The organism is Brevibacillus sp. AG162, from assembly GCF_006715575.1.
Classification (GTDB): domain Bacteria; phylum Bacillota; class Bacilli; order Brevibacillales; family Brevibacillaceae; genus Brevibacillus; species Brevibacillus brevis.
This window is the reverse complement of record NZ_VFNO01000004.1, coordinates 346029-461371: the sequence shown is the minus strand read 5'-3', so window position 1 is coordinate 461371 and position 115343 is coordinate 346029. Positions and strand designations below refer to the sequence as shown.

General features: G+C 44.6%; 100 protein-coding genes and 1 riboswitch (2 of these 101 cut by a window edge). Of the genes, 2 read left to right on the top strand and 98 right to left on the bottom strand.

What is annotated here, in order from left to right:
• From FB479_RS15940 to FB479_RS15715, 46 genes are all read right to left on the bottom strand, one after another.
• Positions 1-540: the start of a DegT/DnrJ/EryC1/StrS family aminotransferase gene (locus tag FB479_RS15940; protein ID WP_142065943.1), read on the bottom strand. Its footprint begins 573 nt before the window's first position; only the first 540 of its 1113 coding nucleotides appear in the window; its start codon is at positions 538-540; its stop codon lies off the left edge, out of view.
• Positions 540-1505: an NAD-dependent epimerase/dehydratase family protein gene (locus FB479_RS15935; RefSeq protein WP_106656014.1), complete on the bottom strand. Its 966-nt coding sequence runs from the start codon at positions 1503-1505 to the stop codon at positions 540-542. The genes FB479_RS15940 and FB479_RS15935 overlap by 1 nt, the downstream gene beginning before the upstream one ends.
• 11 nt (positions 1506-1516) lie before the next feature.
• Positions 1517-4510, bottom strand: a complete 2994-nt coding sequence (locus tag FB479_RS15930; RefSeq protein WP_142065942.1) for a glycosyltransferase — start codon at positions 4508-4510, stop codon at positions 1517-1519.
• On the bottom strand, positions 4503-4838 hold the full coding sequence (locus tag FB479_RS15925; RefSeq protein WP_106656016.1) for a DUF8042 domain-containing protein: 336 nt from the start codon (positions 4836-4838) through the stop codon (positions 4503-4505). The genes FB479_RS15930 and FB479_RS15925 overlap by 8 nt, the downstream gene beginning before the upstream one ends.
• A gap of 69 nt (positions 4839-4907) precedes the next feature.
• On the bottom strand, positions 4908-6056 hold the full coding sequence (locus FB479_RS15920) for a flagellin N-terminal helical domain-containing protein (protein ID WP_106656017.1): 1149 nt from the start codon (positions 6054-6056) through the stop codon (positions 4908-4910).
• Positions 6057-6245: 189 nt separating this feature from the next.
• Positions 6246-6476, bottom strand: a complete 231-nt coding sequence (gene csrA, locus FB479_RS15915) for a carbon storage regulator CsrA (RefSeq protein WP_106656018.1) — start codon at positions 6474-6476, stop codon at positions 6246-6248.
• Positions 6477-6511: 35 nt separating this feature from the next.
• Positions 6512-6913: a flagellar assembly protein FliW gene (gene fliW / locus FB479_RS15910; RefSeq protein WP_142065941.1), complete on the bottom strand. Its 402-nt coding sequence runs from the start codon at positions 6911-6913 to the stop codon at positions 6512-6514.
• 17 nt (positions 6914-6930) lie between these two features.
• A complete protein-coding gene (locus FB479_RS15905) occupies positions 6931-7509 on the bottom strand; it encodes a DUF6470 family protein (protein WP_232030222.1) in 579 nt (192 codons plus the stop codon).
• 24 nt (positions 7510-7533) lie between these two features.
• The gene (gene flgL, locus FB479_RS15900; protein WP_106656020.1) at positions 7534-8421 is read right to left on the bottom strand and encodes a flagellar hook-associated protein FlgL; all 888 of its coding nucleotides are present in this window, start codon (positions 8419-8421) and stop codon (positions 7534-7536) included.
• A gap of 32 nt (positions 8422-8453) precedes the next feature.
• Positions 8454-10016, bottom strand: coding sequence for a flagellar hook-associated protein FlgK (gene flgK / locus FB479_RS15895; RefSeq protein ID WP_142065940.1), 1563 nt, complete (start codon positions 10014-10016; stop codon positions 8454-8456).
• Between the two features lie 12 nt (positions 10017-10028).
• On the bottom strand, positions 10029-10520 hold the full coding sequence (locus tag FB479_RS15890) for a flagellar protein FlgN (RefSeq protein WP_142065939.1): 492 nt from the start codon (positions 10518-10520) through the stop codon (positions 10029-10031).
• A gap of 72 nt (positions 10521-10592) precedes the next feature.
• On the bottom strand, positions 10593-10868 hold the full coding sequence (gene flgM, locus FB479_RS15885; RefSeq protein WP_016742371.1) for a flagellar biosynthesis anti-sigma factor FlgM: 276 nt from the start codon (positions 10866-10868) through the stop codon (positions 10593-10595).
• A 110-nt stretch (positions 10869-10978) separates the two neighbouring features.
• Positions 10979-11407 carry a TIGR03826 family flagellar region protein gene (locus FB479_RS15880; RefSeq protein ID WP_106656022.1) on the bottom strand — a complete coding sequence of 143 codons (429 nt, stop codon included), beginning with the start codon at positions 11405-11407 and terminating at the stop codon, positions 10979-10981.
• An 87-nt stretch (positions 11408-11494) separates the two neighbouring features.
• Positions 11495-12274, bottom strand: a complete 780-nt coding sequence (locus FB479_RS15875) for a ComF family protein (protein ID WP_142065938.1) — start codon at positions 12272-12274, stop codon at positions 11495-11497.
• Positions 12271-14259 carry an ATP-dependent helicase ComFA gene (locus FB479_RS15870; RefSeq protein ID WP_142065937.1) on the bottom strand — a complete coding sequence of 663 codons (1989 nt, stop codon included), beginning with the start codon at positions 14257-14259 and terminating at the stop codon, positions 12271-12273. Before FB479_RS15870 ends, FB479_RS15875 begins: the two co-directional genes overlap by 4 nt.
• Positions 14260-14408: 149 nt before the next feature.
• Positions 14409-14774: a glycosyltransferase gene (locus FB479_RS15865; RefSeq protein WP_106654714.1), complete on the bottom strand. Its 366-nt coding sequence runs from the start codon at positions 14772-14774 to the stop codon at positions 14409-14411.
• 70 nt (positions 14775-14844) lie between these two features.
• Positions 14845-15552 (bottom strand): response regulator, encoded by a 708-nt coding sequence (locus FB479_RS15860; RefSeq protein ID WP_142065936.1) that lies wholly within the window; start codon positions 15550-15552, stop codon positions 14845-14847.
• A 33-nt stretch (positions 15553-15585) separates the two neighbouring features.
• Positions 15586-16728 (bottom strand): sensor histidine kinase, encoded by a 1143-nt coding sequence (locus tag FB479_RS15855; protein ID WP_106654716.1) that lies wholly within the window; start codon positions 16726-16728, stop codon positions 15586-15588.
• Positions 16725-17741 carry a polysaccharide deacetylase family protein gene (locus FB479_RS15850; RefSeq protein WP_142065935.1) on the bottom strand — a complete coding sequence of 339 codons (1017 nt, stop codon included), beginning with the start codon at positions 17739-17741 and terminating at the stop codon, positions 16725-16727. Before FB479_RS15850 ends, FB479_RS15855 begins: the two co-directional genes overlap by 4 nt.
• 148 nt (positions 17742-17889) lie before the next feature.
• Positions 17890-19095: a methionine adenosyltransferase gene (gene metK / locus FB479_RS15845; RefSeq protein ID WP_142065934.1), complete on the bottom strand. Its 1206-nt coding sequence runs from the start codon at positions 19093-19095 to the stop codon at positions 17890-17892.
• 132 nt (positions 19096-19227) lie between these two features.
• Positions 19228-19329, bottom strand: a riboswitch (SAM riboswitch).
• 61 nt (positions 19330-19390) lie between these two features.
• On the bottom strand, positions 19391-21967 hold the full coding sequence (locus tag FB479_RS15840) for a S8 family peptidase (RefSeq protein ID WP_106654718.1): 2577 nt from the start codon (positions 21965-21967) through the stop codon (positions 19391-19393).
• Between the two features lie 181 nt (positions 21968-22148).
• Positions 22149-23144, bottom strand: coding sequence for an SLAP domain-containing protein (locus FB479_RS15835; RefSeq protein WP_142065933.1), 996 nt, complete (start codon positions 23142-23144; stop codon positions 22149-22151).
• Positions 23145-23184: 40 nt separating this feature from the next.
• On the bottom strand, positions 23185-24147 hold the full coding sequence (locus tag FB479_RS15830) for an SLAP domain-containing protein (RefSeq protein WP_142065932.1): 963 nt from the start codon (positions 24145-24147) through the stop codon (positions 23185-23187).
• Between the two features lie 93 nt (positions 24148-24240).
• Complete coding sequence (locus tag FB479_RS15825; protein WP_142065931.1) at positions 24241-25188, bottom strand: accessory Sec system S-layer assembly protein; 948 nt, start codon at positions 25186-25188, stop codon at positions 24241-24243.
• A gap of 451 nt (positions 25189-25639) precedes the next feature.
• Positions 25640-26560, bottom strand: a complete 921-nt coding sequence (locus tag FB479_RS15820; RefSeq protein ID WP_142065930.1) for an NAD-dependent epimerase/dehydratase family protein — start codon at positions 26558-26560, stop codon at positions 25640-25642.
• A gap of 41 nt (positions 26561-26601) precedes the next feature.
• On the bottom strand, positions 26602-27963 hold the full coding sequence (locus FB479_RS15815; protein WP_142065929.1) for a sugar transferase: 1362 nt from the start codon (positions 27961-27963) through the stop codon (positions 26602-26604).
• A 91-nt stretch (positions 27964-28054) separates the two neighbouring features.
• Positions 28055-28828, bottom strand: a complete 774-nt coding sequence (locus tag FB479_RS15810) for an acyltransferase (protein WP_232030164.1) — start codon at positions 28826-28828, stop codon at positions 28055-28057.
• Positions 28818-30062 (bottom strand): glycosyltransferase family 4 protein, encoded by a 1245-nt coding sequence (locus FB479_RS15805; protein WP_142065928.1) that lies wholly within the window; start codon positions 30060-30062, stop codon positions 28818-28820. The genes FB479_RS15810 and FB479_RS15805 overlap by 11 nt, the downstream gene beginning before the upstream one ends.
• Positions 30040-31227: a glycosyltransferase gene (locus FB479_RS15800; RefSeq protein ID WP_142065927.1), complete on the bottom strand. Its 1188-nt coding sequence runs from the start codon at positions 31225-31227 to the stop codon at positions 30040-30042. The genes FB479_RS15805 and FB479_RS15800 overlap by 23 nt, the downstream gene beginning before the upstream one ends.
• Positions 31224-33185 (bottom strand): asparagine synthase (glutamine-hydrolyzing), encoded by a 1962-nt coding sequence (gene asnB, locus FB479_RS15795; protein WP_142065926.1) that lies wholly within the window; start codon positions 33183-33185, stop codon positions 31224-31226. The genes FB479_RS15800 and asnB (FB479_RS15795) overlap by 4 nt, the downstream gene beginning before the upstream one ends.
• 44 nt (positions 33186-33229) lie before the next feature.
• Positions 33230-34342 (bottom strand): transglutaminase-like domain-containing protein, encoded by a 1113-nt coding sequence (locus FB479_RS15790; protein WP_142065925.1) that lies wholly within the window; start codon positions 34340-34342, stop codon positions 33230-33232.
• 149 nt (positions 34343-34491) lie between these two features.
• Positions 34492-37707: a D-glucuronyl C5-epimerase family protein gene (locus tag FB479_RS15785; RefSeq protein ID WP_142065924.1), complete on the bottom strand. Its 3216-nt coding sequence runs from the start codon at positions 37705-37707 to the stop codon at positions 34492-34494.
• Positions 37708-37764: 57 nt separating this feature from the next.
• Complete coding sequence (asnB, locus tag FB479_RS15780; protein ID WP_142065923.1) at positions 37765-39651, bottom strand: asparagine synthase (glutamine-hydrolyzing); 1887 nt, start codon at positions 39649-39651, stop codon at positions 37765-37767.
• A gap of 14 nt (positions 39652-39665) precedes the next feature.
• Positions 39666-41123 carry a glycosyltransferase gene (locus FB479_RS15775; RefSeq protein ID WP_142065922.1) on the bottom strand — a complete coding sequence of 486 codons (1458 nt, stop codon included), beginning with the start codon at positions 41121-41123 and terminating at the stop codon, positions 39666-39668.
• A 34-nt stretch (positions 41124-41157) separates the two neighbouring features.
• Positions 41158-43296, bottom strand: coding sequence for a class I SAM-dependent methyltransferase (locus FB479_RS15770; RefSeq protein WP_142065921.1), 2139 nt, complete (start codon positions 43294-43296; stop codon positions 41158-41160).
• The gene (locus FB479_RS15765) at positions 43296-45107 is read right to left on the bottom strand and encodes an ABC transporter ATP-binding protein (protein WP_142065920.1); all 1812 of its coding nucleotides are present in this window, start codon (positions 45105-45107) and stop codon (positions 43296-43298) included. The genes FB479_RS15770 and FB479_RS15765 overlap by 1 nt, the downstream gene beginning before the upstream one ends.
• Positions 45100-45888 (bottom strand): ABC transporter permease, encoded by a 789-nt coding sequence (locus FB479_RS15760; RefSeq protein ID WP_106654733.1) that lies wholly within the window; start codon positions 45886-45888, stop codon positions 45100-45102. The genes FB479_RS15765 and FB479_RS15760 overlap by 8 nt, the downstream gene beginning before the upstream one ends.
• A gap of 2 nt (positions 45889-45890) precedes the next feature.
• The gene (wecB, locus tag FB479_RS15755; protein ID WP_142065919.1) at positions 45891-47000 is read right to left on the bottom strand and encodes a non-hydrolyzing UDP-N-acetylglucosamine 2-epimerase; all 1110 of its coding nucleotides are present in this window, start codon (positions 46998-47000) and stop codon (positions 45891-45893) included.
• A gap of 14 nt (positions 47001-47014) precedes the next feature.
• On the bottom strand, positions 47015-48358 hold the full coding sequence (locus FB479_RS15750) for a nucleotide sugar dehydrogenase (protein ID WP_106654735.1): 1344 nt from the start codon (positions 48356-48358) through the stop codon (positions 47015-47017).
• Entirely contained in the window at positions 48355-49488 is a 1134-nt protein-coding gene (locus FB479_RS15745; protein ID WP_142065918.1) for a DegT/DnrJ/EryC1/StrS family aminotransferase, read from the bottom strand. The genes FB479_RS15750 and FB479_RS15745 overlap by 4 nt, the downstream gene beginning before the upstream one ends.
• Positions 49469-50533 (bottom strand): Gfo/Idh/MocA family protein, encoded by a 1065-nt coding sequence (locus tag FB479_RS15740; protein WP_142065917.1) that lies wholly within the window; start codon positions 50531-50533, stop codon positions 49469-49471. Before FB479_RS15740 ends, FB479_RS15745 begins: the two co-directional genes overlap by 20 nt.
• 189 nt (positions 50534-50722) lie before the next feature.
• Complete coding sequence (locus FB479_RS15735; RefSeq protein ID WP_142065916.1) at positions 50723-52999, bottom strand: O-antigen ligase family protein; 2277 nt, start codon at positions 52997-52999, stop codon at positions 50723-50725.
• A 25-nt stretch (positions 53000-53024) separates the two neighbouring features.
• Positions 53025-53708 carry a tetratricopeptide repeat protein gene (locus FB479_RS15730; protein WP_185746378.1) on the bottom strand — a complete coding sequence of 228 codons (684 nt, stop codon included), beginning with the start codon at positions 53706-53708 and terminating at the stop codon, positions 53025-53027.
• A gap of 126 nt (positions 53709-53834) precedes the next feature.
• On the bottom strand, positions 53835-56093 hold the full coding sequence (locus FB479_RS15725) for a SwmB domain-containing protein (RefSeq protein ID WP_142065914.1): 2259 nt from the start codon (positions 56091-56093) through the stop codon (positions 53835-53837).
• Positions 56094-56213: 120 nt separating this feature from the next.
• Positions 56214-59366: an S-layer homology domain-containing protein gene (locus FB479_RS15720; protein ID WP_142065991.1), complete on the bottom strand. Its 3153-nt coding sequence runs from the start codon at positions 59364-59366 to the stop codon at positions 56214-56216.
• Positions 59367-59813: 447 nt separating this feature from the next.
• Positions 59814-61028 carry a TolC family protein gene (locus FB479_RS15715; protein WP_142065913.1) on the bottom strand — a complete coding sequence of 405 codons (1215 nt, stop codon included), beginning with the start codon at positions 61026-61028 and terminating at the stop codon, positions 59814-59816.
• Between the two features lie 272 nt (positions 61029-61300).
• Here FB479_RS15715 and FB479_RS15710 point away from each other — a divergent pair, with 272 nt between their 5' ends.
• Positions 61301-61960: a YigZ family protein gene (locus FB479_RS15710; protein ID WP_142065912.1), complete on the top strand. Its 660-nt coding sequence runs from the start codon at positions 61301-61303 to the stop codon at positions 61958-61960.
• A 77-nt stretch (positions 61961-62037) separates the two neighbouring features.
• On the opposite strand, the gene FB479_RS15705 is transcribed toward FB479_RS15710, so the two are convergent.
• From FB479_RS15705 to bioA, 45 genes are all read right to left on the bottom strand, one after another.
• Positions 62038-66543 (bottom strand): S-layer homology domain-containing protein, encoded by a 4506-nt coding sequence (locus FB479_RS15705; RefSeq protein WP_142065911.1) that lies wholly within the window; start codon positions 66541-66543, stop codon positions 62038-62040.
• Positions 66544-66720: 177 nt separating this feature from the next.
• Complete coding sequence (locus tag FB479_RS15700; RefSeq protein WP_106654745.1) at positions 66721-67821, bottom strand: glycosyltransferase family 4 protein; 1101 nt, start codon at positions 67819-67821, stop codon at positions 66721-66723.
• Positions 67822-67848: 27 nt separating this feature from the next.
• Positions 67849-68586 (bottom strand): WecB/TagA/CpsF family glycosyltransferase, encoded by a 738-nt coding sequence (locus FB479_RS15695; protein ID WP_142065910.1) that lies wholly within the window; start codon positions 68584-68586, stop codon positions 67849-67851.
• 124 nt (positions 68587-68710) lie between these two features.
• Positions 68711-69169, bottom strand: a complete 459-nt coding sequence (gene fabZ / locus FB479_RS15690; protein WP_106654747.1) for a 3-hydroxyacyl-ACP dehydratase FabZ — start codon at positions 69167-69169, stop codon at positions 68711-68713.
• 164 nt (positions 69170-69333) lie between these two features.
• Positions 69334-69855, bottom strand: a complete 522-nt coding sequence (locus FB479_RS15685; protein WP_142065909.1) for a CDP-alcohol phosphatidyltransferase family protein — start codon at positions 69853-69855, stop codon at positions 69334-69336.
• Between the two features lie 131 nt (positions 69856-69986).
• Positions 69987-70241 (bottom strand): DNA-directed RNA polymerase subunit beta, encoded by a 255-nt coding sequence (locus FB479_RS15680; protein WP_106654749.1) that lies wholly within the window; start codon positions 70239-70241, stop codon positions 69987-69989.
• A gap of 33 nt (positions 70242-70274) precedes the next feature.
• A complete protein-coding gene (locus tag FB479_RS15675) occupies positions 70275-71108 on the bottom strand; it encodes a flagellar hook-basal body protein (protein WP_142065908.1) in 834 nt (277 codons plus the stop codon).
• Between the two features lie 15 nt (positions 71109-71123).
• A complete protein-coding gene (locus FB479_RS15670) occupies positions 71124-72092 on the bottom strand; it encodes a flagellar hook-basal body protein (protein WP_142065907.1) in 969 nt (322 codons plus the stop codon).
• 7 nt (positions 72093-72099) lie between these two features.
• Positions 72100-73116, bottom strand: a complete 1017-nt coding sequence (mreB, locus tag FB479_RS15665; protein WP_047069792.1) for a rod shape-determining protein — start codon at positions 73114-73116, stop codon at positions 72100-72102.
• Positions 73117-73197: 81 nt separating this feature from the next.
• A complete protein-coding gene (gene spoIIID, locus FB479_RS15660; protein ID WP_003388385.1) occupies positions 73198-73482 on the bottom strand; it encodes a sporulation transcriptional regulator SpoIIID in 285 nt (94 codons plus the stop codon).
• Positions 73483-73662: 180 nt separating this feature from the next.
• Positions 73663-74397 (bottom strand): M23 family metallopeptidase, encoded by a 735-nt coding sequence (locus FB479_RS15655; RefSeq protein ID WP_142065906.1) that lies wholly within the window; start codon positions 74395-74397, stop codon positions 73663-73665.
• A gap of 87 nt (positions 74398-74484) precedes the next feature.
• Positions 74485-75501, bottom strand: coding sequence for a stage II sporulation protein D (gene spoIID / locus FB479_RS15650; protein ID WP_142065905.1), 1017 nt, complete (start codon positions 75499-75501; stop codon positions 74485-74487).
• A gap of 172 nt (positions 75502-75673) precedes the next feature.
• Positions 75674-76999: a UDP-N-acetylglucosamine 1-carboxyvinyltransferase gene (gene murA, locus FB479_RS15645; protein WP_142065904.1), complete on the bottom strand. Its 1326-nt coding sequence runs from the start codon at positions 76997-76999 to the stop codon at positions 75674-75676.
• 18 nt (positions 77000-77017) lie between these two features.
• Positions 77018-77761, bottom strand: coding sequence for a YwmB family TATA-box binding protein (locus FB479_RS15640; protein WP_142065903.1), 744 nt, complete (start codon positions 77759-77761; stop codon positions 77018-77020).
• Positions 77762-77859: 98 nt separating this feature from the next.
• Positions 77860-78090 (bottom strand): DUF1146 family protein, encoded by a 231-nt coding sequence (locus tag FB479_RS15635; RefSeq protein WP_106654755.1) that lies wholly within the window; start codon positions 78088-78090, stop codon positions 77860-77862.
• Between the two features lie 103 nt (positions 78091-78193).
• Entirely contained in the window at positions 78194-79726 is a 1533-nt protein-coding gene (gene nuoN, locus FB479_RS15630) for an NADH-quinone oxidoreductase subunit NuoN (protein ID WP_142065902.1), read from the bottom strand.
• A gap of 3 nt (positions 79727-79729) precedes the next feature.
• Positions 79730-81262: a complex I subunit 4 family protein gene (locus FB479_RS15625; protein ID WP_142065901.1), complete on the bottom strand. Its 1533-nt coding sequence runs from the start codon at positions 81260-81262 to the stop codon at positions 79730-79732.
• Positions 81255-83168, bottom strand: coding sequence for an NADH-quinone oxidoreductase subunit L (gene nuoL, locus FB479_RS15620; RefSeq protein WP_142065900.1), 1914 nt, complete (start codon positions 83166-83168; stop codon positions 81255-81257). Before nuoL ends, FB479_RS15625 begins: the two co-directional genes overlap by 8 nt.
• 27 nt (positions 83169-83195) lie before the next feature.
• Complete coding sequence (nuoK, locus tag FB479_RS15615; protein WP_007722089.1) at positions 83196-83507, bottom strand: NADH-quinone oxidoreductase subunit NuoK; 312 nt, start codon at positions 83505-83507, stop codon at positions 83196-83198.
• Positions 83504-84013, bottom strand: a complete 510-nt coding sequence (locus FB479_RS15610) for an NADH-quinone oxidoreductase subunit J (protein ID WP_017252344.1) — start codon at positions 84011-84013, stop codon at positions 83504-83506. Before FB479_RS15610 ends, nuoK begins: the two co-directional genes overlap by 4 nt.
• A gap of 1 nt (position 84014) precedes the next feature.
• Positions 84015-84428 (bottom strand): NADH-quinone oxidoreductase subunit NuoI, encoded by a 414-nt coding sequence (gene nuoI, locus FB479_RS15605; RefSeq protein ID WP_007722093.1) that lies wholly within the window; start codon positions 84426-84428, stop codon positions 84015-84017.
• 135 nt (positions 84429-84563) lie between these two features.
• Positions 84564-85574, bottom strand: a complete 1011-nt coding sequence (gene nuoH / locus FB479_RS15600) for an NADH-quinone oxidoreductase subunit NuoH (RefSeq protein WP_174769447.1) — start codon at positions 85572-85574, stop codon at positions 84564-84566.
• Positions 85571-86719: an NADH-quinone oxidoreductase subunit D gene (locus tag FB479_RS15595; protein ID WP_088909743.1), complete on the bottom strand. Its 1149-nt coding sequence runs from the start codon at positions 86717-86719 to the stop codon at positions 85571-85573. Before FB479_RS15595 ends, nuoH begins: the two co-directional genes overlap by 4 nt.
• Before the next feature lie 3 nt (positions 86720-86722).
• Positions 86723-87997: an NADH-quinone oxidoreductase subunit C gene (locus FB479_RS15590; RefSeq protein WP_142065899.1), complete on the bottom strand. Its 1275-nt coding sequence runs from the start codon at positions 87995-87997 to the stop codon at positions 86723-86725.
• A complete protein-coding gene (locus FB479_RS15585; RefSeq protein ID WP_007725455.1) occupies positions 87994-88512 on the bottom strand; it encodes a NuoB/complex I 20 kDa subunit family protein in 519 nt (172 codons plus the stop codon). The genes FB479_RS15590 and FB479_RS15585 overlap by 4 nt, the downstream gene beginning before the upstream one ends.
• Entirely contained in the window at positions 88503-88874 is a 372-nt protein-coding gene (locus FB479_RS15580; RefSeq protein WP_015893615.1) for an NADH-quinone oxidoreductase subunit A, read from the bottom strand. Before FB479_RS15580 ends, FB479_RS15585 begins: the two co-directional genes overlap by 10 nt.
• A 292-nt stretch (positions 88875-89166) precedes the next feature.
• Positions 89167-89907 carry a DUF6042 family protein gene (locus FB479_RS15575; protein ID WP_106654761.1) on the bottom strand — a complete coding sequence of 247 codons (741 nt, stop codon included), beginning with the start codon at positions 89905-89907 and terminating at the stop codon, positions 89167-89169.
• 221 nt (positions 89908-90128) lie between these two features.
• The gene (locus FB479_RS15570; RefSeq protein ID WP_106654762.1) at positions 90129-90527 is read right to left on the bottom strand and encodes a F0F1 ATP synthase subunit epsilon; all 399 of its coding nucleotides are present in this window, start codon (positions 90525-90527) and stop codon (positions 90129-90131) included.
• Between the two features lie 27 nt (positions 90528-90554).
• Positions 90555-91964, bottom strand: coding sequence for a F0F1 ATP synthase subunit beta (atpD, locus tag FB479_RS15565; protein ID WP_106654763.1), 1410 nt, complete (start codon positions 91962-91964; stop codon positions 90555-90557).
• Positions 91965-92012: 48 nt separating this feature from the next.
• Entirely contained in the window at positions 92013-92876 is an 864-nt protein-coding gene (gene atpG / locus FB479_RS15560) for an ATP synthase F1 subunit gamma (RefSeq protein WP_048035081.1), read from the bottom strand.
• A gap of 75 nt (positions 92877-92951) precedes the next feature.
• The gene (gene atpA / locus FB479_RS15555) at positions 92952-94463 is read right to left on the bottom strand and encodes a F0F1 ATP synthase subunit alpha (protein ID WP_106654764.1); all 1512 of its coding nucleotides are present in this window, start codon (positions 94461-94463) and stop codon (positions 92952-92954) included.
• Positions 94464-94506: 43 nt separating this feature from the next.
• Entirely contained in the window at positions 94507-95034 is a 528-nt protein-coding gene (locus tag FB479_RS15550) for a F0F1 ATP synthase subunit delta (protein ID WP_142065898.1), read from the bottom strand.
• Positions 95031-95534 carry a F0F1 ATP synthase subunit B gene (gene atpF / locus FB479_RS15545; RefSeq protein WP_106654766.1) on the bottom strand — a complete coding sequence of 168 codons (504 nt, stop codon included), beginning with the start codon at positions 95532-95534 and terminating at the stop codon, positions 95031-95033. Before atpF ends, FB479_RS15550 begins: the two co-directional genes overlap by 4 nt.
• 175 nt (positions 95535-95709) lie before the next feature.
• A complete protein-coding gene (gene atpE / locus FB479_RS15540) occupies positions 95710-95940 on the bottom strand; it encodes a F0F1 ATP synthase subunit C (RefSeq protein ID WP_017252354.1) in 231 nt (76 codons plus the stop codon).
• Between the two features lie 43 nt (positions 95941-95983).
• The gene (gene atpB, locus FB479_RS15535; protein WP_142065897.1) at positions 95984-96778 is read right to left on the bottom strand and encodes a F0F1 ATP synthase subunit A; all 795 of its coding nucleotides are present in this window, start codon (positions 96776-96778) and stop codon (positions 95984-95986) included.
• A gap of 111 nt (positions 96779-96889) precedes the next feature.
• The gene (locus FB479_RS15530; RefSeq protein WP_106654768.1) at positions 96890-97258 is read right to left on the bottom strand and encodes an ATP synthase subunit I; all 369 of its coding nucleotides are present in this window, start codon (positions 97256-97258) and stop codon (positions 96890-96892) included.
• Between the two features lie 13 nt (positions 97259-97271).
• On the bottom strand, positions 97272-97445 hold the full coding sequence (locus tag FB479_RS15525) for an AtpZ/AtpI family protein (RefSeq protein ID WP_307724157.1): 174 nt from the start codon (positions 97443-97445) through the stop codon (positions 97272-97274).
• A 165-nt stretch (positions 97446-97610) separates the two neighbouring features.
• Positions 97611-98801, bottom strand: a complete 1191-nt coding sequence (locus FB479_RS15520; protein ID WP_048035087.1) for an acetyl-CoA C-acetyltransferase — start codon at positions 98799-98801, stop codon at positions 97611-97613.
• Between the two features lie 149 nt (positions 98802-98950).
• On the bottom strand, positions 98951-100939 hold the full coding sequence (locus FB479_RS15515) for an ABC transporter substrate-binding protein (RefSeq protein WP_142065896.1): 1989 nt from the start codon (positions 100937-100939) through the stop codon (positions 98951-98953).
• A gap of 99 nt (positions 100940-101038) precedes the next feature.
• Positions 101039-101857 carry a malonyl-ACP O-methyltransferase BioC gene (bioC, locus tag FB479_RS15510; RefSeq protein ID WP_142065895.1) on the bottom strand — a complete coding sequence of 273 codons (819 nt, stop codon included), beginning with the start codon at positions 101855-101857 and terminating at the stop codon, positions 101039-101041.
• On the bottom strand, positions 101826-102563 hold the full coding sequence (locus FB479_RS15505) for an alpha/beta fold hydrolase (RefSeq protein WP_142065894.1): 738 nt from the start codon (positions 102561-102563) through the stop codon (positions 101826-101828). The genes bioC and FB479_RS15505 overlap by 32 nt, the downstream gene beginning before the upstream one ends.
• The gene (gene bioF, locus FB479_RS15500; protein WP_142065893.1) at positions 102560-103759 is read right to left on the bottom strand and encodes an 8-amino-7-oxononanoate synthase; all 1200 of its coding nucleotides are present in this window, start codon (positions 103757-103759) and stop codon (positions 102560-102562) included. Before bioF ends, FB479_RS15505 begins: the two co-directional genes overlap by 4 nt.
• Positions 103760-103774: 15 nt before the next feature.
• Positions 103775-104770, bottom strand: coding sequence for a biotin synthase BioB (gene bioB, locus FB479_RS15495; protein WP_106654774.1), 996 nt, complete (start codon positions 104768-104770; stop codon positions 103775-103777).
• A gap of 20 nt (positions 104771-104790) precedes the next feature.
• A complete protein-coding gene (bioD, locus tag FB479_RS15490) occupies positions 104791-105510 on the bottom strand; it encodes a dethiobiotin synthase (protein WP_142065892.1) in 720 nt (239 codons plus the stop codon).
• Positions 105511-105515: 5 nt separating this feature from the next.
• Positions 105516-106898 (bottom strand): adenosylmethionine--8-amino-7-oxononanoate transaminase, encoded by a 1383-nt coding sequence (gene bioA / locus FB479_RS15485; RefSeq protein ID WP_142065891.1) that lies wholly within the window; start codon positions 106896-106898, stop codon positions 105516-105518.
• A gap of 91 nt (positions 106899-106989) precedes the next feature.
• Here bioA and FB479_RS15480 point away from each other — a divergent pair, with 91 nt between their 5' ends.
• Positions 106990-107181 carry a hypothetical protein gene (locus tag FB479_RS15480; RefSeq protein ID WP_142065890.1) on the top strand — a complete coding sequence of 64 codons (192 nt, stop codon included), beginning with the start codon at positions 106990-106992 and terminating at the stop codon, positions 107179-107181.
• A 140-nt stretch (positions 107182-107321) separates the two neighbouring features.
• Here FB479_RS15480 and FB479_RS15475 read toward each other — a convergent pair whose 3' ends face one another.
• The 7 genes from FB479_RS15475 to FB479_RS15445 all read right to left on the bottom strand — a co-directional run.
• Positions 107322-110486 carry a phosphodiester glycosidase family protein gene (locus FB479_RS15475; RefSeq protein WP_142065889.1) on the bottom strand — a complete coding sequence of 1055 codons (3165 nt, stop codon included), beginning with the start codon at positions 110484-110486 and terminating at the stop codon, positions 107322-107324.
• 222 nt (positions 110487-110708) lie between these two features.
• Entirely contained in the window at positions 110709-111857 is a 1149-nt protein-coding gene (wecB, locus tag FB479_RS15470) for a non-hydrolyzing UDP-N-acetylglucosamine 2-epimerase (RefSeq protein ID WP_142065888.1), read from the bottom strand.
• An 18-nt stretch (positions 111858-111875) separates the two neighbouring features.
• Positions 111876-112505: a uracil phosphoribosyltransferase gene (gene upp, locus FB479_RS15465; protein ID WP_047069825.1), complete on the bottom strand. Its 630-nt coding sequence runs from the start codon at positions 112503-112505 to the stop codon at positions 111876-111878.
• Between the two features lie 181 nt (positions 112506-112686).
• Positions 112687-113937 (bottom strand): serine hydroxymethyltransferase, encoded by a 1251-nt coding sequence (locus tag FB479_RS15460; protein WP_142065887.1) that lies wholly within the window; start codon positions 113935-113937, stop codon positions 112687-112689.
• Positions 113938-113956: 19 nt separating this feature from the next.
• Positions 113957-114526 (bottom strand): TIGR01440 family protein, encoded by a 570-nt coding sequence (locus tag FB479_RS15455; RefSeq protein WP_142065886.1) that lies wholly within the window; start codon positions 114524-114526, stop codon positions 113957-113959.
• A complete protein-coding gene (gene rpiB / locus FB479_RS15450) occupies positions 114527-114982 on the bottom strand; it encodes a ribose 5-phosphate isomerase B (RefSeq protein ID WP_007725502.1) in 456 nt (151 codons plus the stop codon). It abuts the gene before it with no gap.
• Positions 114983-115122: 140 nt separating this feature from the next.
• Positions 115123-115343, bottom strand: partial view of a low molecular weight protein arginine phosphatase gene (locus tag FB479_RS15445; RefSeq protein ID WP_106654782.1) — the 3' end only. 250 nt of this gene lie beyond the right edge of the window; 221 of the gene's 471 nt are visible here — the last part of the coding sequence; its start codon lies beyond the right edge, outside the window; it ends in the stop codon at positions 115123-115125.

Genomic DNA, 115343 nt, shown 5'->3' with positions numbered 1-115343 from the left:
AGAAAAGCATCCGATATCCCCTAAGCACCCTACGTGTTTGCCATTGCTAATTGTACCTAAAGCACATGCTGCGTCTTCAATAACATACAAATCATGCTCTTTAGCAATATTCATGATGATTTCCATATCTGCGGGTGCACCAAATTCATGAACTACTATAATTGCTTTTAATTTTTCTGGACCAGTCCAAGTCTTTATTGTGTCCTTTAACTGTTTGGGATCTATGTTAAAACTTCCACTTGTAACATCTACGAGAACTGGTCTTGCTCCCTGTAATTCGACAACATTTACGGTAGCTGGAAAAGTAAAGGATGGGGCAATAATAGCATCGCCTTGTCCCAATTCTAATGCAGCTAAGGCAAGATGCAACGCAGCAGTTCCACTGGAAACAACAGACACATAATTAGCCTGCATGTATGTCGCTAAATTTTGTTCGAATTCCTGGACTCGTCGCCCTTGGACAAGCATTCCAGATTGTAATACCTCAGTCATTGCATGAATTTCATCTGAACTAATATAGGGTTGTGTTAACCTTATCATCAGTAATTCCCCTTATAATAGTCTGCTGTGTATTGAATCCCTTCCTCTAGATCCACCTTTGCTTCGAAATCTAGCAGTTCTTTTGCTTTGTTTACTTTAGGTACACGAAGCTCGATATCTGCATGTTCTTGTTTTACAAATTGAATAGTTGATTTTGAATTCAAAACTCGAATAATCGTGTTTGCCAAACCATAAATCGTTGTAACTGCTCTTTCATTTCCAATATTAAACGACTCTCCTTTCGCTTTAGGAGAAGTCATGCATCTTAATATTCCTTCTACCATATCGTCTACATAGCACCATGCCCTAATTTGTGTCCCATCTCCGTGAATATACAATGTTTCATCTCTTAGAGCTCTGACAATAAAGTTGCGAATAGCCCCTTCGCCCACTTGTCCAGGTCCATAAATATTAAAAGGCCGGACCGTTACTGTTGGAAGGCCCTGTTCTTTATAATACGAATATGCCAAGTGCTCTTCCGCTAATTTACTAACTGCATATGTCCATCGTGCTTCGCCCACAGCTCCTAAAACAGTAGAACTTGTTTCTTCTGAGCGAAATGCAATTTGACCAAATACTTCACTTGTACTAAAACAAACGACACGCTTGCAAGTTAATAAAGTAGCCGCTGCTTCCAACACATTTGCTGATCCGATCATATTTACTTTCATTGTTGTGATTGGGCTTTTGATAACAGTATCAATTCCTGCAACTCCAGCAGCATGAATTACATACGTTGAGCCCTGTATGGATTGTTTCAATGCATCCAAATCCAGAACGTCACCCTTAATGACAGTAAGATTTGGATGATTATAAAAATCCTTCGATTCTAGCGCATTCCTAGCAAAATTATCGTAAACAATCACCTGGTTATTTTGAATCAGATTGCCGATTAACGTCGATCCTATGAATCCAGCCCCACCGGTTACAAAAATCGTTTCTCCTTGAATGTCATGAGAATACATGGTGTCCCCTCTTATCCTTCATTTAGATATAAATCTATTAACTCAGCACTCACCTTATTTAAATCATGATAAGTCTCTACATACTTTCTGCCACTCATTCCAAGTTCTTTTCGTAGTTCAAAGTCTTTCAACAGCATTTCTATTTTTTCAGTAATCGTTTCTGGATTGGCTGAGACAATCGGAAGTTCCTTAGGATAAAACTCTTTCATGAAATCAGCAATATAACAAATCACCGGTTTCCTCATAGCCATGGCCTCCAATGACAATAAACCATGACTTCCACCAAGTATTTGGTCCAGAATAATATCGGCATCCTGATAAATTTTCTTCGCTTCTTCGTGAGAGGTATTTTGAATCAATGTAAAATTAAAATCATACTTACTCTTTAAATTCTCAATTGCTTGCATGATGTATTTCGTACCCTTATATTCAGGTGAAGTCGGTGCATGCACAATTGTTGGCTTATTTTTTCTCGGTTCATATTCTTCTGCTGGTCGATAAACTGTTGTATCAATCGCTTGGCGAATAAAAGATACTTTCTTATAGTACCCTTTTACATATTCATACAGTTCCGCATCGGCAACAATGCAATGATCTATATGCTGTCCAAGGTAAGATAGCAGTCTCTTTATTTGCTCTTCATCTTGGTCTTTTACTTTTATGAACGGATTCAACTTTGTTGCGATTGATTTCATACGTACATCTGATCCCCAATGATGCATGAACACTTTCTTCCCAGCCTGCTTTAATAGCAGCAAGTCTGAAAGATTAGGCAGCATCGAGGTTCCAAAGTGAAAATGAAAAACGTTGAAGTGTTGTACAGATTTTTCAAGGATTTCTAAAGTGCTTTTTTGTATTTCTTCGGTATCGTTAATCTTAGATAAATCCATCGTATAGTCACATTGATAACCAAGATAGCTCGGAGAAAAGTTCAAAGACCGTGCATACACGTTATTATTTTTCAGACCCGTTACCAAATGATTCATTTGATTTGCAATTTCCATTGTTCCATGCAACACAGATAAAGATGCCATACTGCCACTATTAACAAAGTCATGTTTTTCTGCATCTACCTCAATGGAGTGAATGATGCCTTCTTTTTGAACCCTTACATTTAATAGATTGGTTTTATATTTCAAAAATGGACTCATAACTGGGTAAACACTCGTGGCTTCACTAATATATTTTATAGCTACCTTCATATTGTTTGTTTCGATTGCTTGTTTATATAAATACATAAGTATAAAAAACTGTTCTTCTTCATTTTCAAGTGTCTTATAGATTAGACGAATTCGGTCCATCTGATAGTAAAATTGAATGCAGTTCAATCCATGTTCAATGTAGCCACTAAAAAGTTGGTCCTTATCAGGTCCTACTTCAGTATCGTCCTCTAGTGCCACAATAAGCAAAACATATGAAACGCATATATATATTCGATTCCCTTGATAATCGTCTTGTCTTAATTTGACTTCCGACAGCAATTTTCTAAGGGGAATTTTGCTTTCTGCATTTAGGTCAATCAACTCTTTAATGACTTTTCTTACTGTTGTACTCTTTAATTTTTTTAACTCTTGCCAAAAAGTCGTGCTATTTTGCATTAACGGTTCGAATACCTCTGCATAGAACAAAGGAATTTCGTTCATATCGTATTTGGCTAAAAATGCTTTAGCTTCTACCCACGCTTTATCTGTACTAGCTGCACGAACATTGTTAAATTGGTAATATCGCCCTTCACCTTCCTTGAAAGCGAGTGACAATTGAATTTGTTCCTCTTTATCTACGGTTTTGCGGTGTGTTTCTAAATCTGTAATAAATCTATTCTTAAACTCTTCTGGTAAAGAGTCATAGTATTCACGTAAACGAGTAAATTGTCTTCCATCTAGAAGTACTTTTGTATACAACCTGATTTTGGCTTCGTTATCAATAACTTTTTGTAGATGCTCTTCAGCTTTCACATAATCTTTCTGATTGTAGTGATAATGAGCGATTTTAAATAAAATCTCATACTTGGAATTATCATCCAATTTGTATAACTCAATTAATCCATTGTCTTCGAATCCATCTTCAGTAAATTTTTTATGGAGCTGCAAAAACTTAGTACGAGATTCGTAAGCCGCTTCTTCATCACGGAGCTTTTCGTGACAATATCCCAAATAATATTGAAGATCAATATAATTCTCGTTAATATTCAATCCTTCATAACATACCTCTCTTGCCTCTTCATACTTACCTAAAAGACAAGCCATTCTAACAAATTCATTAAATACATAAATGTATTTTGCTTGTGTATCAGTATCTTTTTCTTTTAATAAGGAATAAGCAACCTTCCCTTGATCATATGCCTTCTGTAAATCGTCATGCATGGAATACGTTCTACACAGTTGGAAGTGATAGTAGATGTTTTGTGGATCTTTCTTTAATTCATTAATAAGCAGGGTGCTTGTTCTTTGAAACTTTTTTTCCATCAATTCTGCATCTTCACTGTTATAACCGTAATGGTTTAAAAATACATCCGTGATAGATAAAATCGGCCCTTGAAATTGTGGTTGATTATGCACAGAACCTTGGTAACAGAAACCATTATTTCGAAACAGACGTTCTGATTTATTCACTATAAAAATACTATAGTCAGAAGAAATGAAATTTTTAACTTTAATTACAATGGTATTAAATTGAAGGAGTTCGGGTCGATCAAGCAATAAGCTCAGCTTCTCGGGATCTTGCAATTCTTCATCTGCATCAATGATGAATAGCCATTCCCCCGTTGCATAAGAGATAGAGATATTACGCATTTCAGAAAAGTTTCCGTTCCAAGCATGAAAGTAAACTTTTTGCGTATAACGCTGGGCAATTTCAACCGTTTTGTCAGTTGAACCTGTATCAACAACTACTAGTTCCACATCTGATCGGGCCATCAAAGGCTGCAAGCTGACTAAACATCTATCCAGGTTTTTTTCTTCGTCTTTTACGATCATGCAAATGCTGAGCTTAATTTTCTTATCCATCGTTAATCGTCCCACTCCAGAGGTCTAATAATGGTTGTAGTTCGTAATGTAATAGATCAGCAACATAGAGGTAATCGTTACTTTCCATCTGCTCAAGTACTTGAGTTAGTTTTTCATTTAGCTCTTCAATTGAAATAGCTGGATAGGTGGAGCTAATGTGAGGTAATGCTTCCAACAATGTATTTACATCCTCCAAGAAGAATAACAGTCGTTCATTACCTTCTTGATTTTCACCTTTTCTAAACATGTCGGCAATGGTCAAACATCTGTCTTTCAGATTGTTTATCAGTTCTTTTGAAGTACGTGCAAGCAAATAAATATTTTCCATTTTTCCTCCTAAAAGGTAGTAAAAGCCAACATCACGTTGGCTTTTACTATAAATATTCAAGACGTAAAATTAACGGAGAAGTTGCAGTACGCCTTGTGGTTGTTGGTTAGCTTGAGCCAGCATCGCTTGAGCAGCTTGCGTCAGAATGTTGTTCTTCGTGAAGCCCATCATTTCTTTCGCCATGTCTACATCGCGGATACGGGATTCAGCAGCGCTCAAGTTCTCAGAAGCTGCACCCAAGTTATTGATTGTGTGCTCCAAACGGTTTTGGAATGCACCCAATTTTGCACGTTGAGTCGATACATCTTCGATAGCTTTGTTAATAGCAGAGATGGATGCTTCAGCAGCGGAAGTCGTTTTTACAGAGATACCATCAATGTTCAATGCTTTAGCTCTCATGTCTTCAATGCTAACACGCATAGTTTGAGAAGAGTTAGCACCAATTTGGTAAGTCAAAGAAGAATCAGAAATGTCATTTACAGCAGCACGGGAAGTAACAGTTGCTTCCTTACCAATGCTCAAGGTAGACAAAGTCGCCAAGGAGAGTTTTACACCCAAAGTGGCTCCACCAATTGCAAACGAAGTAGCAGCAGCACCATTAATAATGGTAGATGCAGTTTTTCCTCTTTGATCAGTCCATTCAATTTTGAAGGAAGAAGTACCTTGTTTCTCGGAAATACGAATATTGTAAGAAGAGTCAGCTACTGTCGAAGCGCCACCAGCAGCTTTAACACTTTTGAAGACATCAGATGTTTTTTCATTAATTACAACGGTGCTAGCCTCAGTGTTAATACCGCTCTTAGCACCGTTCAACAGTTTTTGCGTGTTGAACTCAGTTGTGTTAGCAATACGATCAACTTCTTCGATCAATTGGTCGATCTCTTTTTGCAGTTCTGCACGGTCAGAGTCTGTGTTAGTATCGTTGGAAGATTGAACAGCCAGTTCACGCATACGTTGCAGAATGCTGTGAGTTTCAGTCAGCGCACCCTCAGCTGTTTGGATCAGGGAGATACCATCTTGGGAGTTCTTTTGAGCCATGTCCAAACCGCGGATTTGACCACGCATTTTTTCAGAGATTGCGAGACCCGCAGCATCGTCACCAGCACGGTTGATACGCAGACCGGAAGACAGTTTCTCCAAAGATTTAGCAGAGTTTGCTGTGTTTGCAGACAGAGCACGGTGAGTGTTCATTGCAGAAATGTTGTGATTAATACGCATGTGTTTTTCCTCCTTGATAATTAAGGCCACGTCCATGTGGCTCTTTTAATTAGGGATACCACCCAATCGCGCGCTTGTGTGATTTCCCTCTCACTATATATATCGGCTAAGCATGAGCAGCAGTTTAGCATTTTTATTACTAGAAATAAAAAAATCTGACGAAATTTGTAGGTTCGCCAGATTTATGAGTTAGCTTTTCTCTTCTATCCACTTTTTCATCGTCTCCCAGTCTACTTTGGACTGGGAGGCAAGCTCATTTTCTTCTTTGATTCCTATATATATCTCTTTGCGGTGAACACTGATTTCCCTTGGGGCACTAATTCCTAAACGTATCGCATCCCCATCTACTGATACTACCTTCACTTCGATTTGATCCCCGATCATAATCGACTCGCCCATTTTCCGAGACAATACCAACATCAATAATCACCTGCCCCTTTAACCGGTTTATCCTGCTATGTAAACAGGGGATGACGCAATGAGTATTTCTCTTCATTTAGAATAACCTGTTTGGCCATCCGATTATTACGGTTAATTACAATAGGTGCCTTCAGATTGATGGTTACCTGTCCTTTTTCCCGAAGCGTAATAATGTTGAGGACAGCAACGGATATCTCCTCTTCGTCCAAACGCAAAGCCGCTTTTGCATAATCTGGCAGATCAAATTGATAATCTGGTACAAAAACAAATGGATCTGCTAGCCAAAAGCCTATAGACTCATCTTCTGTCGACTGCATTTGAAAAAACGGTACATTTGCATCCTCTTTGCTAATTTGAAAAAATTGCATCTCGGGGAAACCCGGTAGCCCATCTTCAAAAAAAAGCTTACCAACGGAGATATCTTGGATTCCTGACATTTACATGTCTCCTTTATTTATATCCTTTGATCCACGTGTAAGCCGGCAACTTCAATTTGCAAGCTATTCCAACGGAGTATATACGGTTCCACTTTGCCAGGCGTGTAGTTATGAATAGGCTTCTTAATCTCCGGATCCATTGTGGCTCCACGTTCCTGTACTTGAATATCAAGTGGTTGCAAGTCATATCGCATCTCGATTCCATCCCCAACCAAAGAACCTGCAGCTATGATCTCCGAATCTCTCGGCATTGATTCCTGTTCAGAAATTGCCACAACAGCATCCGTTTTATTTTCTATGGCTCTTAATTGGTCGCCTTCTTGACTAATGTTCGCAATCGCTTCCATAGCCATACGATATCCGTAGTCTGCATTATCTCGCGTTCGTCTGAGCGGTCCGCGCATATCGATATTTTCACGAGCTTCACTTGAATCTATCGTCAGTGAGCCCTTCGCTTGACGTATTTCGATAATCGCTGCCTCTTGGCGCAAATTAAGTTCTGCTTGTGGCTGTTGAATATCCTGCACTGGTCGATTAATATTCAACCCTAACTGAGCATACGTCTGTTGCATCTGAATCTGAGGAATACGCATCATCCATACGCTCCTTTCCCCAAAATACTATCGCAGAAAATCAAGCAAGGTAGGTTGGATGATTCTCGAACCAGCTCCCAGAGCTGCACGATGGACATTTTCTTGAGTTTTCAAGTTTGTAATCACTTCAGCAACATCAGCGTCTTCGTTGGTACTCATCAGCCCGCTCACATTGACTTCCTCGGTTGCCAAACGAGCGTGCACCAATTCAATCCGGTTTACTCGAGCTCCCAATGCCGCTCTTTCCGCCATTAAATTATCCATTTGAAAATCCATTTTTTCTAGCATATCATTCGCCGGAGCTCCTGTTGACAAGTTTGAAACAACAGCATCCAGAAGCTTGAATACGTTATCTCCATCGGCATCTTTCTTATTGAATATTGTCTGACCATTCACATTGATTGGAACGTAAACTTGTTTACTAACTTCCAACCGAATCTCCGATGTGTTTTGATTTACGAAATCTCCACCCTGATAAGGTGCAGTCAGAGTATCTGTTCCCGCAAATATGTAACGCCCACCAACCGTTGCGTTCGCAATGCTTCCAAGTTGGTTCTTCAACTGTTTAATCTCTTCTCCCATGGCGATCAACGAATCATCCGCCAAGCTAGCATCCCCGGACTGTACCAGAAGCTCCCGAACACGTTGCAATACATCGGTCGCTTGATCCATCGAATCATCTGACAGTTCCAGCCATGATTGGGCTTCTGTTGCGTTGCGTTGGTATTGATTATTCTCCATAAGCGACGAGCGATAGAGCATCCCCCTCGCTGCCACCACTGGATCGTCAGATGGCTTGGCGATTTTACGTCCAGAAGAAAGCTGCTCTTGATATTTATCCATGATGCCCATGGAGTTATTTAGATTTCTCATCATGTTATTATTGAGCATATTTTGCGTGACACGAATTGCCATATTCCTCACCTCTTCTTTTACCTACAGTAATTTTACAGTCCTACCCGTCCCATTCCGTTAATGATCTTGTCTAATACCTCATCACAGCTCGTCATTGCACGTGCAGCAGCACTATAGGCATGCTGGTATTTTACTAGATCAGACATTTCTTCATCGATGGACACACCTGAAACCGATTGTCTCTGAGTATCAACTTGCCCTAATAACAATTCTGAGTTCTTTTCCATACGTTGAGCTTCTTGACTATCTACACCTAGTTGAGCGATTGCATAACGGTAAAAGTCATCTAATGTAGTAGTTTCCGGCTGAGTAGCTGAGCCAATGGAAAGAGAAAGGGACTTGTATTTAATACCTGCAATAGCCAATGCATTGGAACCATCACCTTGGAATGAAGTTCCCGCTGACGCTCCTGTCGTTTCGACTGATGCCGCAGCAAGCGAATTTAGACTTGCCATAATGGCTGGATTTACTTGTAATTTAGCAGAGCTCGTAGGATACGTTTTTGTATTTGGATCTGCTTTTACAGCGTCAGCATCTACAAAAAACGGCAAATCTGCAAGAGGCCCACCAGGATTTGTTTTTCTGTTTTCAATATCATTCAGGTTCATACCCTTGCGATGTAGATCGTTAATTTCTTTTGTCATATTCAGCGCAAGAATATTTAAGCGGTCAAGCATATTTGCAACTGGCCCACTTATTTTTGATTGACCAGTGATAGGATCGACTACTGGTAGCCCGCGTGCTTCCATCGTACCCAACAGTCCGCCAGACTGCGGCACAAACGCTTCGCCACCAAGTGTCACATCAAATAAGTTAGTCGTTGGATTCCTCACTACACCCATGGCAACAGCTTGTGAACCATTGACTAGTTCCCTTCCATCAACAGTTACATTAATCATCCCGCTTCCAGCATCGGTAACTCTTACATTAACCAGCTTACCTAACTTGTCTAACAACAAATCACGTTGATCGTACAAATCATTAGGCTGGTAACCATGCGGCACCAAGTCTCCAATTTGTTTATTCAAATTAGCTATTTGATTTGATATTGAGTTAATATCTATGACTTTTGTAGAGACCACATTATCCAAATCTGTCTGCAAATCAGTCAGAGAAGTAGTAAGTGCCGTAAATGTCTCTGCAACCGCAACAGCCCTTTGTCTTACTACTGCACGTGCAGACAGGCTCTCTGGCTCTTTGGATAAATCTTGCCAGGACTTCCACAATTCATCCATAACCTTTTGCAAGCCCGTATCTGAAGGTTCATTCATGATTCCTTCAATTTTACCCAAAGCATCTCTTTGAGCTTCCCAATAACCAAAATCCTTATTTTGGTTACGGAATTGCAGGTCCAGATAGTTTTCTCTCATTCGTTGGATACCAACGACATTCACACCTGTCCCTAATAATCCCGCTTCGATATTTGTTTGTAATCCTACATAAGGCAAGCCAGTCGTAGCCTGCATATTCACGCGCTGGCGACTGTACCCTTCCGTATTTGCATTGGAGATATTGTGTCCCGTTGTATTTAGCGCGGACTGTTGAGCGAACAAGCCGCGTTTGCTGACTTCAATTCCATGAAAAGTAGAGCGCATTTCGACACCTCTTTACGCTTTTTTGTTGAAAAAAGTTCGATTAGCCTGACGATACGTATCCGAGGTCGGCCTTCCGTAAATGTAGTCGTCCTCGGGCGTATCTGTGATCAGGTCGAGCGTCATGTTTACAAAAGAAAGGGATTGCTCCAGTAACTGCTGATTCAGGTCGTTAGCATCGCGCAGTTCGGTCACAATCCGGCTTAGCTCATTACGACAGGAGGTGAGTCGCATCTTCTCTTCCGCACTGGTCGTCAACTTGATCAATTCAGCCAGTGTGCCTTCTTGCAGCGCAAAGCCCTTCTGTGCTGTCAGTTCTTTTACGACTTGCTGGCGGGCTGCTTCAGCTTCTGTGACGCCCTTGATCAGTTTTTGCTCCTGGCGTGTAATGGCTATCAATTCATCCACATTCCCTTTTACCAGCACTTCTTTCTTGTGCATGGCTAAGGTGTACAAGGCTTTGTGCAACTGGATCAAGTTGTCGAGCAGATCGTAGAGTCTATTCATTCCTTGCTTCTCCTCATCTTCCATCGAAAACTATTCAAAGAGGCTGTTCAAAAAGCCCTCTTCAGCTCTTTGTTACAGCTTTTTCCAAAAGGACAGGAGCTTATCAGCGATCCGCTCACTTGAGACGTGATATTTTCCTTCCTCCACTTGCTTCTTCAACTGCTCCACTTTTTCCCGACGTTGTGGAGAGTTGACATCTTCTACTTGCTTTTGCATTTCCAGCGCTTCTGTGGAAATGTTCACTTCATCCTTGCCCATCGGGATTTTGCCGCTTTTGCCTACCTGGTTGTTGCCTGTCTTGTTGTAAGCATTGATCATCCCGACACGGTTAGGTTCATTAATCCGCATCTGATTACCATCCTCTCATACCAACGGTCTTTTCATAGAAAAAACCGATGACACCTCTTAGTAGTATCATCGGCAATTTCATGATGTACGATTAGTTTTTTTGCATAAAACTATTCGTCACTATTCTGCTTTCTTCGATAAGCCGCTTGGGCTAGTTGGGCTCGTTGGAATTCCTCCAACCTCTGTTCTACCTCGGTTTCTTGCGTGATTTCGTGCTTCAAGCCTTTTAGACAAGATTCGCATATGTTGCCTGCCCGAATCAAAAAACCGCAGCGTTCACATGGATAGCCAAGGTTGGGATTGCCAGCAACCGAAATGCGCCCTTCTTTGATAAACTTCGTGATTTGCTTTACGCTTACGCCAGTAGCTTCGCTCACTTGATGAATATTCGATCCGCGATTTTCACGCTTTCGTAAAAACTGGGCGCATGTCTCATATTCTTGTTCCACTTCTTTATAACATTTGGGGCAAATGTCACGGACTGCTTGTACAAATACAGCATCACACCGCGAGCAGTTTGCCAACTTGCCCATAGACATATCGGACAACCCCTTTTCCGTTCAGAAAGTTCATACGGTTCCATATCCGTTGTATGCCTACATCATAGCTTAATTTTTCCAAACTGGCTATCGGTATATTGTCAAGGAATATATTTCACAGCTTGGCCCCAAATGTTCTCTGATTGTCCTCGCGCACGAACGCAGCGTGGCACCAGTTGTATAGATGTCATCGATGAGCAAGACTGTAGAGGCAGACGGTATACTCTGCTCACCCCACGCAAAAGCTTCACGCATGCTTTCTTGTCGGGACACACGCCCCCTCTGTTTGCTTAGCTTCGGGGTGTCCTTCGTTCGACGCAGCAAAGATCTCACGGGAATCTTGATCGCTGCTCCTAAATGGCGAGCCAACAAGTCAACCTGATTGAAGCCGCGTTCCCGCAATCGTTGTGGATGTAGGGGGACCGTCGTGATACAGGTAAACCCCATAGACCTGTAATAACGCTGAACCGTAACGGCGAGAAGCGTACCGTAGTATGAAGCTAACCTTTCATCACCGCGATATTTGAACAATCCGAGCAAATCCTTCTCTCCCTTTTCATAGCGAAGCAAACTCCGATTTGCCACCAAAATCTGACCATCTTCTCCATGAACACAATCCCTGCATAACCCTTCGCTGCCGATACTAGCCTGCCACTTCCTATCACGCCCGCACCGCTGGCAAATATCATGCCCAATCAACGGCAAAGCATCAAGGCAGACTCCACACACCACAATCCCTTTTAACATCCGGTAGATGACCGGATAGCTCATCTGATCCGATAGCTGTCGCCCTTTTTCTCGAGCGACCGTTTCCTTTTGAAGAGCAATGATACGTCCACCACAACGGACACACATCCCACTGGTCATGAAAGGCCTCTTTGTTCCGCGAGCCTTTGAGCCAAGTTGTTCATCTGTGAAATCTGTCTGACAGCCCGCTTTGGAGAAGTAGCGCGTTCTGTTTGCAAAAACAGAACGCTACCCGTCGTATCATCGAGTGACCGCCCTACTCGCCCTGCTATTTGCACCAAAGATGCCTCGTCAAAAACGGGTGCCTCCGTACCTATCACTACTACGTCACTCTTCGGTATAGTCACACCCCGCTCCAGAATCGTAGTCGTCACCATGACGGTATAACGTTTTTCTCGAAACGCGAGTACCTTTTCCTCCCGCATAGGGTCTGCCGCATGGACACCGGCCATCTCCCCTGCCTGAGCAGGAAGCCACTTTTGAAGATACGATAGCACTCTGTCAATTTCATCAACGCGCGGGACAAAAACAAAAACTTGTCGGTCTTCATTCAGAGAAGTACTTACCGCTTCTATTAACGGTGCCACGATTTGTTTTTTCTGAACGCGCTTATGTAAGCCTTGTACCGTGAGAATCTTGGGGACTGGAAGCGAAGCACCATGATAGCGCCCGGGCAACAGAACATGCGTATCAGAGAAGAGCGGTATCGCGCCAGACGAGCCTAGGGTTGAGCGCCCTTTCCTAACGAGCCGCTTTTGTAAATATCCCGGAGGTGTCGCGCTTAAATAGAGGAGCTTCCCATTCGTTTTCACCGCTCTGGATAGAGCTCGATACAAAATAGGATCATTATGGTAAGGGAACGCGTCGGCCTCGTCGAGAACCACCAGCAAAAAACGCCGATGGTAGCGCATGACCTGATGCGTGGTCGCAATCGTGATGTCACTCTCTTCCCACTTCTCCGCGCTCGAACCGTGGACGGCGATCACTTTAGCCCCTGGAAAGACTCGCTGAATCCGCGGAGCCAGCTCCAACACGACGTCTTTTCGAGGTGTCGCAATCAAAACGCGACCGCCAGCAGCAAGTGCCTCAGTAACAGAAGGGAATAACAACTCTGTTTTGCCCGCTCCACAAACTGCCCAGATCAAAAACTCTGACAATCCTGGTCTCGGATTGGCTACAAAGCAACGCGCTCGCTCAGCTGCCCGCGATTGATCTGCTGAATACTTCCCCGCCCACTCCAATCTCGCCACGTTCTGCAAATGGTCTGCGCTACGGATAAGGGATACCCCCATATCCATAAAAAAATACGGCGTACAACACTTGCTCCTGCCCATCCCTAAACAGGCTGTGCAATAAGCGCAACCTTGCTCACACGTATGACAATAAGTAAGCTCCACCTTCGCTCCTGCGCTTCCGCAGCGTTCACAGACCAACTCCAGCCGATTGCGCCGCCATCCTTTTGTGACCACAAAACGAATGCCAGGTCGCCACTCCGCTTTGTTCGCAAGCACGAATGAATGCAAAATGGCTGACAAATCATGCACGTCTACCCCTCGCTTTTTCAGCAAGGACTCTACTTCATCCCAAAGAAGCGCACGCCCGTCCAAAATCTCGCTCAAAACAGCTTCTTGAGGTTTCTCGCGGGATGAGCTCCTTCGCAGAAGTTCGCGACCACCTAAAAAGCTCAACCGAGAACCCGGCAACTTCCCCGATTCTTTGCTACCTCGATATGAAACTTCTACAGTCTCCTCGACTGACTCCCAAGAAAACCACCCCTGCCCTCGACGATCCTGTACGTTCACTGCTTCCCGCCCATATAAGCTACTCGCTTCGCACACGCTACTTGCTGCCAACGCTCTCAACTCTTTTACATATCCCTCAGTCAGCACCCGTCCTTTACCAACTTGATCCATCAAATACCCGTTCACTTTCGCACGCAAGGAAAAAGCCAGAGCAAGCGAAGACGTCTTCCCGATGACATGCAGGACACACCCTTCTCTCTCCTGCCAAAAAGAACGATCTACAGAAAAGCTCGGCGTAACATAAGTCTGCACCTGTGGTATTGATCCGCCGGAAGCTTTGATATACAGCAAATACTCACGCATGCGATCACTCCTCCGCCCTCTTGCCCTTAGTGTGCAAAAAGACAGACAGGTCCGGCAAATAAATTTCGGAACCAAAATCAGGCCGTAGAAAAATAAAAAAGCCGCCGATCTATTGTCGACAGCTCGTAATATTTACGCTCAACAAACCTTTATGCTCCCTCTTTTTTCTCCCGCAGATCAATGACGATGGTTCCAGCCGCAATCTCCTCCTGTACATCTCCCAAACAATAGCCGTACGGATAACGATTCAAGACAGCTGCCATCTGTTTCGTATCATCGTCAGATCCATCATCTATCAAGGTAATTCGGATAGGTCTGCCACTCCAATATGAACGAAACAGCAGACTCCTCACTACACGTTCCAGCACCTGTTCCGAATTGCGTACCAACAACCGATAATGCTCATGCGGGAGCTCGCTCGCGCTATCCGTCCGATTGGTCCAGCGCTCCGCGATCATTACCAACAAAGAGGAGCAGCCAAATGCTGCCAAAAGCCATACAATCAGCTCTTCCATCACGGTCATACCTCCTCCTATACCAAGGTATGCCGCACGGCTTGAACAGAGTGCAAATAGGAAGCGCTTCCTACAATTTCACCCAGCCGTTTTTAATGGAGATGACAACAGCTTGTGTCCGGTCTTGAACATTGAGCTTTTGCAAAATGCTGCTAACGTGATTTTTAACCGTCTTTTCACTAATAAACAAGAATTCCCCAATGGCACGATTGCTTTTCCCTTCTGCCATCAGCTGCAATACTTCCCGCTCGCGACGGGTAAGCGATTCGATCACTTTTGGATCGATGGCTTGCGATTCATCTACGGAGAAGCTACGCTCTGCCGTCCCTTCCTGCTCGCTCAGACGACGGAATTCTTCAATCAGCTTGCCCGTCACCTTCGGATGTATGTATGCACCACCACTCGCCACTACACGCACAGCGTCAACGAGGTCTGTCGTTCCCATTTCCTTCAGCAAGTAGCCAGAAGCTCCAGAGCGGAGTGTACGATACACATATCCCTCATCATCATGAATCGAGAGCATAATCACACGAGTAGAAGGACTTACAGAAATCACATTTTCTGCAGCAGAAACACCATTTATGTTCGGCATGTTAATATCCATCAACAAGACATCCGGCTTGTGCTCTTCCGCCAATACTGTGGCTTCTCCTCCGTCCGCACCTTCCCCGACGACCTTGAAATCTTCTTCCATTTCCAATATTCGCTTTACGCCTTCGCGAAATAATTGATGGTCATCCACAATCACAATGCGGAGTTCTTGCTGTCTTTTATCCATGGTTCATCCCCCAGTACTTATTTACGTATCATGTCACAATTTTATCGGTATTTGGAATATAACCTTGGTTCCCTCTCCCGGAGCGGATTGCAGCTCGACACTGCCCTCTAAGAGCTGTACACGCTCACGCATTCCCAAGAGTCCAAAAGAGTTGCCATTCGCCATGCGTTTTTCCAGATCGAATCCGACCCCATCGTCTTTGACGACAAGGCTTAACGAATCTTGTACAAATTCCAGCTTCACTTGGACTGTCGAAGCGCCTGCGTGCTTCTCCACATTGTTCAGACATTCCTGAACCAAACGGAAGATCGCAGCCTTTACCGAACTGCGCAAAGGAGGCTCCACACCAAATACTACCAGATCGATGGAAGACTGAATACGCTCTTCGCACGTTTGAATATATTTTTGCAAGGTAGGTACTAGCCCTAAGTCATCTAATGCCATTGGACGCAAATCAAAAATAATACGTCGAACATCCGCCAAGCTCAAGCGTACCATTTCCTTCAGCTCGTGCAGTTCCATTTGCGCTTCCAAAATGCGCTCGTTCTTCAACATGCGTTCTACAATTTCCGAACGCAACACGACATTCGCCATCGATTGAGCTGGACCGTCGTGAATCTCTCGTGCGACACGCTTGCGCTCTTCTTCCTGAGCCTGGATTACCTTTAGGCCCATCAACTGATGCTGCTTAGCCGATTCCAGCGCCTCGCCTATCTTGCTTAAGTCACCTGTCAAGTAACCAAGCACGACGCCCATTTGAGAAACCAGCTTTTCTGCACGGACGATGGTTTCTTCCAAGGTACGCAGCTGACGCTCCAAATCATTTCTTCTGCGCTTCAAATTGTTTTCCCGCTCGCGGTAAATGGACAGTTCTACCTGAATACGGCTCGCCTCTTCATACGCAACCCGGATGTCTTCCTCCGTGTACATATGAAAATTACGACTGACCAAGACGAGCTTGTTGCGCGATTTGCGATACGCAAGTTCAAGCGCATCGACTTTTTGAATCACTTTGGAAATTTCTTGTCGAAGTTCATGCAAATCAAACTTCAATGAGTTGCCATGCTGTCTGGCGTTTTCAGCTATATCAAATATTTGGGTTTTACTCGTTTCTACGGTTTCAATCGTTCGCTTGATCACCCCGTCCAGCACGCTGATGTCAATCGCTTTGTTCATGATTGCTCTCCTTCAAACTCATTTTTAGCCTTCGTGAACAACTGTTGGAGGTGCTCTTCTTCTACATCTCGCAGTCCCATGTCATTGCGTGGAATGGCAAACGGATCTGTTTCCTGCTTTACGAATCCACGATTGGATGTAAATACATAGCGGTAGCCAGCTTGACGAGCTGTCTCCAGTACGATTGGACTTGTGTAGCCAAACGGCAAAGAGATGACTTCAATCTCTTGCTTCATCCATTCGCTTAAACCGACGCGAGATATACTGAAATCCACATAGAGGCGGTCCCTGTACTCTTTCTCGTCCTCTAAACGCTGCAAGTCCTTTAGATAGACCGGAGCTGTTTCTGGGCCAAGATCGCCCCACTCATTTCGTTCTTCCTCTTCATGCAGACTGTACGTATGGGACCCGATTGTAACCAGTCCCGAATGAGTCATTTCGTTAACCTGTTGACGCGTAAGTGGTGGCGTCATATGCTCCCGTTTTCGGTCAGCTACATCTCTTAAGCGCCCCGCAATCGCGAAGTTCACTGAAGGGTAGCCGTATGTACGTAAGATCGGAAATGCTTCTGTGTAATAACTCTCATACCCATCGTCAAACGTAATCAAAACAGCATTCTCAGTCGGTAAGGTACCCGTCTCCATAAATCGCAGGAACTCCTCCAACGAAATCGGATTCAGGTCGTTATCATGTAAAAATTTCATGTGTCGGGCAAATTGATCAGGAGCTATGACATACCGCTGATTCGATTGATCCGTGACATGATGGTACGTCAAAACCACAACCTGATTGTTATACCACTTTTTCGTTTGAACGGCTGCTTCTTCAATTGGTGTGACGTTTGGCTCAGCATTTTTTGTCTCACTTATGCTTATAGACGTATCCACTTGGGGAAAAGGTTGCACTTCTTGTTTATTCTTTTTTTCCAGAAAAGATTCGCCTAACAACCCAATAGCCACTGCAAAAAACAAAAAAGTTAGAAACACGATCAGGAAGAGCCTTCTGTTCGGCAAAAAAACCCCTCCTCTACTTCCTCACTAGGAGATTCGACACAGTCATACAAATTCCTGTGCAACATTTGACCCAATAATTGGATGACTTAGCTCCTAACATGAAAAAGAGCCCAGTAGCAACACCAGGCTCTTTTTATGTCGTTGAATATTACAGTTGAGCAGCCTCTTGCTTCAGAACTTCTGCTTTGTCTGTTTGCTCCCAAGGAACATTCAGGTCATTGCGTCCGAAGTGGCCATATGCAGCTGTTTGTTTGTAGATAGGACGACGCAGGTCAAGCTGCTTGATGATACCAGCAGGACGCAGGTCGAAGTGTTTGCGAACCAATTTCACCAGATCTTCTTCGGAAATAGTGCCTGTACCGAATGTATCTACTGCGATGGAAACTGGTTGTGCTACACCAATTGCGTAAGCAACTTGCACTTCGCATTTGTCTGCGAGGCCAGCAGCCACGATGTTTTTCGCTACATAACGAGCTGCGTAAGCACCGGAACGGTCAACTTTTGTCGGATCTTTACCGGAGAACGCACCGCCGCCATGACGAGCATAACCGCCGTAAGTATCTACGATGATTTTGCGGCCAGTCAAGCCAGCATCCCCTTGTGGTCCGCCAATTACGAAACGGCCAGTTGGGTTGATGAAGTATTTGGTTTCAGCGTCCAACAGTTCAGCTGGAACAACTGGTTTGATTACGTGTTCAACCAGATCTTGCTTGATTTGCTCCAAAGTTGTTTCAGGAGCATGTTGGGTAGAAATAACGATGGTATCGATACGAACTGGTTTGTCGCCATCGTACTCAACAGTTACTTGTGTTTTTCCGTCAGGACGGAGGTAACCAAGTGTTCCGTTTTTACGTACTTCAGTCAAACGACGAGCCAATTGGTGGGACATGCTGATCGGAAGTGGCATCAGCTCAGGTGTTTCATTGCAAGCAAAACCAAACATCAAACCTTGGTCACCAGCACCAATTGCTTCGATCTCAGCGTCAGTCATTTTGCCTTCGCGTGCTTCCAATGCTTGGTCTACACCAAGTGCAATGTCAGCGGACTGCTCGCCAATTGCAGTAATAACACCGCAAGTGTCAGCGTCAAAACCGAATTTTGCACGGTCATAACCGATTTCACGAATGGTTTCACGAACGAGCTTTTGGATATCCACATAAGTGTTTGTAGTGATTTCACCTGCTACGAGAACCAAACCAGTAGTTACGGAAGTTTCGCAAGCTACGCGAGCGTTTGGATCTTTGGACAGGATCGCATCCAAGATGGAGTCGGAAATTTGGTCACAAATTTTATCCGGATGTCCTTCAGTTACAGATTCGGATGTAAACAGACGACGACCTTTTTGCAAAGCCATGAGAAAATACCTCCTTTGACCTCATACAAATAGTGTGGTAGCCGAGTCAGGATTTTATCTACGAAAACGCAAATAAAAAACCTTTTCCATTTTTAGGAGGAAAAGGTTTGAGCGTTTTTTGCTTCCTTCATCCTCTTATCGGCCAGAACAGATGTCCGTTCTGCTGGTTAGCACCGCTCGAGATCGGTTGCCGGGCTTCATAGGGCCAGTCCCTCCGCCTGCTCTGGATAAGAGTATCCATTACGGATAATAGAATAATTGTTTTTTTCAGAGATGTCAATAGGAAAAATTTTACTTATAATTGATAAGCTTTGGAAAGTACCACAACTACCTCGGCGCGAGTTGCCCTTCCATTCGGTTTAAAGGAAGATCCGTACCCACTGAGCCAATTTTTAGATGTCAAAGCCTCAATGGCAGGAGAAGCCCAATGACTCGTTGGCACATCCTGATAATTCGAGGTACCACGGTTATACATCAAAACATCACGTGCCCGCGCGATCATTACCGCCATCTCTGCACGCGATATCGGCTGATCCGGCTTCATTTCATTCTTCGGGTACCCTTTCAATATTCCTAACTGATAGGCTACACCTAGATTGTGATACGCCCAGTGCCGCTTTGGCATATCCCGGAAGGCCGTTTTTCCTGTGTAGGTAGTCGCTACCTTGGAACCGGTCGCACGCATCGATTTAAGCAGCATCGTCGCAAACTCTGCACGGGTCACTGCCTGATTCGGCTTGAACGACGCATCATTAAATCCATTTACTATACCGCGAGAGCTTAGTCTGACGATCTCTGAGCGCGCCCAGTGGTCCGAAATATCGCGATACCCAGCTACCAATTTCTGCTGCGTCACCGTGAGTCGGTACGAATCATATTTGAACGCAGTACCGCTATTGAGGCGTACATAGTATTTTCCCGGCTGCAAGCGCACCCCGATAATGTCCTTCCCACTATTGGAAAGCTCGGCTACCTCATTCGTCGAAGCAAGTGCATAGTTCATGTTTCGATCACTGTAGAGTGCGAAACGAAAGCCACTCTCCACAGGAATATACGGCGCTCGGAATGTCACGTATGATTCGCTATTGACAGTAAATTGGAACCAGTCGGAATCAGTTGCTGTCGGAATTGTTCCTGACATCACTGTCCCACCGCTTAACGGAGACGCTTTTTGATAGGTATCATTCGGCTCATTGAAATCTTTTTTAACTGGCGTGTATCCCAAATCCAGCTGGTATTCGCCATTGACTGCATTCCGCGAATACTCGCTCACACGGATGTAATATTTACCCGGGGAAACCTCTTTACTAACCCGCTCTGTCGGATTGTCCTTTGTCCCATTATCGTATAGAGGATCCCAGACTACTGATTTCTGGCCGGGCGCTTGTTTACCAAGACCCAGCAACAAATCCACTCGCTTGTTGTCAGGGCTAACAGAAACATCTAAATGCCCGTACTCACGAACGTAGTAGGAGAACCAATCCTGATCGCCTTCATCATGAAAATTGCCTGTCACACTGATTTGGTTCCCTACAAGCGGTCTGGCCGTTTCTTGTGTATCGTTCGGTTCATTTCGGTCAGGATTGATCAAAAATTTACTCGTCAACACGTATGTAAAAGCGTTGTTGACGCCTCCACTGCGCATTAAGCGGATGTTCATTCTTCCTGCCTTGACCGGAACCGTTATCGTATCGCCATTCCCGAAGTACTGTGTAATCGGTTGACGATTCTCAGGGTAAAAGGTAGCAGCCATCGCCGAAGAAATACCCGATGTCACTGTAGCCGTAAAGCTGACCTTTCCATCGTAAGGGATGTCCATCTTTAGCCAATCTACGGTATCTTTTGGACCCAAATTGCCACGTATTTGTGACTCAATCGGAAACGCCTTCGCTTTGGAAGAAGAATCATTCGGCTCTAAAAAGTCGTAAGAAAGTGCCGTTTTTACTGCTTTGTTGACATCTAACAAGCCGTATCCAGTCTTCCGGTCCCATCCTTTCTCCCCCAAGTCAGTAGCCGTTTGATAAAGCAATTGCCTCACATCAAATGGACTGAGATTAGGATGCCGAGCGAGAATGAGCGCAGCTGCACCAGCTACTTGCGGTGCCGCCGCTGAAGTACCACTAAACGAGCCGTATTTTCCCCCGAGCTTTGTTGTGTATACATTCAACCCAGGAGCTACCAAATTCAGTTCAGGCCCCGTATTTGCCTGATACAACACTTCATTGTTACTCCTCACAGCCCCTACCGCTACGACAGTTGGATACGCAGCTGGATACGCCACACGGCTACTTTCATTACCACTCGCTGCAACCAAAACGGCTCCGCTTCTCTCCGCTCGTTGTACAGCAGCTGCCAACGACTTAGAGTAAGCCATACTGCTAAAGGACATCACAATGACTTTGGCACCACGATCCAAAGCTACATTGATGCCTTTCGCAATCAGTTCAACATCCGATGACGCCTTGCTATTCAAGATTTTAATCGGTAAAATCCTGGCATTCCAAAGAACACCCGAAACACCGATATTATTATTTCCACTAGCAGCAAGAACACCGGCTACTTCTGTGCCGTGCCCGTTGTCGTCCTGTGCTGACTTCCCAGGATTGACGAGATTCACACCTGGCAAAAGGTTGCCCTTTAAATCAGGGTGTTTATAATCTGCCCCAGTATCCAATACAGCAATAATAATCTGCTCATTGCTATTTACCGTTGGCCAAGCTCTATCTGCTTTAATTTGACTTAGATGCAGCTGGTTGGTCAAATAGTAGTCATTGGATGCCGGAGGCGCTGCTGCGAAGACTGATTGGTTGTTTGCCATAATGAGCGTGACCATTAATGTAACAGTCACTGACATGTTCACTGATCTTTTCATGTAAAACAGTCCTTCCTTCTCTCCCCTGCAAAAGTAGCAGTCTAAAAGGAATTCAGGTATTTGTCATCTGGTCTTTAGCATAGCGGATGAAAAGGGGGACACGCAACCCTCATTCTCCAATATTTGGAACGCTTTCACAGAAGAAAACCCTTTTCACCATCGGCAAAAAGGGTTTTTCTCCTTACTGTAACAAACCTTTATTGTCTTCTACTTCAGGTGTTACCTGAGCTTTTTCTTTTTTTCGTTGTTGCGCTTTGGGAATAAAGGCAGTCAGTTCAGCAATATTTACCGCTTCTTTTTTAAAGGAAGAGGAAGGAATATCGAACGCCCACACGCGATGGCTGTTCGCTTCTACCTTCATGTTTTCCAACGTAAAGTGTACACGTGCTACCGTATCGCCCGCTTTATCATGAACAATAATTGGCACTTCGGTAAACTCCAGACGTTTTCCTAATCCGTTACGGAAAGCAACGATAACCTTCAAGCCGTTATCTTCACCAGGCTTGATATCGAGGACTTGCAAATCTACTTCGCCCTCAACAATCGGGTTCGCCTCTTCAGCCTGTTGCAAATACTGCTCCGACTCATCTGCACTCAGACCCCAGTTATAATTTTGGTTGTCCTCTACTCCGTGCTTTTTAGGCTTGATAAAAGTCAGCATCAGAGGGATCTCTTTTTCAGGGATCCGGTCGAACTCATCCCAACGGAACATAAATTCCATCGGGCGACTGGACATTTCTCCTACTGGTCCTGAGGCAATCAGGTCAAACGTTTTTCTCGCGACCTCTTCTCCGTCCTCCGTAACCAAAGACAACGGGAGCTTTTGAAGCAAAACGCTGCGCTCTGTCGCATTGCGAATGTAGGTAAGGACCAGATAACCATCATTAGTAACCTGCGTGAAGAACGGAATGATACCGACTTCGTCACGAACAACCGGAGGCATTTCATCATGCGCGTATTGCAACAGCTCCTGCTCAGCGTCATCCAATTGATTTTCCCAAGGACCATTCATCACCAAAAACAGTTCCTTCGAGTCCACACGGTTCGCAGATTGCTGCGGATTATCCAGTCCGGATACACCCAGATAAAACTCTCTATGAAGATTCTCATGAATATCTTCGCGTACTTGCTCCAGGCTCTCTTTGGAACCAAACCAATTTTCCAATAACCAACTCATATAGCAACCTCCTCTTTCCCATCCTGAAAAAATGTGCGTTCTACTCTACAGTAAGCGCCCATCTTTTCAGGTCGGCATCAGGCTTTTTCACAAATTTAGGCGGGAATACAATCAGCCACGGACGGCTGTTTCCAGGCTTCACCCGAATGGAGCTTGCATCCAGAGAACCTGTCGCAACTACATCTCCATCCGAATCGGAAATCGTAAACTTGAGTTTTTCCGGACGGTAATCATGGCTGAGTCCATTTCGGAAAAGCATGGCTACCACCAGGTTTCCTTCGTCGGTTTTTCGGATGTCAAAACCGGTTACTTCCACCGTATTAATAGGAACCAACGGCAAAGACTGTGTCAATGCTTCCAGACGATCCTTTTGACGATCAGTCATGCGCTTCTCCATTTCAGGATCAAGCTCCAGTGTACGAGGCCAAACATGTGTATTGCTGCCGGCCTTCATTACTACTTTCCAACGGCTAAAGGTGAAATTCTCATGCAAATAGCTTTCTTCCGGGAATAAAACCTCCCATGGACGGCTGGAATGCGGTGGAATAGCCCCCATATCTGACAAATCCACTCTGATTCGCGCAAAAGGCTTGTCGTCTAGATAAATCGCTAATCCTACGTTTTTAATGCGTACAGGTTTATTTGTGGCGTTGCGGAAAAACATAGCGACAGTCATTCCGTTTGGCTGTGGAATCATACTGAAGCCTGTTACGCTAATCATGCCTGGTACCATTTCAGGCAATTCTGCTTGCAAAAAGCGGAGAGTATACTTTTTCTCCGAATCCAGCTCACTTTCCCATATCGGGCTCAAGGATAGCTCGGTTCGAATTTTCTCAGCCTTCATAGCAGACTTTTCCGGTCCACCATTGCTATCCATTTCGACTTCGTTGCTAGTCATGGAAGCCAAATCAATTGTCGACTCTTCCTGAATCTCCTTTTTCAGATCCTCCAGGGAGCGCTTCTGCTGATCTTTACCTAACAAATTCTTCATAAAGGAAAACATATGATACCTCCTCACACGTCCGGGCACGAACGAAGCTTCTCTTATCATCATAAACGTTTTAGACTAGCCCATGCAAATTGGTCTCTCGAAAACTCAAGCTCCTTGGGGTACGCTCACTTTCCAACGAGACAAATCTGGCGCTTCCTTTTGGATGCTTGCCGGCGGAAAAATAAACACCCACGGCTTGCTGGTATTTGCATTGACAGTCAGGCCATCCAGTTCAAATAAGCCTTCTGCCACTTTATCTCCACTCGCATCAAACAGCACCAACGGCAATTTTTCAAAGGAAAGGGACTGCGCAGAGCCGTTGCGTATCAGAAGCATGACATGAAGATCGCCTTCTGACGAACGACCAAGCTGTACACTCTGGATATTGACCTCTCCCTCTTTTAATGCAGGAAGATTCTTGGCTAACTGAATCAAGTAAGTTTTCTGTTCTTCAGACAACGCCTTAATCCAGGATTCCTCTAGCTCTAGCTGCTGTGGCAGAACCATTTTCTTCTCGGCCAATTCAAAAGCAATTTTCCAATTTGCCAAAAGAACATCCACTTTCAGGAAGTGTTCTCTATCAAATACAAACGACCACGGCCTTGCGGAACGCGGTGGAATTTCCCCGATCTCGCTCAGATCGAACGTCTGGCGGGTAAACAGCTCCTGATCACCGAACAGTACCACCAGTGTCGTCTCATTCAGGTGTACAGGTTCATCAGAACTGTTCCGGATGAACGCTGTCACTTCAATCCCTTCATCATGCGGAACAAGAGAAGTCCCTGCCAGAGAGATATTCCCGGCTTGCAATGGAGTCAGTTCTTGAGCCATAAAGGAGAGCGAATACTTCTCCTGTGGACTAAGCTTTTCTTCCCATGATTTATGCAGGGAGAGCGTTGTGATGACGCCAGAAGATGCATCCTGTACCTGGCTTTCTTCTTGATGTGACTGTGCGGTATCAGAAGCGGACAAGATCGATTCCTCCTGAACCTGCTCTTGTACCTCTCTCGCTGTTGGTTTATTCCCCATTAAATTCTTCAAGAAGGATAACATATCGTCGCTCCCAACTTTTCTCTACATCTATATACAGTTTGCATTCGTCATCCACTATAGCATAGTGACATCCTTTTGCAACATAGAAAACTTGGCATTACAAGCAGCAATGAAACGGTTTTTGCAACCATAGAACAGAGCTATTCGTAATAGTAGTTATGTTAGGATACCCGTATGAAGTAGATGATGTCAAGGAATGGAAAGCTATCCTTACTTCAAAGATCGACACCTATTAGATGTTAAAGTTTACATTATTATTCAATATTGCTAGAATATAAGTGTCTAAACAAATAACTTGGGGAAGCACCATTTACCAACTGACCAGCTCAGTTGGTCTTTTTTCTATCATGGGGATAAACAAATATTCGTACAAAAAATAAAGGACCTGCCTTTTACTGGCTGGTCCTTCAGATTTGATTACCACCGTTTACTATTTACTTAAACCGAAGGATTACATAATCGCTAATTGCAGTTTCCAATCCAACGTCTCTCGAATCCCATCAGTTAAACTTGTTTTAGGTACCCACCCTACTTTATCCATAATGTGAGAATTAGATAAAACAGAATGATTAATGTCACCTAATCTTGAATCTACATAAATAGGTGCTCCCTGTCCACTTAATAAATTGTTAAACAGGTTGTACAGCTCGTTTAAACTTGTGGAAATTCCTGTGGAAACATTAAAGATTTCTCCATCTCCTGCTTGCAGTGCAAGTACATTTGCTCTAGCGATATCCTTTACAAACACAAAATCACGTGTGGTGCTCCCATCTCCATATATAATTGGTGATTCTCCTCTGCTGAATAAATCAGTGAAAATAGAGACTACACCGCTTTCTCCATTTGAAGACTGCCTTGGGCCATACACATTGGCATATCGTAAAATAGTAAAATCGATACCATACAGGTCATGATACATCCTCAAATATTCTTCTGATGTCTTTTTAGTTAAGCCGTACGGAGAAACTGGCTTCAACGGATGACTCTCTTTAATAGGCAATTCAATGGGCATTCCGTATACAGCAGCTGTCGAAGCAAATATTACTTTTCTTACTTGATGCTTCCGAGCTGCTTCTAAAAGATTGAGTAGCCCTGTTAAATTCACCTGAAGATCTGTAATCGGGTCTCTTAAAGAATTTGGTACGCTAACCTGCCCAGCCTGATGTATGACAATGTCAAACTTTTCTCTAGAAAAGAGCGAATGCAAATCAGCTCTAATATCTTGTTTAATGATTCGAACGTCCCTAGTGAGATTCCCCTTTTTCCCAACAGATAAATTGTCCAACACGACAACGTGATGTCCACACTCAATTAATTCATCTACAATATGGGAACCTATAAAACCTGCCCCTCCAGTTACGAGTACTTTCATTAAAGTCTCCTCTTCACGCATTTGTGACGGCTTCTATCTTCTCAATAATTAACAGGAAAGTTCCTGTCGCCTTTTTTCACCTTTGCAGGCTTTTCTCGTCCTTCTGCTTTGGTTTTATCAAGCAAGACAATGATCGTACGTAACATAATGATTATATCCAGCAGAAGAGAGTAGTTTCTAATATAATGCAAGTCATATCGCAGCTTATCCTCGACATCCGTCGTGTACTTCCCCATAACTTGGGCATATCCCGTAATCCCTGGTTTTACAACATGTCGGTATTCATAAGACTCGAACTGTTCGACAAACTGCTTTGTAAAATATTCTCTCTCCGGCCTTGGACCTACAAGTGACATATCACCTATGAGTACATTAAACAATTGGGGCAGTTCATCTATTCTGGTTAGTCTCAATAACTTTCCGACCCGCGTAATACGAGAATCGTTTTGCTTAGCGATGATTGGTCCCGTATGTACTTCTGCATCTTCTATCATGGAGCGGAATTTATAAATTTGAAACTCATTTCCATGTTGTCCGATCCTTTTTTGCTTGAAAATGATCCTTCCTTTTGGCTCCTCAAACTTGATCAGAAAACTCACGAAAAGAAAAATGGGAGATAAGAGCACCAAAAAAAGAAAAGAGAAAATCATATCAAAAACCCGCTTGATCAATCGCTGGTCAGCGGGAAGACCAAATGGCTTGACTGCTAGGACCATCGTGTCATCCAATGATGTGATAATCGATTTAGAAAGCAGCAAATCATACAAGGATGGAACAACGTATAAGATCTTATTCTGTTTCATAGCTTGGTAAATGATCTGAGCTTTCTTTTCTTCCAATAATTCTGGCGTTATGATGACAGAATCTACCTTGTTCATTTGTGTAATGATTTCTTCAATGCTTTGATCAGGCTGAATATGTTTCCACTTTATAGGACCAAGGAATGACATGCCGATCTTTGCAAATTCAACCTGTGAACCAATTAACAATGTTGTACCTGATTTATAATCACGTTTACATTTCAGATAAATAAATTTCCATCCTGACAGTAATCCAATCATCAGAAAATACGAAATCAGTATGACAGATCTTGGCAGTGCAAACTCACGAAAAATAAAAGAAGCAGCCATTGTTAAGAACGTAATGAAAGTAGTCGCAACGAAAATACTTCTCACAACATCCCATATGCTTTTTCTATTCAATGTATAGAGCTCATAGACTGTTAGAAAAAACAAGCTAATCAAGAGAATCCAAGGTGCAAGCGCCAGAAACGATTCCCAGTTTCTAGCCGTTATATTTTCATACCTTAAGAAAAAAGCCAGAACATATGTAAAAAAAATGATGAACAAGTCGACCGTTAACAAAATAAACTTATCAATGCGTCTATCCAATATATTAAACATAAAAAAACCCCTAACAATATCAATTGCTAGAGGTATTTTAACATACTTACTGTTTTCCAAACATCACACATTCATATGTCTATGTCGATTCTTACGATTTTTTAGGCTGATTTATTAAGAGTTGGTCCTCTTCCACATCTCTTAACGGCTTTGCCGGATTACCGACAACAATCTTCCCAGAGACTACCTGTTTAGTTGCCACGCTTCCCGCCCCAACAACTCCATCTTCCTCCACAATCAGTCCAGGTAACAGAGTGGCATTTGCTCCTACCCTGCCGCCTTTTCGAATTGTACACCCTTTAAAAGCAGAAAATCTTTTTTCCGTACGTCCAATGTAGTTATCATTACTTGTTACAACACCAGGTGCAACAAATACATAATCTTCAATAGTAGAAAAAGCAGTAATGTATGCATTTGTCTCAATCTTGCAATATGCGCCTACGCTGCATTCGTTTTCTACAGCGACTCCACGACCGATAATCGTTTGGGTGCCTATTGTTACCTTTTCACGAATGGTAGCAAGATCAGCAACGAATACTTCATCTGCCAGTTGCGCATTCACGTAAACAATCGCACTGGTTCCAATTGTACAACGATTTCCGATCACAGTTGGTGGATGATCTGTTTGTGCCTTTAAGATCGATCTTGCGGCACGCATTGGTTTTTTTCCAATCACAACATTGTCATGTATTTGGCATCCTTCGCCGATTTTCGTGCCTTTGTAAATGATAACGTTATGGCCGATAGATACATTGTCACCAATCTCTACATCTTCTTCAATAATGCAGTTATAGCCGAATGTAACATGATTTCCTAATTTCGCTTGCGAATTGATAAATGAACTCATTTGTTGGTCACCTTCCATTTTTGATTAACTCCTCCATCATCGCTGCTAAGGTATCTGCCTGATTCTCACGCGAAAATTGTTTCGAGACGATATCTTTTCCTGAAATGTTAGACACCGGAAATCTCCCGTACGCAAGCTTACGTATTACCTCAGGTAGATAGTGCTCACCAGTTTCCTTGATATTCCCATATACACCCAAATTGAAACGTTGTAAAAAGTTATGAAGTTCTCCTCGCACTGTAGTAATAATCAATTTTTCATGTAACAGATAGTCAAACAATTTGTTTGGAAGTGCCCCTTCAAATAAAGGAACATCTTTTAAACAAATAAGAAAAGCGTCCGCACAATTTAAATACTTGTGAACGTTAGATTTTGAAACTGCTGAGAGGAATAGGACACTTTCTCCTAATCCCTTTTCTTTCGTTATCTGTTGGAGTTTCGGTTTCTCAATACCTTCACCCATTAGTACAATTTTGATCCTTTGTTCCTTTTTAAGCATTTCCATGGCATATATGAGTTGAACCAAATCATTGGCGGGTCCATGCGCACCTGCATACATACAGACAAAATCCTCATTTGAGATCCCCAGCGACTCTCGCATTTTTTGTCTGTCATGGGAGGGATCAGATGGCAACGTAACAGTTTCTATATCAATTCCGTTAGCCAGAAAAAAGAGTTTATCCTGCGATATTCCCTTTTGTTGTATTCGATCACCAATACCTTCTGTAAGTACTATAATTTTATCCGCTTCCCTATACAATACTTGTTCCATCCAGCGCAACAGTCTGATTAGCAGTTTGTGCCTTCCTCCAGCGATATCAATTAATGAATCCGGCCATAAGTCCCTGACCTCCAAAATAAATACAGCTTTCCTAACCTTTGCTAGCAACATGGCGGAGAAGGCAGTAAACAATGGAGGCGATGATCCTATCAAGACGTCGGGTCTTTCACGCTGGAACAATCCTGCGACAAAAAAACAAATAGCAAACAGAAACATGTTTATAAATCGAAGTACTCCGTTATCCTTATAAGATATCGCTCCTATCCATAGAAAACGAAAACCTTCTAGCACTTCTTTTTTTATCAATGTCCATTTGGAAAAACGATACGTTTTGTTGTGATGAATAAAGTTACTTCCCCATAAAGTGATAGTGTGTCGCTTTGCTAAGTATTTGGCTAATTCGTAATGGCGTGTACTAGCTGGATATTCGGGCGTAACACTATACTGGTTAACGATCCAAACTTTTTTCATATCGTTCACCTAACAGATTGGTATAGAGAAAGATCAACTTTTCACTTTCTTTCTCCCAATTCCCTTCACTATTTGCCCATGTTTTTGCGTTTTCGCTGCATTGACGCAAATATTCTTTTTCAGAAGACAAACGGACTATTGCCTCTGCAATACTCTTTGGATCAGTAGGGTCAAACAGCTCCCCAAAATGCACTCTATCATTCAACTTCCGAATTTCTGGGAGATTACTGGCACAGACGGCTAGTCCAGCCATCATATACTCAGACAGTTTATTTGGAAGACTGAATAAGTTATTTAAACAAGTTGGTTTATACGGGATGATTCCGATATCAGCTTCGCTTGCTTCCTTAACTAAATCCATCATAGCTACTGGCTCACAAAATTCAATTTGACCGCTGACTATATATGGTGCAGCAAGTGATCGGAGTTCTTCTTCCATAGGTCCCATCCCTCTTAAGCGGATCACAATATGAGAAGGGAGAAACTTCACAGACTTTATTAACTCTTCCAATCCTCTATCTTTCAGATACCCCCCGTGATACAGTATCACTATTTTTGAGTGGTTATCATGAATCTGAAGGTTTTTTTCATTTTGGAGCATCGTAAAGTTGTGTAGAATGACAGGCAAGGAGATTAACCGGTAACGCTTTTGAAGTTCATGAGCAATTGATTCATTGACCGTTATCGTTTGATTTGCCCGTCGGATAACATACCCTTCTATCAACATTACCAATTTTTTAAACCATTGGGGAAAATCAGCCCTCTGCTCAGCCCACAGCTCATGTGAGTCATACACAAGTAGCGCTCCTCTTAATTTGGCAACCACATAGGCAAATGGCAGCATATCAAAATCATGAGCATGATAGACGTCTGCTTTTTGTCCAAATGCAATCTTACCCATCTCCAAAAAAGCAACTAACTTATTCATTGCGATCTTTAGAATACCCAGCGTCGTCGTGCTCTTTTTTAAGCGGTTATTTGTTAACCCATTTGCACGAAACACGGTGTAGTTTCCAATTTTCTCATGCTTTGGGACGCTTGAAGTTTTGCGTATCCCTACAATACTTACCTGGCAGAGATTACTTAGTGAACTCGCTTCCTTCGTCACTCTAGGATCAGAGGTTACCTCGTTGCTTACAAGCATGCAAATGTGTTTCTTTTTCATGCGAGTTCAACCCTTTTTTGTATATATCCATTTGAATCTACAAATCGGGGATCTTCATCAATAAATATTTTAAACCAAAGCTCAACATTCAATAAGGACCATAGCTGCCAACTGAAATCACCGTTTGAGGATAGCATATTTGAAATCCCCACTGCATTAAATAAATCCCTTTGTCTTGCTGAATCATCTAGCAAGATTTTATTCACAAATTGCGGATCCTTTTTAAACCAGACATTGATTGGTGTTGGAAACCCTTTTTTGTCTTTTCGATTTAGGACTTCATCGGGTATCATTCCCTTTATAGCCTGCTTAAATATATATTTTGGTTCTAATCCTTTTACCTTTACCGAAGACGGAATAGAAGCAGCAAATTCCACAATCCGATAATCTAGCAGCGGTACTCTTGATTCTAACGATACCGCCATACTCGTTCGATCTTCGACTTGAAGCAGTCCTGGGAGATATGCTTTGATATCATGGTAGAGCATTAGGTCGAAACGGTCCTCACTCACATCTTTGCGGAGATACCTATTGAACGTATCATTCATATCGTAATTTGAAAGGACATCCTGCATCTTCAAACCAAATAAATTAGGATTAAGCACCATCGATGTAGAATATTTTCGCCATATCTCCTCAAATGTCCCCGGTTGCGTTGGTGTTTCCTGTATTCGTTGTCCTATCTTTTTAATTGTTGTTTTGATTCCATGTTGCTTGGCATACCCGTAAATGAGCAGAGCCCTTCTTTTCAAGCTGTTTGAAAATGACTTCTGCATTGAGGCTACGGGGGATGACGGTTGCCCATTCAAAGGAAGGTCTTCATATGCAAGGAAATAACGTGTGTACCCCCCGAATATCTCATCCCCTCCCTGACCACCTAAAACTACTTTGACATTATCAGCCGCTAACTGACAAACAGAAAATTGCGGGATAATACCTGGTCCAACTGCTGGTTCATCCATATGCCATATTAGTTTGGCTAATGAATCTTGAAAAAATTTCATATCCGGAACGATCTCAAGATATTCGGTGCCTGATGCTTTCGCAACTATTTTTGCATATTTTGTTTCGTCATAAAAATCGCTTTCATTAAACTTTCCAGAAAACGTTTTTATTCGCTGCTCTAGATGTTTAGCCGATAAAGAGCTAACCGTACTTGAGTCAAGCCCACCACTTAAGTGGCAACCCAATGGAACATCACTTCGTAAATGTAATTTTACGGAGTCATTTATTAAAAACCTAAGCTCTTCAACCGTTTGAGATTCTGTTCTAGAAGCAGCTTCAAATGTAAGGTCCCAGTACTCTTCAATGAGCAAACCTTCTTTTTCGGACACTGTTGCACAATGACCTGGCAGCAATTTTTTAATGTTATTAAAAAACGTCTTATCATCTGGCACGTACATGAATGATAGATAGTCTACAATAGCTTGGTAATTGGGCTCCCTTTTAATTGTGCGATCGGCAATAATAGCTTTAATTTCTGAACCAAATACAAACCGTTCTCCATCAAAGTAATAGTAGAACGGTTTTATTCCTATTCGGTCTCGTGCTACAAATAACTCACGCTTTTGTTTATCCCACACAGCACAGGCAAACATTCCATTTATTTGTGATAAACCTTTTTTCCCTTCTTGGGCCAACAACTGTAGTAGAACCTCCGTGTCAGACTCAGTACGGAAGATCACTCCTCTTTGGACTAAAAGCTTACGTAATTCTATGTAATTATAAATCTCCCCATTAAACACAATGGTATAACGGCCATCAACCGTTGTCATTGGCTGATGGCCCGCTTCTAGATCAATAATACTGAGTCGACGAAAACCTAGTCCGAGATTGTTATCGAGGAATATCCCATCACTATCAGGACCTCGGTGAGCGATGATATCACGCATCTTAACTAGCTTATCAGGGTTTACCGTTTTTTGGTCAAGATTAAAAACTCCTACAAAACCACACATACACCCTCCAAAATCAACTTGTTTATTCAAAATAAAATATTCGATCAAGAAATGTTTTTAATACGAATTTCTTTCAGAAATATATATTTTAACTCTGGTCCAAAGTAAGGATGCTTTATAAGAATATTAACTACACTATCATCTGCCTTAAACCTAATGGTCCAAGGATTTAATTCTTTACTGAAAAACGTTTTATTTGCCTCGCCAAGGAGCCGTCCTCCTGCTTTCATTTCAGCTGTTAGCTGAAAATCCGTCTCATTGTTTAGAAAATCTCCTCCAATCCAATCCGGAACAATCTCAAGTTCATATTCTTTGCCAGGTATTAATGAGGTCAACTTCCAGTTATGATAGTTATTTATTCCTGCCGCTCCAATATACTGGGCACCTTGATTTTTCGGACCGAAGTCATTATTTCGGATTTCAACTTTTTGATTGACATCTAACCACAATGGGTATATAAATGGATTTTCTGGTCCAATCGGCCCAGCGGGATTTGCCTTTTCATAAATATCAGTTCCAACATAGTCTTTTGCTAGTAATGGAGATTGATTAAATCGTTGTTTCCCATTAAGAATTAGTGCAACATCTTTCCTTTTTCCTTCTCCTTTTCTGAGTTCCTCAAAAGATAAGACATTGGGATTCGTTGAATTATTTAAAGTATCAGTATAATAAGATGCATAAGTTGGATCGTAGACACTCCACTTGCCGTTAATCCATAGCTCTGCAACAGCATGTCCATCATCTGTTGGATAGTTACCTAAACTAATAATTCTACCATTAATCCCTTGAGTAGCTGCTAACGCTAATAGTAAATTTGTAAAAGTTCCACATGCACCTATCCGTTCATTAACTGTGGCTTCAGGACTAGAGTTACTAGCGATTCCTACCTCAAAATCAGCAATAAAATCCATGAATGCAACCACTTTTTGATGAGGAGATAGCTTACCCTTATCAGCTAAAATACTGTTCGCAACGTTTACAATTTCGTTGGTAACAGGCTGTTTAAATGGTCGTAACGGGTTATTTGGATCATCACCCCTAAGAAAAAAGTTTTCATTATTATTTACATTATTATTTGCAATAGAATGGGATGGAAAAAATAAACTATAAGAAGAAACAATCACAGCTAGTGTAAGTTTAGCAAATTTATATTTCATAGCTGTTACCTCCAGTGAATTAGAAACTCGATTCTTCCGCCTCTGTGTTTATCGTTAATCTTAGTACCAAAATCTTTGACATCTTTATAATTTGTGTCCTCCTTAAAAATAGGGCCAGATAGACTGGCCCTAAAATTATACCATGCAAATTATTTTTTTTCTTCAAGAGCCAACATTTTGATCCCTCGAATTAATATTCGAGGTTGCCCTACAGTTTTCCTCACCGTTACCTTTACTGAACTTGCTTTTACTCCACCTACATTAATTTGCTGGACTTTTCCCTGCTGCTTTGTCCTAGTTATTTGCTTGAAACTTTTCCCTGTCCTGTCTAAGAAATCAATAATATACTCTTCTCCATAGTTTTTATCGCTTTCCCACGTCAGTTCAATGCTTTGAATAGGGACCTCTTTCTCTAATTGTAAAGTAAAAAATTGAGGTAACTCACCTTCAATGAATGCACCATAATCATCATTAAGATCATTATCAAGAGCATTTTCAACACCATGCTTTGGATAGGTTTTTGATGACGATGATACTTTTACATTTCCAGTAATGTCCACGAGTTGACTTTGCGAGTTTTCTTCGATTATTGAACTCTTCCCGTTAAGCGTGTTATTAAGATAATACGACCATTTTTCAGCATACTGAGTAAAGAACCAATCGTTTGTTTTCTTACCTAACTCCTGTAATTGTTGTACATGAAACTTTTGATAATCAGGCCCCATAAACCAACCTAAATCTTGGGGGCGAATAGTTAGAACCGCTTCTTTCCACTTACCATCTCCAGTAGTCCTAATTACTCCATTTTGAATTGGTGTAAACTCAAGGTAATTCCCTTCATTAATGGATTGAATTTTTACAGCAAATTGACCTTTTGATTCATCTTTATACTTAATAATTATTCGATGAATAGGAAGATCAAAGTAATTATCAATAGGCTTCTCCGGAAGGGCACCTACAATAAAAACATTATGTCGATGTCCATTTTTAATCGGTTCTTTATTATAGAGATATCCATTGTTGAAGTAGCGAACTGTCTTCCCATCAACATTCACAACCTCAGACCAATCGGTGCCAGATATTCGAGGATGAGAGTTGAAATCATTATTACTTCCAACATCAATATGTGTTACTGCTTTTGTTTCAACGTTTTCGATATAAATTTCATCAATTGCTGGACTTTTATTTCCATCCACCCAATCAAGTTGCAGTAGAAACTCTTTTTTCGGATTTTGATCATATTTTGACCAATAACCGTTATCAAAAAGCCACAATGTATCTTTTAATGCCTTTATCCCTTTTTCAGATAAATCACGGCTGCTATCTAACAATGTTACAGTGGAAAATAAATGTGCATTCAAAACATGCGTGCTATTTGGGACTTCCTCAAAAAACAGTGCGTCTTGACCAATTTGCGTTGAGAGGCCTCCATTTTCTACAGGTACATTGTAGGCATTTACAGCTTGTTGAAGTAACTCTTGATAATTTACTTCTGAATTAGGCTTGCCCTTCTTTACAGCTTTTTGTAGAGCCTCAATAATATAATTTTGTCCAAATGCCGATTGCCATGGATTTTTTGAGACCACATCATTATATGCGTTATCAAAACCGAATTCCCATATTTTCGCGTCTTTAGCAACTGTTTTTCCGTTGGTTTCTATCCATTTGTATGCCGCCTCAGAACTTACTAATTCAGGGTTCACTCCATAGGTTTTAATGATTTCTTCTTTAGTCCCTTTACTGTAGTCACTAAAAAACATATTCCCTTTGATAGCTTGTGTTGCAATAATAAATGGACTGTATACTGCTGGCCCTGGTCTCCCCTTTCCGTCCCAGCCTGTTGGAGTAAATTTATTCTCTTTACTTGCTTGATGCTGTCTTAAAACCCCATCCTGATCAAAAGAAAAAAGGGATAGCATTGGAGTTTGTTGTGGTAAAACTTGTGGTTCAGCCTTTACAACTTTCACTTCATTTTCATTAAACTGTTTTATTGAATTAACATATCCCCTATTTTTTCTTTCCCATTTTTCTAATGATGGAGAAAAGTTAGCTAGCTGAGATAAATAATCAGTATGCTTTTCAGCATATGAAATACCTGTCCACCAACCTAAATCCGTAGCTCTTACAGGTATTTTCCATTCTACCCATTCATTAGAGCCAGTTAGCAGCAAATCACCATCATGCAAATTACGAAAAGATGTCCCTGGGGAAATGGATCTTATTTGTGTCGATACATTCCCTGCTTTTTCATCTTTGTATACAATACTCAATTCAAACCAATCTTTTCTCAGATTATCCGTCCATTTCGAAGGTAACGTAAGGTAAAAATAAGTGCCTGGAGCATTCATTTGACCATCCGCATCTTCTTGGCTTGTAGCAGGATTAACTGGTTTTAGTCTTCTTATCGTTCGATTATCTAGAAGTTCAGTTTGCCCCCAGTCGTTACCTGCAATACGTACATGTCCCTCAGCATCACCTTGGCTCCCAATGTCAATAGAGACTTCTTCACCGTTTATAGGATCTCTGAGTATAATCTTATCAATAGCCAAATTCAATAATTGATACCCATAAGGGTTGTTAAACCGAAACAACAACTCATCTTTTTTCGGATTAAGATCATATCTTAACCAGTACCCATTATCGTACAGAGGTAGCCATTTTTCCAAAGTTGCGATTCCTCTGTCGAACCAATCCTTATACTTTTGTTCTCCAGATGCATCAGCGAGTTGCTTAATTGCAATAAGAGTTCTCATATGCCCATTTAAAATATGCGAAGGATTTTCTACAGGAGCTGCTACTTCCTCAAACCAAATGTCTTGATCTTTTTCAAAAAGCAGTCCCTTATTATTCAGGGGGATAAAAAGTATTTGCGCTGCTTTCTCTGCCAAATTGAGATATTTGGGATCGTTAGTTTCATTATATGCCGATACAAATGCTTCAATACCGAGTGCTTGTCCAAAGGCACTATACCAAGGGGACTTGATTTGGAGATCGTTATAAGTATTATCAAAATCATAGTACCAAATATAATTATTGTTATACTCGACTAAGTTTTCTTCTAACCAATTTATACAAGCCCAATATTTTTTCATATCACCTTTGTTTAAATACTCAAGCGCGTAAACACCTACTCCTGCTGGATTTATCTTCTTACCAACACCATCTATTTCAAGATAAGGTACACCATTCTGATCAAATAATTGTTTTGCTCTATCCACATCCGTCTGTTGTACATCATTCAAATCAATAATGCCTCCTTGGTTCACATTCATAGATTCTTCGTTTCCACTTGCAAAGTATATTGAAGTAACCAAAGCAAAAATAAATAACCCGCAGGCAACTATCCACTTCGTTAGTCTTATCACAAAAGTATCCTCCCATGTTGATAATTATGTCCCCAGGGTTTATATTTCATTAACACCTTAATCAATGAATTCCCTAAACCACAGCTCCAAGCAAAGGAGTCCCCACATCACACGACTAAATTTTGTTTGCTTGCTCAAGATTTGTTCGATCTCAGTAACATTGTAATATCCCCTATTAGCAGTACGAGGATCAAGAAGTATTTCCTTTATGAATCCATTTAGATCTTTTTGATACCATTCATTTAATGGTACGGGGAAGCCCATTTTGTCCTTCCGATTAATGATTTCGTCTGGTACATGATTTTTAACAGCTTGTTTCAAAATATTTTTTGATTTTCCACTTTGGAACTTTATTACAGGTGGAATCGTAGCAACTAACTCCATTAGTCGGTAATCAAGTAGTGGTAATCTCGATTCCAAGCCTACTGCCATACTGGTCCGATCCTCAACATGCAGTAATGCTGGCAAAGATGCCTTTACATCAAAATATAGCATTTTGTCGAGATAAGAAGTTGCGTTTGAACGATTAAATATCTTTTGATAGTCATCGAATACAGAATAGCTACTGCTCTCCGTAAACAAATCGGAGTCTAATACATCTTTCATGCCTTCACTTCTATCAATTAACCGGAAATATCTCTGATCCTGTGGACCGAAAAGTCCCTCTTTAAAGAAATGCTGAAGCATTGGTTTATAGTTGCTCAATAGGTTAAGATTTGGGATGATGGAACTTAATGTAGTTACAAATTCCCCACGATTCGCCGTATCTTCAATTGCACCTTTCAAGCTTTCTTCTAGGTAAGCAACCATGTAACGTGCATATCCCGCAAATATCTCGTCGCCACCTTGTCCTCCTAGAACTACCTTTACATGCTGACTGGCAAGCTTCGAAACCATGTATTGTGGAAATACACCTGGGCCTGCTCCTGGTTCATCCAAATAATATATGATATCTTGGATACTATCAGCAAAATCACTAGCAGTTGGAAAAATCTCATAGTAATCAGCCTTCGAATGCTTTGCAACTAATTTAGCGTAATATGTTTCGTCATACTCTTTACTGTCTGAAAAGCCTCCAGTAAACGTCTTTATATTCATTCCCTCAAGAAGAGAAGCTGCAAAAGAAACAACTGAGCTTGAATCCAAGCCACCACTAAGATGTGCTCCCACGGGCACATCACTTCTTAACCGAATCTTCACAGCATCTTCTAATAAAAACCTCACTTTGTCGACGAAGTAATCCTCTGTATGATACAAGTCATAATTAAAATTAAAATCCCAATACTGCTCGATATTTGCTCGGAAACCATCGTTTATTTTTATAGTCAAATGGTATCCTGGCTCCAGTTTTTTAACCCCTTCAAATAGCGTCTTATCGGCTAATGTATACTGAAAAACATAATAATCTTTTAAACCCTTCATATTTACTTTACGCAGTGCTGGATTATAGGAAAGGAGCGCTTTAATCTCAGACGCAAAAATAAACTCGCCATCTTCCATGGAATAGTAAAATGGTTTAACCCCGAATCGATCTCTAGCAGCAAATATCTCTTGTTTGTTTTGGTCCCATATCACAAATGAAAACATACCATTGAAACGACTTACACAGTCTTTTCCATATTCTTCATAGGCATGAATGATGACTTCTGTATCACAATAGGTTTTAATATTGTGCCCTTTTTGTACTAATTCTTGCCGTAGCTCTAAGTAGTTGTATACTGCCCCATTAAAGACAATCCAGACTGTTCCATCCTCGTTTGTCATTGGTTGTTTCCCGTTTGTTACGTCAATAATGCTTAACCGCTTATGCCCCAAACCGATATTGTCATGCAAAAAAATTCCTTCATCATCACGACCGCGGTGCTTGAGTTTTTCTCCCATGATTCTTAATTCATTTTCATATACTCTCTTCTCTGAACGAACAATTCCATATATGCCACACACGACGCAAGTCCTCCTTAAACGAATACCTTCTCTAGTACTTTTTCAGTTTTTCTCATCGTTAAATATTCACTAGTTAACTTTTGTTCCTCTACTTCCCAATTGATTCTTCTCGCTGCATCATTTAATTTTTCTTTAAAATGCTGCAACTTACTCTCATCCTCAAAAAACAAATCTATTGCATTTGCAATGAATTTAGGATTAGAAAAGTCTTGAACAATACCAATCTCTTCTCCAATGATTACTTTTCGTAAAAAAGGTAGATCATTGGCTAAAATCGGTAAACGCGCTTGTATAAATTCATATAATTTATTTGGGGAACAGTAATATGTGTTTTTATCCACTGCAGGGTACGGGATAATCCCTACATCTGCCGAACAAGTGTACTTCAGTAGTTCATCTTGAGAAACAGCTTCCATAAAATAAACTTTACTCTCGACATTTAACTTTCTAGCAATGCTTTTTAGGACTTCGACATAAGTACCGAACCCAAGCATAACTAAAACAACATTCTCATTTTTTACATACTTCATTGCCTTCACAAGGTTTTCAAGGTTTCTCTTGCCCAAAAAGCCACCTTGAAACAATAAAATCTTCTTCTCTCGACCAATCCCCAATTTTTCCCTAAATAAATCAGAATGCTGGTAGTTAAGATACTCTTCCCAATGTTTCACGGCATTTTGAATAACCAATGGTTCTTTTACTGTCACATTATACTTCTTCTGGCACTTCTCTATAATTTGTTCACCTAGTAATTCATTTGGCACTATCCAGAAATCAACTTCAGGTAAGATTTGCGCTTCTATCTCTTCCAATAACAGAGCATATTTTTTTGGAAGCGTGCATTGTTCCGTATAATTTTCATGTGCATCATAAATTAAAGGGACGTTTCTTTCTTTTGCAAGCATATATCCTGCCTTTAATGCTGGTAAGTCGTTAGCCACAACTAGATCAAACTCTTCTTGAATACCCGCATTATAGAAGGCCTTATCAAATAGCGGAAAAAAGTTAATGTTAAATGTACGAAAGAACTTTAAAACCAGGTTATAAAAAACATTTACCATTTTTTGTACAAGTGCTATACATTTGGTCGTTATCCAATTTAACAACCTAGTATTGATAGAAACCATCTTATTTTTAGACTTTCGAACAAGTTTATAAGAAGTGTTCTCTTCAATGGCTACCATGTTTTTATTTGCATATTGGTTAATAAAATCGTTTCTTTTATAAGCAAAACTCATAATTTTTTTATGAATACCTCTGTAAAATTTTACGATTTTTGAGTGGTATTCAATGTTTTGAAGATCAATTCTTTTAATCGCAATATTAGGGTCAATCGTTCCCGATAAGAAATTGTCACCAGAGAAAGGCACGCCTATAATGGTTACTTTAAACCCATGTTTCACCAGGGAGTTCGCCTGCAATGTAATTCTTCGATCAATATCTGTATCAGGAGTTAAAACTAATATATTCAAGATGACCCCTCCGAAATGGCACTGTAGCGTAATGTTATTTTTTTCTTAAAAAGAATTGCACAAGATTCATCTTATCTAATTTTTCCAATTTTGTGTTTAGGTCTTGCAACGCCTCTATTTTATTGTCAACTTCACGCAAGAGCTGTCTATTCTCTCCTAAAATACCCTCGTATTTCTCATTTAGCTGTTCTAGTTCCCTTACGTATCGATGTTTCTCTATTTCTAGCTCAGCCACTCGACTCTGAAACCTTGCGATTTGTTCGTAGTCAATTGTTAGGTTCTTATATTTTTCGGTTATATCCTTATAGTCATTTTGAAAGCGCTCATTCAGAAGTTCAAGTTCGGCTGTACGGTTCTGAAACCAAACGATTTGTCTTTCATTCTCAATTTTAATGTTTCTATGTATTTCCAACTCTGCTTCTACATTTTGAAGATTGACTAGCAATCTATCATACTTTTCATGTAGATTTTTCATCTCAAATTGAAGTGCATTCAATTCGGAATGTATTTGTTCAGAGGAAATTTCTTTCTTTTTTTGTTCAGCCAGTATATCCAACAGATCATTAATTGGAATTTCTGTTGTACTCACTGAAGCCTTCTCGAATAGGTTAACCAATTCAGATGGTACTTCAATAACATAAGAACCATTCATCAGAGCAGATCTCAAATCAATCCGTGTAGCCCCTACTTGAAGAGATGCCATAAATCGCTCTGATCCATTGCAATCTGCATCACAGATAAAGTAACAGTTTGATTCAATCAATGTCTCGATCCATTCACTGAGGTCTATTGATACATTTTGCTCTTCAGGAATTACGGAATAGATTGGGTTATTCTGAGAATCATTGTTAACATAAATGTATTTAATCGGATGTAATTCTTGTATCTTGTCACTCGAAGTCAGTTCGAATATGAAACCTTCTGCTGGACAATTGATTCCAGATGGTACGATAATCCTTTGTTTCTTCCATTCCCCATCTGCTTTATTTTCTAACTGACCAATTGGTATATAAGAACGTTCTCGGTCAAATACATTCACGAATAGAGGCTCAATGGTGATATCCTGATATTCAATGAATAAGCAAAACTCTTCATCTGTAAATTTCGGAATGATAAAAATCGCATGATTGGAACCATCTTCCTTTGGCCCAACTAATCGATAACTGTGTGTGTCCTCCGTTATGATGTTCGAAATATTTAAGCTATCGCCAACTACTATATATGGCTTGTAACCAAAATATACGGTATGAGATCTTTGAAAGAAAGGATTCGTAAAATCTAAGTTCCACTTATCATCACTAATAAGCTTCACATTTTTCAATCGAACGTCACTTTCAATTAATAATGTTTTGCTTGTTGATTCGGTTCTGGAACCAGAATCTTTTTCTAACAGAAAAAGCGCTTCGTTATGAAGAAACTCCTCTAAGCGTAACTGATCCATCACTTTATGTACGGAGTCTGCAATTGCATCGTAAAACTTGGGATTAGTGATCATCTTTTGATTGGAATCACTAAGGTTACCTTGTTTTACACCACACTGCGGACACACAGCATTATCCCAATTATTGGAGTAGTGATATAAGCTCTTTAGTTGTTTTGCATATGATGGAATATGACTCCATTCATCTCCGCCGAAACTCATTTGCTTTATGATAAATTTCGCTCCAAACCCATGCACAATCGTTTCTTTGTTAATAGAATGAATATGCAGATTCACATGAAATTGGCACAAGCAATTATTGCAGGTCATCATGCCAAATTCTAGCTTTTCTTGAAACGGAGTGACAATTAAAATATATCTTTTAGTAACCCTTTGTAATTCTTGAATACCTTTTTCGAAGACTTCGGTTGGCAAATGTTCAAGCACATCAGAAATTAATATGAGATCAAATTCCCCATCCTTGAATGGCAGCTTATCTATTGACCCTACTATTTTTTCTGTTTGCACATATTTAAGTGCTTCTTCACTTATATCCACTGCGCAAACTCTGTCATATTTCTTTGCCAAACGATTTGTAACAATTCCGTTACCACAACCTATGTCCAAAATTGACTTCACACCATTTGGAATTTTTGACAAGATTAGCTCAGTGATCTCAACTTGGTGTTGAGTTGGATCTTGTTCCCAAATATCCGGGGAATTGTAATATTTCATAATGTTACTGTTTTCCATTAGATAGCCCCCTTCTCATTCCCTCCCCATCTGACAGGGTGATTAATTAATCCTAAAGACACATTAACCCCAAAAGGCTGCTCCACTTTAATTTCATACATCTTATCGTGAAGATCGTAAGCAGGCGGTTCAACATTATCTAACAAATTTAATTCTTTAAAGATTGCTACCGATACGAGATAAGTGCCTTTCCCTAAAAGTAAAGGATTAAAGAATACATTTACAAAACCTTCGCCAAATGCCTCGTTTACTTCATATCCATCTTTATTCGATAACACTTGCATAGCACAAGTTCCATCCAACAAGTAATAAGCAAGCACAAAAATTGGGTTTCTCACTTTTTCTTTCGCAAAATAATTGATTCTTACTTTTTTATACCCGAGGTTTTGGAAGACATGCGATACTTCATTATTATCATTTAAAAAATCTACAGAAGTAATAACCATTTCACCTGAACCATATATTCGACTATTACTTTCCCTCTCTTCGAGTAGTTCCTGATAATTTATCGTTTTAACTGTCTCATTATCCATACTTTCATCATGAATAACTTCTTTCAGATTAAATACACTTGATTTCCACTCGGAATCATCATTTGCCTCAAGATGACCAATCTCAACATAGTTTTCGCCATCAAAAAACTCAATTTTCACTTTCTCAGTCGATATATCCTGATAAACGATTTCTAGTTCATAGTTTCTCAATTCAGCTAAATTTTGTACTTTAAATACAAATAAAGCGTGCTGGTATTCTCCACCTACGTCTTCAAATGATCGATATCTTTTTCCATTTTGCTCAACAGGCGAAGACCAGTTAATTATTTCTTTATCCACAATTAAAAACAAATCACTTCCATTATTTGTATCACCGGCGTCGCCAATCTGCAGACACTCAATAACCTTATCTTTACAATAAAACTTCACCTCTGATATGGGATGCTTTTCCAATGGAGCCCCATTCTCTGTGATGAAGTGAAAGTAAACAAGTGAATCTTCAATTCCCTCCTCTAAGGTTTTAAAATTATTATGTTTTAATCGTACATTTCTAGCCTTTAGTCTTCTCTCTTCCTGTTTCCGAATTGATGCTAGGTATTCTGCAGTAACATCTAAAATATTTCCTTCCATCACCACTTTTCCCTTATCAATCCATACAGCCTCGTTGCACATTTTTTGAACAGAAGATATGTCGTGTGATACAAAGAGAACCGTTGTACCACCCTCCGTTAATTTTTTCATTCGCTCAATCGATTTATTGATGAAGTATGCGTCCCCAGCCCCTAGTATTTCATCTACAATAAGGATCTCAGGAATGACAACAGTTGATGTAGCAAAAGCTAGCCGTGCATACATACCTGCTGAGTAAGTCTTAACAGGTTTATCAATAAACTCTTCTAGTTCTGAGAAATCCACGATTTCTTCAAATTTCTCTTTTGCTTCTTTACCGACGATACCAGAATACGACAATGAGGCGAAAATGTTCTCACGCCCAGAAAACTCTGGATGAAAGCCTGTACCCAGCTCCATTAGAGCAGAGACCTTCCCATTTATTTTTATGTCTCCATCAGTTGGTCTCAAACTACCGGCAATTATTTTGAGCAGAGTACTTTTGCCAGCACCATTCCTACCGACTAAAGCTATCTTACTGCCTTTTTTTATGTTAAGATTTATATCTTTTAACGCCCAAAATTCTTCGTATCTATTTTTTGTAAGAAAGCCAAATCCAAGGACGTCAAGTATACGATCTCTAGGATGCTTGTAAGATTTAAATAATTTGTTTACGTTATTAATTTGAACAGCGTATTTATCATACATAATCTGCAAACACCACTTTCAATCGGGTAAATACGTAATGTCCTAAAAAAAACACTCCTAAGGACAATGTTACAAAAATCACGGTTATATCCCAACTTGGTAAGGAGTTGTAGATTATAATCTCTCTATACAAACTAATCATATAGTACATCGGATTGAATTGCATGAAATACACCAGTTCACTGGTTAACATATCAGTTGTATAGGCAATTGGTGAAACCATCATAAGTAAGATCAAAATCACTGTTATGATCTGTGATAAGTCACGAAAGAAAACATTAATACTTGCCAGAATCCACACTAAACCCGTTGTAAATAATATTTGCAATACCAATACAAAAGGAAGAAGTAGAACATAGAATCCTAGTTGCCCGTTGAATCCTACTACAATTAGCAACATGATTAAACCAATCAACTGCGATACCATGCTAGCCAAAACTACTTTTACAGGTATCAGCTCAATGGGGAAGATCGTATTTTTGATCAATGAACTATTGCTTGTCACCGTATTAACCCCTAGTCCGATCGACTCAGAAAATCCAAACCACGGTATTAGACCTGAAAAAATAATCAAGACGTAGTCAAAAGTAGATATACCAGTTAGTTTGATTTTAAAAATGGTTATGTATACCAAAAAATATGCTGAAAGAAAGAGGAGTGGATTTAATAAAATCCACGTCCCTCCCATGATTGAACCTGCATATTTTTTCTTAATATCGTCTACCGTTATATTAAAGAGAATCTTTCTATAGCTGATTAGTTGAGAGAAAGGGTTATTCATAATTAACTCCTTTCAGAATGATTAAAAGCGCATAAGAGATTAACAATTTTATTGGAAGCAGTTCCGTCTCCATAAATTCCCTCTCTGACAGTCCTGTCCATCCCTGAATGTATATCATTAAAAGATGCGAGAATTTTTTCCTTAGACGGCCCAGCTAACACATTCATTCCTACTTCAATTGTTTCGACCCATTCTGTTTCATTACGTAATGTAATACACGGTTTACCAACAAAGTACGCTTCTTTTTGAACCCCACCACTGTCTGTCAAAATGGTTTTAGCGTTTACTTCTAAAGTTACCATTTGTAAATACGATAGGGGATCTAAAAGTGATACTTTATCACTAACTTCAATACCATATTGGTGTAGATACTTTTTTGTTCGTGGATGTAATGCAACCAAAACCGGAATTTCATCTGCAATTTCATTAAAGGAACCAAAGATTTCACTCAGATGTTGAGGATTATCCGTATTTTCTGCACGATGCACAGTCGCCAAGGCATACTGTCCTGGCTTAACATTGAAACCATCCAACACGCCTGTATCGTTACCTACCTTATTCATGTAATAAAGCATGCAATCATACATAACATCCCCAACTGAATGTACTCGGTTCGCAATTCCTTCTTTTTCCAAATTATTGACAGAGTGGTTGGTTGGGCAAAACAGAATAGAAGACAAATGATCAGTCACTACTCGGTTGATTTCCTCTGGCATTGCTCGGTTATAACTTCTGAGTCCTGCCTCGACGTGGGCAATGGGAATATGGAGTTTTGATGCCGCTAAAGCCCCTGCTAATGTTGAGTTTGTATCACCGTATACCAAAACGCAGTCTGGCTTCTCCTTCAATAATACTGCCTCAATCGCAGTTAACATTTCCCCGGTTTGTTGACCATGATTAGAAGAGCCGATTCCTAAGTGATAATGAGGATGAGGAATGTCAAGTTCTTCAAAGAAGATATCGCTCATATTCCGATCATAGTGTTGACCAGTATGGACGATAACCTCATTAAACAAATGGTTACTCGTCCGATTAAATTCCCGGATGGCTCTGGAAACCGCTGCCGCTTTAATAAACTGTGGACGGGCACCAATTACTGTTATTATTTTCATAATTTACTCCGTTCTTACAGTCTGAAATATTTCCCTTTAACATTTGTTTTCTTTTTTATTCCGTCTCTTGTATCAAAAATAACACGGGCAGAGGAACAGATCAGGTCGTAATCGAATTGCGAATGATTGGTTGTCAATAAAACCAAGTCTGCTTTTTCTAAAGCCTCAGCAGTCAACGAGATTGTCTCTACCATTTTCCCATTAAACTTAAAGTTAGGAATGTGAGGATCAACTACCTGATACTCAGCACCTTCTTTATCGAGGATAGAGAGTATTTCAAGAACCGGAGATTCCCGGTAATCATCAATGTCATTCTTGTAAGCTACACCTAATACGAGTATTTTTGAACCATTTAACGACTTTCTATCCTGATTTAGTATCTGCATCATTCTAGTAACTACAAAATCAGGCATACTGCTATTGATCTCACCTGCTAATTCTATTAAGCGAGTATGATAGTTAAATTCTCTTGCTTTCCATGTAAGGTAGAAGGGATCGATTGGGATGCAATGCCCTCCTAGACCTGGGCCAGGATAGAACGCCATGAAGCCATACGGTTTTGTCTTTGCCGCGTCAATCATTTCCCAAACATCTATACCCATCTTGTTGCAAAGAACCGCCATTTCATTTGCAAGTGCGATGTTAATATGGCGAAATGTATTTTCATATATTTTTTCCAATTCCGCGACTGCTGGACTTGATACTACATGTATTTCACCCTCGAGCACAGCTTGATACATAGTCGCAGCTACCCTTGTACAATCGGGAGTAACACCCCCAACGACTTTAGGGGTATTTTTTGTATTGAAATGCTTGTTCCCCGGATCTACCCGTTCTGGTGAATAGGCTAAAAAGAAATCAACTCCACATTTTAAACCGGATTCCTCCAAAATCGGCTTAACCAATTCCTCTGTTGTCCCAGGATATGTAGTACTTTCTAGTACCACGAGCATTCCAGGTTTTAGATGATTAGCGATTTCTCGTGCCGAAGAGCTCACATAGCTCGTGTCGGGCTGATGATACTTATCCAAAGGAGTAGGTACACAAATCGCTACAGCATCTACATCGTTGATAAATGAATAGTCAGCAGTAGCCCTCAATTTATTCGCTTTCACAGTAGACTGAAGATCCTCATTCAGTACGTCACCAATATAGTTAATCCCTTGGTTTACCATCTCTACTTTGTCAGATTGCACGTCAAATCCAATTACCTGAAATCCTGCTTTCGCTTTCTCTACTGCTAAAGGCAATCCAACATAACCTAATCCTACTACACCGATGACAGCAGTTCTTTCATCAAGTTTCCGAATCAATTTTTCGGCTAAAAGAGGTATTTCCTGTTCTAGCAAGTTACTCATGAAGTTGCTCCTCTCATCTCGAAAAATTCGCTCACAACAGAAATTACATACTGTTGCTCTTCCTCAGTCATTTCTGGATAAAGTGGCAAAGCCATAGTACCCTTCGCGGCTTTTTCAGACTCAATCAGGCTTTCTCTATCGTAGCCTAAATCTTTATATACTTCTTGCAAATGCAGTGGGACAGGATAGTAGACACCAGAAGATATACCTTTCTCTTGCAAGAAGGCCATTAGTTCGTCACGAAGGTCTGTTTGAATAATGTACAAATGATAAACTGCATAGCGGTTCTCTTTTTCAAAAGGAACCTGTATCGGCAAATCTTTCAGTGCCTCGTTATAAACAGCTGCTTTTTGTCTACGAGCTGCATTCCACTGATCAATATAAGCAAGCTTTACGTTCAGCATTGCAGCTTGCAAACTATCCAATCGACTGTTGTAACCAATCATGGAGTGATAGTATTTGGGATTGCTACCATGTGCACGTAAAATTTTTATTTTTTTGGCCAGTTCTTCATCATTTGTTACAATCATACCGCCGTCTCCATATCCCCCCAAATTTTTCGTTGGAAAGAATGAAAAACAACCGGCGACACCCAATGAACCGATTTCTTGCTCCTTGTATTTTGAACCAATTGCTTGACACGCATCTTCGACTACGTATAAATTATATTTTTTAGCCAATGCCAAAACTTCGTCCATATCAACAGGTTGTCCAAAAATATGTACGGGAATGATTGCCTTCGTATTTGGCGTTATTGCGGCCTCCAGCTTACTCACATCAAAATTATAGGTTTTTGGATCAATATCAATAAATACCGGTTTAGCACCTAGTTGAGAAACCACTTCCGCAGATGCAAAGAAAGTGAATGGTGTAGTAATAACCTCGTCACCTGGCCCTATTCCAAGTGCATCAAGTACGAGAAGCAATGCATCTGTACCATTTGCAACTCCGATAGCGCATTTTACGTTACAGTAATCCGCCATCTTTTGCTCAAAGTCAGCAACATGCTTACCCATAATATAATTACCACTCGATAATACATCATCAACAGCTGCTTTTATCTCAGCTTCGATGCTTCTGTATTGCTTTACCAAATCAAGCAATGGTACCTTATGAGTGGTTGTATTCATATTGACGATTCTCCTCTTCTACTATTTCATTTAATTTAACTGGCTTTCCTAATTCTGCTGATTTATAGATTGCTAATACAAGCTTTAAAGCCTCTAGCCCATCTACTCCACTTACAACCGGATCCCGGTCACTCCGTATTGCATCAACCATGTCTCTAATGATTTCTTCCTGCCCAGGGGTACCGTATGGATCATGTTCAACCTCTTGAATGAGCGCTTCTGCATGTTGCTTTGGAAGAGACTCAAATTCCCAATGCTTGATCCAGTTAGCTGTAGTTCCAGATACAACAGCTGTTCCGCTCTCACCAAAAATACTGAGGGACTCTTCAAAGTTCTTTGGGAATATGGTAGCAGCAGCCTCGATGATCCCTAATGCCCCATTTTGGAATCGAACTGTTGCGGCTGCAACATCTTCAGCTTCAATATTTCTAAGACGTGTTGCAGAGTATCCTTGTACTTCTTCCACCGGCCCCATTAACCACAATAGTAAATCTAAATTATGTATAGCTTGGTTCATTAAAACTCCGCCGTCCATTTCCTTCGTTCCACGCCACGCTGCTTGATCGTAATAGGCTTGATTACGATTCCACCGTAACGTTGCATTAGCGTGACTTATCTTTCCAAATTGGCCAGTTGTCATTGCTTTCTTAAGAGCCATAATGGCAGGTCTAAATCGATTTGGATGCACGACAGATAGTTTTACGCCGTTGTCCTTACATGCTTGTACAATCGCCTCCGCATCCTGAACAGTCAATGCGATTGGTTTCTCTACGATCAGATGCTTTTTAGCATTAGCCGCTTGAATTGCCAATTTTGCATGCAGCCCACTTGGTACACAGATGCATACAACATCTATTTCTGGCTGATTATCCAGCATTTCACCTAAATCTTTGTACCCATTCACTTGATATTTTTCACAAGTCTCCTGCAATCTCTCAACCGACGTATCACAAACTGCGACAAGTTTCGCGTTTTCGACATTTTCGATCGCCTCAATGTGTTTCTTTGAAATGTGGCCGCAGCCTACTATGGCGAAATGTATCATGATTCTATCTCCATTCTATTCTTCTTGTATTACTATACCATGAATGAAACAAAAATATATTTGTAGAATAACATCATATCACAGCAAATATAAGTTTCATTATTATACAGAAGTCGACAATTACATAGTTTCCAATACGGTAAAAAAAGGATGTTGATATGATTTCAACATCCTTTTATCCTTACCTATCTATTCTATTAACATTGCCCGATAGTCATCCAAAAGCTGCTTATAATTCGGGGACTGTGCTTGTAATTTCTGAGTCAATTCTATTGCTACACTATTTTGCCCCAACTTCTCATATGCAATGATCATTAGAGCCTGCACTTCGAGTGTAATACTCGGATCAGTAACCAATTTAAGTTGTTCAAGACTATCTGCATAGTTCCCTAAAATAATATTCGCTTGCCCAAGATAAAAATACGTATAGGCATTCAAATCTAATGGCCTCTTGTCAGGGATTGCCTCTGCCTTGAAAGGTTCTATCCGACTTACGTAATCCTTGTATTTATCTGAAGCCTTCCTAGCAAGTACTGTCGCTTGATCTTTTTGATTTTGTTTTGCCAATTGAGATGCAACCTGAGCATTTACCTGAATGCTTGCATCGTAGAAGTGAACATTAAAATGATCTTGCTCCCAAGCCTTTTGGAAATATTGATCGGCTTTGACCCAATCATTCATGAAGAGATATACGTTGCCGATCTTGTATAAAACCTCTGATGCTTTGGGTTCGAGTTGCTCAATACCATTTAACGTTGCTTCTGCTTTAGATTTCCACTCGCTCTGCTGTGACTGTATATACTTCGTCGCATACACTTTAGCCAGGTTCATCGCATATTCCGTATGATAAGGGTTAAGCTTAACTGCTTTCTCCAATATCGGTTGTGCAGCTTCTACATCTACTTCACTTGCTAACGCAGAAATATTGTTTTGCGCAAAGAGAATCCTTCCCGAATATACACCGACTATTCCTACACAAACAGCGATAAAAGCGATCAAGAACCGCGAGTATTGGAAGCCTGGTTTCATATCTTTTGATTGTACTGGTACTGCAATTGCTATCAGCCAGAAAACAATAAACCATACCGTACCAAAAGAGAAATCAAAATCAATGAAAGCATGCATCAATATAATGGACAAGGATACTAGGGAGGCAACTGCAATAGTCGAATCGCTATTCTCCTCTTGTTCTTTCTTAATGCGAATGAGTATCTTCCCTACCAGAAAGCATATCACCCCAATGAAAACAATGAGCCCCAACCATCCTGTATTAAGCAAAATCTCCAAATAACCGTTATGAACCTCATTACTATAGTAAGGGAGCTCTTGATGAGCAGGATAAACAACTCTCCATCCTTCGCCACCAAAACCGAACACAGGCGCCTCCTTACTCACTGCAAAAGCATCCATATACATATTGGTTCTTCCCAATACACTAGAAGTACCCAAGTTAATATCAGTGATTCGCTGCTGCAATGACTCAGGCATAGCCTGGTATAGTAATCCCTGGTTTTTGAAATCCAGCAAAGTTAATAACCCTACTAATAAAATGAAACCCGGCAATACAAAGCGAATCAGAGGTTTCTTCGTTTCTTTCAGATAACTACTATTTTTAATGATCCTTTGTGTAAGCAGCACCAGTACCTTTACGATAATACTTGCTACAACGAATGCGAGTAAAGCTGCATCATCTACATTTTCAGACCCAGCTGAAGTCATTTTTTGAAACACTAGGAGTGAAGCTACTAGAGAGAAAACCGTAAATGCAAGGTATTGAATTTGTTCCTTTCCCTTGAGAAGGAGTACTCCGATGAACCATGCCACAGGAAAAACGACCATTGCCCCACGCGAGTAGGATAAGAAAAAACAAACGCCATATGCTACCAAGGGCAAGCTGAAGAAAAGTGTAGTCAAGACTTTGATTTCTTTTTTTGCCAAATAGACAAGAGCATACAGCCAAAATGCACAGATAATCGTTGCAAATGTATTGGGATATTGGAGTGGCCCTGCTAGCCTTCCCGAAAGGACTATATCCTTAAATACAATCCAATTCCAAAAACCAGCAAGCGAAAAAAAACTAATCCATACGCCCGTTGCGTTAAAAACGATTGGCAGCAGCTTTTCCACTTTATCATTGTGATCGATCTGTCGTAACCAAATTAACATGATAAAAAGAATCACGTAGGTAAACCAACGAAATAAGTTGTCCAAAGCTCCCATGGGAGTTTCTGCACCGAGTAGTGATAATACATGTGTTATTGGAATGAAAAATACAATCAAATAGATTATTTGTCCATATTGTTGGCTTTTCCTGATCATCCATATGGCTGCGATCAAAAATAGTAGAATTAGACTTACTTCGATTAAATAAAAATCAGTATCAAAAAATAATCCTCGCAGATATGGCGTGCATAAAAATAGGAGGGCTAAAGCTGCAAATAGCCCCCATTTCACTAATTGTTGCATTTTAGACCTCCGGCTTGCTTCTTTCCTATTTAGATTCAAGTTCTTTTACTAGGTTAGCGACCTCAACCTTAGTATTCGTTCCCTCAGGAGCAAGATCCAAGTATTTTTTCATACTGGTTACCGCTTCTTGTTTTTTGTTCAATTGCATATACCCGAATCCGATAAAACGGTAAGCTTCAAAATACTTAGGGTCATTCGTGATTTCCGATAATACTTTTACCGACTCTTCAAATTTATTCTGAACAAAGTAGATTTGTCCGAGCTTAAATTTAAGATCTGCAAAATCAGGCTTTACTTGAAGGCCTTTGTTAGCCGTGAGAAGCGCATTATCGAAATCTTGATTTAACATTTGAATTGCTACAATATTGTTGTAGCCTTCGATCATGTCTGGTGACTTTGTAACTGCATTTTGATAATAACTCAGTGCTTTACTGAGGTCATTTTGTTTCCGAGAGATATTACCCAGGTAGTACTCATAGATACCATTTGAAGCGTCAAGCTTTACACATTCCTCAAACGCTGACTTTGCTTCACCCATTTTTTCAGAATTGTAAAGAGCTAATGCAGCATCAAACTTTTCCTTAACAGGATTTGAAGTTTCAGACTTCTTTTCTTGAGCTATAGGTGCAGGTGCTTCGGTTTCCTTTGCACATCCAGTAATAACGGCTAAAGACAATAGGAATACACCCACTAAATGTACGTACTTCATGAACGTTAGGTCCTCCATATTCTAGAAAATACAATACTCAGATACCATTCTATATTAGCACATTCCTATTAATTAGTTGCTGAAAACAAAAAAAAGAGCCTATTACTAGGCTCTTTTTAATGCTCATTAGTTAGCAGTGATTGGTGTTGTGTTAACTTTGAGCGTGTTGCCTGCCTCATCCTTAGTGTTCAGATCGGACTTGTAAGTAGCAACAGTTACTGTTTGAGCAGTATTGTAAGTAGGCAGAGTCAAAGTTACAGTTTTCTTGTCAGTGCCACCTGCAATAGCTTCCGGTGTAACAGTAGTTCCGTTAACTTTTACAACGAAGTCATCCAGATAGTCAGCAGTAGTATCAACTGCAACATTTTCACTGAAAGTCAGAACCAAGGCAGTAGAAGACTCTTTCTTAGCGGAAACAAGAACTGGATCAACGTTGTCAGTGAATTCGCCAACTACAAGGTTTTTACTTGCTGCATTCAATTTGCTTCCATCTACTGCAACTACGCTGTCAGCAATTGTAAGAACTGCTTTTCCAGAAGAAGGAATTGTTTCATCTTGTAATTCGATAACAACCTTTTCCTTCGTGTCCTTGAAGTAAATAGAGGTTGCTTTAATAGGAGCACCGTTGAATTGGTAGTTGGAAAGAGAAGTAGCTGCTGCACTCATCTCTCTACCAAAATCAATGGTAATTTTATTGTCTGCAACTGTAACTTTATTATTCAAATCGATTTCGCCTGTAACTGCACCGGACTTAACAATGCTTACGGAAGCAGCAGCATTAGGGTTTTGGCTAAGGTCTTTAACAGCACCTGTACCGAAATCGATTGTGTAAGTACCCGCGTTGATCGCGCCATTAGCTTTAACATCGTTAGACGCTACTTCAAGAATTGTTTTCTTGCCAGAAGCATCCGTTACTACTTGAGCAGACTCAACAGTTTTTCTTACACCATCTTTGTCTTTCAAAACAATCTTAGTCGTATCTACTGCACCAACAGCATCAATCAATTCTTCAGAGAATTGAACATGGAATACTTCATTTGGTAGTTCAGTAGTACCCTTGTTAACAACTTTGCTGAAACGGTTAACGATTGTAGGAGCAGCACCATCTTTAGACAGAGTCACAGAAGTTGTGAACTCGTTACCAAACATGTTGTTGTTCGTAGCTTTATAACCGCCAACTGTTACGGACAGATTAGTAGTGGTTTCGTTATCACCATATACTTTTACTTGACCGTTGTCAGCTACTGTTACATAGTACTCATCATCATTAGTACCAGCTACAGGTTGGATGTCTGCATTCACAGCATATCCGTTTTTCTTAACAGAAATTGTAGTTGGTTTAGTAACTTCTTTATCGAATACTACTTTGAATTTGTACTCACCAGCAGCTTCTACTTTGCTTACGGATGGAGCAGCAGCATCAACAGTAACATCGAATGTTTTTGTCAGGTAAGGAGCGTTGTTAGGTGTAGCTTGGAGGTCCTTCACATTAGCAAATGCGATAGTGTGTTGACCAGCAGTCAAGCCAGTAGCAGCACCTGTGAGCGTAATTTCTTTAACCGCAGGGTTAGTAGAAGGAACGTTCACGTTTTTGTTATCAATTGTGATCAATCCGATCGAGCCTACATACTCATCAAAGGAAACAACTACATCATTGCCTTTAACTTGTACAGACTTAATAACTGGAGCAGCAGTATCTACGAAGGAGAATGTTTTCGTCTCATCCTTCTCCAAACCACTCAGGTTTTTGTTCAATACTGTCTTTTTAACAGTAAGAGATACATAGTCGCCAGTTTTGATGTTAGCATTTGTCAAAGTAATCACAGCTTTGGTCTTATCAACGCTGTCAACTTTTACAGTGAACGCAGGACCTGCTTGGTTATTTACTTTGAGTTCATAGTTGGACGCATCTTCAGCAGTTACAGTATCCAACTCGTCATCAAAGTCAACAACGATTTCATTTGCGTTCAGAGCATCTACAGCTTCAACTTTCAGTTCGCCCGCAGGACCTGGAACTGCATCTTTGCGAGGATCGTAAGTTGCACCGTTAGAACCATCGAGGTTAGATTTCGTATAAACGCCTTCGAAATCAGTCTCTTTCAGGTCTCTCTTAACTTTGCTAAACTCACCGTTCATGATTTCGCGGAGGCTTGCACCTTTACCGTCGAAGTCAACGTAGATCAGTTTGTCGAAAGAAGTTGCTGCCATGTCAGCTGCAAATTTCTTGTTACCTGCATCTGTCAGGTTGAACAGGTCACGCAATTCATAGTATCTGTCTACGTCTCCACCCAGGTAAACACCAGATTTTGGTGCTGCAAAAGCGGAAGATGCCATGCTAGCAACTACTGTAGCAGAAAGGATGGAAAGAGCTACTTTTTTATTCACGTACTACCCCTCCGTAAGTTTGATAGGAAGTCTATTTTTGTGAGTGAGTATGTAATGAACAGCGGAGAGAGGTGACTCCCTCCGCTGCTCGACTCACGTAAAAGGCTTTAACTTACAAAATTATTTTTTGAAAGTTACGTTTGTTTTGTCGGTTTCGCCTTTTTCACTTGTTACAGTGATTACACCAGAAGTAGCATCTGTTTTGTCAGTAGAGAATTCGAATACGATTTCTCCGTTGCTTACTTTACCAGTGAAGGTTTCGCCACCAACTTTGATAACTGCTTTATCAATCTCGGATTCTTTACCGTTTTTGATTTCTACAGTTACAGAGTAAGAGTTTACTGGACCGATAGCGAACTGTTTACCAGTTGCGGAGTCAGCGACAACATCCCATTTGTCCCCACCATTGTCTTCGCCAGGTGTTTGTCTCAGGAACGCTTCCGCTTCATCTTCCCAACCTTCTTTTTCTACTTCATCTTCGTCGGAAATGATCAATACGTAGTCGTATTTGTTACCGGAAACGTCGGAGCTATCGATAGCAACGATGTAGTCGCCTTTGCTCACGCCGTCAACGCCTTCCAGATCATCGAAGATCTCCAGGAATGCAGTGGAAGATTTAGTGTTGATAGTGGATTTTTTGTCATCAGCATCTTTAACAGTGATGGTGTTACCATCTACGTTAGATACCAGACCCACTTTGATTTTGTCGATGCTAGCTTGGTTCAAATCATCTTTATCACTAATGACTTTAGCGAGCATTTTTTCGTCTTCATCTTGGAGGTTGTTGTTAACTACTTCAACAACATCGTCCACAACTACTTCATCGTTAGCATCCAGTTGGAATGCGATGAAATCGCCGCGTTTGATACCACGATCGTCTTTCAGATCTTCAGAATCTTTGTCCAATGGGTAAGTTTTCAATTCGACTTTGTCACCGGTTTTAGTGAGAACTTGGATAGTGTCATCTCCACCGGATCTTCCGTAATCCCAAACCATACCGTATTGGGAATCGCCACCCAAACCGTCACCTTCAACTACGAAGATTGCTTCAACTTCATCTTTATCTTCGTCAACTGTGTAGTATACAGTCAGATCGTCTTCGTCTGCAATGTCTTTGAACTTCGCAGCTTTAGCGTTTTTCAGTTCAGGACGTTTGTTTGCGTCTTTGATCTCACCAGTCATGTTGAAGATAGCAGTATCATCATTTACTTCGTAGTCGTCAACCATTTCGTCGTCTTCGTCAGCAATTTTGTCCCACTCAGCTCCAGAAGAACGGATCAGATCTGTTTTCAGGATGCGAACTTTTTCTGCTTTACCATCTTTGTCAAGTTCAACTTCCAGCAGGACGTTGCTGTCGTCTTTCTTAGGTTGGAGAAGGTCTTCCAGTTCGCTCTCGTTACCGTTTTTATCGAAGTTTTTGCCGTTTACATCATAGATGTCTTCAGCTTCCAACTCAACATTCACTTTTTTGCCTCTTTGAGTCAATACAGTGAATTGCCATTTGTCTTTACCATAGTCCAGGTAAGCTGCACGAGTAACGATTGCTTTTTGTTTGCGATCGTCGATTGGATCCTTAGTAGTTACGTGACGAACACGACCAGAAGCATCCAGGTACAGTTTTACTGTTTCGCCGTCAAGATCTTTGATCAGATCCCAGTTGGATCCATCAGTATCTTCAACGTCTTTGTTTCCGTTATCGGAGTAAGTAGCACCTTTGTAGATACGGTATGTTTTGTCTCCGATAGTCAGACGGTAGTCGTTGCTGTTACGCATAACAACTTTGTCTACTTTACCTTCTACAATCGTGTCAGTAGCGAAGATCAGGAACTTGTCTTCGTCACCTTCTGGATAGTAAACGCTGTAAACCATGTTTTCTTTCAGATCGCTGAATTTAGCTGGTTTACCATTGAGGAATACGAGGAAGTCTTTGCCTTCATCTTTGTTTTCCAGCTCATTGAACTTGTCGTTGTCAATGTTCGTGATCTTTTTCTTTTCAACATCGACTTTGCTGATCACTTCAGAACCATATTTACGACCTTCGTCAGTTTGGTTCATAGTTTGATCGTCGATTACGTGCATGTAAGCAATTTCGTTGTTGTCATCCAGAACAACTTTCACACCAAAAGTGAAGCCATCGCCATCTTTGATGATTTCTTTCAAACCGTCAACTGCATCAGTGAAACGTTTGAAGTTGTAAGTAACAACAGTATCTTTGTTCAGACGGTAGGATTTCTCGCTAGCATCCAGAACCAGTTTCAGATCTTTCAGATCGGAGCTGCTCAGATCTTTAGCATCTGTGAAGGATTTGCCTTTCAGTTCCCATTCGCTCACACGGTCCATGATAACTTCTTCGTCTGTGGAACCTTCCATCCAAACGATTACGTCTTCACGGTCGTCTTTGATCCACACTTGTACGTGTTGACCAGCGAATTCGTTAGAGTTGATACCGTCAGCTACTTTGTAAGTAGTGTTGCCGATACCAGCGTCTTTACCATTCAAAGTTACTTCGTTAGCTTTGATTTTGCCCAGACCGATAGCAGGTACGTTTGTTACCAATGGCAAGTCATCGCCATCGCGACCAGCTTCTTGAGCCCACTCCATGTCACGAACAGTAACTTTCAGGTATTTAGTCAGGAGGTTTTCATTCGTGATTTCATAACGAACGTCAGTCCCGAATTCTTTTTGCTCCATCAGGTCTACACGAAGAGCGTTGTCGAGCATTTTGAAAATGTCGCCACGAGTTGCTGCATTGTTAGGAGTAGTGATGCTCTTAGCAATGTTCAGCTCGGAAGCTTTGGAGATCATGCTGTTAGGCCATACACCCTTAACGGATGGCTCATAACCCAGTGCACGAACGATCATAGTAACTGCTTCTGCATAAGTAACTTGGTTTTGTGGTTTGAAAGATTTGTCCGGGAAACCTTTTACGATTTCTTCGTTGGAAGCTACGTTTACGAAACCAGCAAACCAATCAGTAGATCTAACATCAGTATAAGTATTGCTGAATTGTGCCAATTTCGCACCTTGCTCCAGTCCGCGAGCGCGAACGATCAGAGTAGCGAACTCTGCACGAGTGATAGTTTTCTCTACACCGTAATCGCCGTTGCCATAACCTGCTACCAGGCCAAGAGCTTCCAGGCGTTTTACGGTTTTTTCCATATCAGCGTCCATTTTAGGAGCTGTAGTTGTTGCTGCTTCTTCTGCTGCGAAAGCCATTGGAGCAACAGTAAGTGCGAGTGCACTAGCCAATACACTGTTAACGACCTTTTTCATAACCTTGTGTTCTCCTCCTCTAGTATAAACAAATTGTTCTTGGGGAATATTTGTTGTTAATCTATCTTTCTTTTTAAAGCCCGAATCCTGCAAGCGCGTGTCACCTCCTTTCGCAGGAAAGCCTCGCTTTTTGTGTTAAAAATCTCTAGTATATTCAGTATTGTGTAAAATGCAACAATCACTAGTGTAACACAACTGCTAGAATTCGTGAATCTTTTTTACACAATTCCCCGTTTTTCGTGTGACATCCTATTAAACGCCTGAGCGAATCAAAAGTTGCGGCGCCTTCGAAAAAAAATTAAAGTTTTTTTCGTGGTTCGTTATTCACCTGTCAGTTATGTACGAAGTGACATCCGCCACAATCGTATTATAGGGTACACAGGGCGGGCTGTCACGACTGAACCTTTTTCCAATTTGATTCAAAAGCTTACAAATCTTGTTTTTTGGCTAGTTACCCAGTGCAGTTTCAAACGCTACAACAGCCAGGTTGTAAGTCAGAACAGCTTTTTGGTATTGATTCTCACTTTTAGACAACGCTTCTTCTGATTGGATGACATCCAAAGTAGTTGCGAGTCCATTTTCAAAGCGCAAATTCTTCAGTCGATAGCTCTCCGCAGCGGAATCCTTTGCCGACTTAGAAAACTCAATCGCTTCTCTTGCTGCATTCAGATTGAGATAGGCTTCTGTAACATCTTTGGTAACAGCACGCTTTTGCTTTTCAATTTCAAGGTTAGCTTTTTCCACGCTGTTACGAGCCATTTGGCCTTGGAGAGTAGATGCAGCTGTAAAATCAGTGATCAGTTTTACGTTCAATTCAGCCAGTTTGAGCTCTTCCTGAGCCTGTGTTATTTCATTTCGATTGGAAAGCGCCTTTTCCTCGGCTTCCTTCAGTGTCATGTTAATAGGAGCCGTTTGCTTATTTGACGAGATGAGCTTCCATTCTTTAGTCAAATCGACTCCGAGGAAGTCGTTCAAATTCATACGGGCAATTTCCAAGTTGTTTTCTGCAGTTTTCAATTCTGCTTTTGCGGCTGCTACCCCCATCTCGGCTTCAAGAACATCTGTCTTAGCATTCGTTCCTACATCGAATGCAGCCTTTGCCACCTTAAGCTGTGCTTCTGAACGCGCCAAGCTTTGTTTCTTCAAGTTCAGATCATCTTGAGCAAAAATTAGCTTGTAATAGACATCCTGCGCGCCAAGCTTTGTTTTAGATTCCGCCGATTTTACGTACAGTGCGTTGAGCTTCTTGGTTTGTACTCCTTTTGCATTGTTATAATATTTTTGTTGTGCTGCTTCCAACGATTCGATCGCATCGCTTGGCAGATCAGAGTTGCTCACATAGGTAAGAGTTTGGTTAAGGTCTGCATTTTTTGCATCCAGACGTGTTTCATTGAGCACGGCGTTTGTCTTCAAAGCCTGTTCAATGGCTTTTTCCAAAGTCAGCTCTGCTCCTGTAGCAGCCTCAGCCTCAGGAGTAGACTGACTCTCTGTACCGGTTTGTGCTGTTGCTTTATCATTTGATGCTTGTACAGTCGTAGGTGCCTTTGTTTGATCGGAGCCTGTATTCGCAGATGCCGTCAAGCTTCCTGCGCCTAGTGCTGTTGTTAATACTGCCGCCAAACTGATGGACATCCATTTCTTTTTCGAATATGGAAAATTCACTGAATTCCACTCCTTCATTTTATGTTAAGTATAAAATTATTAACCACATTAAATATGTGGTTTGTCCCAAGATCACTATATCACAGAGTTATACTTCTCACACGCAAAAATATACCATACCAACATTTTCATAAGGGAATCATAGATAGCTCCTCCCTTTCCTTTTTTATTCCACAAACACCACATAGAGTACTACGATTATGTGTCAAAAACATTTCAGTGTTCGCCAACATTTCTTTTGCATGCTATCCTTTTCTTGAGGTGATTGTACGATGCTTACCCAATACAAAACGATCGCTGGCTACGGTGAGGACTATATCGTTATTGAACGCTCCCGTTTTATCGGGTATGCCCAGCGGGTTACAACCGAAGAAGAGGCGACAGCGTTTATCGCGATGATAAAAAAGAAGCACTGGGACGCTACCCATAACTGTTCCGCTTTTGTCATTGGCGAAAACGATCAGATTCAGCGCTCAAGTGATGACGGAGAGCCTAGCGGTACAGCAGGCAAACCGATTCTCGAGTGTATCAAGAAAAACGGTGTGAAGGATACGGTCGTCGTCGTCACCCGCTATTTCGGCGGAATCAAGCTTGGGGCTGGTGGTCTCGTTCGGGCTTATACAGCTGGAACGGTCACTGCACTAAAGGCTGCGAAGATCGTGGTTCATACCTTGCATCAAACGATTTCGGTCAGCGTCGACTACACATGGTGGGGCAAGGTAGAGAACGAACTGCGTCTAGGCGAACATCGCGTGAGTGGTACGGATTTCACAGACAAGGTTACCGCGCATGTGTTGATTCCTGAGGGTGAACAGGATGAGTTCGTCGCGCAAATGGTTGATTTGACGAACGGACAAGCCCAGATCATGCTCGGTGATAAGGAATATGTGGAGGTTCCGGTGGACGCGGTTGGAGATGTGGAAGAAGAGTAATTTCTCAACAAAAAAAGCTGAAGAGGCGGATGACCTCTTCAGCTTTTCTTCTATTATATATAGCGAAATATCTCACATTACTGCTTAGGCAGTTTTTTGAGTTGGACCATCACACGTACGGTGATAACAGCCATCTCTGCACGAGTCAAATTATGAGTTGGCTTGAAGCTGTAAGTCGGCTTTTTCACGGATGGGTCATCGACTTCACCGTTCATCAGCTTACCTTTGCTGACAGCCAGCACAGATGGAGCCGCATAGTAGCTTACATCTTTTGCATCTGTAAACATTTTATTCAATGCCACTTTGGATGCATCGAGCGTAGCCAATTTCATGTTGAGTGCACGCGCAATCATGATTGCTGCTTCTTCACGCGTCAGAGAATCGTCTGGACGGAAGTAGCCTGGCTGTTTTCCACGAATAATCCCAGCACGAGCAGCCGTCTCGATGTACTTGTACTCATAATCCCACGTATTGCGATTAGGACGGACATCCGTGAAGGTTGGTTCTAACGGATCACGCTCATTGCTATCCTTATATGGCCCTGCGTTAATTGGCAGTGCCAACGCTTTTACCAGCATTGTGGCAAATTCACCGCGAGTCATGTCACGGTTTGCACCAAAACTGCTTCCGCTGTATGCCGGCATGATGCCTTTTGCATACAAGGTCTCAATCGCATCGCGAGCAAAATCATGGGTAATGACATCATCGTAGGATTCTCTTGTTTTCATGACCATGTAGTAACCAAATCCAGCAAACGGCACCTGTACGGTTTTCGCGCCAGTATTCACTACACCACCAATGTTTCTCCACTCGTCACCATTGTGATAGTAAATGGTCAAGATGTTGTTCGCAGCATTTACGATCGATGGATCATACTTGATGGTAAGTGTTCCACGGAGACTTGGAACAAGATTGTCTTGCCAACGGCTCTTAAAGTCCTGAGCATCGCCTTCATCGTAGTATGGATCACGTCCACCCGGAGCCTCTGTGTCGCCTGCATCGACATAGTACAACGGACTTGCGTAGTTAAAGTTGGATTCGAGTACCAGCCTGTCCTCCAAATTGTCTTCTTCAATGGTTACTTGTCCTGTTGTTCGGTCTGCCATACCAAAATAGAGAGGCACATCGACAAAAATGTCTCCGTTTGGATTCTTCACTTCTTGGCCAGCACGGCTGTCATCTGGCGACAGCAATACGGTACCTTTTGGGAATTTCAGATCAAATTGCTTATCAAATACGCTAAACGCTACTTTCTTCCCTAATACATCACGATATTCAGCACCATTTACATTCGAGCTCGCATTGTAAATCTTGATTTCGTCTTTATAGGTGCTATCGCCTACTACAACCGAGAATTTCACTGTGTTTAAACCTTTTTTAAGAGCGACTGTAGATATAAACACGTAGTAGGTTTCTGGAATTGTTTTTCCTTGGTCATCGTCGTAATAGAAATCAGGGTTTGTTGTATTCGTTACTTTCGCTTCTGTTTTGCCGAACAAAACTTTGTCCGCATTTTCCGCAAACACTTTTACAACTGCACTGTTGCTATTAACGATGATGTATGGATCGTTTTCTTTTGCTTTTACTGGGGACAGAACTTCCCAGCTGGAATATTTCTGATCGATGTTGATGTCATAGCGAATGACAGTACCATTGTCATCTTCTGCTACGATTGTGTAGACTGTTGTTCCACCCTTTTTCAGAGTCAGAGGGAAGAGCGCCAGTTTTTGTTCCTGATCTTTCGCATCGGTTACAGCATCTTGTACTTCTTCAACAAGATCCCCATATTTCTTCGTGCTCATTTTCCCTTCAAATCGGGAACGAGACTGTGAATCAATGTTGTGCTCATCGAACAGGTCTTCCAAATCGTTATTCAAAGCTGCTTCCAGACGAGTCTTTACGTATTCCTGATTCGTTGTGTCTTGATCCCAATCCCCACTCTTGTAGCGGAAATCATTGATCCGTTTTCCGTTCTTTTCGATATATACATGTGTTGCATCATTCACGGTAAAGCTCAGGCTGCTCAAGAAGTTGGCACCCGTCTTATAGGATGGGTCTCCAGCTTTTTTCATCAGCTCTTCGGTTTTACCATTGGAGATGATCTCCAGCTTCACATCCTCTACAGATGGCGTCTTGGATGTGTTGTAGGAAACATTATAAGTGAAAACCGTTTTTGGATCGTCCTTCAAAGTGATTTTCAGGACGTTGTTGCCCTTTTTATAAGCGAGTTGGTCTTTTTGGATCAGGAATGTGCCCTTGTTGGTATCGATATCGGTAATGTTGATAGTGGCTCCGTTCAACGTCGCCTCAATGTTACCTGACTTCAATACGTAGTTGTACACTTTCCCGTCAAGATTTCGGATATCGTTCTCACTCTTCACTTGATATCCGTCTTCGAAGCTGCGAACCTGTCCAGTTGCATCTACATAGGTGATTTGCGCATATGGAGTAATACGAATATCCAGTGTATAGGCAGCAGATGTCGATGCTGTACCGCCATTATATCCAATTACCAATTTACCCTGACCCTGTGGAAGCTTTCTCAGCGTAAGTGTAAATCCATCGGACCCTGCCTGGATAACATAGTCAGTTCCTGCAGCCAATGTTTGTCCGTTGTAGGTAATGTTTACAGTAGAGTTTGGATTCGAGATATTTTGTGTGACGACCTTCAATTCCAGCGGCGAAGTAACAATCGTATTTGCAGCCGTTGGAGACAACTCTTGTGCATTCGCCAAATTGATCACTTTTGTAATATTCGGCTTCGTGCTGTCCAAGTACTTGAACTCGTACTCGTAGTTCGCAACATTAATAAAGCCAGATGGAGAAGTTACGGTATTGTTCGATGCTTTTGTCAAGTACTGGTAGCTCAACGATACTTTGTACGTTTTTCCATCCTGGAAGACTCCTGCTGGTACCCCCAGAGTTACCGCATATTCGGTAAAGCCGCTTTGCGGATTGCCGATCGGTGTAAATGTTAATCCACTTCCACTCTTGTATTCAGTCTTACTTCCACCTTCGGAAATCGTGACCTTGAATTCTTGGAACTGCTGCTCACCAGCAATATCTACAAATTTCAAAAGTGCCGCACCATTCAGTGTCATGGCTGGAGAATATGTTGCGCCTGTTACCGTAGATAGTTGGTTCGGCTGTAGTGATACTCCACCCAGCATTACTTTGTAAAACTGATCAGAGCTTCCGGATGATGTAGTGGTGACCAACAGCTTGCGGACGAATGTCCCTACTTCCTTATTTTCGTTAAATACTCTGATTTCCAAGGTATTTTCACCAAGCTGCGATGGTACACTCAATCCAAAAGATCCGGTGCGGTTCACCTGTGTTTTGACTACATCACCTGTACGCAGGTTTTTCACTTCAACTGTATCTGCATTGAGTGCTTTTCCGTCCATGTTCAAATTCAGACGGTTGGTCGAAGGAACTGTGATATAAGTCGGACTCGAAGTGACATTCGGATCGTTCAGTGGTGTATCATTCACTTTCAAATCACTAACGAGTGGTGTGTTGTTGTATTGAACAAAGAACTGGTAGTGCTCTTTTGTTACATTTCCCACCTTTTCATAGAAGGCGACTTGATTCAGACCTGGTTTCAGGCTGATATTGCTAAATGTAAAAGTGCTTCCGTTAATTGATGGAGCCGTATTCGATAAATCCTGGACGGTCTGGCCGTTGTTCGTAATCAGCTTGATTCGCAAGCTGCTTCCGGTTACACCACTGCCATACGTACCAATCAGTGTGATTGTGGAGTCGCCATAAACCACAGGGTTATAGGCTGTCGTTCCACCTGAGAAATTTGTAATCGAAATCGGGCTATTCTGCGAGTTGTACTCGTAATAAATGACGTCACGCTCACCTGTATTCGGTGCAAAAAGCTGTACAGCATTCAGACCAGGAGATAAATCAATATCTGGCAATACGCCTCCTGCTCCAGTTACAGTTCGAACGGTCACTCCGTTTACTTGGACTTCGACAGCCTGTGTTTTATCTACTGCAGCTGAGATGGTATACTCGTATTCCAAGCCAGTTACTGTTCGGCTTGTAACCTTTTTGGGATCGCTTTGATGCTCACCTTGCCCAGAATTCTTAAATTTTAGCGGGCCTGTTCCCGAAGGGAGAGGCGTTGGTGTGTACTGAAAGTATATCTCTGTTGTATCGTTTGTTGGATCTAGCGTTACTTTTGGTCTTACCGTAACTTTAGTCACTGCCCCACTGCTGTTCAGTTGAAAATCCGGCAGTGTAATTTTGTCGTTTGCGAACAGTTGGTTATTCGCAAGGGGAACCCCATCAATTGCTACATCAACACCTTGACCATTTTTCGAGGTATCCTTGTAAAAAAGCTCGACACCATATATCAATTTCGATTTGGTCTTGAGTGGGGTACTGTACGCATAACCGTTACCGCTACCAGTCGCAAGATAGTCAGTTGGCGTCTTGATACCAGCCCCAGTATTCCAGTTGGAACCAAGTGCCGCAAAAGCAGGTACGGCAGGCAGAACACCTGTAACAATCAGCATCATCGTCAGGCACATTGCCAGCCAGCGACGGAATTGTTGATAGGACTTGTTCATTTTTTCACCTCTCCATATTATTCTGAAATTCTTATTTGTCCCGCTCCAAAAAAGATCGGGCAGTATACTTCTCCCTTTTCTTTATCGGACAATTCCCTTCTGTACTTAAGTGTTTCCCCCCAAATTTTGGTGAAAAAAAGCCCTAGCATCAAAATGATGCCAGGGCTTTACGTATTACTAATTCGTCCGACGCTGTTGTTCGGCTTGCTTAATTTTGATCCGTCTGTACGTATTAATCAGTGGGCGATGACGACGGCTAACGAGGCCAACGATCTCCGTTCCAAGATGGATGACAATCAGTAGCGCGACCATGACGATAATCGTGGTCCACTTCGTCGTCTTCGTCAGCAAGATCGCCATCATTCCGAAGAAAATGCTAATGGAGTAAATCGTGAGTACAGTTGAACGATGGGACAGACCCATGTTCAGCAAACAGTGATGCAAATGCCCTTTATCTGGGCTCGAAATCGGCTTTTTGTTCACGATCCTGCGCACGATGGCGAAGAACGTATCCCAAAGCGGCACACCCAGCACGACGATTGGGATGATAAAGGAAACGAACAACGCTTCTTTAAAGCCCATAATCGACAGAGCAGCCAGGTTAAAGCCCAAGAAAAGCGAACCGGTGTCGCCCATGAACAGGCGAGCTGGATGAAAGTTAAAGTAGAGAAAGCCCAGGATCGCTCCGAGGAGCACGAAACAGTAGGTCGCTACCTTGTAATCGTCCATCAACAAGGCCATGACACCCATTGTCCCTGCAGCAATCGCTGAAACACCTGCCGACAGGCCATCGAGACCGTCAATCAGGTTCACTGCATTGGTTACACCGACAATCCAAAACATCGTGATCGGAATCGCGAGCCAGAAAAGCCAGCCACTGCTGAAATCAATGCTTCCGCTATACGGCAGATTCACGACACCGATCTTCAAGCCAAAAGGAATGACGACAATCGCTGTTGCGACTAGCTGTCCGAGCAGCTTCCACTTTGGCGAGAGCTGGTATTTGTCATCGAGCATGCCGACGACCATAACGATCGTACTTCCGAGGAAAATTCCCAACATTTCCGATAGGCTTGTATACGGGACAAATAGGAAGAACGCAACCAGATATCCGATATAAATAGCCAAACCACCCATACGTGGCATGATTCGTGTGTGTACCTTGCGCTGGTTCGGGGCATCCACTGCTCCTACTTTGACAGCCAGGTTTTTTACATACGGTGTTGCAATAAACGATATGATCAGCGAAGTCAGAAATCCGAGGATTAGTGTAGACATCGACTGTTCTCCTCTCTACGGATGCATCTAGGAACGGCTACTCCATTTTTCTTTCAGTACGGTTAGAACAAACCGCGGAATAGCCAGTTGACGCTTCCAGCGAGTAGGCTCGGAAGCAAGTCGATAAAACCATTCCAAATGCAGTTTTTGCCAAATCTCGGGAGCCCGCTTCACTTTCCCGGAAATGACGTCAAAGCTTCCGCCTACCCCCATCATCAGGGAGGCATTCAACTGATCGCGATACTTCGCCATCCATTCATCTTGTCTGGGCGCACCCAGTGCGACGAACAGGAGCTGCGGTTTCGCTTCGGCAATTTCCTGTACAATTTGAGGTTCTTCCTCTGGGCGAAAATAGCCATCCCGACATCCGACGATTCGAGCGTTCGGATAACGAGCACTCAGTTTGTCTTTTGCCAAATGAATAACATCTGGCTTGGCGCCGAGTAAATACACGCCCCACTGATGTTGATCGGCTTTCGTCATGAACGCTTCCAGAAGCTCCACACCCGTAACGCGCTCATAAATCGGCTGATTCGTCCATTTGGCAGCGTATACGATTCCAATTCCATCTGGAACGACATAGGCTTGTTTTACAATAGATCGGAAAGCGCGATTCTCTCTCGCTACCATGACGATTTCCGGATTGGCGGTGACCACGTGGGTCTTTTGACCGCTTTGTATGCGTTCTGTTATATGATCGACAGTCTCACGGAAACCGCGAGTCGTAAATGGCACATCTAGTATGGTTGCGACCTGTTTGGTCATTTCTTCACCTTCAAGTGCTTGTTAGTAAATGAATGTTTAAAAAGACGACTTTTTAAACTACCTATTCATGCATGGAGTTGCCCATTAGCCATTCTACCCGAAAAGAAAGGCACATTCAAGATGATCATGAATGTGCCTTATTTCCTGCCGTCAGGGCAAACATCAATCCACCCTCTGCTACTACTTTCCCATTTACCAGTGCTCTGCCATGCCCTTTGCCGACGGTTCCACGCACACGAGTAAGCTCAACCTCTAGTACCAGCGTATCTCCCGGCTTCACTTGATCTTTGAAACGGAATTCATCAATACCTGCAAACAGTCCGATTTTTCCTTGATGTTCCTCCATGCTGAGCATCGCTACTGCCCCAACCTGTGCCAACGCTTCCACAATCAGGACACCAGGCATGACTGGATAACCAGGAAAATGGCCTTGGAAAAACGGTTCATTGATTGTTACGTTTTTCACTCCAACCGCTTTTTTTCCTAGCTCCAGCTCTTCAATTCTGTCTACCAACAAAAACGGGTAACGATGCGGGATGATTTCCTGAATTTGCATAATATCCAAAGGCGCTTTGATTTCCATTATGTATCGCTCCATTTCCATACTTAACTAGACTTGTCTATGCATGAATACCCTTTGACTAACGAAACAATATAGATAACTCCCGCCCCAGTTGAACGGACAAGCGGGGTTAAGATAAAAGGAGCACTTCCTCCCCACAGAGCGGGAAGTGCTCTTTTTCAACCTTACACGCGGTTCAACAGTCGAGCCTTTGCCAGATAAATCGCGCTCACAATAAATGAGAACGCTATAACCGACCAAAGTATCGCTTCACTGTACTCATAACGGTACATAACGAGCGGAATGACCAGATACAAAAGAACGGTTGTCAGCTTACCATAGGCATTTGCCGGGACAGTTTTTTTGCCACGGAAATGATAAACAGCTCCTGTTACTATCATTGCCAGATCGCGCACAAAGAAAAACAGGGCGGCCCATACACTGATTCGATCCGTCAAAAATAATGAGGCGATGACCGCCAGCATCATTAATTTATCTGCCAGAGGATCTAACATCATTCCGATGGTGGTCACAAGCTTATGCTTCCGCGCGATGTACCCGTCCGCAATATCGGTCACTCCCGCCAAAATCAAAATGCCTAAAGCGATTTCAACATGATACGGAAACTCCGAAAAAAAGACATACAGGTACAAAGGGATGAGCACGATGCGAAAGATCGTAAGCAAATTAGGAAGATTCACGGACATCCCTCCGTATTCAAATCGTCACTTCCTTTTTCAACCACTCGACCTATTATACTCTGTGGACAAACACCACAACAAGTCCTCGAAAAAATAGGAGCCCCAACCATAGGTTCGGGCTTGTCCAGCTAAGGTTTTTAGGTTTCTTCAAACATTAAATCCCACATATGTTTGTAGGTTCCTGGATCGAATACATCAGACATTGGCTTCTTGCCAACCCCACCGTATCCGATCATCAAACCAATGACCAGTGAGAAAAACAGCAGGAGTGGGACCAGCACCATCTTGGCAACTCTCAGCCGCCAATTTTTGCCGCTCCGTTCCCGCTCTTTTCCTTTTGACTTAACTTCTTCGGTCTGACGCGGGAAACGTTTGCTCTTCCCTTGTTCCATGCTCCTCTCCTCCGTCATGTTGATTGTTATGGGTTATCTGCTTCTCAGTTGGTTGGCAATGCCCATCATTTGATCACTGATGCCGACTGCGCGTGAGTTCAATTGATATGCACGCTGAATGTTCACCAGCTGGGACATTTCCTCTGTCATACTTACATTGGAGCCTTCCAATGCTCCTTGTCGAAGTGTAGCATCGCCTGCAATGAGGGCATTGGTGTATTTGGTAGTTGGATTTGCACCGGAATCTAACTCGGCATCAAACAGATTCTGACCGACTTGCTGCAACTGATCAGGATTGTCTACTTTCCAAAGGCCGATATTGCCGTAAGACACTCCATTAGCAGTAAGCGCTCCCTCGGCAGTAATTTGAATATTAGTAACTGGCTCGGGCAATACAATATTTACGCCGTTTTCGTCAGTCAAAATGTGACCAGAGGTAGTGTGCAATACATAACCTTGTTCATCATCATCGAATGAGATCTTGAAGGAGCCGTCCCGAGTCAATCTATTTTCTTCTTGAATCACAACGCCAGATGCGTCCTTGATCTTGTGAGTGACTAGAAAATACCCGTCTCCCTCAACCAACACATCTGTTGGCACATCCGTGACTTTCACAATACCTTGACCGAGATCCAGCTTGGTCATGCCAAGACGGGCACCGCTTCCGATCCGAATCCCCACTGGCGTATTCCGATTTTGATTGTCTGCTGCCGGCTGTTCATTCATCGAATCGGAGAGAAGCTCGGAAAACGATGCGACCCGGCGCTTGTACCCAATTGTATCAATATTCGCCAGATTGTTGGCTGTATTGTCCAACGCTTGCTGAATACCGCGCATAGCTGATGTGGAAATATTAAGCGACTGCATCTTTCCTACCTCCTATTATCCGTTAACACGACCGATTTCATTAGCAGCCTTATCCAACGTACCATCAATTGTTGTAATGACCCGTTGGTTTGCTTCATAAGCGCGTAGTACACTCATCATGTTCGTCATGGTTTGACCAGGGTCTACATTGGAACGCTCACGCCAACCTTGTTGCATACCGTATCGGCCTGCAACCGTAGGTGTAGCGTATGTACCTGCTGCCAGAGCTGCTTGATCGTTCGCTTCTGCAACATCAATCGCTTCGACGTCTGTGTCGCCTTCCCAACGGAATACATTGGTCCCTTCCCGAACAAGCATCAAGGGATTGGTTACTACAGCCAGTCCCAATCGAGGATGCGCTGCCAACGATTCATATTCATTCGTCGTTGGGTCTTTGTACAGCAATTCGCCAGCCTCGTTAATCTTCAAATCTTGTCCAGCATTGATTCCGCTTACTGGGTCATTGATTCGGATCGCCTGATTTTGATTGTCCAGAACATAATACCCATCGGGCGTTACCAAGTAGCCATCCGCATTCACGCTCCAGTTGCCGTTTCGCGTGTAGCGAATATTCTCTTCTTGAGCTGGCTGCGTCAAATCCTCAATCCGCGCCACACTGTAAAACAACCGTCTCTCATTCCCATCCTGATCTGGCTGAATATTGTCCATCAACGCAAGATCATACGGATTCCGTGTCTCTTCAATATCCCCCTGCGCAAAATTCGGCAGCGCCTCCGACATGTACACCCCTGTGTGCAAACGCCCGATAATGGCAGGTTGTCCAGGCATAGTAGGGACACCCGGAACATCCAGTCCCTCCTGATCGTTCATGCGGGAGAGCAATTGCTCCGGAAATGCACGCATGACACCCACGTCCTGTTTGAACCCGGGTGTATTGATATTTGCTAAGTTGTTCGCCAGCGATTCTTGCCTGTTCTGCAAAGCCAGCATGCCAGATGCAGACGTATACAAGCCTCTGATCACTTAAATCTTACCCCCTGAATAATCGCTTATTCGAGTGAGCCGGCATCTTGTCCAAATAGTCCAGCATCATTCCTGTTCCTTTTGCAACGCACATCATAGGCTCGTCCGCTACCAACACAGGAACCTTCAGCTCCTCTGCCAGAATCTCGTCAATACCGTGCAATAATGCGCCGCCACCGGTCAGGAAAACACCCTTATCAATTATATCGGCAGAAAGCTCCGGAGGTGTTCGTTCTAAAACAGATTTTGAGGCTTGTACAATCGCACTCACCGACTCAGCCAGGGCTTCCTGGACTTCATTGGAGCGAATGGTAATCGTTTGCGGCAAACCGCTTACCATGTCTCGACCCCGAATGTCCATTTCGTCCTGGCGTCCGCCGGATACGGTTCCAATCTGAACCTTGATATCTTCAGCCGTACGCTCCCCAATCAGCAATTTGTATTTATTTTTTATGTAACGCATAATAGCCACATCGAATGTATCGCCTGCTACTTTAATGGAGGAAGACGTGACAATATCGCCCATCGACAATACCGCTACATCGGTCGTTCCCCCACCGATATCCACTACCATATTACCGGACGGCTGAAAAATGTCCATTCCTGCCCCGACTGCGGCAACTTTCGGTTCTTCTTCGATAAATACTTCTCTTGCTCCACCGCTGCGCTCAGCTGCTTCGCGAATTGCTTTTTGCTCAACAGAGGTGATGTTGGTCGGGCAGCAAATCAAAATGCGCGGACGGGCAAACATGCTCTTTCCACCAATTTTGTTCAAAAAGTGCTTCAGCATGGCCTCTGTGATTTCAAAATCCGCGATAACCCCTTCTCGCAAAGGTCGGATCGCTACGATATTTCCTGGGGTGCGGCCCACCATGCGATAGGCTTCATTTCCCACGGCCAAAACTTTTCTGGTTTTACTATCTATTGCCACGACAGATGGTTCGTCTAGGACAATTCCCTTGCCTTTTACAAAAACCAAGACATTGGCCGTGCCCAAGTCGATTCCGATATCTTTGCCAAACATGAAAGGTCCTCCCTGATTACCAGTTACATTTCTACCTAATATCATAGGCTCTTCTACGTGAGAGGACAAGGAAATTCTTTCTTACACACTTTCCTCCTGTTCTACTCGTACTTTTTTACTACGCCGTTTGTACTTAATTTTGGTTGCTTCGCCTCCCCGTAGATGTCTGATGGCTTTGTGATATTCCAAAATTTCCTTAACCTGGTTCGCTAACTCTGGATTTATCTCAGGCAGCCGCTCAGTCAAGTCCTTGTGCACAGTACTTTTCGAAACACCGAACTCTTTGGCGATCATCCGAACCGTATTTCTTGTCTCTACAATATATCGGCCGATTTTGATGGTCCGCTCTTTGATGTAGTCGTGCACATTACTCGCCTCCTTGTATCTACATTGTCTGATACAATATATGGGTGCGTAGGGACACATATTCTACGTTTCCAAGCCTGACAAGCCAGCACGGCCGCATCTTTTTTCAACAGTTTGTACTACACACAAAAAAACACCCGCAATTGTTGTATTTTGCAGGTGTTTTTCTACATTCATTGGTTATTGATTTTTTACTTCCGTTTCAGCCTGAATCAAGTATTGCTCCGGGTTGACAGGCTTGTTATCGATGCGTACTTCAAAGTGAAGATGTGCGCCAGCGTCTTTTTCAAAGGTGTTGCGCCCAGCAGACCCGATTACTTGACCTTGTGTCACTTCATCGCCTGGTTTGACTGTTACGCTTTCCAGACTTTGATATACCGTAATCATTTTGTCTGCGTGCTCAATCTCAATCTCGTTGCCGACAAGTGGATCGTTCACCACTTTTACTACTTTACCCGCAAGAGCTGCGACGACATCAAAGCTCTTTCCATCCGTGGATACGAGGTCAATACCTGTGTGAGGGTAGAAGGAGTTGTCGAAGCTCACCAATGCTTTTTGCTGATTGTCCTTGGAGGCTTTCTCATCGTAGTAGTTCATGCCCACATTGTACTGTACGCCTTTTCCTACTGGCCAAGCGAGTGGTTGTACGCCACTTGTAGCAGGTACCGCTTCTTCGTTTTGCGGTGTAGTCGTCTCAGGAGCTGCAGGAGTTGTCACTGCCACGCCATCTGTGCCATTCGTCATTTTGGATACCGTGTCCATGACATTGCCCTGATACCACATCACAAAAGCGAGAATGATTGCTGCGGTGCCGATGTAGATTGCAGGAAACGCCCATTTCTTGCCCAAAACTTTTTTCCAAGAACTTGCCTTCTTGAATGGAATCGGTTGATTTTGATTTTTTTGATCTTCCATTTTATTCATCACCTCATCCCTCAGTATCGCCAGAATTTTGGCGTATAAACCTGAGAGAGTAGGGAAAAGTAAAAATTTGCTTTTCTTTTACGCTGGGATCACTCTTGTATACTCTTGCAGACTAATTCCTTGATAGAAGTGCTTGACGATTTGCTCCGCGCTTTTGCCGCTTTTGGCCATTCCATTTGCTCCCCACTGGCTCATCCCGACACCATGACCGTACCCTTTGGTCGTAATGAAAACCTGATTGCCGCGCAAGTCCAACGTAAAGGAAGAAGAATTCAAATTGAGCTTTTCACGAAACTCTCTTCCTGTAAATTCTTTGCCGCCAATGCTGATGGTTCCTACGCGATTTCCGGTTGTACGCGATTCGATCCGATACCAGGAACCATCGGTAGAAGCATCCTGCGTGAGCTTGACGCCCAAATTCTTTTCCAGCTCCACAGTGGACAAGACGACTGTTTCCTCATAGCGGGGAGATTGAATATCCCAAGGACTCGCAACGCTCTTCAAATAAGGAATGGGCTTTTCCCAATATTCATCCGAGTTTTCTGTAAAGCCATTACTGGTGGAAAAAAACGTCGCGTCAATGGGCTCGTTCTGGTAGGTCAGGATAACCCCTGCTGTTGCCATAACTGCTTGCTGGATGCGTTTGTTTTTCCATTCGTATTGGTCTCCCCAACGCTCACGCCGCTGCTGCTCATCCATATAGACTTGATGCTGCACCGTATCCAAGACCTGACCGCCTGATGGCACATCATCAAACTTGCCCTCTTTTAATCGGCGCACGATATAGGTCCTGGCCGCCAACGCCTGTGCTTTTAAAGCCTCCAGCTCGAACTCGGCTGGCATTTCCGCCGCTACGACTCCGGTAATATACGTTTCTAGCGGCAATGTTTCCACGGCCTTTTTTTCTGTACGGTACACCTTTACTGGCAGAGAGGAAGCTGATTCCTTCATCGCCGGTATCGCAGGCTCCGAGACGGCCACAGTTGGCTGACTGACAGGGCCAATTGCTGGTGAAAACCAAAAGACCAGAGCAGCAGGCATCAGGACGAGCAAGATCGGCAAAGCGATAAACCACATGAGTAGATAGCGTTTCATGCAAGAGATCCTCCCCGTTACGTACTAGACACGATAAGTCTGAATAACCTACTAAAGTCTATGTTCTGCAACAGAGCGGTAGAACGAGAGAATGAGAGAGTCGAGAGAACGAAAAAAAGACCCCCTGCATACGCAGAGAATCTTTCGTTTTGCCATATGGTTGACGCATTTATCAAGCAAAATTAGGAGAGAAGCTCACTTTGATGGTTTCGGTAACTGCTTTTTCACGAGCCTTTTCTTCTGGAACTACGCGTTCTACATCTGCGCCCAAAGCCAGCAGCTTTTCCGTAAAGTTCACGTAGCCACGGTCAATATGGTGCAGGGCAGAAACCTCCGTCTCTCCCTCGGATACGAGCCCAGCCAGTACAAGTGCTGCACCCGCACGCAAGTCGGTTGCTGCTACCTTGCTGCCTGTCAGCTGGGAACCGCCTTCGACGATGGCACTGCGGCCTTCGATCTTGATGTTCGCATTCATGCGGCGGAACTCTTCCACGTGCATGAAGCGGTTCTCAAATACCGTTTCGGTCACGATGCTCGTTCCTTCTGAAACAAGCAAAAGCGCCATCATTTGCGACTGCATATCCGTCGGGAAGCCAGGGTATGGCAGCGTTTTGAGGTCAACTGCTTTCAGTGGGCCTGTGCGGCGTACACGAATGCCGTTTTCTTGCTCCTCAATGTCCACGCCCATTTCACGAAGCTTGGCGGTCACGGATTTAAGATGATCGCAAATCGCACCTTCCACAAAGACATCCCCGCCAGTAATCGCTGCAGCAACCATGAAAGTTCCTGCTTCAATGCGGTCAGGAATGACACAATGTGTGCAGCCCTTCATCTTTTCCACGCCTTCGATACGGATTGAGCCTGTACCGGCTCCGCGGATTTTTGCTCCCATTCTGTTCAGGAAGTTCGCCAAATCAACGATCTCCGGCTCTTCTGCTGCATTTTCGATCAATGTGGTTCCCTCTGCCAAAGCAGCGGCCATCATAATATTTTCTGTTGCACCGACGCTAGCAATATCCAGGTAGATTTTTGCACCCTTCAATCGTCCTTCTACCGTCGCTTCAATAAACCCTTGTCCGATTTCGATTTTGGCTCCCATAGCCTCAAACCCTTTTAGGTGCTGGTCGATCGGGCGCGTACCAATGGCACATCCACCCGGAAGAGCGACGCGAGCTTGTCCTTTTCTGGCTAAAAGCGGCCCCATCACGAGGAAAGATGCACGCATTTTGCGGACCAGTTCATAGGACGCTTCTACACTCGTAAGCTTGGAAGCATCGATCGTCAGCACTTCATGATCATATGTAAGGGAGATTCCCATCGATTTCAAAAGGTCGCATATCGTCCGGACATCGTCGAGGCCTGGTACGTCTGAGATGACGCAAGTCCCTTCTTCTGCCAAGATAGATGCTGCAATAATAGGGAGTACGGCATTTTTGGCGCCAGATACTTTTACATTTCCAGCCAATGCCTTACCACCACGGACAATAATTTTATCCAATGTGTACCCCTCCGCGTGCTAATATTCCACAGTGATGATTGGTGTACCTACCGTAATCCATGTTCCAGAATGGCTATCACGATGCGTAGCCACCTGTAGATTCATCTTTTGACCGTTTAACGCGATGAATGATTCCGACATAGGGGTATACCCTGAAATACTGACAACCGTCTCATCTTGCAAACGTTCTAATTCTGTCGCCTGGAGAGTACCAAAAATCGACAATATTTTACCCTCCTGTTGGTCAACACCCATCTTAACATTGTACAATCCGCGAATACAAGTGCTAATTTGCGGAATAAAGTCGGCGCTTTGCAGGGCATTCGTGAAGGTTTCCTGTACTTGTCCAATATATAGTAGCGAATCACGGTTTCCAGATAACTGAAGTACTAGATATACAGAAAATGCTCCATTTTTAGGCACTCCTGTCACCTCGTAGCTCAGATCCACGCCGTTTTGTGTGTATGTAGTCCTATATGCGAGTATGTTGTGTTTACCCGATTGTTCGCTTGGGGAAAACGGAATCTCAAGTTGTTGTGCCCATTTCGTCGCCAACTCTTTTACTTGTTCAGCACGCAGGCCTTCTTCCATCGCTGTACGCATACGTACCTGAACCGATACACCCGTTGCGCCCGTATCTTCTAGTACTTTCATCATTTCTGTCACAACCGGCTTTTCTTCCTTTGCTTGTGCAGGCATCCAATACACGGCCCCCATCACGAGCAATAGAGCCAGCACGCACCAACCAGACCATTTCCCCATTGATATCCTCTCCCTATGCTTACATGTATCTCTTTGTACTTCTCATTTTGTACATGTAGCTGGGTGGATATACCAGCGAATCGTCGTCTTTCTCGTATTTAGTTGAACAAATTCCCGAATGTCAGGGACCAGCCCAAGTAATCAAGGAAAAAGCGGGACAGTTCATATCCAATCACAATGGAAAGAAAAATTTGCAACAGCTTCGCCTGAACACCATTTGGTTTTTTCAAAATCTTATCAAAGCGAAAGGATTGCAACGCCCACCAAGCGAGCCCAATAAACGCAATCGATAAAATGATGCTCAACAAGCCATATACTTCTTGTGGCATGCTAGTTACCTCCTCATTGCCCTCCGAGAATCATAGAAAAAGGGACGGCCCGATCACGAGCCATCCCTTCTATTGTACCTGAAGTGCTATTCAGTTACGAGTATCACTGAGAGCTGGGAGAGAGCATGTTCCCAAAATCAAAGGACGGATTGAAATGAATCTGGATATAGTCGGTGACCAGACCCGGGAAAGCACCGAAGAATACAGTAGCGATTGCCATGATGAGAATAAACGTCCAAATGCCTTTTGGCACAACCATAGGTGCTTCGGTTGTCCCAGGACGCATGTACATCTGACGAATAATCCCAAAGTAGTAGTAGTAGGAAATGACGCTGGTGATGATCATAATCGCCGCCAGCCAGTAGTTTTCTACCACTAATGTACCCATGAACAGATAGAACTTCCCGAAGAAGCCAACCGTAATCGGGATACCTGCCAAGGATAAGAGGAAGATGCTCATCGCAACGGCCATCACTGGTGAGCGATGATACAATCCGGCGAATCCTTTCAAATCCTCTGTCTCTTGTTCACGAGATACAACCATAATCACAGCGAAAGCACCAAAGCTGACCAGCAAGTAACCGAACAGATAGAAGATTACTTCGCTGAAAAAGAGAGAGGTCGGCGGTACAAACGGCACGAGCAAATAGCCCGCTTGCGCAATACCTGAGTAAGCCATCATACGCTTGACGTTTGTCTGCCTGAGCGCCATCGTGTTCCCGATAATCATCGAGGCCGCCGCCATCAGCCCCAGATAGAGGCTTCCCTCTTCGAAAAAGAACCGTCCTGATCCCGTTCCATCGGAAACGTTGAAAAACGAGATCATCATCACCCGAAAGATCAACGCAAACCCTGCTGCCTTTGACACAACTGCCAGGAAAGCAGTGACCGGAGTAGGAGCACCCTGATAGACATCTGGCGCCCACATGTGGTTAGGCGCTGCAGATATTTTGAAGGCAAGACCTACTGCGAGAAACGCAAATGCCGTATAGACGAGGAACTGATAGCCCGCCATTCCCGCTTCTGCCAATCGGAATGAGATTTCATAAATATGTGTGGTTCCCGTAAGTCCGTACACGTACGACATCCCAAACAGGAGCACAGCCGTGGCAATACTCCCCGAAACGACGTATTTGAACGCCGACTCGTTGGAAAGCCGTGATTTTTTTCGCAAACCGACCAGTACATACGACGAGAGAGACAATAGCTCCAGTCCCACAAACAATGTAATCAAGTCAGCCGACGAAGCCATGACCATAGCCCCGAGAAGCCCGGTCAGCAGCAAATAGTAATACTCGCCTCTGTGCTGGATTTCCCCTGATTTCAGATAGGACAGCGAGATGAGAATGGCAAAAGCTGTCCCTGCCAGGAAAATCAGCTTGAAGGCATTGCCGTAATCATCGATTCGGATCATGTCGATCATGTAGCTGTATGGCTTATCGAGAGCATTCATATTGATGATCACAAAGATCGCCGCTATGACCGTTCCCAGGAAGGATAGCCAACCGATCACCTGTTTGCCAAGGCGCTTGCCCGCAAAAAGATCCAGCAGTGATAAAAAGGTAGCAAAGCCAAGAATGATAAACTCGGGCAGAAGGTAGCTCCAGTCATATGAGAAAATATCTTTAACCTCCATGGATTACCCTCCTATTCCCGTTACGATAGGTACGATCGTTTTCAGCGCCTGCTGCATCGGATTCCCCAGAACTGCCGGATAAACCCCGATGAGAATAATACATCCCAATAGGACTACCATCGGAATGACCTCCATCGGCTGTGCATCAGCAAGTCCTGTACATCTACCTGGAGTAGGGCCAAAAGTCGTTTTCAAGATCGCTCTGAGTAAATAAACCGCGGTGAGGACAATCCCGATCGCTCCCACTGCTGCCATTACTGGCAAACGACCAAACAGACCGAGGAAGGCAAAGAACTCACTAATGAATCCGGACATGCCCGGAAGTCCGAGTGAAGCCATCCCGCCTGCCAACAACACGCCGCTGACAAACGGCATGGACTTGGCTAAACCGCCCAAATCATCGAGCATCGATGTCTGCGTCCGATCCCAAATGACACCGATCAAGAAGAAGAGCAGTGCTGAGATAAAGCCGTGGGATACCACCTGGAACATCGCTCCCTGAAACCCGATCGTGTTCATCGATGCGAAACCGAGCAAGACGATACCCATATGGCTGATACTGGAGTAAGCCAGCACCATTTTTAAATCCTTTTGTACGAAAGCCAGCACAGCCCCATACAAGATGTTGATAATCCCCAAAACCGCCATCCACGTAGAGAAATCATAGGCCTGCTCTGGGAAAAAGCCGATTCCCATCCGCAAAAGACCGTATGCCCCCATCTTCAGCAAAATACCGGAGTGAATCATGACGATAGAAGGTGGAGCCTGTACGTGAACGCGCAGCATCCATGTGTGAAACGGAAATACTGGCAGCTTGATCGCAAAAGCGATAAATAGCGCTAGGAAGATGCCAAAACGCATTTCCGGCGTAAGAATTTCGGTTATCGGATGCCCTGGTGTCGCCAGGATCGCCGTGATTTCATCCATATTGAGCGTCCGCATGATGACAAAGATCACGATGAAAGCCAGCAGCATGATCCCTGAACCGATTCCGTTATACAAAAGGAATTTGTTCGCTGCTTGTTCGCGCTCCCCATAACCCCAAATTCCGATAAGGAAGTACATCGGTACGAGTGTCAGCTCGAAGAAAATGAAGAACAGAAACAGATTGTCTGCAGCAAAGACTCCCAGCATGCCGATCAATAGCAGGTGAAACAGGATAAAATACTCCTTCTGCCTCTTCTTGATCTGCCACGAAGCAATTGCTGCGAGAGTACCGATAATCGCCGTCAGCAAAATCAATGGCATCGAAATACCATCTACACCAAGTTCATAGTTGATCTCAAAAGCAAAAACCGTGCCTGCCTGAGCCATTCCAATCGGAATCGAAATCCAACTGTGCTTTTCTACGAACTGTAGATTGGCTGTCTCGTAATCAAACATGCCGAACATCCAACCTGCCAAGATAAGTGCTGGCAACGTTCCAAAAATCCCGACCTGCTTGATCACACCAGCATGTCGACCGGGAATAAAAGCCATGACGAGAATCGCCAGCAGTGGAGAGAACACCAGTGATGACAAAAGGATATTACCCAAAGAGTCCACCTCCCTTGGCCGTCAAACTGATGGCGATGATCAAGAGTAACAGACCGAATATGACCATTGCCCCATAGGACTGAATCTGCCCACTTTGTACTCTTGCGTGCAAAGATCCAATTCCTTGGGTGATTTTTGCTGTCAATCCAACCAAACCATCCACAATATACTTGTCAAATACATCTAGGACAAATCCAAGCCAGCCTAATGGACGAACAATGACGTTGTGATACAGCTCATCGATGTAGTACTTCTTGTATGAGAGCTGATAGAGCCACGGCATTGCTTCTGGAATCGTGTCCGAGGAGATTGATTTCTTGCCGTACATCAGGTAAGCCAGCACAACTCCGAGAATAGAGATCAACAGTGCCACAATCTGCAACCAAGCTGCCGCGTGCTCACTGCCTTCCCCAAAAATGCTCGTGATTGCCGTCCCTGTGTTCGTAGACAATAACCAATCAGAGAGTAATGGCGCGTACGGTGTATTCACAAAGCCTGCGACAACCGCAAGCAATGCCAAGACCAAGAGCGGTCCTGTCATGACTCTTGGAGATTCGTGCGCTTCGTGCTTGCCACGTGCCTTCCCTGCGAATGTCAGGAAGAACAGACGGAACATATAGAATGCGGTAAAGAATGCTGCTAAGAGCGCGATGAACAGCAAATCGTAGCGATGTGCTCCGTAAACAGCCCCCAGGATCGCTTCTTTCGACCAGAAACCAGCGAACGGAAAGATCCCTGCAATCGCCAAGCAACCGATCAAGAAAGTCAAAGCGGTGATCGGCATCTTTTTCCACAAGCCACCCATTTCAAATACATTCTGCGTATGTACCGCATGAATGACACTACCTGCTCCAAGGAAGAGCAGTGCTTTGAAAAAGGCGTGCGTCATCAAGTGGAAGGAACCCGCTACATAACCAGCAGCACCAGCTACACCCAATGCCAGCATCATGTACCCGAGCTGACTGACTGTGGAATAAGCCAAGACACGCTTGATATCCCGTTGGGTCAGGCCGATCGAAGCTGCAAATATGGCGGTGAATCCTCCTACATACGCCACAACTGTCAAAGCCGTATCGGATGCGATAAACAGCGGATAGGTAGCAGCGACCAAATAAACACCAGCCGCGACCATCGTTGCCGCGTGAATTAATGCAGACACAGGTGTTGGACCTTCCATAGCATCAGGCAACCACGTATGAAGCGGAAATTGACCTGATTTTCCCATGGCCCCAACGAAAATGAGGATTGCCGCGAGCGTAATCATCCACGGTTCCAGTCGTCCGAGTGCGATGCTTTCAAAAATCGCTCCATACTCGAAACTTCCGGTCCACCAGAACAACAGACATATCCCGATGAACAGACCAAGGTCACCGATGCGCGTAACGATAAAAGCCTTTTTGGCTGCTGCTTTTGCCTCTTTCTTGAAGTAGTAGTAGCCAACGAGCAGGAAGGAGCATACCCCGACCAGCTCCCAGAAAATATATACTTGCAACAAATTTGGCGAGATGACTAATCCCAGCATGGAGAACGTGAACAGCGCCAGGTATTGATAGAACACCGGAAAGCGTTCATCCCCATGCATGTAGCCCTTGGAATAGATTTGGACCAACAGACTGACCAATGTCACAATGACGAGCATCATGGCATTCAGCGGATTCACTTCGAATCCCATGTTGATCACGATATCGCCAATATGCAGCCAATCTATCACATAATTGTAATCGGTTCCCCCACCCTGGAATCTCTCCCAGAAGATGAGCACTGCGATTCCAAAAGAAACAGCCGTCAGGGTAATGCCCACTATGGCCGCTCCTTCTTTCAATTGGCGACCAAATGAGACGATCACGATGAAAGCAAGAAGCGGAAACAGAGGGATCAGCCAGGCATAGTGCATTAGAGTATCCATCTTTGTCCTCCTTTTCAGGTTTCCCTCTTATCGTTTCATTTGGTCCATTTCATCTACGTTCACGGTCTCCTTGTTGCGGTACAGCGCAATCAGAATCGCTAACCCTACGGCAACCTCGGCAGCTGCAACCGTCATCGTGAACAAGGTAAAGATTTGTCCCGTCACGGATGGATACAGTCCGAATTTGGAAAAGGCGACCAGGTTAATATTTACAGCATTCAGCATCAGCTCGATTGATAACAGGACGACGACTGCATTTCGCTTCGTCAATGCGCCGTACAAGCCTACACAAAAGAGAATCAGCGCGACCATTAAGTAGGAGGAAATGCTTACAGTCATTCGTTATCCCCCTCCTTTTTCGCCATGACGATCGCACCGACCAACGCGACCAACAACAAAACAGACAATAGCTCAAATGGTATGACGAATTTGGTGAATACTTCGATACCGATTTCTTTTGCATTGTTTACAGGAGCCTCTGCAGGTGGCGGTGGCGCAGGCCACGGTGTATTTTGCACACCCCAGAACAATAATCCGAACAGAACGATTACGAAGAGCAGGATAAAACGGTTTTTCCATGTCCGGCCTGTTCCCTCATCATTCGCATCGTGCTTTGTCAGCATGATTCCAAAGAGCATCAGAATGGAGATAGCCCCTGAATAAACCAGAATTTGTGCGACCCCGACGAACTCCGCTCCCAGCAAAACAAAGAGACCTGCAATGCTGATAAACGTAACGCCCAATGAGATGACCATGTGGACGACGCGCGTAAAGCTGATCATAAACACCGCGCCACCGATCGTCAGAAGAGACAGGATAAAAAAGGCAACGAATTCGCCTGTCATACTAATTCTCCTCCCTGACGTTCGTATTGTTGTCGTCGAGCCATTTCAAGTTCTTATACAATTCGTCCCGGCTATAGGCAGCCAGTTCGAAGTTGTTTGTCATGACAATCGCTTCTGTCGGACAAACCTCTGTGCACAGATCGCATAGAATGCACAGCTCAAAATTGATATCGTACGTATCGATAATCTTTCCCTTTTTCTCCGGATCAGGATGGGGCTTCCCTGTCAGTTGAATACACTCCGTCGGACAAATGCGTGCGCATTGGTTGCAGACGATGCATTTTTCAGGAGAAAAGTGCTGAATACCGCGAAAGCGAGGCGGCATTGGAAAGGGCACATCCGGATAGAAGTGGGTTACTTTTTTCTCCGTGAGCTTTTTAAATGTATACCCCAGGCCTTTGGCCAGTCCTAGCATGTGTGTCACCCCTCAGGATTTGAGAACTTGGCTGCACCACGTTTTTAATGAAAGCAAGCTTTTGGCGAAGCAAGCCTATGGCGAAGCCTGCGCTATGAAAACAGTGGGACGTAGTCGTTTTCGATCAAGTCGCTACTAGAACATGCCATTTTGGTAAGAAACCACTACGGCTGTGAGCAGGATGTTGAACAATGCCACGGGCAACAGCACTTTCCAGGCAAACGACATCAGTTGATCGACACGTAAGCGCGGCATCGTGGCGCGAATCCAAAACTGGAGGAAGACGTAAACAGAAAATTTAAGGATAAACCAAACGATTCCCGGAATGAAGTCCAGCGATGGATGAATCGGCAGCCATCCACCAAAAAAGAGAATCGTGATTAAGGCACCCATCCCGAACATGTACACATACTCCGCCAGCATGAACATCGCAAAACGGAAACCGGAGTACTCGACGTGGTAACCGCCAACAAGCTCCGACTCTGCTTCTGGCAAGTCAAACGGCGTACGATTCAGCTCAGCCTGGGCAGCAATGATAAATACAACAAATCCGATAAACTGCGGAACAATATTCCAGACATCCTGCTGTGCATTGACAATATCCTCGAGATTCATGCTGCCCGTCAATAGAACGATACCCACCACGGACATGACCAGCGGTACTTCATAGCTGATCATCTGCGCAGCGGAGCGGAGACCCCCGATCAGCGAGTACTTGTTATTCGAGGCCCAGCCAGCCGTGATCACGCCTAATACGGTAATCCCAGACAAGGCGATATAGTACAACAGCCCTATTCCCAGATCAGCGAACCGAATGCTCTCCGAAAAAGGCATGACCGCCAATACAGCGAAAGCAGGGGCATAGGCCAATATTGGTGCTAGAGTGAACAACGCTTTGTCAGCGTGCTGCGGACGGACATCTTCCTTTAATAGCAGCTTGGCAACATCCGCAACCGTCTGGAGAAGTCCCAATGGTCCTACTCGATTCGGCCCGATGCGCAACTGCATCCACCCAATCACTTTACGCTCAAAGTAAATGGCGTACGTAACGAATCCCAACACGACTGCAAGCAGTAATACTGCCGCTACGATAAACCAAAGCGTGGTCCCCCATGAAGGGGCTTGCTGCAAGAGAGTATTCATCAACAGTCAACCTCCCCGAGCACGATGTCGATACTGCCCAGAATGGCAACCATGTTCGCGAGGTTTTCCCCCTGCAACAGCTTAGGCAGAATTTGCAGATTGGTAAACGAAGGCCGTCTGAACTTCAATCTCCACGGTTTATCCTTGCCTTGACTGGCAATGTAGCAGCCAATTTCTCCCCGCGGTGACTCAATGCGCACATAAGTCTCCCCAGCAGGCGGGCGAATCACACGTGGTACTTTCCCCATGACTTCGCCTTCACTCGGAAACTGCTCCAATGCCTGCTCAAGAATTCGCAGTGATTGCTCAATTTCAGCCATGCGCAGATGATAGCGCGCCATGCAATCTCCCTCGGTTGCTGTCGGCACATCAAATTCAAAACGATCGTAAATGCAATACGGTTCGTCCTTGCGCAGGTCCCATTTGACACCTGTCGAGCGGAGCATGACACCTGATAGCGAGTAATCCAATGCCGTTTTTGTATCGAACTTTCCAATCCCTCTGAGACGGTTGATAAAAATCTCATTCCCTGTCACCAGCTGGTGGTAGTTATTCAATTCTTTCTTCATGTACTGGACAAATTCTTTGGCTTTGTCGATCCAGCCTGGAGGTGCATCCCATTTCACTCCGCCTACGCGCATGTAGTTAAATGTCATCCGCGCCCCGCACAGCTCATTAAACAAATCCAGGATCGTCTCCCGATCACGGAATGCATACAGGAAGGGCCCCATCGCACCAATGTCCAAAAGATACGTTCCCCACCAAACCAAATGGCTCGCCACCCGGTTCAGTTCCATTGCGATCAATCGCAGAAACTGAGCTCGTTCTGGAATCTCCAACCCCATCATCGTTTCTACTGCATGGCAGAGAACGTAGTTGTTGGTCATGGCAGACACGTAGTCCATACGGTCTGTATAGGGAATAATTTGTGTATAGGTCAAGTTTTCTGCCAGCTTCTCAGTACCACGATGCAGGTAGCCCATCACCGGAATCGCTTCTTTAATGGTTTCCCCATCGATTTTTACTACCAAGCGAAATACCCCGTGTGTACTCGGATGCTGTGGACCTACGTTTAATAACATCTCTTCCGTACGAAGTCCTGTTTCAGAAGAGGTATCAACATGAGTCGTGAGGATGTTATGGTTCATCTGCTAAACCTCCTCGTCGTATTGCACATAATCTTTGCGCAGCGGATACCCAACCCAATCATCCGGCAACAGGATTCGACGTAAATCCTTATGTCCCGGGAAATGAATACCCAAAAGGTCAAAAGTCTCTCTTTCATTCCAATTTGCGCCATGCCAGAGGTCCATTACAGAAGCAACTTTTGACTCTTCTCTGCTCGTTTTGACCTTTACTGCCAAGCTTTGGCGATTTTTGTAGGAATAAAAGTGGTAGTATACCTCCAGGCGATCCTCGTAATCGACACCGTGAAGATCAGACAGGTACTCAAAGCTCAATTGCTCGTCATCTCTTAAAAATTGGGCAACTTGATGCCAACGCTCGTTTTGAATGGTGAGGGTCGGAACTTCCTTTCCCAGCTCGTTAATATACGAAGCCTCGATGACTTCCTGTCCAAATGCTTCGGAAATTCGTGACACGTATTTATCAAGATAGGGCTGGTTTTTGGAAGGTGCTTTTGGCACTTCCTCTGCCGGAGCCTCATCCCCACTCGCTTGCGCTGCTTTTGCCTTCGCTGCTGCTGCGGCCGCGGCTTTGGCTTTTGCTGCAGCTGCGGCCTTTGCCTTGGCGTCATCATCACCGGAATCATCGCCGCCTGCTTCACGTGCGGCTTTTGCCTTAGCAGCGGCTGCTGCGGCAGCCTTGGCTTTTGCGGCAGCTGCGGCCTTCGCCTTGGCATCCGCATCTGGAGCTGAATCAGCTGTATCGGCTCCGTTTTCCGCTGCTTCTTTTGCTTCCTTCGCTGCTTTTGCCTTGGCTAGTGCTTCTGCGGCAGCGGCTTTCTTGGCTGCGGCTTTTTCCTCAGGCGTCATTTCGGACACGGGCTTTGTTGGTGGTGGGGAAGTTTCTGCTTGTTCCTTCGCTGCTTTTGCTTTGGCAATCGCTTCGGCCGCTGCTGCTTTCTTGGCTGCGGCTTTTTCTTCCGGCGTCATTTCCGACACAGGCTTTGCTGGTGGTGAAGCAGCTTCTGTCTGTTCCTTCGCCGCTTTTGCCTTGGCAATCGCTTCGGCCGCTGCTGCTTTCTTCGCTGCGGCTTTTTCCTCAGGTGTCATTTCTGACACAGGTTTTGCTTCCGGAGCAGAGACTTCCTCTTGTGGCTCTTGAGATGCCTCTACTGGGCTCGCCTCTTGGGAAGCCTGCGCTTCCTGTTCTCTTAATTTTCGCAAAGCTTCGGCCTTGGCACGGGCTTCAGCCGCTGCCGCTGCCTTTTCCTCCGGCGTCGGCTTGCGTTTCTCGTCGCTCATAGATTGGTCACCTGCTTCCCAGTCTTCGCTTCGTAACGGATTTTTTCTTGGAGCTTATTGATTCCGTAGATCAAAGCGGCAGGGTTAGGCGGACAACCCGGAATATATACGTCGACAGGCACAATCTGGTCTACACCTTTTACCACGCTGTACGAGCGCACGTACGGACCTCCCGCTGTCGCACAGGAGCCCATGGCAATCACCCACTTTGGTTCAGGCATTTGATCATACAGCCTGCGCAGTAGTGGTGCCATCTTTTTCGTGACGGTTCCAGCTACGATCATGACATCAGATTGCCTTGGGGATGCTCGAAAAATAACGCCGAACCGGTCGAGGTCATAACGCGCTCCACCCGTTCCCATCATCTCGATCGCGCAACAGGCCAAGCCAAAGGTTAACGGCCACAACGAGTTGCTGCGAACCCATCCCTTCACTGTTTCCAATGTCGTAAACATGACGTTGCGATTCAATTCCTCTTGCAATTCAGGCGCAATGCTTGTCAGGTCTAGTTCCATTCCAGCACCTTCTTTCTCCACGCGTAAATCAATCCTACGACGAGCAAGGATATAAAGATGACCATCTCGACTAAGGCAAAGAGCCCCAGTTCTTTGTAAGCGACGGCCCACGGATACAGAAAGAGTGTTTCTACATCAAAGATGACAAACATGAGGGCAAAGATGTAATACTTCACGTTGAAACGCACCCAACTGTCACCAACAGGAATGTTACCGCTTTCATAAGTAGTTTGCTTCTCCCGTGTCGGTTTCTTTGGACGAAGCAATGGACCAACAAAACTGACTGTAGCCACGGGCAACAACACACCTAGAATCAAAAAGATCGCGACAATCACATAATTGTTGGTATAGATGTCACTCACCCACGTTCCCTCCGCTCTTGAGAAAGGTATGAATCGTCTTGCGCTGTCCTCCAGAAGAAGTCGAGACTCCCTCAAAAGGGTACTGCTCGCAGCATCAAGGTGTAGGTATGAACGCTGTCGCTGCTAGAAAAAAATACCTTTATCATTATAGCAAATTGCCAATAGGGTGTCTAACGAAAGCCTTCCTTTTGTGCCATATAAAGGGAAAAAACTCAGGGATTTCTCCCTGAGTTTTTCCAGCATAGTATGATGACCAAACGAATATGCCCGTCTGGCTCTCTTATTCTCTTAATTATTGAACGTTGTTTGAAAATTGCTGTCCGAGGAAGTCCTCGTAAATTCGCTCCCATACAATCGTGAAGTTCATCTTCTCGTCTTCTGGGATCTCCAGCATATTTTCAATCGCATCTTCCATATATGGAGTCAGCTTGATCAGAACCTCTGCCAGCATCTGGTCATTGGTGTTCAGCAATTGCTTCATTTCTGCTTTGGACATGCTGAACGTATTTTCTTCTTCCTCGTGCAGCTTCATCACGAGGCGGCTAAACATCGGATGAACCAATGCTTCCAGTTTAACATGAGCCAATGCAAGAGATTCTGCTTCACTCAACTTGAACAACTCAGATGCATCTGGGAACGGATAAACCGGTACATCCCAAGCATCTCCATTATCAATTACCAGACCCCACTTCACGAAAAGCCCAATCGCTTCATCAAGAGATGTCGGATATGCATAATCGGAACGGCTCATGAACGCTTTGAATCTGTTCAAGAGGTTCACGTAGCCTTTGAAATCTGCTTCAGACTTAAAGCCTTCTTGAACAGGCTCGGTGAATGTGCCTTTCAATGCATCGAACTCGTCCAGAGCTTTTCTCATTTCTTCTTTTGTCTCATGCTTCGTTACTACATAGCACATTGCCTGGAAAAGAACATTCATTTCATGAGATAGCACGCTTGTCCAGCCATTAGCCGCAAAGCTGCTAGGAATCACTACGCCATCTTGATTGTGGCGGATATCGCGAACGGTTTGCATCAATTACACTCTCCTTTAATCCCAATAGCCAATGCCGCTTTTTCCCGCTGTTTTTCATGCTAACGTAGCTCGTCGGCAGGGCATTAGGTCTATTATACACAGAAACATTAGGCAATTACCAACTGGAAATATCATGCCCGATTTCCATGGCTCATCATTCATCGTCCTATAACCGAAAAATCCCCGCAGCCACATGGGCGCGGGGATATCAAGCTTACGCTTTACTTCGCTACGTCGAGACGTGCCATCGCACGTTGCAGCGCGCGTTCTGCACGCTTGACGTCGAGCTCGGCATATTTCTCAGCCAAACGCTTTTCAGCACGCTCTTTCGCTGACTTCGCGCGTTCAACATCGATGTCTCCCGGCAATTCAGCCGTTTCAGCAAGGATGGTTACTTTATCGCCGCGCACTTCCATGAAGCCGCCGCTTACAGCCATCTTTACTTCTTTATCGCCTTCTGTCTTAATCCGAACTGGCGCTGTTTTCAGCGGGGTTACCAACGGCACGTGGTTCGGCATAATACCGATTTCCCCTTGCAAGCCGCGAGCAATCACCATTTCAGCCTGACCGCTGTAGACAACCCGTTCAGGAGTTACGACTTCAACTGTCATCTTACTCACTTACTCGTCTCCCCTTTCCAGGGTGTCTTACGCCATTTTCTTCGCTTTTTCTACCGCTTCTTCAATTGTACCTACGTACAGGAACGCGCCCTCTGGCAGGTGGTCATGCTTGCCTTCGAGGATTTCCTTGAAGCTGCGAACGGTTTCTTTCAATGGCACGTATTGGCCTGGGTTACCAGTGAACTGCTCGGCAACGTGGAAGGACTGGGACAAGAAACGTTGAATGCGGCGTGCGCGTCCAACTACTTGCTTGTCATCGTCACTCAACTCGTCCATACCGAGAATCGCGATGATATCTTGCAGTTCTTTGTAACGTTGCAGGATTTTCTGAACGCTACGAGCCACATCATAGTGTTCTTGTCCTACAATATCAGGAGCCAGAGCACGGGAAGTGGATGCGAGTGGGTCTACCGCAGGGAAGATACCCAACTCAGCGATGGAACGCTCCAGGTTCGTTGTAGCGTCCAAGTGAGCAAACGTAGTAGCAGGAGCCGGGTCAGTATAGTCATCCGCTGGTACGTAAATCGCTTGAATGGACGTTACGGAACCTTTTTTCGTGGAAGTAATACGCTCTTGCAGCTGACCCATTTCGGTAGCCAGTGTTGGCTGGTAACCTACCGCGGATGGCATACGGCCCAAGAGAGCAGAAACTTCGGAACCCGCTTGAGTAAAGCGGAAGATGTTATCAACAAAGAGAAGAACGTCGCGGCCTTCTTCATCACGGAAGTATTCCGCCATAGTCAGACCAGTCAACGCTACACGAAGACGTGCACCAGGCGGCTCGTTCATCTGACCAAATACCATCGCGGTTTTCGGCAGTACGCCTGCGTCTTTCATCTCGTGGTACAGGTCGTTACCTTCACGGGTACGCTCACCTACACCTGCGAATACGGAAATACCACCGTGCTCTTGCGCGATGTTGTTGATCAGCTCTTGAATAGTAACGGTTTTACCTACACCCGCACCACCAAACAGACCGATCTTACCACCCTTGATGTACGGAGCCAAAAGGTCAATAACTTTGATACCTGTTTCCAGGATCTCAACAGTCGTTGCTTGGTCTACGAACTCAGGAGCTTTACGGTGAATTGGGTCACGACGATCTACTTGACCGAGTTCTTGCAGGTCGATCGGCTCACCCAATACGTTGAATACGCGTCCGAGGGTTACTGCACCCACTGGAACGGAGATAGCTGCACCGGTATCAACTGCTTCCATGCCACGAACCAAACCGTCAGTGGAAGACATTGCAACGGTACGAACCAAGTTATCGCCCAAATGAGTAGCAACCTCAACAGTCAAGTCGATGTCGCGCTCACCAGCGCTTTGTGCTTTATGTTGAATCTTGATCGCATTGTAAATGGCAGGCAGGTGTCCGCGGTCGAACTCGACGTCAACAACCGGACCCATTACCTGAACCACGCGTCCATTCGCCATCTTACTTCTTCCCTCCTGTAAAGCTAAATTGGGAGCTATTCGCTGCCACTAAGCCTGTGCGTTTGCACCTGCAACGATCTCGGAAATCTCTTGTGTAATGGCTGCCTGACGAGCACGGTTGTAGCTCAACGTTAAACGGTTGATCATATCCGTAGCATTGTCTGTCGCGTTGCCCATTGCCGTCATACGGGAACCTTCTTCGGAAGCTTTTGCTTCGAGAAGTGCACTGTAAACCAGTGTTTCCGCATATTTCGGCAACAGATCCGCCAATACTTCTTCCGAGGACGGCTCATACTCGTAATTCAATTCGCGCGCATTGTTGCTCTCGGGAGCTTCCAAAGGCAGCAATTGTTTTACGGTAGGTATTTGCGAAATTGCACTTTGGAACTTGTTGTAGCACAGGTACAGTTCATCAATCTGCTCATTCTCGAACATTTGGACTGCTGCACCGGCAATTTTCTTGATATCAGCAAAGGCTGGGCTGACTGGCAGACCTGTAACCTCCTCCAACAGAGGGTAGTTCCGCTTGCTGAAGAAGTCACGACCTTTGCGGCCAATCACAAAAATACCGTACTCATCCTTGGACTTGTGCTTCTCGTTAATGGTAGTTACCACTTTACGGAGAATGTTGGCATTGTAACCCCCAGCAAGTCCACGGTCGGAAGTGATGACAATATAACCAGTCTTTTTCACCGGACGATTTTGCAACATTGGATGTTTGGAACCAGAGTTCCCACTCGCGATGCTTGCGATCACTTCTTGGATCTTGTCAGCATACGGGCGTGCCGCCTCAGCTTTATCCTGGTTACGGCGAAGCTTTGCAGCCGCCACCATTTTCATCGCTTTCGTGATTTGGCGCATATCTTTTTTACTTTTGATACTGCGTCGAATCTCACGTATTCCTTTAGCCACTCGTTTTCACCACCTTGAGGACGCATGCACGGGCGACTAGCCCCGGCATGCATCTGATGTCTATCAGGTTAACGATTAGCGAGTTACCGAAAAGCCTTTTTTGAACTCTTCGATCGCTGCGTTGAATTCTTTTTCATCTGGAAGGTCTTTCGTTGTGCGGATGTGCTCCAACAGTTGCGGTTTGTTGGAATCCAAGAAAGACAACAGCTCTTTCTCAAAGCGGCGCACTTCTGCTACTGGAATGTCATCCAGGTAACCTCTTGTAGCGCTATAGATAGAAGCAACTTGCTTCTCAACAGGCATTGGATCGAACTGACCTTGTTTCATGATTTCCATCAAGCGCTCACCACGGGTCAGACGAGCTTGGGTCGCTTTGTCCAGATCGGAACCGAACTGAGCAAACGCAGCCAACTCACGGTATTGAGCCAACTCGAGCTTGAGTGGACCTGCTACCTTTTTCATCGCCTTGATTTGCGCGGAACCACCTACACGGGATACGGAAAGACCGGTGTTAACCGCTGGACGTTGACCTGCGTTGAACAAGTCTGTCTCCAGGAAGATCTGACCGTCCGTGATGGAGATCACGTTGGTTGGAATGTATGCGGAAATGTCACCCGCTTGGGTTTCGATGAATGGCAGAGCTGTAATGGAACCAGCGCCCAGATCATCAGACAGTTTCGCAGCGCGCTCCAGCAAGCGGGAGTGCAAGTAGAATACGTCACCAGGATATGCTTCACGACCTGGAGGACGACGGAGCAAGAGGGACATTTCGCGGTATGCAGCAGCCTGTTTGGACAGGTCATCGTATACGCACAGAACGTGTCCGCCTTTGTACATGAAGTACTCAGCCATTGTTACACCTGTATATGGAGCCAAGTACAACATTGGAGCTGGGTCAGACGCAGTAGCAGAAACGATGATTGTGTATTCCAGAGCCCCTGCTTTACGCAGAGTTTCTACGATGTTTGCAACGGTGGATTGCTTTTGACCGATAGCAACGTAGATACAAATCATATCTTTACCTTTTTGGTTGATGATCGTGTCGAGCGCCACTGCTGTTTTACCAGTTTGGCGGTCACCAATGATCAACTCACGCTGTCCACGACCAACTGGGATCATCGCGTCAATCGCTTTGATACCTGTTTGGAGCGGCTCGTGTACGGATTTACGTGCCATAACGCCAGGAGCTGGGCTCTCGATTGGACGGAAACCATTATTTGCAATAGGGCCTTGACCATCGATTGGTTGACCCAGTGGGTTTACAACGCGGCCGAGCAGCGCTTCCCCTACTGGAACTTCCATAACGCGGCCGGTACGTTTTACAGTATCGCCTTCCTTAATGTCGCGGAAAGGTCCCATAATAACGACACCCACGTTATCTTCTTCCAAGTTGAGTACCATACCCATTACGCCATTTTGGAACTCGAGAAGCTCCCCTTGCATGGCCTTTTCCAAACCGTGAACACGAGCAATACCGTCACCTACTTGGATGACTGTGCCTACATCCACAACTTCGATTTCAGATTTAAAGTTAGCGATCCGCTCTTTAATGAGGGAGCTAATCTCTTCTGGTCTGATTGCACTCACTTAATTCACCCCATTCATCCAACTTCTTAAAAGCCATCGAACTTTACGCCTTTTGCGCAAAGGTTTCCAACTTTGTTTTCAGGCTGCCATCATACAGACGGTCGCCAATTTTGATAATAATGCCGCCGAGAATCGCTGGATCTACGACTGCTGTCATACGCAGCTTTTTGTTCAGCGTTTGGCCGAACTTCTCAGCCAGCTCATTTTGCTCTTCAGTAGAAAGCGGCTTTGCACTTGTCACAATCGCATCTGCGAATCCACGAGCTTCGTTCGCCAATTGTACAAAAGAACGGTAGATATCAACCAGATCAACTTCACGTCCGTTCTCAATCAGGACGTTCACAAAGTTAAAGGTTTCTTCCCCTACATGGCTTTTGAACAATTCGTCAGCGAGCTGGCTTTTTGCATCTGCTGCGATGTGCGGGTGCAGCATGATCTTTTTCAGATCTTCGTTGCCTTCAACCGCTTCTACGATTGCACCCAGGTCTGCTTCCACCTGATCAATCTTGCTACGCTCACTCGCTACTTCAAAGAGAGCGCGAGCATAACGTTTTCCTACTGCGCTACTCATAGGCGATCTCCCACTTGTGCGAGAAATTTGTCAACAGTAGACTTTTGAGCTGCTTCGTCCAGTTCCTTCTCAATGATCTTGGAAGCCAAGAGCACGGAAAGACCAGTCATTTGCTCACGCAGTTCGAGTTTTGCTTTTTCTACTTCACGAGCCAGTTCAGCACTTGCATCTGCTTTCATGCGCTCAGAAGCTGCTTGTGCTTCAGCAACGATTTTGCTTGCTTCATCAGACGCTTGCTTTGCAGCACGGTCGATGATCGCTTTAGATTCAGCGCGAGCTTCATCCAAAAGACGGCGTTGTTCAGCCAAAAGCTTTTCGGATTCCTTGTGGTTGCGTTCCGCAGTAGCGAGCTCGTTCTCAACATGAGCACGGCGCTTTTCCAATACGTTCGCAATCGGTCCTGTTGCATATTTGGAAACAACGATCAACAGCAAAACGAAAATAATCACCTGGAGTAGTAATGTGCCCCATTCCAGGGATACGGCTCCAAACTCAACCATTTTTAGTTCACTCCTTCCTGACAAACGAAAGATTCTGCAATAAGTTCTTTGCGTACTTACCAGAATTATTACTAGAAGACTTCCATGCCAAGCTTGTGGCCGAAGCCTGATTTTTCCCTACTAAAAGATAGGCGAAGGTGACCCTCCGCCTATTTAATACTGTTCAACTGTTCGCTTAGCCCAGACGACCCATCAAGATGAAGCCTACAGCTACAGCGATAATTGGAATCGCCTCTACGAGACCCATACCGAGGAACATGATACCCATCAGGTTACCACGAGCTTCAGGTTGACGAGCAACACCTTCAATTGTTTTAGAGATTACGTTACTTGCACCAAAAGCACCACCAAGTGCTGCCAAACCGAAAATAAGACCCATAGCAATAGCTACACCCATAACTTCCATGTTAAAAATACCTCCCTAAATTGTTGTTAACCAAAACTAGATTTTAGTGTTCATCATTCACAAGTTGTGAAATGTAAACCATAGAAAGAGTCAAGAAAATGAACGCCTGAATTGCACCTACGAAGACGGAGTAGCCGAGCCAGATAAACAATGGTGCTGCGGCCAAAATACCCCCACTCAACAGGAAGGCAATCATGATCTCTTTTGCAAAGAGGTTACCGAACAAACGCAGAGGAAGCGTCAACGGTTTAATGATAAACTCCTCAAGAATGTGAATCGGGTTGAGGAATACGTGCTTAAACCAACCACCTGGACTTTTCTTGATACCGAGGTAGTGGGAGTAAAGCAATACCACCAATGCCAAACCAAATGTTACGCTTGGCGTAGCAGTTGGCGATTTCCACCAGACAACGTGAGCCCCTTTGTCAGCTAGCTCGTGCTCAACGGTTTCGCGCTTTTTCGCTTCGGCTTCTGGCGTAGTAGCAACAGTCAGCATCTTCATAACGCCTTCGCTGATCTCACCTTTGTGCACTGTAGTCACGTTGGCGATAACACCCAGCTGATTCCCAATGAAGATGTAGAGGAACAGCGTAATACCAAGCGTCATCATCATCATGACTTTCTTATGATCCATGTATCCTGCGGAAACATTCTTGACGAAGTCAAAAATCCACTCGACTGCGTTTTGCTTGGCACCCGGAACTCCGGTTTCCAGCTTCCGCGTCATTACAACTAGGAAAACAAACACAAGCAGTGCGGTAAGAAGCATCATAAGAATAGTAGCGATGTCAAATACCATGCCAGCCCACTCAAACCGTAACGTATAATGATGACCCATCTTTTCACCCCTTTCCATCAATAGATAGAGGTTGTCCGAAACATCTGTCTAAGCACTGCTATCGAACGCTCTCTGTTAATTCATTTCATGTTTAGTAAAGCTGTACCAAATCTATTTGAAATTGCGGTATACGAGTAGAAAGCCGATCCCTTGGATCAAAAACAATCCAAGCAGGACCCCAGATAACATGAAGATGTGAGGAAAAAGAAAGGTAAGATAGGCTGAAAGGCCGGCAATCATAAACCGGAGCATCGTCCCTGTTCCTTTTGGTCTTACATCAGGGTTATCTGCTATTTGCCCTACGACCCAGACCTTGCCAGCCAGAACGATGGTATTAATGATTCCTGCCACGGTTCCGAGTAACAAACTCTGTAAGAAAACTTTGTGATCAGGCAATAAAACTAATAGGATTACAAACAAGGCCAAACACCAAAAAGAATAGCGAAAAGTCTTTCGCATCGCTAAAGCAAACGCTTCCATCGTTCGTCACCCCCTACAGATACGGGCGAATGAGTCGATAGACAGTGTATACACCAACAGCAATCCCTGTAATCAAGCCGATAAGCAAGAACCAAGGATCAGTCGCTAGTAGGCGATCCGCGTATCTGCCGATCATAAAACCGGCAACCACACAAATGGCAAAGTCAAGACCAAGTACGCTGACCAAACCAAGTGCTCGCCATGGATTGTCAAGTTTCGCCAGTTTATCCTTCTCCTTTCACATAAGGAGAGGGCACACAATTTCCAAATGCCCTCATCCATATTAACGAAGATTTATTCCCTTTGTCAACGCAAGCGTTTCTGTGTACACAAAGCGTTCACAATTTAAAAATTAAATTTTCTCGACAATTGTGGAGACCCCTTGTCCACCACCAATGCAAAGAGTCGCTAACCCATATTTTGCCCCTTCGCGCTTTTGCAATTCATGCACGAGCGTGACCAAAATTCTCGCGCCACTCGCACCGATTGGATGTCCCAAAGCAATGGCTCCGCCGTTGACATTCAGCTTCTCGCGATCAAAGCCTAATGCTTTGCCAACAGACAGCGATTGGACGGCAAAAGCTTCGTTTGCTTCGATCAAATCGATGTCAGCAATCGACAGTCCCGCTTTTTCCAGTACGCGTTTAGTCGCAGGAACAGGACCGTACCCCATAATGCTCGGATCAACACCTGCACTCGCATTGGCTACGATACGGGCTAGAGGCTTCACTCCCAGCTCTTCTGCCTTCTCGCGTGTCATAATCAAGAGAGCTGCTGCTCCATCGTTGATGCCGGATGCATTTCCAGCTGTCACAGTTCCATCCTTTTTAAATGCAGGCTTCAGCTTGCCTAGCGCTTCGGCTGTCACGCCAGCACGCGGGAATTCGTCCACGGCAAACAGCACCGGATCACCCTTGCGCTGCGGAATCGGGACCGGCACGATTTCTTCTTGAAAACGGCCGCTAGTGAGCGCTTGCTGAGCTTTTTCCTGGCTCCACGCTGAAAATTCATCCTGCTCTTCGCGTCCGATTTCGTATTTGGTGCAAAGATTCTCCGCTGTAATGCCCATGTGGTAGTCGTTGAAAGCACACCACAGCCCGTCACGAATCATGGAGTCTACAACTTTCTGATCTCCCATGCGGTAGCCTGAGCGCGCACCTTCCATTAAGTATGGTGCCTGGCTCATATTTTCCATCCCACCAGCCAAGACAACTTCTGCCTCACCTGCAAGGATTGACTGAACGGCCAGATGAACGGCTTTTAGACCTGAACCACAAACCTTGTTGATTGTCAGGGAGGGAACTTCATGAGCAAGGCCCGCGTGAATAGAAGCCTGGCGCGCCGGATTTTGACCCAAGCCTGCTGACAGTACATTCCCCATAATCACTTCATCGACCGCATCCTTGGAAACACCTGCACGTTCTAGCGCTGCTTCCAGTACAATCCCGCCCAGCTTTGTCGCGCTGACACCTGCAAGCGTTCCTTGAAAGCTACCTATAGCAGTGCGCACAGCACTCGCAATGACGATTTCTCTTTGACTCATCTTCCACACACCCCTCGAATACACAGGATAGGCAACCTTCTTAAAATTCCATCTTTTGCGGATAATTCCTGCAAAGAAATCGCTTTCTTTCCATCATGATGAAAAAACCGTCACCTCTCATGAGAATAAGAGAGTGACGGTCCCGTTTTTTACAGGAGTGCTTCTGCAATCTCGTCGACGACGTTATTAATGGCAATCGGGCCGTAATAGGCGATCCACACCGTGGTGTTTACCTCGTAGACCTTGTTTTCCTTGGCAGCTTTCAAGCCTTTCCAAATGGAGCTGTTTTTGTACTCATCTGTCAATGCTTGATTGGCTTTGTCCGTTACGACAAACAAGTGACCAGCCTTCAGCTCTGGCATTACCTCTAGCGAAATCATCGTAGCAGTATCTGATTTATCCATGGCTTGCTTAGGCGGAGTCAGCCCCAAATCGGTATATAAGATGGCAGCTGTACGGTGTTCAATGGTATGCAGTCGAATTGCATTGTCACGCGGACGAATCAGTGCGACAGACTCACCCTTGAGTTTGGTTGCCAGTTCCGCTTTCAATTTGCTCGTTTTCTCCTGGTAGTCCTTTACGATTTGCTCAGCTTCTTGTTCTTTTTCAAGAATTTTTCCGAATGTAAGCAGTGTCTCCCGCCAGTCCTCGTTTCGACCAAACATAATGGTTGGAGCGATTTTGGACAGGTTATCATAGATTTTATCCTGGAACTCCGTGCAAATAATCAAGTCAGGCTCCATAGCTACGACCGCTTCGGAATTAGGCTCGTCCTTTGTCCCGAGTACATGTACATCTTTTAGCTTGTCCATGAGATACTCGGGAAACTTCGTACCGTCCCCCGTTGTAATCACACTGCCTGCAGGCAATTCGCCCAAGGCAATCATTTGATCTGCATATTGTGTATCCAGCACGGCGATTCTCACTGGTTTAAAATCAAGCTTCAGCTCGCCTTTCATGTGCTTAATCGTACGCGGTTCGCTTTTCTTCGCTTCTTGATTCGTGGCGGGTTGCGTTGTATTCGACTGCGTCGCTACCTGATTCGTAGCGCCAGTGGCTGTACTCCCCGTATTGCTAGTATTCGTGCCGCCAGCTGAGCAGGCTCCGAGCAGCAAGGTAAGGCTAAGCATCAGATTCAGCGCCAGCATCGCTTTTGTACTCTTATACATCGGTACGGCTCCCCCATCTCTTGATCGCAAATGACTTTGATTTTCATTTTCAATGTGATCATTATATTTCCACAGCTTTTGACCAGCAATGGAATATCGCGACAAGAGTGATGGACTTTGGCGACGAATTTCCGATGTCAGCTGATTTTCCTTATACACAGAAGGGGAGAAGCCTGTATATTTTTTAAAGATACGACTGAAATAATAGCTGTCTGTATAACCTACTGATTCCGCTACCTCTTTAAGCCCCAAATTCGTTTGACGCAGCAGTTCCTGCGCTTTTTGTATGCGCACCTGGATCAGATAGTCGATAGGACCGACCGCTAGCTGGGCTTTAAAAGTGCGTTGCAGGGATCGGGGACTACAGTTTAAGAGCGCGGCAAAATCATCGAGTGTGAAAGCCTCTGCGTAATGCTCCTCGATATACCTGACGGCCTGAACGACCAAATTCGGTACCGTTACTCCGATTCCTTGCGACTCCATCTGTGCCATTAGCTCACATACGAGTTGATAAAGCAGGGCCTTGGCTCGCAGCTTGTCCAGGTTGCCGTTCTGATTCCATGCTTGCTGCATTCGTGATATTGCGACAAATACATTTGCCTGATGCATGGGAGTAAAGCCGTATTGGATGTGAAAAGGTTGTGTTTGCTCCAGTAAACGTAGCAGCTCTTGCCGACAAGGCAACGGCAAATGAGCTTTGTATAAAATCAGATAGTATTCCAGCTCACCCTTGATTTCCTCGATATCCACGTAAGTACCTTTGCCAGCATGGGCCATATAGCAATTCTTAATAGCATGCGCATTCCCATCAAGACGAATCAGCCCACTGCCCCTCACCGAGAATAGAAAGGCACTAGCCGGCAATTGATAGGATCGCAGCTGCTCTCCAGCTCGCATGACGATATGCCGTACATCGTGTAATCGCACACTTGCCTGATTCCATAGAAAAATATGATCATCCACGTTCATTGTCCTACACTCAACTCCTTGATAGCCCTCCCATCGTTCTTCTATTCATTCTATTTGATAACCATTCTCATTTCTATAGCAAATATCATAGAAAGCGCACTACATCGTTGAAACGGCGCGAACGTAAATAACTTCGTAGGTGACTGGAATCCCCGTTTCTCTTTTATACGTCTGCTCATAGTAACGAATCATTTCTCCAAGAAGTTTTCTGCGCCCAAGACCGCTCCCTTGCTCCATACTTGCACTGGCGCCCACTGCTTTCACGGCATGCAAGAACTCCCGTACCCCCGGATAAGTTAGCCGTTCATATTTCCTAATCACCTCTATATCCGTAAACCCTGCTTGCTCCAGAAGCTCGTGCCAATCACGTGCAGAAAGAAACTCCAAACCATGGCGTACTCCCTTTTCCCCCAAAATCGCATGTGCATTCGCAAACGAATCATGCAGCTCCCAAAAAGTATCGGGTCCAAATGTCGAAAATACCAAAGGTGCTCCGGGCTTCAGGATTCTTCCCAATCCTCTTAGCGTATGCGCTGGCTTGGCAAACCACTGAAAACACGCTCCTGAAACGATCAAATCCTTCGACTTCGCCTGTTGTTCCCAAACCCATTCTTCGGCATCGGCTTGAAAAAATGAGCAAATCAGGCCGTGCTGCTCCAGATTGTTCCTTGCCTGCTCCAGCATACCTGACGCCATCTCTACCGCTTCGTAATGGGCATCAGAAAAATGGCTGCGAATGACGCGGGTTAATCCCCCTGTCCCGCAGCCAATCTCCAGAATGTTTCGCACCTCATTCTCGTTCGTTATTTCTGTCACCATTTGACTCACATGATCGGCCATCTTCTTTTGCACGCGTGCGTATTTTTCGTATGAGACAGCCTTCTCACTAAATCGTCTGCTGATTGCCCTCTTCTGCAAGCTGCTCCACCATCCTCTTTAGCGATTCTCCTACAACCTCCGGAACAAATACATGCGGAGCATGACCACAGTCAGGAATTTGCACGAAATTCGCACCCGTAATGCTACTCGCCAGTTCTTTTCCGGCTGCGAGCGAACAGATAGCATCCTCCGTTCCATGAATAACGAGAGTGGGAGTAGTCAGCGAAGACAGGAACGGGCGGCAATCCTCTTCTTCTAAATAGGACAAGCCCGCAATCAATGCCGCCGTACTCCACTTCTGGCTATCCACCCCCACGCGCAAGTCTGTTAGCACACGCTCTCCTGGTGTTAGCATCTGTTCGACAAATACGTCCATCACCCGCTCGCGTGCTACTGAAAGCTGCCTTTTCATCCTTTGCAAAACAACAGGATGCCACCCCTTGCGAAGGTCTTGCTGTTCGCAGGTAAAACGTGCTGTGGTGCCGATCAAAACAAGTCCTGAGACTGGGTACTGGGCAGCGAGGCGTATTCCGAGCATGCCTCCCATGGACCACCCCACAACAATCAGTTCCTGCGCCGACAGAGAGCGGACTGCCTCTTCTACTCTCTCGTAAAATTGCAAGGAGTCAGTGACGTCCGAATAAGTAGGAATGATGTGCTGATAGGAAGGAAATTGTGAGCGAACTGCATCCCAACTGCATTCCGGCATTCCCCACCCGGTTAGCCACAGCATCACTTTTCTCACGTTATCGCCCCTCCTCTATGAAGCTCGTCTCTGATATCGCTCACTTGCTCGCAAGCCCACTCCAGCTCTTCGAACGTATGGGCAGCCATCACCGTAAAACGGATACGCGCGGTTCCTGCTGGCACGGTAGGGGGTCGAATCGCCACTGCTGCAATCCCTCGCTGCCGAAGCCTTTTGCTGAATTGCAAAGTCCACTCATTTTCTCCTAACGTGAGCGGGATGATTGGCGTATCTTCTTCGTCTACGGTAAACCCGCGTGAGCGAAGCAACTGGCGAAACATGAGCGCATTCTGCCTCACTGCTTTTCTTCGCCAAGACTCTGTTTGCACCACAGACAACGCCGCCAGATTCGAGCCAATCACAGCAGGGGGCAGAGCTGTCGAATACACCAGTGAGCGCGCTTTTGTCATCAAATAACGAATGATGAACTCATCTGCGCATACGTATGCCCCATAAACACCAAATGCCTTGCTGAAGGTTCCCATCAAAACATCGACTTGTCCGGCGATGCCCAGCTCGTGGCACAAGCCCTGCCCTTCTTCACCACGCACTCCCCCTGCATGGGCTTCGTCAACCATCAGCATGGCATCGTAATGCTCTCGCAGTTGTACCAATTCAAGAAGAGGGGCTTTATCACCATCCATGGAGAATATGCTGTCCGTGACAATCCACTTCCGTCTTGCATCCTGGTGCTTTTTCAGCAAAAATTCCAAATGCTCCATGTCGTTATGTCTGTACCGAAAATGCTCCGCCCGACTGAGCACGATCCCATCGACAATGCTGGCGTGATTCAACCGATCACTAAAAACAGCGTCGCCTCTTCCGGCAAGTGCTGCAATTACCCCCGTATTTGCCTGATAGCCGTTCGCAAAGACAAGTGCACCTTCTCGCTCTTTCCACACCGCCAGTTGCTTTTCCAGCTCGTCGTACAAAGCGTAGTTGCCATGGACGAGACGAGAGGCAGTTCCTCCTGCCCCCCACTCCTCTGCCGCCATATTGCCAGCTTCCACGATTCGTTGATCGTGGGCCAAGCCCAAATAGTTGTTCGATGACAGGTTTAATAATCGTTTTCCTTCGACCTGAATCCACGTGCCTGTGCGATCACTGGCTGACTCTACGGTATTCCATTCTCTTGCCAACGATTGTTTCCGCAATGAATCGTATTCTTTTTCCAACCATGTGTATCGTTTGTTCATGGCAGACCTACTGTCCTACAGCGCACACAGCTCGATTTCAAACCCGAGGTCTTCAATCATCTGATGGTCTGTCGTGATTTCTTGCCCGGGCGTCGTCAAATAGTCGCCCACGAACAATGAATTAGCTGCATACAAGGAGAGCGGCTGCAAGGTGCGCAAATTCACTTCGCGACCACCTGCAACGCGAATTTCTTTATCCGGGCAAATAAACCGGAACAAGGCTAGAACACGAAGAGCCTTCATTGCCGGGGTGCGTCCTTTATCCTCCAACGGGGTTCCTGGAATCGCATTTAAAAAATTGATCGGGATGGAATCTGCGTCAAGATTGCGCAGGGCAAACGCCATTTCGACGATCTCCTCATCGCTCTCTCCCATGCCGATGATCACGCCTGCGCATGGCGACATCCCTGCTCTTTTTACGGTATCAACCGTCTGTACACGCTGATCGTATGTGTGCGTTGTCGTAATTGCTTCGTAATGGTTGCGACTTGTGTTGAGATTATGGTTGTAGCGGTGAACACCTGAGTCTTTTAAGCGCGTCGCTTGTTCGTCGCTTAATATCCCTAAGCACGCGCAAATTTTCAGCGGCATCGTCTCGCGGATTTCTTTGACTGCCTCGATGACCTGGCCCAGCTCTCTTTCCGTGGGACCACGCCCTGAGGCGACAATACAGTATGTACCTGCTTTTCGATTCATGGCTTCTCGCGCACCTGCGAGCAATGTCTCCTTGTCCAGCATCGTGTACTTGGATACGGGTGCATTCGAGACAATCGACTGCGAGCAGTAACCGCAATCCTCCGGGCATAGGCCACTCTTGGCGTTGATGATCATGTTCAGTTTGACCTTTTTTCCGAAAAAGTGCTTTCTGACGCGAAAAGCTTCGTTCATGACCAGCAGCAGCTCATCATCTGGCGCTTGCAACACCTTCATTGCTTCTTCCTGCGTAAACTCTTCTTTGTTCATCGCTTTATGAGCGTATCCCTTCCAATCCAGACAGGTGCTTTGCTTCATTTTCTCGTCTCCCCTTCTTATTATTTATGGCTCCACTGACACAACTGACCGATGTCTACGCATTCTCGGATTAGCTGTGTCAACTGCTGGCGCTCAAACGGTTGGTCTATCCATGGAAGCACGCCCCATACGGGAACTCCCCCATAGCTCTCAATCATGCTCGCGTTTGTTTTGACACTCTCATCGATGACACCAGCTGAGTTGGTTTGATTCAGGATGACACCTACAACTTCGATTCCGAGTTCCCGTGCATACCAAACGGACAAGAGCGTATGGTTAATCGTGCCGAGCCCAGCCCGAGCCACGATGAGCATTGGCAGGTTCAGTCGAGCAGCAAGATCCGCCATCGTTTCGGTTGGATTCAATGGAACAATCAGACCACCTGCTCCTTCGACAAGGAGCGCCGGATAACGTTCCATCAGAGGTCGCCCTCCAGCAAGTACTTCCTCCATAGTCAAGCTTTTCCCCTCTGCTTCCGCAGCCAAAAAAGGGGTAAGCGGTGCCTCAAAACAGAGCGGGGCTATCTCCTCACACGCGTCAGGCACTCCGCTCCACGATCTCAAGTGCATAGCGTCACTGCCCTCATCATGTGCTCGTGCACCTGACTGGACTGGCTTCCAAACCCCTATGTCCACTCCTGTCTCACGCAACACGGATGCGATTCCGGCAGTCACAACCGTTTTGCCCACCCCTGTATCTGTTCCTGTGATGAACAATCCGGAAAAGGGCCGATCAGCCATACCAATCACTCCTCCGTATCACCTGACGTTACTTCCTGAATCGATTCCGCCAAAATCCGAACCATGTCAGCCAATTCTTCGGTTGTAGATACTAGCGGTGGGATAAAAACGATAACATTGCCCAACGGTCGTGTCAGAAGCCCTTTTTCTCTCGCTACCTGACACACACGTACACCGACCCGCTCATTCCAGTGATAAGGCTCTTTGATCTCTTTATCCCGAACGAGCTCGATTCCCGCCATCAAGCCTTTTTGCCGGATTTCTCCTACATGAGGCAGGTCGCGAAGTGGCTTTAGCAATTGATCTAGATCGATTGCTTTTTGTGCTACTTGTTGAACGACTTCACGCTCCTCCATCAGCCGCAGGTTGGCGAGAGCAACTGCACAGCCAAGTGGATTTCCCGTGAACGAGTGCCCGTGGAAAAAGGTTTTCTGTTCCTCATAGTCGGCGAAAAAGGCATCATAAATCTGCTCGGTTACTAAGGTAGCCGCTACTGGCAGATACCCTCCCGTGAGCCCTTTTGCGACCGCCATGATGTCTGGCACGACCTCATCATGCTCACAAGCGAACATTTTGCCCGTGCGTCCAAATCCTGTCGCTACTTCGTCGGCGATCAGCAATACATCGTAGGCGCGCAACAGCTCCGCGATTTTTTTCAAGCAACCGTCCGGCATGATAATCATGCCGCTTGCTCCCTGCACGACAGGCTCCACGATCATCGCCGCAATCTCATGAGCTCTTTGCTTCAGCAAACTTTCCAGACTGCTCAATGTGGCCTGAACGGCTGCTTCTTCTCCGCCTTGCCTGTATGGATAAGGGTATGGAATGACATGTGGAGAAAAGAGCAGCGGTTTGTAGACCTGATGGTAGAGAGGAATGGCTCCCACACTGGTGGCTCCAATCGTATCCCCGTGATAGGCATTGTTCATCGTGATAAACGAATGCTTGCCGGTCTGCCCGCGATTTTGCCAGTATTGGAACGCCATTTTCAGTGAGATTTCGACCGCCGTTGCCCCGTTGTCGGAGTAAAAGACTTTACTCAATCCTTTTGGAGCGAGGTGGATCAGCTTTTCCGCTAATAAAATGGATGGGACGTTTGCCATGCCGAGCAAGGTAGAATGGGCAATCTGGTCGAGCTGGTCCGTGATCGCCTGATTCAGCTCGGGAACGTTGTGGCCATGGACGTTCAACCACACAGAGGAAAAACCGTCGTAGTAAGCCTTGCCGTTCACATCGAACAGCTTGATCCCTTCTCCTCTCGCAATAATTAACGGCTCCTGTGCGACGTAGTCTTTCATTTGGGTGAAGGGATGCCAAACGTATTGCTTGTTTTTGGCGGAGAGCTCTGCATAATTATTTAACAACCAAATCACAACCTTGGTTAACATATATTTGTTAACCGTTATTTTAAATTGGTTAACCTATTTTGGCAAAGCTTTTTTCTCGACTTTGAAAAATTAGCAAGAAGGTCCTTCTGGTTTGAGTCAACATAGTGGAGGAGAAGAAAAAGCGCAGTTCTCTTCGACTCTGACACGCCAGCAGGGGGGATTTACTGTCCGTCTACACTTCCAAAAGGGGACCGCCGAGCCAAAGCCACCCTACGGGCGGAAGCTTCTCAAGGAAGAAGTGTTCGACAAGCGTGGTCCCCTTTTGCAAGTTCCGACTGGGTAGGCGTTGTCAAGGTCTACGAGCCCTGCACTTTTTCTTCTCACCAGCTTTGTCAGTTCATCAATACCTTCTAAAACTCCGGAAGGCGACAGAAAAAGGCCAAGCTCCTCTTCGTTAGAGAAGCTTGACCTTTTATACTCCGTCTATTTATCTTGATGCAGGATGCGATAAAGCGCTACGACACACACTGCTCTCGTCGTCGGTTTATTCGGCTGATAATTTCCTCCAACTGGATCAATCAGACCGAGTCCGACCATATTGTTGATGGATGTAGATGCCCAGGATGGCCAGGTCCCTTTATCGGATACCTTTTTCGTCGCTCCCTTTTTATTCACGAGACGATCGAGAATGACTGCAGCCTCTGCGCGAGTGACCGGCTGATCCGGCCGGAAGGTGTTATCTTTATACCCTTTCACCAGGCCTTTGGAAACAGCAACCTGTACGGCACCTTGCGCATAGGAAGGCACCTTATCCTTGAATTTCAGCTTTGGCGAGGAAGGGAGGTCCCATTCAAAAGTGCGCGCGAGCAGGGTGACGAACTGTGCTCTGGTCAAGGAAACCTCTGGACCGAACGTCGTCTCCGTCAAACCCTTCACGTAGCCCTTTTCCGCCATGTAGGTGATTTCTGCCTTGGCTGGATGCTTGGTGATATCGGTAAATCCAGCGCCGCTCGTGCCTGCATTGTCCAGGTAGTACGGAATGTACTTGCCGTAGCCGTTGACTTCATATACCCACTGCCCTTGAGCATTCATGGTTCCAAGCAGCGGATCCAATGTATTGTTCACTTCGTTTACGTACAAGAGTCCAACGCCTTTTCCAGCGAGCCATTGCTTCGGTGCCAAGGTCAACTGAATCGAAGAAGTGGAAATCGCGTCCTCTTGTCCCGCTTTTAGTTCGCCCGGCTTAATCGTAAACGAATAATCAGCAGGCACATATCCTGGCATTGGCTGGGTCACAATCGACTCCACATCAATGAGCGCACTATCCAGGTATGGTGCAGTATTTGCAAAGGAATAATGGAGATCGAGCTCCGCTCCGAGGGACATGCTGCCTGGCAGTTCAGGAACAACGGCCGCATCGCTCGGTTGACCTGTCTGGTTGCCCAAGAGGAGCGAGAATTCGTCGAAGTACAGTGTTCCTTTGTCGTGTGTAATGCCATCATTGGCTTGGTCAACGACATACACACTCTTCAGCTGCAACGGATACGCAACATTGCTCGGGAAGTAGCCTTTGACCTGCTTCCAGCCTGTCCAATCGATCTCTTTTGCCAGATCGACATAGACCGGCTTGCCGTTTGCATCGACTACTTCTGCACGGAGCCAATGTCCGCTGTTGTCACCATTGACCCACAAGCCCAATCCGAGTGGTTTGCCAGGGATGGTCACAGGCTTTGCCCCCAGAACGCCGTACGAAATTCGCATGTTGTTCGCAGGTGCTCCAGAGAAGTTGTACACCAGCTTCGCTGCCTTTTTCGTGCGGAATGTCTGATCAGAAACGAGCGCGAACGAGCCAGCGGAACTGATGCTGGATGGATTTGCCGCATGGTACATGCCTGTCTGATTATCGAAGGTGAGCCATGGTTGCTCAAATTGTCCGACGGCAAATGGTACGGTTGTCGCCACGCCATCATACGTAATCGTCAGGTTTCCGTTGCCCGGCTCATTGCCTGCTACCAGTTGCAGATTGTCGTTAATCGTTGCTACAGAAGAATCGACACTCGCTTTTACGCTAAGTGGCGTTGCTTGTACGGTAGAGCCCTTCTTCGTTTTGATTTTGACATCGAGATTAAGGGATTGTCCCGGTGCAATCGTGATCGGATTCGGGGAAACGATGATTTGCTGGACATCGTTGCCGGAAATGACTTGAATGTCTTTATTTTGCGTCACATTGCCCAATCGCGCTGTCAATGTGATCTTGCCGGAGCGAGCTGGTGTGAATTGCTTGCCATTTACGGTTCCTGCTTCGGACTGGCTCGCATCCCAACTCACGTCGCCTGCATTGATCGCATATGGCTGGTAATGAACGTCATATCCTTTGGATGCGCTGAGCGGGATAGATTGTCCGATAAGCACATCTGCCGGTACATCGATTTGGAAGCCTTTCAATTCTCCAGCAGGTGCCGTGTTGTATACGGCCAGTCCAGTAGGCACTCGACGCTCAGCACCGCCGCTCGGCTTATTCGCCAGATTCGCGTGTGTCTCACCCAGCATGCGAGCTGCCATGGTCGTAGAGCCACCACCGTCAAAGTTTACAGCCCGATAAGAGCCGAGCTCCGCCATGATTTTTGCCAGTTCGTCCAAATAAACACCTTGGCTCGCATCGATCGTGACCATGTACAAGGTCTTCCCGTCCTGGGAAACACCGACCGCTGTGCGTGCCGTTTTGTTCGTGATGGACTTGTCCGCTGGAAAGGACGAAAGTGCTTTCCCTTGATCGACTAAAAGGACATTGCCACCCACCGCATGATTCAAGTCGAGTGTCTGCGGTGTTGTTTGGTACTCAACTGTTGCAGTAGCGCCTACTGGGAAGTTTTGTTTGAGAAAGGCTCCTGCTGCTCCATGTCCCCAAAGGACATAGCCGTTGTAAGGTATGTATACGCCAGGTTGATTCACACGAACTTCTTTGGCTACGTTGTCTACAAACAGAATCTCGACGACATCTTTGTAGCCCGATATGGTCCCCAAGCTGTTTTTGCCAAAGGAAGGGGTATAGACGTTCAGTTGGTTCTGGTGACTTTTTCGTCCATCACTCGGGTTGTACTCTTCCTTGTTAACTCCTTGAATCGAATAGGTAGCGCCATTAGGAGCTGTAACCTTGCCGCCAAAGCCAAACTTGTCGACGATAGCCATCTTGTCTCCAGTCAAGCCTAGCGCGTACCAGTAGGAGACCAAGCCCATGGAAGAAATGAGTTCGTCGTCTTTCATGACAATGCCAAACGGCGCTCCCCGCTTCGACATGTTAAAAAAGTCGGCATTGATCGCTGCTACAGCTCCTGTTTCACGCGCCATTTGTGTAACCGTCTGCCTGTCTGTCAGCTTGCCTTTCGTTCCGTATACCGGTTTGACCTCAACGTAAGGATTATTCATGTCAACCTTGGTCACCATGATCGTGACTACTTGGTTGGCAAATGATTTCGTATATTTCTGCAAAGTGGTCCCTTCACCAATTGGGGTTTGCCACATCATATTCAATGCACTGGTTTCCGCTCTGGCGTGTGCGACATTGGTCGCAAACGGCACAAACGGAACAAAAGCTCCCCAGGCCATGGTCGTGGCCGTGAGCAGCGTCACTATCCTTTGCGCTCTCATGTTGGTAACTCCTCTCCGTATTCCAAACTCTGTCTTTCTACCATCTAAGCCAAGCAACTAAATATTAGACGCAAAAGGTCATGGATAGTTTCGCCAATTCTCTCGATTCTCTATTAGAAAAACATACCAAATCGTCAGTCATCAAAACTAAAATATCCCTCTCCAACAAGAAACCCGCCCAGTTTTGACGAACGGTACCTGGCGGGTTTTCCTAGCTGTATGTTACTGACCTGGTTGGAAAGGCTCTGGTGGTTCAGCTCGCAAACCAAAATGATAGAGGATTGCTTCTACGATACGGCGGGAAGCCTCGCCATCCCCGTACGGGTTGACAGCGTGCGCCATTGCATCGTAAGCCGCTTGGTTGGTCAGCAATTCTTTTGCCATTGCATAAACTTGCTCTTCGTCGGTTCCCACGAGCTTCAACGTGCCTGCTTCAATACCCTCAGGACGTTCTGTCGTATCGCGCAGAACCAGAACTGGTACGCCAAGAGAAGGCGCTTCCTCCTGCACCCCGCCAGAATCGGTCAGGATGAGATGGGCACGACGAGCGAAGTTGTGGAAATCAAGGGCATCCAATGGTTCGATCAACGAAATGCGATCGTGGTTTCCGAGAATCTCCTGCGCCACTTCTTGTACAGCAGGATTCAAGTGAACCGGATACACAACAGCAATCTCAGGATGCTCGTCCACCAGTCTTCGAACTGCACGGAAAATACGGCGCATCGGCTCGCCCAAATTTTCGCGGCGGTGTGCCGTCATCAGCACCAGCTTCTGACCAGCTGCGCGATCAAGCACCGGATGCGTGTAATCCTCGCGAACCGTTGTTTTCAGCGCGTCAATCGCTGTATTTCCTGTCACGTAGATGCTCTTTTCCGGCTTTGCTTCGCGACGAAGATTGTCAGCCGATCCATTGGTCGGAGAGAAGTGAAGGTCAGCCATTACACCTGTCAACTGACGGTTCATCTCTTCCGGGAACGGCGAGTACTTGTCCCATGTGCGCAAGCCCGCTTCCACGTGCCCAATCGCGACTTGATTATAAAAAGCAGCCAGACTCGCCACAAAAGTGGTTGTCGTATCCCCGTGTACGAGGACAATGTCTGGTTTTACTTCCTTCATCGTTTCATCCAGGCTCTCCAATGCGCGAGTGGTTACACCCACCAGCGTTTGACGATCCTTCATGATGTTCAAATCAATGTCTGGTTGAATATCAAAAATGTCCAAAACCTGATCGAGCATTTGACGATGTTGGGCCGTCACGCAAACAACCGATTCGATCTGTTCGCTGTACTTGTTCAATTCATGGACAAGCGGCGCCATTTTAATCGCTTCCGGACGTGTGCCGAATACCGTCATTACTTTTACAGTTTTCATCCGTTTTTCCCTCTCTGATTACTTCGTGCCGTACAAGCGGTCACCCGCATCGCCCAAGCCTGGCACGATGTATCCATGGTCGTTTAAATATTCATCAACAGCCGCTACGTAAATATCTACATCAGGATGCTCGTCCTGAACCAGCTTGATGCCTTCTGGAGCAGCGATGAGGCACATCAATTTCAAGTTTTTCGCTCCACGTTTTTTCAAAGCAGTAAGAGCGGCAACAGCAGAACCACCAGTCGCCAGCATCGGGTCAGTTACGATCAACTCACGCTCAGCAACATCGGATGGCAGCTTCACATAGTACTCAACAGGCTGCAGGGTTTCCGGATCACGGTAAAGACCTACGTGTCCTACTTTGGCAGCAGGGATCAGCCTCATCAGGCCATCCACCATACCAAGACCAGCACGCAGAATCGGTACCAACCCTACTTTTTTACCAGCAATTACATTCGACTGACAGGTAGCCACTGGCGTTTCGATGGTGGTTTCCTCCAACGGCATATCACGAGTAATTTCATAGCCCATCAGAGTAGTCACTTCATCTACCAGTTCGCGAAATTCCTTGGTCCCTGTATTCTTGTCACGAATATACGTAACTTTATGCTGAATCAGCGGATGGTCAAACACATATACACGGCTCATGTCATTTCCTCCGTTTCCCTATCAATGCATCCTTTCCATAATAGCTGGTGAGAGTGGCTCCGTCAATTTGCCTAATCTTCGTACTTTTTCGCATCCTTGATCCCTATCAACAGTGGACAAGTGAAAAAAAAGCAGACCCATATGGGAAAATTTCCACTGGGTCTGCTTCTCGTTGCCTTGCTTAGATATTCAATCCTTCGTACATCGGGAAACGTTGGCACAAAGCTGCCACACGTTGGCGTGCTTCCTCGTGCTTCGCAGCATCCTCTGGGTTTTTCAATGTCAGAGCGATAATCGCTGCTACTTCTTTCATTGCTTCCTCATCAAAACCACGGCTCGTTACTGCTGGCGTACCCATGCGGACACCGCTTGTAACAAACGGGCTTTGTGTATCGTAAGGGATGGTATTCTTGTTCGTAGTAATGCTTACCTCGTCCAACAGATGCTCAGCGACTTTACCTGTCAGGCCGATTTTGCTTACATCAACCAATACGAGGTGGTTATCCGTTCCGCCGGAAACGAGCGTCAGTCCTTCTGCCGTCAATGCCTCAGCAAATGCACGTGCATTCTTGATGATGCGAGTTGCGTAATCCTTGAACTCTGGTTGCAGGTTTTCGCCGAAGGCAACCGCTTTTGCTGCGATCACATGCATCAACGGACCACCTTGAACGCCCGGGAATACGGATTTGTCGATGCCTTTCGCGAATTCTTCTTTGCACAAAATCAAACCGCCACGTGGTCCACGCAGAGTCTTGTGCGTCGTAGAAGTAACGAAATGCGCGTGCGGTACTGGGTTTGGATGCAGACCTGCCGCAACCAGACCAGCGATGTGCGCCATGTCCACCATGAAGTATGCGCCCACTTCATCCGCGATCTCACGGAACTTGGCAAAATCAATCGTACGCGGATAAGCACTCGCACCACAAACGATCAGTTTTGGCTTGTGCTCCAATGCTTTTGCACGAACAACTTCATAGTTGATCAGGTGAGTATCTTCATCTACACCGTAATCAACGAAATTGTACAGAGTACCGGAGAAGTTTACTGCACTACCATGCGTCAAGTGACCACCGTGGGACAGGTTCATTCCCAGTACAGTGTCGCCTGGCTGAAGAATCGTGAAGTATACAGCCATGTTCGCCTGAGCACCGGAGTGTGGTTGTACGTTTGCATGTTCAGCGCCGAAAATTTCTTTTACGCGGTCGCGCGCGATGTTTTCCACGATATCCACATACTCGCAACCACCATAATAGCGGCGGCCTGGGTAACCTTCTGCGTATTTGTTCGTCAAAACGGTTCCCATTGCTTCCATAACTGCGCGGCTTACGAAGTTTTCAGAAGCAATCAGCTCAATCTTGTCGCGTTGTCTTCCGAGTTCCAATTGAATGGCTTCCATTACTTGCGGGTCTTGTTTGCGCAAAAAATCTAGCATAGTAGTTTCTCCTCCTCTTTTACGTGCAGCTTTCATTCGGTAGTGTCTTCTCATACACGGCACGCGGTCCGCCAATCAGCTTGGGGCGTGTGCGCGCTGCCGTAACATGTGCTTGTCCAACGAGACGCAATGTCGGACGAACCGGTACTGCCACATGCTTTAGATGCATGCCGATAAGCGTATGGCCGATGTCTATGCCTGCATGCGCGCGAATTTGCTCCACAACGGCTGCATCCGTGAACTGTGTAAATGCATGCGCAGCCATAGAGCCTCCAGCAGTCGGAACGGGAACAACCGAGACCTCTTCCAGTCCAAATCGCAATGCCACATCGCGCTCGACGACCAGAGCCCTGTTCAAATGTTCACAACATTGAAAGGCAACAGCAAAGCCGCGCTTCTCTACAACAGATTGGATTCCACGATACAGAGCTTTTGCTACATCTTGGCTGCCAGCTTTTCCGATATGCTCCCCGAGCACCTCGCTGGTACTGCATCCAATCACCATGAGTTGTCCGGCTGCAAGCTCTGCCATATCGGCTACTTCTGCGACAATGTCACTGATTTGTTTTTCGATAGCGGATAAATCCACTTACTTCACTCCCGCATGCTTCGCTTCAATTTGGGAAATCTTTTCCACACGACGTTCGTGTCGACCACCTTGAAACTCTGTTTCCAACCAAATTTTCACGATATCAAGCGCAAGACCCGGTCCAATGACCCGCTCACCCATCGCCAACACATTCGTGTTGTTATGCTCACGGGTAGCGCGTGCAGAAAACGTATCATGCACGAGTGCACAACGAATGCCTGGAACCTTGTTGGCTGCGATTGACATGCCGATACCTGTTCCGCAAACGAGAATGCCTCGATCAAACTCCCCCGCTGCCACCTTTTCTGCTACTGGCAAAGCATAATCGGGATAATCAACCGATTCCTCGCAGGTGCAGCCGAAGTCTTCCGTCTGGATGTTCATGGAGGCCAGCAGAGTCTTGATCTCCTCTTTTAGCTTGTATCCACCGTGATCAGCAGCAAGTGCTACTTTCATCTGTCATCCCTCGCTTGTCTCATAATCTTCGTCTAGTATACATCAAAAAACAATAAGTAAAAAGTGAACATTTTTATCAGGGCATTAAAAAATCGTTCGTACTCTCATAAAAAACAAGGCCCTGGCTATACACCAGCACCTTATTCATCCACTGATTTACGAAGACCTGGGTCCTTAAACATCATGGAGAGCCTTTCCAGTGACTCTTCGATTTCTTCGGCACACCTGCGATAATCCATCAGTGATCCCCCATATGGATCAGCAATATCACTAAAGCCTTCTATCCCAACGAACTCCTGCAGGGTATGAACCTTTTCAGCCGCTGAGGGGAAATACGTCAAGATCGCGCGCTTATGACCGT

Coding starts and splice junctions, on each gene's coding strand:
- FB479_RS15575 (WP_106654761.1), bottom strand. CDS start 89,907: ATGCAAACCGTTCGCGATATCCGCCACAATCAAGATGGCGTAGTGATT.
- FB479_RS15865 (WP_106654714.1), bottom strand. CDS start 14,774: ATGGAAGAGCTGATTGTATGGCTTTTGGCAGCATTTGGCTGCTCCTCT.
- metK (WP_142065934.1), bottom strand. CDS start 19,095: ATGGCTTTGCAAAAAGGTCGTCGTCTGTTTACATCCGAATCTGTAACT.
- wecB (WP_142065888.1), bottom strand. CDS start 111,857: ATGAAAACTGTAAAAGTAATGACGGTATTCGGCACACGTCCGGAAGCG.
- FB479_RS15805 (WP_142065928.1), bottom strand. CDS start 30,062: ATGAAAAAAGTTTGGATCGTTAACCAGTATAGTGTTACGCCCGAATAT.
- atpD (WP_106654763.1), bottom strand. CDS start 91,964: ATGGCGAATGGACGCGTGGTTCAGGTAATGGGTCCGGTTGTTGACGTC.
- atpF (WP_106654766.1), bottom strand. CDS start 95,534: ATGGTTGAGTTTGGAGCCGTATCCCTGGAATGGGGCACATTACTACTC.
- FB479_RS15820 (WP_142065930.1), bottom strand. CDS start 26,560: ATGAAAGTACTCGTAACTGGAGGGGCAGGTTTTATAGGTTCCCATATT.
- FB479_RS15635 (WP_106654755.1), bottom strand. CDS start 78,090: ATGCCACAAGAAGTATATGGCTTGTTGAGCATCATTTTATCGATTGCG.
- FB479_RS15610 (WP_017252344.1), bottom strand. CDS start 84,013: ATGACAGGCGAATTCGTTGCCTTTTTTATCCTGTCTCTTCTGACGATC.
- flgK (WP_142065940.1), bottom strand. CDS start 10,016: ATGCGCTCTACTTTTCATGGAATTGAAGTCAGCAAACGCGGCTTGTTC.
- flgM (WP_016742371.1), bottom strand. CDS start 10,868: ATGCGGATTAATGAACCTAACCGTGTCGGGATGATCAATGCTTACAAC.
- bioB (WP_106654774.1), bottom strand. CDS start 104,770: ATGAAGCAAAGCACCTGTCTGGATTGGAAGGGATACGCTCATAAAGCG.
- FB479_RS15920 (WP_106656017.1), bottom strand. CDS start 6,056: ATGCGTATTAATCACAACATTTCTGCAATGAACACTCACCGTGCTCTG.
- FB479_RS15810 (WP_232030164.1), bottom strand. CDS start 28,828: ATGGAAGGTGACCAACAAATGAGTTCATTTATCAATTCGCAAGCGAAA.
- bioD (WP_142065892.1), bottom strand. CDS start 105,510: ATGGCTGATCGGCCCTTTTCCGGATTGTTCATCACAGGAACAGATACA.
- FB479_RS15710 (WP_142065912.1), top strand. CDS start 61,301: ATGCTTACCCAATACAAAACGATCGCTGGCTACGGTGAGGACTATATC.
- FB479_RS15815 (WP_142065929.1), bottom strand. CDS start 27,963: ATGTTTAATATATTGGATAGACGCATTGATAAGTTTATTTTGTTAACG.
- FB479_RS15750 (WP_106654735.1), bottom strand. CDS start 48,358: ATGAGTAACTTGCTAGAACAGGAAATACCTCTTTTAGCCGAAAAATTG.
- atpE (WP_017252354.1), bottom strand. CDS start 95,940: ATGGAAGTTATGGGTGTAGCTATTGCTATGGGTCTTATTTTCGGTTTG.
- FB479_RS15925 (WP_106656016.1), bottom strand. CDS start 4,838: ATGGAAAATATTTATTTGCTTGCACGTACTTCAAAAGAACTGATAAAC.
- FB479_RS15730 (WP_185746378.1), bottom strand. CDS start 53,708: ATGAAGTACGTACATTTAGTGGGTGTATTCCTATTGTCTTTAGCCGTT.
- bioA (WP_142065891.1), bottom strand. CDS start 106,898: ATGTTAACCAAGGTTGTGATTTGGTTGTTAAATAATTATGCAGAGCTC.
- nuoN (WP_142065902.1), bottom strand. CDS start 79,726: ATGGAGGTTAAAGATATTTTCTCATATGACTGGAGCTACCTTCTGCCC.
- FB479_RS15520 (WP_048035087.1), bottom strand. CDS start 98,801: ATGAGTCAAAGAGAAATCGTCATTGCGAGTGCTGTGCGCACTGCTATA.
- wecB (WP_142065919.1), bottom strand. CDS start 47,000: ATGAAAATAATAACAGTAATTGGTGCCCGTCCACAGTTTATTAAAGCG.
- FB479_RS15840 (WP_106654718.1), bottom strand. CDS start 21,967: ATGAAAAGATCAGTGAACATGTCAGTGACTGTTACATTAATGGTCACG.
- FB479_RS15935 (WP_106656014.1), bottom strand. CDS start 1,505: ATGTATTCTCATGACATTCAAGGAGAAACGATTTTTGTAACCGGTGGG.
- asnB (WP_142065926.1), bottom strand. CDS start 33,185: ATGTGTGGTTTTGTAGGAGTTTTTAATCTTGACCAAAAAACGGTAAAC.
- nuoK (WP_007722089.1), bottom strand. CDS start 83,507: ATGACTGTAAGCATTTCCTCCTACTTAATGGTCGCGCTGATTCTCTTT.
- FB479_RS15695 (WP_142065910.1), bottom strand. CDS start 68,586: ATGACCAAACAGGTCGCAACCATACTAGATGTGCCATTTACGACTCGC.
- spoIID (WP_142065905.1), bottom strand. CDS start 75,501: ATGAAACGCTATCTACTCATGTGGTTTATCGCTTTGCCGATCTTGCTC.
- bioF (WP_142065893.1), bottom strand. CDS start 103,759: ATGAACAAACGATACACATGGTTGGAAAAAGAATACGATTCATTGCGG.
- fabZ (WP_106654747.1), bottom strand. CDS start 69,169: ATGGAAATCAAAGCGCCTTTGGATATTATGCAAATTCAGGAAATCATC.
- FB479_RS15585 (WP_007725455.1), bottom strand. CDS start 88,512: ATGGAACTAGACCTGACAAGCATTGCGCCTGAATTGCAAGAGGAATTG.
- csrA (WP_106656018.1), bottom strand. CDS start 6,476: ATGTTGGTATTGTCTCGGAAAATGGGCGAGTCGATTATGATCGGGGAT.
- FB479_RS15855 (WP_106654716.1), bottom strand. CDS start 16,728: ATGAACAAAGCGATTGACATCAGCGTGCTGGACGGGGTGATCAAGCGA.
- FB479_RS15595 (WP_088909743.1), bottom strand. CDS start 86,719: ATGAACCATAACATCCTCACGACTCATGTTGATACCTCTTCTGAAACA.
- flgL (WP_106656020.1), bottom strand. CDS start 8,421: ATGGCAATTCGTGTCACGCAAAATATGCTCAATAATAACATGATGAGA.
- FB479_RS15640 (WP_142065903.1), bottom strand. CDS start 77,761: ATGGGGAAATGGTCTGGTTGGTGCGTGCTGGCTCTATTGCTCGTGATG.
- FB479_RS15590 (WP_142065899.1), bottom strand. CDS start 87,997: ATGAGCGACGAGAAACGCAAGCCGACGCCGGAGGAAAAGGCAGCGGCA.
- FB479_RS15830 (WP_142065932.1), bottom strand. CDS start 24,147: ATGTTTTCCTTTATGAAGAATTTGTTAGGTAAAGATCAGCAGAAGCGC.
- FB479_RS15655 (WP_142065906.1), bottom strand. CDS start 74,397: ATGGAAGATCAAAAAAATCAAAATCAACCGATTCCATTCAAGAAGGCA.
- rpiB (WP_007725502.1), bottom strand. CDS start 114,982: ATGAAAGTAGCACTTGCTGCTGATCACGGTGGATACAAGCTAAAAGAG.
- FB479_RS15790 (WP_142065925.1), bottom strand. CDS start 34,342: ATGAAATATAAATTTGCTAAACTTACACTAGCTGTGATTGTTTCTTCT.
- FB479_RS15720 (WP_142065991.1), bottom strand. CDS start 59,366: ATGAAAAAGGTCGTTAACAGTGTATTGGCTAGTGCACTCGCACTTACT.
- mreB (WP_047069792.1), bottom strand. CDS start 73,116: ATGTTTGGCAAAGATATCGGAATCGACTTGGGCACGGCCAATGTCTTG.
- FB479_RS15700 (WP_106654745.1), bottom strand. CDS start 67,821: ATGTCTACACTAATCCTCGGATTTCTGACTTCGCTGATCATATCGTTT.
- FB479_RS15460 (WP_142065887.1), bottom strand. CDS start 113,937: ATGCTAGATTTTTTGCGCAAACAAGACCCGCAAGTAATGGAAGCCATT.
- FB479_RS15875 (WP_142065938.1), bottom strand. CDS start 12,274: ATGACCAGTGGGATGTGTGTCCGTTGTGGTGGACGTATCATTGCTCTT.
- FB479_RS15740 (WP_142065917.1), bottom strand. CDS start 50,533: ATGATACATTTCGCCATAGTAGGCTGCGGCCACATTTCAAAGAAACAC.
- FB479_RS15930 (WP_142065942.1), bottom strand. CDS start 4,510: ATGGATAAGAAAATTAAGCTCAGCATTTGCATGATCGTAAAAGACGAA.
- FB479_RS15870 (WP_142065937.1), bottom strand. CDS start 14,259: ATGCGTGAGTATTTGCTGTATATCAAAGCTTCCGGCGGATCAATACCA.
- FB479_RS15530 (WP_106654768.1), bottom strand. CDS start 97,258: ATGGAAGCGTTTGCTTTAGCGATGCGAAAGACTTTTCGCTATTCTTTT.
- FB479_RS15685 (WP_142065909.1), bottom strand. CDS start 69,855: ATGTCCGTGAATCTTCCTAATTTGCTTACGATCTTTCGCATCGTGCTC.
- FB479_RS15800 (WP_142065927.1), bottom strand. CDS start 31,227: ATGAAAAAGAAACACATTTGCATGCTTGTAAGCAACGAGGTAACCTCT.
- upp (WP_047069825.1), bottom strand. CDS start 112,505: ATGAGCCGTGTATATGTGTTTGACCATCCGCTGATTCAGCATAAAGTT.
- FB479_RS15825 (WP_142065931.1), bottom strand. CDS start 25,188: ATGTTATCCTTCTTGAAGAATTTAATGGGGAATAAACCAACAGCGAGA.
- FB479_RS15475 (WP_142065889.1), bottom strand. CDS start 110,486: ATGAGAGCGCAAAGGATAGTGACGCTGCTCACGGCCACGACCATGGCC.
- nuoL (WP_142065900.1), bottom strand. CDS start 83,168: ATGGATACTCTAATGCACTATGCCTGGCTGATCCCTCTGTTTCCGCTT.
- FB479_RS15835 (WP_142065933.1), bottom strand. CDS start 23,144: ATGAGTTGGTTATTGGAAAATTGGTTTGGTTCCAAAGAGAGCCTGGAG.
- FB479_RS15765 (WP_142065920.1), bottom strand. CDS start 45,107: ATGTATGATAAATACGCTGTTCAAATTAATAACGTAAACAAATTATTT.
- FB479_RS15675 (WP_142065908.1), bottom strand. CDS start 71,108: ATGCAGTCGCTTAATATTTCCACATCAGCTATGCGCGGTATTCAGCAA.
- atpB (WP_142065897.1), bottom strand. CDS start 96,778: ATGGGTCATCATTATACGTTACGGTTTGAGTGGGCTGGCATGGTATTT.
- FB479_RS15860 (WP_142065936.1), bottom strand. CDS start 15,552: ATGGATAAAAGACAGCAAGAACTCCGCATTGTGATTGTGGATGACCAT.
- FB479_RS15880 (WP_106656022.1), bottom strand. CDS start 11,407: ATGTCTATGGGCAAGTTGGCAAACTGCTCGCGGTGTGATGCTGTATTT.
- nuoI (WP_007722093.1), bottom strand. CDS start 84,428: ATGCTAGGACTGGCCAAAGGCCTGGGGTATACATTTAAAAAGCTCACG.
- FB479_RS15745 (WP_142065918.1), bottom strand. CDS start 49,488: ATGAATACAACCACTCATAAGGTACCATTGCTTGATTTGGTAAAGCAA.
- FB479_RS15680 (WP_106654749.1), bottom strand. CDS start 70,241: ATGGAACAAGGGAAGAGCAAACGTTTCCCGCGTCAGACCGAAGAAGTT.
- FB479_RS15905 (WP_232030222.1), bottom strand. CDS start 7,509: ATGATGCGTATTCCTCAGATTCAGATGCAACAGACGTATGCTCAGTTA.
- FB479_RS15705 (WP_142065911.1), bottom strand. CDS start 66,543: ATGAACAAGTCCTATCAACAATTCCGTCGCTGGCTGGCAATGTGCCTG.
- FB479_RS15890 (WP_142065939.1), bottom strand. CDS start 10,520: ATGAATAGACTCTACGATCTGCTCGACAACTTGATCCAGTTGCACAAA.
- FB479_RS15515 (WP_142065896.1), bottom strand. CDS start 100,939: ATGAACGTGGATGATCATATTTTTCTATGGAATCAGGCAAGTGTGCGA.
- FB479_RS15550 (WP_142065898.1), bottom strand. CDS start 95,034: ATGAGTAGCGCAGTAGGAAAACGTTATGCTCGCGCTCTCTTTGAAGTA.
- FB479_RS15760 (WP_106654733.1), bottom strand. CDS start 45,888: ATGAATAACCCTTTCTCTCAACTAATCAGCTATAGAAAGATTCTCTTT.
- FB479_RS15770 (WP_142065921.1), bottom strand. CDS start 43,296: ATGGAAAACAGTAACATTATGAAATATTACAATTCCCCGGATATTTGG.
- fliW (WP_142065941.1), bottom strand. CDS start 6,913: ATGTCAGGAATCCAAGATATCTCCGTTGGTAAGCTTTTTTTTGAAGAT.
- FB479_RS15735 (WP_142065916.1), bottom strand. CDS start 52,999: ATGCAACAATTAGTGAAATGGGGGCTATTTGCAGCTTTAGCCCTCCTA.